Annotated in this window: 89 protein-coding genes, 1 tRNA gene and 1 pseudogene (2 of these 91 cut by a window edge); 63 read left to right on the top strand and 28 right to left on the bottom strand. The window is 35.7% G+C overall.

The genetic code is table 11. From position 1 onward, the window contains the following. From BZG02_RS07750 to BZG02_RS07690, 13 genes are all read left to right on the top strand, one after another. On the top strand, positions 1–103 hold the final stretch of the coding sequence (locus BZG02_RS07750) for a SusC/RagA family TonB-linked outer membrane protein (RefSeq protein WP_101260841.1). The gene continues 2939 nt to the left of window position 1, outside the view; only the last 103 of its 3042 coding nucleotides appear in the window; its start codon lies beyond the left edge, outside the window; its stop codon occupies positions 101–103. Between the two features lie 27 nt (positions 104–130). Next, the gene (locus BZG02_RS07745; RefSeq protein ID WP_101260840.1) at positions 131–1693 is read left to right on the top strand and encodes a RagB/SusD family nutrient uptake outer membrane protein; all 1563 of its coding nucleotides are present in this window, start codon (positions 131–133) and stop codon (positions 1691–1693) included. 78 nt (positions 1694–1771) lie between these two features. After that, positions 1772–3175, top strand: a complete 1404-nt coding sequence (locus BZG02_RS07740; RefSeq protein WP_101260839.1) for a PKD domain-containing protein — start codon at positions 1772–1774, stop codon at positions 3173–3175. A 119-nt stretch (positions 3176–3294) separates the two neighbouring features. Further along, positions 3295–4635 carry a family 16 glycosylhydrolase gene (locus BZG02_RS21010; protein WP_218972184.1) on the top strand — a complete coding sequence of 447 codons (1341 nt, stop codon included), beginning with the start codon at positions 3295–3297 and terminating at the stop codon, positions 4633–4635. A 27-nt stretch (positions 4636–4662) separates the two neighbouring features. Then, positions 4663–5502: a glycoside hydrolase family 16 protein gene (locus tag BZG02_RS07730; RefSeq protein ID WP_101260838.1), complete on the top strand. Its 840-nt coding sequence runs from the start codon at positions 4663–4665 to the stop codon at positions 5500–5502. 141 nt (positions 5503–5643) lie between these two features. Further along, entirely contained in the window at positions 5644–9102 is a 3459-nt protein-coding gene (locus BZG02_RS07725; RefSeq protein ID WP_101260837.1) for a hypothetical protein, read from the top strand. A 188-nt stretch (positions 9103–9290) separates the two neighbouring features. Continuing rightward, positions 9291–10346, top strand: a complete 1056-nt coding sequence (locus tag BZG02_RS07720; protein WP_101260836.1) for a glycosyl hydrolase family 17 protein — start codon at positions 9291–9293, stop codon at positions 10344–10346. A gap of 229 nt (positions 10347–10575) precedes the next feature. Beyond that, positions 10576–12009, top strand: coding sequence for an MFS transporter (locus BZG02_RS07715; protein WP_101260835.1), 1434 nt, complete (start codon positions 10576–10578; stop codon positions 12007–12009). 23 nt (positions 12010–12032) lie between these two features. After that, entirely contained in the window at positions 12033–13517 is a 1485-nt protein-coding gene (locus tag BZG02_RS07710; RefSeq protein WP_101260834.1) for a glycoside hydrolase family 30 protein, read from the top strand. A gap of 127 nt (positions 13518–13644) precedes the next feature. After that, a complete protein-coding gene (locus BZG02_RS07705) occupies positions 13645–14604 on the top strand; it encodes a hypothetical protein (protein WP_218972183.1) in 960 nt (319 codons plus the stop codon). 83 nt (positions 14605–14687) lie between these two features. Continuing rightward, the gene (locus BZG02_RS07700; RefSeq protein WP_101260833.1) at positions 14688–16049 is read left to right on the top strand and encodes an MFS transporter; all 1362 of its coding nucleotides are present in this window, start codon (positions 14688–14690) and stop codon (positions 16047–16049) included. A gap of 447 nt (positions 16050–16496) precedes the next feature. Further along, a complete protein-coding gene (locus BZG02_RS07695) occupies positions 16497–17858 on the top strand; it encodes an AAA family ATPase (RefSeq protein WP_342746952.1) in 1362 nt (453 codons plus the stop codon). Then, complete coding sequence (locus tag BZG02_RS07690) at positions 17851–18492, top strand: RloB family protein (RefSeq protein ID WP_101260832.1); 642 nt, start codon at positions 17851–17853, stop codon at positions 18490–18492. The genes BZG02_RS07695 and BZG02_RS07690 overlap by 8 nt, the downstream gene beginning before the upstream one ends. A gap of 694 nt (positions 18493–19186) precedes the next feature. Here BZG02_RS07690 and BZG02_RS07685 read toward each other — a convergent pair. Beyond that, positions 19187–19260: transfer RNA gene (locus tag BZG02_RS07685), tRNA-Arg, on the bottom strand. 282 nt (positions 19261–19542) lie between these two features. Between BZG02_RS07685 and BZG02_RS07680 the strand changes: the two genes are divergently transcribed. The 4 genes from BZG02_RS07680 to BZG02_RS07665 all read left to right on the top strand — a co-directional run bounded on the left by BZG02_RS07680 (position 19543) and on the right by BZG02_RS07665 (position 23216). Continuing rightward, positions 19543–20421 carry a helix-turn-helix domain-containing protein gene (locus BZG02_RS07680; RefSeq protein WP_101260831.1) on the top strand — a complete coding sequence of 293 codons (879 nt, stop codon included), beginning with the start codon at positions 19543–19545 and terminating at the stop codon, positions 20419–20421. Between the two features lie 110 nt (positions 20422–20531). Further along, positions 20532–21128, top strand: a complete 597-nt coding sequence (locus BZG02_RS07675) for a YceI family protein (RefSeq protein WP_218972182.1) — start codon at positions 20532–20534, stop codon at positions 21126–21128. A 179-nt stretch (positions 21129–21307) separates the two neighbouring features. Beyond that, positions 21308–22492 (top strand): alpha/beta hydrolase-fold protein, encoded by a 1185-nt coding sequence (locus tag BZG02_RS07670; protein ID WP_101260830.1) that lies wholly within the window; start codon positions 21308–21310, stop codon positions 22490–22492. 172 nt (positions 22493–22664) lie between these two features. After that, the gene (locus BZG02_RS07665; RefSeq protein ID WP_101260829.1) at positions 22665–23216 is read left to right on the top strand and encodes a heme NO-binding domain-containing protein; all 552 of its coding nucleotides are present in this window, start codon (positions 22665–22667) and stop codon (positions 23214–23216) included. Here the strand turns inward: BZG02_RS07665 and BZG02_RS07660 are convergent. The 6 genes from BZG02_RS07660 to ligA form a co-directional block, all read right to left on the bottom strand. Next, positions 23208–24629 carry a COG3014 family protein gene (locus tag BZG02_RS07660; protein WP_101260828.1) on the bottom strand — a complete coding sequence of 474 codons (1422 nt, stop codon included), beginning with the start codon at positions 24627–24629 and terminating at the stop codon, positions 23208–23210. The two genes, BZG02_RS07665 and BZG02_RS07660, sit on opposite strands and share 9 nt — an antisense overlap. Before the next feature lie 57 nt (positions 24630–24686). After that, entirely contained in the window at positions 24687–25271 is a 585-nt protein-coding gene (locus BZG02_RS07655; RefSeq protein WP_101260947.1) for a penicillin-binding protein activator LpoB, read from the bottom strand. 86 nt (positions 25272–25357) lie between these two features. Beyond that, a complete protein-coding gene (gene dapA, locus BZG02_RS07650) occupies positions 25358–26242 on the bottom strand; it encodes a 4-hydroxy-tetrahydrodipicolinate synthase (protein ID WP_101260827.1) in 885 nt (294 codons plus the stop codon). Between the two features lie 5 nt (positions 26243–26247). Beyond that, positions 26248–26787, bottom strand: a complete 540-nt coding sequence (locus BZG02_RS07645; protein ID WP_101260826.1) for a DUF6913 domain-containing protein — start codon at positions 26785–26787, stop codon at positions 26248–26250. Between the two features lie 109 nt (positions 26788–26896). Further along, positions 26897–27484 (bottom strand): exonuclease domain-containing protein, encoded by a 588-nt coding sequence (locus tag BZG02_RS07640; protein WP_101260825.1) that lies wholly within the window; start codon positions 27482–27484, stop codon positions 26897–26899. A gap of 113 nt (positions 27485–27597) precedes the next feature. Next, positions 27598–29613: an NAD-dependent DNA ligase LigA gene (gene ligA / locus BZG02_RS07635; RefSeq protein ID WP_101260824.1), complete on the bottom strand. Its 2016-nt coding sequence runs from the start codon at positions 29611–29613 to the stop codon at positions 27598–27600. A 350-nt stretch (positions 29614–29963) separates the two neighbouring features. Here ligA and BZG02_RS07630 point away from each other — a divergent pair, with 350 nt between their 5' ends. The 6 genes from BZG02_RS07630 (at position 29964) to BZG02_RS07605 (ending at position 38235) form a co-directional block, all read left to right on the top strand. Beyond that, the gene (locus tag BZG02_RS07630) at positions 29964–32396 is read left to right on the top strand and encodes a sensor histidine kinase (RefSeq protein WP_101260823.1); all 2433 of its coding nucleotides are present in this window, start codon (positions 29964–29966) and stop codon (positions 32394–32396) included. Positions 32397–32669: 273 nt separating this feature from the next. Continuing rightward, entirely contained in the window at positions 32670–33014 is a 345-nt protein-coding gene (locus tag BZG02_RS07625; protein ID WP_101260822.1) for a LiaF transmembrane domain-containing protein, read from the top strand. A gap of 25 nt (positions 33015–33039) precedes the next feature. Beyond that, positions 33040–33756 (top strand): LiaF transmembrane domain-containing protein, encoded by a 717-nt coding sequence (locus BZG02_RS07620; RefSeq protein ID WP_101260821.1) that lies wholly within the window; start codon positions 33040–33042, stop codon positions 33754–33756. A 5-nt stretch (positions 33757–33761) separates the two neighbouring features. Further along, positions 33762–34811, top strand: a complete 1050-nt coding sequence (locus BZG02_RS07615; protein WP_101260820.1) for a sensor histidine kinase — start codon at positions 33762–33764, stop codon at positions 34809–34811. A gap of 3 nt (positions 34812–34814) precedes the next feature. Beyond that, positions 34815–35567 (top strand): LytR/AlgR family response regulator transcription factor, encoded by a 753-nt coding sequence (locus tag BZG02_RS07610; protein WP_101260819.1) that lies wholly within the window; start codon positions 34815–34817, stop codon positions 35565–35567. Positions 35568–35850: 283 nt separating this feature from the next. Then, complete coding sequence (locus BZG02_RS07605) at positions 35851–38235, top strand: TonB-dependent receptor (RefSeq protein ID WP_101260818.1); 2385 nt, start codon at positions 35851–35853, stop codon at positions 38233–38235. Between the two features lie 121 nt (positions 38236–38356). On the opposite strand, the gene BZG02_RS07600 is transcribed toward BZG02_RS07605, so the two are convergent. Then, the gene (locus BZG02_RS07600) at positions 38357–40936 is read right to left on the bottom strand and encodes a T9SS type A sorting domain-containing protein (RefSeq protein ID WP_101260817.1); all 2580 of its coding nucleotides are present in this window, start codon (positions 40934–40936) and stop codon (positions 38357–38359) included. A gap of 524 nt (positions 40937–41460) precedes the next feature. Between BZG02_RS07600 and BZG02_RS20795 the strand changes: the two genes are divergently transcribed. Continuing rightward, entirely contained in the window at positions 41461–41625 is a 165-nt protein-coding gene (locus tag BZG02_RS20795; RefSeq protein ID WP_180335662.1) for a hypothetical protein, read from the top strand. A gap of 75 nt (positions 41626–41700) precedes the next feature. Here the strand turns inward: BZG02_RS20795 and BZG02_RS07590 are convergent, their stop codons facing one another. The 4 genes from BZG02_RS07590 to BZG02_RS07575 form a co-directional block, all read right to left on the bottom strand. Continuing rightward, complete coding sequence (locus tag BZG02_RS07590; protein ID WP_180335661.1) at positions 41701–42696, bottom strand: succinylglutamate desuccinylase/aspartoacylase family protein; 996 nt, start codon at positions 42694–42696, stop codon at positions 41701–41703. Beyond that, positions 42686–43561, bottom strand: coding sequence for a 30S ribosomal protein S6--L-glutamate ligase (gene rimK, locus BZG02_RS07585; RefSeq protein ID WP_101260816.1), 876 nt, complete (start codon positions 43559–43561; stop codon positions 42686–42688). Before rimK ends, BZG02_RS07590 begins: the two co-directional genes overlap by 11 nt. A 38-nt stretch (positions 43562–43599) precedes the next feature. Further along, positions 43600–44040, bottom strand: a complete 441-nt coding sequence (locus BZG02_RS07580) for an ATP-dependent zinc protease family protein (protein WP_101260815.1) — start codon at positions 44038–44040, stop codon at positions 43600–43602. A gap of 273 nt (positions 44041–44313) precedes the next feature. Beyond that, positions 44314–45150 (bottom strand): mechanosensitive ion channel family protein, encoded by an 837-nt coding sequence (locus tag BZG02_RS07575; protein WP_218972180.1) that lies wholly within the window; start codon positions 45148–45150, stop codon positions 44314–44316. A 398-nt stretch (positions 45151–45548) separates the two neighbouring features. Here BZG02_RS07575 and BZG02_RS07570 point away from each other — a divergent pair, with 398 nt between their 5' ends. The 3 genes from BZG02_RS07570 to BZG02_RS07560 all read left to right on the top strand — a co-directional run bounded on the left by BZG02_RS07570 (position 45549) and on the right by BZG02_RS07560 (position 50969). Then, positions 45549–46913, top strand: a complete 1365-nt coding sequence (locus tag BZG02_RS07570) for an MATE family efflux transporter (RefSeq protein WP_101260814.1) — start codon at positions 45549–45551, stop codon at positions 46911–46913. 150 nt (positions 46914–47063) lie between these two features. After that, entirely contained in the window at positions 47064–49709 is a 2646-nt protein-coding gene (locus BZG02_RS07565) for a T9SS type A sorting domain-containing protein (protein ID WP_101260813.1), read from the top strand. Between the two features lie 132 nt (positions 49710–49841). Continuing rightward, positions 49842–50969, top strand: a complete 1128-nt coding sequence (locus tag BZG02_RS07560; RefSeq protein ID WP_101260812.1) for a lactonase family protein — start codon at positions 49842–49844, stop codon at positions 50967–50969. Between the two features lie 10 nt (positions 50970–50979). Here the strand turns inward: BZG02_RS07560 and BZG02_RS07555 are convergent, their stop codons facing one another. The 4 genes from BZG02_RS07555 to BZG02_RS07540 all read right to left on the bottom strand — a co-directional run bounded on the left by BZG02_RS07555 (position 50980) and on the right by BZG02_RS07540 (position 53722). Next, complete coding sequence (locus tag BZG02_RS07555) at positions 50980–51288, bottom strand: ASCH domain-containing protein (protein ID WP_101260811.1); 309 nt, start codon at positions 51286–51288, stop codon at positions 50980–50982. Between the two features lie 24 nt (positions 51289–51312). Continuing rightward, positions 51313–51744 carry an NUDIX hydrolase gene (locus tag BZG02_RS07550; RefSeq protein ID WP_101260810.1) on the bottom strand — a complete coding sequence of 144 codons (432 nt, stop codon included), beginning with the start codon at positions 51742–51744 and terminating at the stop codon, positions 51313–51315. A gap of 94 nt (positions 51745–51838) precedes the next feature. Next, entirely contained in the window at positions 51839–52264 is a 426-nt protein-coding gene (locus tag BZG02_RS07545) for a VOC family protein (protein WP_101260809.1), read from the bottom strand. A 15-nt stretch (positions 52265–52279) separates the two neighbouring features. Next, a complete protein-coding gene (locus BZG02_RS07540; protein WP_101260808.1) occupies positions 52280–53722 on the bottom strand; it encodes an SDR family oxidoreductase in 1443 nt (480 codons plus the stop codon). A gap of 498 nt (positions 53723–54220) precedes the next feature. Between BZG02_RS07540 and BZG02_RS07535 the strand changes: the two genes are divergently transcribed. The 5 genes from BZG02_RS07535 to BZG02_RS07515 all read left to right on the top strand — a co-directional run bounded on the left by BZG02_RS07535 (position 54221) and on the right by BZG02_RS07515 (position 62111). After that, the gene (locus BZG02_RS07535; RefSeq protein ID WP_101260807.1) at positions 54221–55702 is read left to right on the top strand and encodes a xylulokinase; all 1482 of its coding nucleotides are present in this window, start codon (positions 54221–54223) and stop codon (positions 55700–55702) included. 45 nt (positions 55703–55747) lie between these two features. Beyond that, positions 55748–57073, top strand: a complete 1326-nt coding sequence (xylA, locus tag BZG02_RS07530) for a xylose isomerase (RefSeq protein WP_101260806.1) — start codon at positions 55748–55750, stop codon at positions 57071–57073. Positions 57074–57134: 61 nt separating this feature from the next. Continuing rightward, positions 57135–58742 carry a D-xylose transporter XylE gene (gene xylE / locus BZG02_RS07525; RefSeq protein ID WP_101260805.1) on the top strand — a complete coding sequence of 536 codons (1608 nt, stop codon included), beginning with the start codon at positions 57135–57137 and terminating at the stop codon, positions 58740–58742. A 249-nt stretch (positions 58743–58991) separates the two neighbouring features. Further along, positions 58992–61175 carry a GH92 family glycosyl hydrolase gene (locus tag BZG02_RS07520; RefSeq protein WP_101260804.1) on the top strand — a complete coding sequence of 728 codons (2184 nt, stop codon included), beginning with the start codon at positions 58992–58994 and terminating at the stop codon, positions 61173–61175. 99 nt (positions 61176–61274) lie between these two features. Next, complete coding sequence (locus tag BZG02_RS07515; protein WP_101260803.1) at positions 61275–62111, top strand: endonuclease/exonuclease/phosphatase family protein; 837 nt, start codon at positions 61275–61277, stop codon at positions 62109–62111. A 208-nt stretch (positions 62112–62319) separates the two neighbouring features. On the opposite strand, the gene BZG02_RS07510 is transcribed toward BZG02_RS07515, so the two are convergent. Together BZG02_RS07510 and BZG02_RS07505 are read right to left on the bottom strand one after the other, a co-directional pair. After that, on the bottom strand, positions 62320–63249 hold the full coding sequence (locus BZG02_RS07510; RefSeq protein ID WP_101260802.1) for a mechanosensitive ion channel family protein: 930 nt from the start codon (positions 63247–63249) through the stop codon (positions 62320–62322). Between the two features lie 150 nt (positions 63250–63399). Further along, entirely contained in the window at positions 63400–64254 is an 855-nt protein-coding gene (locus tag BZG02_RS07505) for a mechanosensitive ion channel family protein (RefSeq protein ID WP_101260801.1), read from the bottom strand. Between the two features lie 322 nt (positions 64255–64576). Between BZG02_RS07505 and BZG02_RS07500 the strand changes: the two genes are divergently transcribed. From BZG02_RS07500 to BZG02_RS07490, 3 genes are all read left to right on the top strand, one after another. Next, positions 64577–65359, top strand: a complete 783-nt coding sequence (locus BZG02_RS07500) for a hypothetical protein (protein WP_101260800.1) — start codon at positions 64577–64579, stop codon at positions 65357–65359. 296 nt (positions 65360–65655) lie between these two features. Further along, positions 65656–66495 (top strand): GLPGLI family protein, encoded by an 840-nt coding sequence (locus BZG02_RS07495; protein ID WP_101260799.1) that lies wholly within the window; start codon positions 65656–65658, stop codon positions 66493–66495. A gap of 52 nt (positions 66496–66547) precedes the next feature. Continuing rightward, entirely contained in the window at positions 66548–69238 is a 2691-nt protein-coding gene (locus BZG02_RS07490; protein WP_101260798.1) for a TonB-dependent receptor, read from the top strand. A 62-nt stretch (positions 69239–69300) separates the two neighbouring features. Here the strand turns inward: BZG02_RS07490 and BZG02_RS07485 are convergent, their stop codons facing one another. Together BZG02_RS07485 and BZG02_RS07480 are read right to left on the bottom strand one after the other, a co-directional pair. Then, positions 69301–70611 (bottom strand): MFS transporter, encoded by a 1311-nt coding sequence (locus BZG02_RS07485; RefSeq protein WP_143470432.1) that lies wholly within the window; start codon positions 70609–70611, stop codon positions 69301–69303. 46 nt (positions 70612–70657) lie between these two features. Further along, positions 70658–72625 carry a RecQ family ATP-dependent DNA helicase gene (locus BZG02_RS07480; RefSeq protein WP_218972179.1) on the bottom strand — a complete coding sequence of 656 codons (1968 nt, stop codon included), beginning with the start codon at positions 72623–72625 and terminating at the stop codon, positions 70658–70660. 78 nt (positions 72626–72703) lie between these two features. On the opposite strand from BZG02_RS07480, the gene BZG02_RS07475 reads away from it, so the two are divergent. The 5 genes from BZG02_RS07475 to BZG02_RS07455 all read left to right on the top strand — a co-directional run bounded on the left by BZG02_RS07475 (position 72704) and on the right by BZG02_RS07455 (position 79196). Beyond that, on the top strand, positions 72704–73102 hold the full coding sequence (locus BZG02_RS07475) for a DoxX family protein (protein WP_101260796.1): 399 nt from the start codon (positions 72704–72706) through the stop codon (positions 73100–73102). A 112-nt stretch (positions 73103–73214) separates the two neighbouring features. Further along, on the top strand, positions 73215–73664 hold the full coding sequence (locus BZG02_RS07470; protein ID WP_101260943.1) for a MarR family winged helix-turn-helix transcriptional regulator: 450 nt from the start codon (positions 73215–73217) through the stop codon (positions 73662–73664). A 74-nt stretch (positions 73665–73738) separates the two neighbouring features. Next, a complete protein-coding gene (locus BZG02_RS07465; RefSeq protein WP_101260795.1) occupies positions 73739–75091 on the top strand; it encodes an MATE family efflux transporter in 1353 nt (450 codons plus the stop codon). Between the two features lie 3 nt (positions 75092–75094). Further along, positions 75095–77407, top strand: a complete 2313-nt coding sequence (gshAB, locus tag BZG02_RS07460) for a bifunctional glutamate--cysteine ligase GshA/glutathione synthetase GshB (protein ID WP_101260794.1) — start codon at positions 75095–75097, stop codon at positions 77405–77407. A gap of 184 nt (positions 77408–77591) precedes the next feature. Next, positions 77592–79196, top strand: coding sequence for a fumarate hydratase (locus BZG02_RS07455; protein WP_101260793.1), 1605 nt, complete (start codon positions 77592–77594; stop codon positions 79194–79196). Positions 79197–79243: 47 nt separating this feature from the next. Here BZG02_RS07455 and arfB read toward each other — a convergent pair. Further along, positions 79244–79627, bottom strand: a pseudogene (gene arfB, locus BZG02_RS07450) (alternative ribosome rescue aminoacyl-tRNA hydrolase ArfB); the annotation flags it as partial. A 275-nt stretch (positions 79628–79902) separates the two neighbouring features. Next, positions 79903–81105: a tryptophan synthase subunit beta gene (trpB, locus tag BZG02_RS07445; protein WP_101260791.1), complete on the bottom strand. Its 1203-nt coding sequence runs from the start codon at positions 81103–81105 to the stop codon at positions 79903–79905. Positions 81106–81487: 382 nt separating this feature from the next. On the opposite strand from trpB, the gene BZG02_RS07440 reads away from it, so the two are divergent. The 10 genes from BZG02_RS07440 (at position 81488) to BZG02_RS07395 (ending at position 87162) form a co-directional block, all read left to right on the top strand. Then, entirely contained in the window at positions 81488–82252 is a 765-nt protein-coding gene (locus BZG02_RS07440) for an SDR family NAD(P)-dependent oxidoreductase (protein WP_101260790.1), read from the top strand. A gap of 131 nt (positions 82253–82383) precedes the next feature. Then, complete coding sequence (locus BZG02_RS07435; RefSeq protein ID WP_245868065.1) at positions 82384–82788, top strand: DUF134 domain-containing protein; 405 nt, start codon at positions 82384–82386, stop codon at positions 82786–82788. 4 nt (positions 82789–82792) lie between these two features. Beyond that, positions 82793–83110: a NifB/NifX family molybdenum-iron cluster-binding protein gene (locus BZG02_RS07430; protein WP_101260789.1), complete on the top strand. Its 318-nt coding sequence runs from the start codon at positions 82793–82795 to the stop codon at positions 83108–83110. A gap of 10 nt (positions 83111–83120) precedes the next feature. After that, positions 83121–83306 (top strand): DUF5320 domain-containing protein, encoded by a 186-nt coding sequence (locus BZG02_RS07425; protein WP_101260788.1) that lies wholly within the window; start codon positions 83121–83123, stop codon positions 83304–83306. A gap of 13 nt (positions 83307–83319) precedes the next feature. After that, the gene (locus BZG02_RS07420) at positions 83320–83523 is read left to right on the top strand and encodes a DUF5320 domain-containing protein (RefSeq protein WP_101260787.1); all 204 of its coding nucleotides are present in this window, start codon (positions 83320–83322) and stop codon (positions 83521–83523) included. Positions 83524–83798: 275 nt separating this feature from the next. Further along, positions 83799–84137, top strand: a complete 339-nt coding sequence (locus BZG02_RS07415) for a NifB/NifX family molybdenum-iron cluster-binding protein (protein WP_101260786.1) — start codon at positions 83799–83801, stop codon at positions 84135–84137. Positions 84138–84139: 2 nt separating this feature from the next. Then, a complete protein-coding gene (locus tag BZG02_RS07410) occupies positions 84140–85006 on the top strand; it encodes a damage-control phosphatase ARMT1 family protein (protein WP_101260785.1) in 867 nt (288 codons plus the stop codon). Continuing rightward, positions 84991–85860: a nucleotide-binding protein gene (locus BZG02_RS07405; protein WP_101260784.1), complete on the top strand. Its 870-nt coding sequence runs from the start codon at positions 84991–84993 to the stop codon at positions 85858–85860. The genes BZG02_RS07410 and BZG02_RS07405 overlap by 16 nt, the downstream gene beginning before the upstream one ends. Before the next feature lies 1 nt (position 85861). Beyond that, the gene (locus BZG02_RS07400; RefSeq protein WP_101260941.1) at positions 85862–86749 is read left to right on the top strand and encodes an ATP-binding protein; all 888 of its coding nucleotides are present in this window, start codon (positions 85862–85864) and stop codon (positions 86747–86749) included. Beyond that, positions 86746–87162: an acyl-CoA thioesterase gene (locus BZG02_RS07395; protein ID WP_101260783.1), complete on the top strand. Its 417-nt coding sequence runs from the start codon at positions 86746–86748 to the stop codon at positions 87160–87162. Before BZG02_RS07400 ends, BZG02_RS07395 begins: the two co-directional genes overlap by 4 nt. A 198-nt stretch (positions 87163–87360) precedes the next feature. Here the strand turns inward: BZG02_RS07395 and BZG02_RS07390 are convergent, their stop codons facing one another. Then, positions 87361–88989, bottom strand: coding sequence for a SulP family inorganic anion transporter (locus tag BZG02_RS07390; RefSeq protein ID WP_101260782.1), 1629 nt, complete (start codon positions 88987–88989; stop codon positions 87361–87363). 325 nt (positions 88990–89314) lie between these two features. Between BZG02_RS07390 and BZG02_RS07385 the strand changes: the two genes are divergently transcribed. Continuing rightward, entirely contained in the window at positions 89315–90586 is a 1272-nt protein-coding gene (locus BZG02_RS07385) for a threonine/serine exporter family protein (protein ID WP_180335660.1), read from the top strand. On the opposite strand, the gene BZG02_RS07380 is transcribed toward BZG02_RS07385, so the two are convergent. Further along, positions 90583–90828: a hypothetical protein gene (locus BZG02_RS07380; protein WP_101260780.1), complete on the bottom strand. Its 246-nt coding sequence runs from the start codon at positions 90826–90828 to the stop codon at positions 90583–90585. The two genes, BZG02_RS07385 and BZG02_RS07380, sit on opposite strands and share 4 nt — an antisense overlap. A gap of 177 nt (positions 90829–91005) precedes the next feature. Further along, on the bottom strand, positions 91006–92637 hold the full coding sequence (locus BZG02_RS07375; RefSeq protein ID WP_101260779.1) for a helix-turn-helix transcriptional regulator: 1632 nt from the start codon (positions 92635–92637) through the stop codon (positions 91006–91008). Positions 92638–92841: 204 nt separating this feature from the next. Here BZG02_RS07375 and BZG02_RS07370 point away from each other — a divergent pair, with 204 nt between their 5' ends. From BZG02_RS07370 to BZG02_RS07325, 10 genes are all read left to right on the top strand, one after another. Further along, a complete protein-coding gene (locus BZG02_RS07370; RefSeq protein WP_218972178.1) occupies positions 92842–95367 on the top strand; it encodes a glycoside hydrolase family 2 TIM barrel-domain containing protein in 2526 nt (841 codons plus the stop codon). Between the two features lie 134 nt (positions 95368–95501). Further along, complete coding sequence (locus tag BZG02_RS07365; protein ID WP_101260778.1) at positions 95502–96740, top strand: glycoside hydrolase family 117 protein; 1239 nt, start codon at positions 95502–95504, stop codon at positions 96738–96740. A 268-nt stretch (positions 96741–97008) separates the two neighbouring features. Then, positions 97009–97428: a Fur family transcriptional regulator gene (locus BZG02_RS07360; RefSeq protein ID WP_101260777.1), complete on the top strand. Its 420-nt coding sequence runs from the start codon at positions 97009–97011 to the stop codon at positions 97426–97428. 22 nt (positions 97429–97450) lie between these two features. Beyond that, positions 97451–99658, top strand: a complete 2208-nt coding sequence (gene katG, locus BZG02_RS07355) for a catalase/peroxidase HPI (RefSeq protein ID WP_101260776.1) — start codon at positions 97451–97453, stop codon at positions 99656–99658. Positions 99659–99858: 200 nt separating this feature from the next. Beyond that, positions 99859–101091 carry a cation:proton antiporter gene (locus BZG02_RS07350; RefSeq protein WP_101260775.1) on the top strand — a complete coding sequence of 411 codons (1233 nt, stop codon included), beginning with the start codon at positions 99859–99861 and terminating at the stop codon, positions 101089–101091. Positions 101092–101447: 356 nt separating this feature from the next. Then, on the top strand, positions 101448–102884 hold the full coding sequence (locus BZG02_RS07345) for a sodium:solute symporter family protein (RefSeq protein WP_101260774.1): 1437 nt from the start codon (positions 101448–101450) through the stop codon (positions 102882–102884). Further along, positions 102881–104008 (top strand): amidohydrolase, encoded by a 1128-nt coding sequence (locus BZG02_RS07340; protein WP_101260773.1) that lies wholly within the window; start codon positions 102881–102883, stop codon positions 104006–104008. Before BZG02_RS07345 ends, BZG02_RS07340 begins: the two co-directional genes overlap by 4 nt. Beyond that, the gene (gene alr, locus BZG02_RS07335; RefSeq protein WP_101260772.1) at positions 104008–105165 is read left to right on the top strand and encodes an alanine racemase; all 1158 of its coding nucleotides are present in this window, start codon (positions 104008–104010) and stop codon (positions 105163–105165) included. Before BZG02_RS07340 ends, alr begins: the two co-directional genes overlap by 1 nt. A gap of 163 nt (positions 105166–105328) precedes the next feature. Further along, positions 105329–106312, top strand: coding sequence for a cation diffusion facilitator family transporter (locus BZG02_RS07330; protein ID WP_101260771.1), 984 nt, complete (start codon positions 105329–105331; stop codon positions 106310–106312). Positions 106313–106336: 24 nt separating this feature from the next. Further along, on the top strand, positions 106337–106765 hold the full coding sequence (locus BZG02_RS07325) for a pyrimidine dimer DNA glycosylase/endonuclease V (protein WP_101260770.1): 429 nt from the start codon (positions 106337–106339) through the stop codon (positions 106763–106765). A gap of 98 nt (positions 106766–106863) precedes the next feature. Here BZG02_RS07325 and BZG02_RS07320 read toward each other — a convergent pair whose 3' ends face one another. The 3 genes from BZG02_RS07320 to pepF form a co-directional block, all read right to left on the bottom strand. Further along, positions 106864–109437, bottom strand: a complete 2574-nt coding sequence (locus BZG02_RS07320) for a glycoside hydrolase family 2 TIM barrel-domain containing protein (RefSeq protein WP_101260769.1) — start codon at positions 109435–109437, stop codon at positions 106864–106866. Between the two features lie 276 nt (positions 109438–109713). Beyond that, a complete protein-coding gene (locus BZG02_RS07315; protein ID WP_101260768.1) occupies positions 109714–111084 on the bottom strand; it encodes a cellulase family glycosylhydrolase in 1371 nt (456 codons plus the stop codon). A gap of 496 nt (positions 111085–111580) precedes the next feature. After that, positions 111581–113482, bottom strand: coding sequence for an oligoendopeptidase F (gene pepF / locus BZG02_RS07310; RefSeq protein WP_101260939.1), 1902 nt, complete (start codon positions 113480–113482; stop codon positions 111581–111583). A gap of 557 nt (positions 113483–114039) precedes the next feature. Here pepF and BZG02_RS07305 point away from each other — a divergent pair. Beyond that, the gene (locus BZG02_RS07305; RefSeq protein ID WP_101260767.1) at positions 114040–115011 is read left to right on the top strand and encodes a PAAR domain-containing protein; all 972 of its coding nucleotides are present in this window, start codon (positions 114040–114042) and stop codon (positions 115009–115011) included. Between the two features lie 11 nt (positions 115012–115022). Next, positions 115023–115343, top strand: the start of a protein-coding gene (locus tag BZG02_RS07300; RefSeq protein WP_101260766.1) for a M23 family metallopeptidase. It continues 1890 nt past the right edge of the window; 321 of the gene's 2211 nt are visible here — the first part of the coding sequence; its start codon is at positions 115023–115025; the stop codon falls past the right edge of the window.

The raw sequence follows: 115343 nt of genomic DNA, 5'->3' as shown, positions 1-115343 counted from the left end.
ACCTGAGATTGGAAATTCCGATAATGTATTCTATACAGGTATCGATCAAGGAATTTACCCTCAAGCGCGAGTTTATACTATTGGTGCTAATATTACTTTCTAAGATTTTTTAACAGATAAAACAAAAACAATGAAAAAGATAATTTATATACTTCTTTTTGCTGTTACTTTCATGGGCTGTGACGACTATCTTGAGAAAAGTCCGGTAACAGAGCAAACCGAGGAAAGCTTCTATCGTACCGAAGACGATATGTATAGAGCATTAATCGCGGTTTACGAACCTCTTCAACGAAACTGGGGTTCAACAGTTCAATTAACTTTAGATGTTGTATCCGATGACTCTTATGGTGGAGGAGGTTCAGCAACCGATGGTGTTGATGTAAAAAAAGCAGACCGTGGAACTACAACCGCTTCAGAAGGTATGTGGAGTACTATGTGGGACGATCAATATGCTGGTGTTTACGCAGCGAACGTTTTTTTGGAAAAAGTAGACGATTCTGAAATGACTGAAGAATTAAAAACACAGTTTAAAGGAGAAGCATATTTTTTAAGAGCGTATTACTATTCTAATTTAGTTCGTCTTTTCGAAAATATCCCTTTGATAACAAAAACTTTGACAACATCTGAATATTCACAAGCAGCAGCTCCTGTTGATGAGGTTTATGAGCTGATAGCAAGCGATTTAGAATCTTCAATTAGCTATTTAAAAGATGTTACCTACAGTAACGACGAAAAAGGAAGAATTACCGAATGGGCTCCTAGAGCATTATTAGCCAGAATGTACCTTTTTTACGATGGTGTATATGGAACTAAAAATGCAAGTTCAACCATGCCTGGTGATGTAACTGGTGCTGAGGTTTTAACTTATTTAAATGAGATAATTTCTGATAGTGGTGCCGATCTGTTACCCGATTTCGGAAATCTTTGGGGACATTCAGAATTTACCAATTCGTGGGTAGAAAATTCGATCGAAGGAATTTTTGAAGTTCAATTTTCAAATCAAGGTGAAGGAGAACAATGGTGGAGTGCACCATATGATATCGGGAATAAAATGGTTGTATTCGTTGGTCCTAGAGGAACAACATCAGATTCAGAGTATTATTCATCATGGTGTTTTTCTCCTGCAACGCAGCAACTTTACGATGCTTACGAAGATGGTGATCTCCGACGTGACTTCACTATAATCAATTTGGTAGAAGAATTGGGTGATGGAAATTTTGAAGAGGGAGATCAGTATACTGGTTTCTTAAATAAAAAGTATGCAGGACTAAAAAGTCAAGTGCCAGAAGTCGGGAATCCAAATCTTAATTTTCCTCAAAATTACATTGCAATACGTTATGCAGATGTATTATTGATGGCTGCCGAATTGGAATTTCATATCGGATCAAACGCTATTGCTGCAATACATTACAATAAGGTGAGAGCTCGTGCTTTTGAATCTTATTCTCCAGTAAGTGCAGTTACTTTAGCACAAATTTTTACAGAAAGGAAATTAGAATTTGCTTATGAAGGAATCAGATATTGGGATCTGCTTCGTCAAGGAATGCCAGTTCTTGAAAGTGCTGTTAATGCAACCAATTTGGGTGGTATTTACGATTCTGCTGTGAATTCTGCAGCCAGAGGATTTTGGCCAATTCCTTCTACCGAAATTGCACTATCGAATTATAAATTAGAGCAAAATGATGGTTATTAATAGGTTAGAAATTAAATCACTTCCTGTGATTGATTCATTTCAAGACTTATATGGCAAATATTTAAAATAAAAAAACCTATGAAAAAAATATTCTATTTTATATTGCTTTTAGTGGTGGTAGTATCCTGTTCTCCCGATGAATACAGCACTCCGGATACACTAATGGCAGATCAAATTGATTGGGGATTTACTCCAACCGATGTAACCAATGAGTACACTCTTTACAACAATACTCCAGGCGTAAGTTCAGTTTGGGATTTGGGAAATGGTGTTACACAAAAAGGAAGTTCGGTTACTGCTCAATATACTTTTGCGGGAACTTATACAGTTACATTAACTGTAATTTCTCAAGGAGGTGTTACTGTTGTCGAAGATGAGATTACAACAACTGTTGATAACCCTGCTTTTCTTTCGGGATATCCTTACGATGAATTGATTGGAAGTGGTTCACAAACATGGGCTGTTGATGCTTATTCTAAAGCTCATTTTGGCTTAGGACCAACCATTGCAAATCCTGTTGAATGGTATGGTGCTGCTATAAATGATAAAGCAGAAAGAAATTTGTATGATGACAGATTTACTTTTAGTATTGGAGCATCCGGTTTAACCGTAAATCAAGTGACTAACGGTTTAGTTTATGCCAATGGTTCTTGGGCTTCCGATTTAGGAACTACTGCTGGTAACGAAGAACCTTCAGGTAGTGATTTTATTATGCCTTTTGAGGGTGGTGATTTTGTTTGTACTGTGGCAGGTGAAATGCTTACAGTAACTGGTGGTGGTTTCTTAGGATACTATGCAGGAGCTTCCGAATATCAAATTACAACACTTACCGAGGATTTATTGGAGGTAGTATTTTGGGATTCTAAAGGTAGTTTTTATTGGTTCACAAGATTCAGACCAGTTGATAAGTTAACTCCAGAACCAGCTCCAGTAGTAAAAGAGTTGGAGAGTAATGATATCTCAGATGATTTTGAAGGAAATGGTAATGTGGTTTGGGAAACTAAAGACATTAAAGGTTTTGATATGATTGACAATTTTGCTCCATCAGATGTAAATTCATCAGAGAAAGTGGCGAAATATCAAAAAGGAGATGGTTCTTGGGAAAATATTCTTACCGTATTGGATTATAAGATGGATTTATCGGTTCGAAATACATTCACCATGAAAGTATTTATTCCTTCTTATAACGATTATGATACTCAATGTAATCCTGGAAATGACTGGCTTACTGAATGGAGTCTAATGCCTCAGGTAGATGTAAAACTTCAAAACAGTTCTTTGGAAGGAAATGCTTATACAACTCAAGTAGTTCGAAGTCATACTTTAACGGATGATCAGTTGAATCAATGGATTGAATTGACTTTTGATTATAGCGATGTAACGGATCGTATTGATTTTGACCAGATTGTTATCCAATTGGGAGCAGAAGGTCACTGTAATGCAGGATTATTCTACATCGATAATTTTCAATTACTACCCTAATTAAATTCTGCCGGAGCACTTGGTGTGCTCCGGCAAATTTATCACTTGTTATTTTATTAAAACTAAAAACCGACCCACTTTACTAAGTAAATAGTTGGTTTTTTTGAAATCAAATCCTCATGAAAATATCTCGTTTGCTTACACCTGTTAAATTAGTATTTACGCTACTTATTGTATCTGTATTTTTGTCCTGTAGCAAGAGCGATGATGAGGAATCTTATGCTCCCGATTTTACATTTTCTGAAGATGTGAACGATGCAAATAAAATTGTATTTTCTAATACTAGTACAGGAGCTTATTTATTTATGCAGTGGGATTTTGGAAACGGAGAGTTTTCTGAAAAAGAACGTGCAAATACAAAAGATTACACCGTTTTCTACTCGGAAAAAGGAGACTATCAAGTTCAGTTAACGCTTTGGGGACTTGATAATGAGTTGTCGAATAATAAGGTAATAACAAAAACCGTAAGTATTCAAAACGATGTTTTTGTTGCTGATTTTACCTATTCTATCAATGCATCCAAGCCTAATTTTGTTACGCTAACAAATACTACAACAGGCGATTATGATCGTATTTCATGGGAATATAACGATCAGGAAATTACTGGCGATAATATCGATCAAACGGAAATATATTTACACAAATCAGGCATTTACGATGTAGAGTTACACGTGTATAATGGCGATTTCGAAAAAATTATCACAAAACAGATAAGCATCACTCAAGATGATCCGGATTACTTGAATAATATGACATTGGTGTGGGCGGACGAGTTTGATGGAACATCTGTAGATACAGACAATTGGACATTTGAAACCGGTGCCGGTGGATGGGGCAATAACGAATTACAAAATTACACCAATGGCGATAATGCCACAATTGCAGATGGTAAATTGGTGATTACTGCCAAAAAAGTAAATGATAGTAAAGTAGCAGGGTCTTACACTTCTACACGAATGATTTCTAAAGGGAAACAGTCGTTTACTTACGGACGAATGGAAATACGCGCCAAATTACCTTCTGGAACAGGAATTTGGCCTGCAATATGGATGTTGGGTGAAGATATAAGCTCGGTAGGTTGGCCTGCATGTGGCGAAATAGATATCATGGAATACGTAGGTTATGAACCAGATAAAGTGCATGCAACAGTACACACAACTGCAGGTTCAGGAGCAAACGGCGATGGAAGTAGTAAAACTTTAGAATCAGCCGAAGAAGAATTTCATATCTACGGTCTTTTATGGGACGAGGATGAGTTAAATTTTTATATCGATACACCTGAAAATATAACGCATACTTATGCTCCAGCCACAAAAACGGCGAGCAATTGGCCATTCGATAAAGCTCAGTTCTTCATTTTAAATGTTGCTGTTGGTGGTAATTGGGGAGGTGCTCAGGGAATCGATAATACCATCTTCCCGCAAAGCATGCAAGTGGATTATGTGAGAGTATATCAATAAGTCGAATAATAAAAAATAACAGATATCATGCTTCTAAAAAATACAATTATACTAACAGGAATTTTATTTCTATTAGCTAGCTGTAATTGGAAAAAATCCGATTCTAGTTCGAAAAATGAAATAGTTACTACCGATGATACCTATCAATTGGTGTGGAGCGACGAATTCGACTATACAGGTTTACCCGATTCTACCAAATGGCTTTACGATACAGCTGGTAATGCGGATGGATGGGGAAATAACGAGGCGCAATATTATACGATCGCGAAGAAAGAAAATGCTTGGGTCGAAAATGGAGTTCTTGCAATTCATGCACTAAAAGAACAAGTTGAGGGCAAAGATTATACTTCGGCTCGTTTAAATTCCAAAGAGACTTGGTTGTGCGGAAAAATTGAAGTTAGTGCTAAGTTGCCAAAGGGAAGAGGTACTTGGTCTGCAATATGGATGATGCCAAAAGATTGGACTTTTAAAGATGGAAACTGGCCAGCGATTGGTGAAATTGACATCATGGAGCATGTAGGACATAATTTAGGAACAATTCATGCTTCGGCGCATTCTACCGATTATCAATGGCAAATTGGAACGCAACAAACCAATACAATCAAGATTGCCGATGTAGATGAAAGATTCCATACCTACGCATGGGAATGGACTCCTGAAGTAATGAGAGCTTTTGTTGATGATCAACTTTTTTTCGAATATAAAAATGAAGGTTTAGGAGAGTCAAAATGGCCTTATGTAAAGCCGTTCTATCTAATTCTTAATCTTGCTATTGGCGGTGCGTGGGGAAGTGAAAAGGGAATTGATGAGCAGATGTTTCCACAAACAATGCAAGTAGATTATGTGAGAATTTATCAGAAAAAATAATTTCACCTGTTATTCAAATTAGAGCTTATTCTGGTGAAAGAATAAGTAGCAGAAAGAAATTAAATTCCTTTTAGAATTACAATATAGAGTCATAAGTTTTTACAGAATAAGTAATTGAAGTAGAATCAATTAAGATTAAAAATGAAGAAGAATAACATTTATTTGGGAGACACGAGTTTGAATTACAGCGAGGCTGAAGTGGAGGGAAAATTCGTAGAGCTACACAATGAAAAGTTTTACAAGATCAGCAATTCTGATCAAATGTCAGACTTCTTTATGAGTATAGTTAGTGATTCCGATCACTGGATGTTCATATCGAGCAATGGTTCTTTGTCGGCAGGAAGAAAAGACAGAAATAATGCATTGTTCCCTTATTATACCGTTGATAAAATTCACGATTATATAGATAAAACGGGTAGCAAAACAATTCTACTGGTAGAAAAGGCTGAAAAAGCTTTACTATGGCAACCCTTCTCAAAAGATCAACTACATATTTATAAAATAGAAAGAAATTTATACAAAAGTATTTATGGCAATAAGCTGGTATTCGAAGAGGTAAATTTCGATTTGGGATTGAGTTTTCAATACAGCTGGAGTAACAGTGAAAAATTTGGTTTGGTAAAGAAATCAAGGGTTGCGAATTTAAGCGATAAAACGATCAATTTTGAGATTTTGGATGGAATCGAAAATATTCTTCCTTGTGGTATCGATTACAATTTCCAGAATGAATATAGCAACCTATTAGATGCTTATAAGAAAAGTGAGTTGCTTGCCGAAAGTGGCTTAGGATTGTACCTGCTAAGTTCAATTCCTGTTGACAGAGCAGAGCCAAGTGAATCGTTAAATGCGACTACGGTATGGTCGTATGGATTAGAGGATAAGAAAATACTTTTATCGTGCAGACAATGGGATCGATTTAAAGCTGGTTTTCCGGTGGAGGCAGAATTTGATGTTCGAGCTACAAGGGGAGCATATATTTTAAATGCAGAATTGGAATTGGATGCAAAAGCTTCTCGCGAATGGATTATTGTTGCGGAGGTAAATCAGACTAGCGCCTCAGTTGCCAATTTGAACCATTTTATAAAAACGACGAAAAATATCTTTGAATTAGTAGCAAATGATATTGATTTAGGCACAAAGAATTTAATTCAAATTGTTGCCGATGCCGATGGTTTGCAAATGGGGAATGATGATTTGGCTTATGCTCGTCATTTTGCAAATACCCTTTTTAATGTAATGCGAGGTGGAATTTTTGCGGATAACTATTCGGTAGAGACTACTGATTTTATACTGTTCGTTCAGCAAACCAATAAATTAGTTGCTAAGGAATTGGAAGCCTGGTTGAGTGAATTGCCTGCCACAATTACTTATACCGAATTGAATAAATTGGCCGAAAAAACCGGCAATGTCGATTTAATTCGAATTTCTTACGAATACCTTCCTCTAACATTTAGTCGTCGTCATGGAGATCCTAGTCGACCATGGAATCAATTTTCTATCGAAACAAAAAATGAAGATGGTTCACCAAAATTAAATTATCAGGGAAACTGGCGTGATATTTTCCAAAACTGGGAAGCTTTGGGGCTTTCCTATCCTGAATTTATTGAGGGAATGATTGGTAAATTTTTAAATGCATCCACTGCTGATGGGTACAATCCATACCGAATTACCAGAGAAGGAATTGATTGGGAATGTCCCGATCCGCATGATCCTTGGGCATATATCGGGTATTGGGGAGATCATCAGATTATTTACCTGCAAAAATTTCTGGAATTGTCGAATGAACATCATCCACAAAAGTTGGATGAATTGCTTAGCAAGGAAAACTTTGTGTATGCAAATGTTCCGTATCGAATCAAGTCCTATCAAGATATTGTAAAAAATCCACAGGATACCATCGAGTTTGATTTTGCTTTAAACGATCAAATTAAAGAAATGGTGAAGCAAATTGGTGCAGATGCGCGATTGCTTAAAAACGGGAAAGATGGCTTGTATCAAGTCAACTTAACCGAAAAAATATTGGTAACACTGCTAACAAAGCTTAGTAATTTTATTCCTGAAGCAGGTATTTGGCTAAACACGCAACGTCCGGAATGGAACGATGCAAACAATGCTTTAGTAGGGAATGGTGTGTCGATGGTTACTTTGTGTTACCTGCGACGATTCCTTAAATTTTGGTCTGAAAAGTTTGCTTCGGTTTCGGTTCAGGAGATCAGCATTTCCGAAGAAGTAAAATTATTATTGGAGAATATATACGACTTGTTTAAATACAATTCTTCGCTTTTAGAGAGTGGTTTTACCAATGAAGATCGACGACGTTTTGCCGATATCTTGGGAGAAGCAGGAAGCAAATATAGAAATGGAATCTATAAAAATTCCTTTTCAGGATTAAAAAAGACAGTGAAGGTGAGCGACTTATGTAAGTTCACAGATTTGGCTTTGGTCTATATGGATCAATCGATTAAAGCAAACAAACGCGAAGATGGATTGTATCATGCATACAACCTTATTTCATTTTCCGATAAAAGTATTTCGGTTCGTTATTTATACCAAATGCTCGAAGGACAGGTTGCTGTTTTAAGTTCGGCTTATTTAAATCCTCAGGAAAGTCTGGATATTCTAGATGCTTTAAAAGCAAGTGCATTGTTCCGCGAAGATCAATACAGCTATTTTCTTTATCCAAACAGACAATTACCACTTTTTGCCGAAAAGAATAACATCCCTGGCAAACAGGTAAAAGAGTCCAAATTATTAAGTCAGTTAATTGCCGATCAGAATTCTTCCATTTTGAACGTAGATGATTTAGGAGCTTATCATTTCAATGGCTCTTTTAGAAATGCTGGTATTTTAGAAAGTGCAATCAATAAGTTGAATTCAGACCAGTACGGAGAGCTTGTTGAGAAGGAGAAGGAAAAAGTACTTGGTATTTTCGAAGAGATGTTCGATCATCAGTCATTTACAGGTCGCTCGGGTACTTTCTACGGATTCGAAGGATTAGGAAGCATTTATTGGCACATGGTTTCGAAACTGTTACTAGCTACCCAGGAAAGCTATTTTAATGCGGTAGCAACAGGAGCAGATCCTGTGCTGATAGGTAAAATTAAAGATCATTACTACGAAATAAAAGCTGGTATTGGATTGTATAAATCTCCGAAATTATACGGAGCATTTCCAACCGATGCTTATTCTCACACTCCTTCGCATGCAGGTGCTCAACAGCCAGGCATGACTGGTCAGGTAAAAGAGGATTTTATCTCTCGAATTTTAGAACTAGGAGTCCATGTTAAAAACGGACAAATAGTATTCAGCACAAGCTTGTTTAACGATCAAGAAATGCTGAACCACGAGGAGAAGTTTGTTTACTATGACATTGCTAATGAGAAGAAACAAATTGAAATGCACGCTGGTCAGTTGGGATTTACTTACTGCAAAGTTCCTGTAATTTATACTTCCGCAGAAAAAAGTCAAATAGAAATTACTTTCAAAAATGGCGAAACGAAAGTGATTCCAAATAATACAATTGATAGGGAAACAAGTGCTTCGATTTTTAATCGAAATGGGAAAGTGGAGCGAATCGATTTTTCAATTGAGAGAAAATAATGTTGAATAGAATCTGTACGATCACAGAACAAGATTGTGATGGTACAGATTTCTTTTAAAAGCTAACCTAATAAGCTTAAGGTGAAGTTGGTAAGAAGTGAATATTTACTGTTGATAAAAAGCTAAAAAAAGTTTTGTAGCAATTCGTTGCAAGGGAAAACAAAAGCAATAAACCATAAAACTCAATCATGAAAAATACGCTTTTCTTTATTCTGATATCATTGGCCGTATTGTTGGCTTCGTGTAAGAATCAAAATAAGAAATCTCAAGAAAATACCATTGAGAAAAAAAAGGAACAATTGGAAATTAAGCAAAGCAAAAAAGACTTGTTGAATGGTACTTTAAGAGCTGTTGCTTATTCTGGATTTAGAACCGGACAACATCCCGACAGAGGAAATGGAGCGGTGAATCCTACCGATGCGCAAGTTCTGGAAGATCTTCTAATCATCTCTAAGGATGCTCTTTTTAATCTGATTCGTTTATACGATTCGGGTGAAAATTCGCAAGCCGTACTCCGAATTATCGAAGAAAATAAGCTAAACATTAAAGTAATGCTCGGAGTTTGGCTAAAAGCCGAATTAAGTGCTCACGAAACTTGTGAATGGTTAACAGAACCAATCGCTCAGGATATTTTGGATGCGAACAGAATATTAAATCATCAAGAAATTGAAAAAGGAATTGATTTGGCAAATAAATACTCCGAAATAGTTGTTGCTGTTAATGTTGGCAACGAAGCTTTGGTGGATTGGAACGATCATAAAGTAGATACCGATAGCATTATTGCCTATGTGCAAAAGGTTCAGAAGGGAATTCAACAACCAGTAACCGTTGCCGATAATTACGAATGGTGGGCTTTAAATGGTAAAAAACTAGCCAAAGTTGTCGATTTTGTTTCCATTCATGTTTACCCAATTTGGGAAGGCAAAGATAGCGACGAAGCAATGTCTTACACCATAGAAAATGTGCAGAAAGTTCGAAACGCTTTACCAGATAGTAAGCTTGTTATAACAGAAGCCGGATGGGCAAGTGAAGCTGTAGAATTTGGCGAACGAGCCAGCGAAGAAAAACAAGAAAAATATTACAACGACTTGATGAAATGGTCGGCGGAAATGAACATTACCACTTTCTTTTTCGAAGCTTTTGATGAGGACTGGAAAGGCGAAACTGCAAATCCATTAGGAGCAGAAAAGCACTGGGGAATCTTTACAGTCGATCGCAAACCAAAGCAAGTGATGCAGGAATAATCCATGTAAGCCGAATAAATTAAAACGGAAATTTCACCCCTTCGCCTATCGGCACTTCCCCTGAAAAGGGAAGTATCTAAAGTGTAGATTTCCGATACGTGTAGATGTGTTGCTTTTAATTTCTCCCTTGTTTAGGGGAGATGTCGACAGACAGAGGGGTGCTGAAGCAGGAAATGATTTACATAGATAGTTCAAGGAACACTGAAATAACATCTCAAATCTTTAAAAAATGACACATTATAATACAGCAAAGGAAGATATCGTTCCTTTTGGACAAAAACTCGCATTTGGTTCAGGACATTTAGCAAATCAGTTGTTTCCTGCAGCTTTGGGAGTGTTTATGGTTGTCTTGGTTATGTCTTTGGGAATGGATCCTATTCTTGCCGGATTGTTAGGCGCACTGCCAAGGCTTTTGGATGCTTTAACAGATCCTATCATGGGATTTATTTCAGACAATACGAAATCGAAATGGGGGCGAAGAAAACCGTACATTTTAGTTGGGAGTGTCATTTCAGGACTTGCTTTCATGATTATGTGGCAATTGAATCCTGAAGATTCGGAAATCTATAATTTCATTTATTTTTTAGTGGTATCCATATTTTTTTATATCGGTTACACCATTTTTGCCACACCTTTAATCGGTTTGGGCTACGAAATGACTACTGATTACAATGAACGGACTCGTTTAATGGCTGTTTCTCAGTTTATGGGACAAATCGCTTGGATGATTGCTCCTTGGTTTTGGGTGATTATCTACAATCCAGCAATTTTCGATTCGGCACCCGAAGGAGCAAGAATTCTTTCCATTTGGGTAGGTGCTTTGTGTATGATTTTAGGAATTTTACCAGCTCTTTTCAATCAAGAAATGATTGTTCCCGATCCAGATAAAATGAAAAATTTATCCAGAAAAGAATTGGCTAAAAATACGAAGGAATTCATTAACGGAATTAAATTAACCATTCAAAATAAGCCATTTATGAAGCTTTGCGGATCTACATTCTTCATTTTTAATGGCTTCCAGACAATCGCTCAATTTGCCTTCTTTATTATTGTCTATTACCTTTTTCAGGGCGATAAAGTGGCAGCAGGAGGTTGGCCGGCATGGTTTGGTACTATTAGTGCCATGGCCACCGCTTTTTTGGTAATCCCTATTGTTACCAAGATTTCCGAGAACTTTGGAAAAAAGAATGCTTTTATCATTGCCACCCTTCTTTCGGTAGTAGGATATGCATTAAAATGGTGGGGATTTAATCCCGAATATCCGTGGTTAATGTTCATGCCAATTCCATTTTTGTCTTTTGGAATAGGGGGTTTGTTTACCTTAATGATGTCGATGACTGCCGATGTTTGTGATTTAGATGAACTGAACAACGGAGAACGTAGAGAGGCTACCTTTGGTGCTATTTATTGGTGGATGGTGAAATTGGGAACCGCTATTGCCATGCTAACTAGTGGCGTTGTTTTGCATTACGTTGGCTTCGATGAAAGTGTTGATGTACAAGCCGCAGAAACATTGATAAACCTCCGATTAGCTGATATTTTGATTCCCATCTTCACAGCTTTCCTAGCCATTGTAATTATCTGGAAATATGATATTACGGAACAAAGAGCTCACGAAATTAGAGAGGCTTTAATTGCTAAAAGGGGAAAAGTAAAACATTAAAAATCATTTTTAATCTATATCTGATGAAAGTAAATTATATTATTGGAATTCTTTTAAGTCTTGTTGTGATGGGCTGTAATACAAAGCAAAATAGTTTGCCGGCAGATGTTTATGAAACAGCTGCAAATGGGAATAAACTAAAACACCTAACAGAATTTCCTGTGGCAGAGAATGCTGTTGCTATTCAATTATTACCTGCTGAAAAATATCAAACTATAACCGGATTCGGTGGATCTTTTACCGAAGCATCTGCTTACTTGTTGAATCAATTGAGTCAGAAAAATCGAGAACTGATTTTGGAAGCTTACTTCGGATCTGAAGGAGCGAACTACTCTTTAACTCGCACGCACATGAACTCTAGCGATTTTTCGCTGAGTAACTATTCTTATGCTCCTGTTGCAGGAGACAAAGAGTTGAAGCATTTTTCTATCGACGAAGATCGCGACGATATCATACCCATGATTAAAGAGGCAATGGCTATTTCGGAAGACGGATTTAAGATTCTTTCTTCGCCATGGACTGCTTCTCCTTGGATGAAGGATAACAATAAGTATGTAGGGGGGAAGTTATTGCCTGAATACTATGATACTTGGGCACTGTTTTTCTCCAAATACATTACCGCCTATAAAGAGGAAGGGATCGATATTTGGGGCGTTACTGTTGAAAATGAGCCTTTAGGAAATGGTAACAATTGGGAAAGTATGCATTACACACCCGAAGAAATGGTGGAATTTGTAAGCAAGCATCTGGGACCAAAATTAGAAGCAAACGGACAAGATGTGAAGATTTTAGGATACGACCAAAACCGAGATGAGTTGAACGAATGGGCAGATATCATGTACAAGGATGAGGAATCATCGAAATATTTTGATGGAATGGCGATTCATTGGTATGCAAGTACTTACGATTATATGCCAGAGCCATTGAACTATACGCACGAGAAAGCACCAGAAAAATTGATGATTCAATCGGAGGCATGTGTCGATTCTGAGGTGCCTCATTGGCAAGATGATGCTTGGTATTGGTCAAAAGAAGGAACAGATTGGGGATACGACTGGGCTCCTGAAGAGCAAAAATATTTGCATCCTAAATATGTTCCTGTTTATCGTTATGCCAGAGATATTATTGGTTGCATGAACAATTGGGTTGATGGTTGGATCGATTGGAACATGGTTCTTGATCGCCAAGGTGGACCAAACTGGTTTAAAAATTGGTGTGTTGCTCCCGTAATTGTCGATCCTGAGAAAGATGAGGTTTATTTCACGCCTTTGTACCATACCATGGCGCATTTTAGTAAGTACATTCGTCCGGGAGCAGTTCGCATCGGCTTCGAAATTTCCGATGAAGATCTAATGATGACAGCAGCACAAAATCCGGATGGTTCTATTGCTGTGGTGGTTCTGAATATGAAAGAGGAAGCAAAAAATATGGTGATTTCTTTAGGAGAGCGTTCCGTTAACTTGCAAATTAGTGGGCAAGCCATACAAACAATTATAATTAAACAGTAATTAATAAGGCTAAAAGCATATTGGGGATTTGTTGGTATCACCTGAAATCCCCAAAAAGCTTTTCAGGTGGTAAAAGATAAATATACAAGCTTATCGGTTTTGAATAAGCCATTGTAAATCCATAAGAATGAAAAAAACTACCTTCTTAGTACTCCTATTTTGTACTTTAATAAGTCAGGCTCAGCAGAAAAAAGAAACGAAAATGCAGCACATCCTAAAAAATAAAAATCTGGAAATTTGCATTGATATGCCATTAGCCAATTACCAATTTTCGAGATTCGATTGGACTGGCAAAATTACTGCCGTTACATTTAAAGGCATTCCTGTTTCCACCCACGAAAAAATGGATGGAGATAAAGAAAATATTTATGGCAAGGGTTTTTACAATGAGTTTGGAATCGAAATGCCTATCGGCTTTGATGAGATTAATGAAGGAGAATACTTTTCCAAAATTGGAGTAGGAGCACTACAAAAAGAAGGGGTAAAATATGGTTTTAGCAAAGCTTATGAGATTCAACCAGCCAATTTTAATTTAAGTACAGAAAGCAATAAGCTAATTGTTGAATGCGAATCGCAAATAGTGAATGGCTATGCATATGTATTGCGAAAAGAAATTGAATTGCTCGAAAGTAGTTTTGTAATTCATTATCAATTGAAAAATACCGGTGAAAAAACCATTATAACAAATGAGTACACGCATAATTTCTTAGCCATTAACAAAGAATTAATGGGAGGCGATTACATCTTAAAATTCCCATTCGAGCTTGCACCAAAATTATTCGATGCAATTCTTAATCCGGAAGAAAAAGTGCTTGTAGACGAGAAACAAATCACCTTTAAAGGCACTCCCGAAGAGCAATTCTTTTACGGCAACCTAACCGGAAATAAAAGGATAGAGGCACATTGGGAGTTGATCAATACAAAAAGCAAAATAGGAATCAGCGAAACAGGAAGTTTTCAAACCAACAAAATCAACCTTTGGGGATGGAAACATGTCATAAGTCCCGAATTATTTTTCGATATCAATTTAAAACCCAATGAGGAAATTGAGTGGAGCAGAACATACGATATTTTCGAGATAGATTGATTACTGAACCGAATTCTAAGATTTTAAGCATTTATTTTGCGTCTTAGTGTCTTAGCGTTTATAATTCAAAAGAACTAACAATAATGAACAAAACAGATTCAAAATTATCCTTAAAAGAAAAAGTAGGTTACAGTCTTGGCGATACCGCCTCCCATTTTGTATGGGATATGGTCGGTTTCTGGATTCTTATATTCTATACCGATACCTTCGGAATTTCCGCGGCCGCAGCCGGAACCATCATGCTGATTGCGCGTTTTTGGGACATGATTAGCGATCCTATTATGGGAATTATTGCCGACAGAACCAATACACGCTGGGGAAAATTTCGTCCGTATATATTGTGGATGGCTTTGCCTTATAGCGTGTTGGCAGTGCTTACTTTCACCACTCCAGATCTAGGGCCAACGGGGAAAGTAATTTATGCAGGTGTAACCTATATTCTGTTGATGTCGGTTTTTACGGCCATTAACTTGCCTTATTCGTCATTAGGTGCGGTTATGACTTCCGATTCGTACGAGCGGGCAGGCTTAAATTCCTACCGATTTATTTTTGCATTCATTGGTCAGTTTATTGTTTCGGGAACTGCACTTTCATTGGCGCTCTATTTTGGCGGAGGCGATAATGCCAAAGGCTATCAGTACACATTAATTCTGTTTTCGGTAATCAGTTTCATCTTGTTCATGATCACCTTTAAAACTACGAAAGAAAGAGTTCAACCGCCCAAAGAACAAAAAGAAAATTTAAAAGAAGATTTTAAAAATCTGTTCAAGAACAAACCTTGGCTCATCCTGTTTTTTGTTGGAATCATCTCATTCATCATGTTTGCAATGCAGAATTTGTCCATTGCTTACTATTTTAAATATTATATTGGCAAGGAAGAAAACGTTCAATTGTTTAATGTGATTGGAACCATTGCGCTAATTGTAGCAATTCCTTTCTCTAAACCATTGGCAAAAAAATTCGGCAAACGTAATGTGTTTTTGGCTAGTTCATTACTTTCCGGATTTTTCTTCATTTGTCTGTACCTGCCTGCAGCCAATAACCTAAGCATGATTTATACCTTTAATATTTTGGCTAAAATGGCCTATGCCCCTGCAGTGCCTTTACTATGGACAATGCTTGCCGATACAGCCGATTATTCGGAATGGAAAACAGGAAGAAGATCAACCGGATTGGTTTTTTCAGCGGCCACATTTGCACAAAAAGCAGGTTGGGGAATTGGTGGTGCCTTGGCAGGATGGATGCTTGCCATATTCAATTTCACACCCAATGTAGAACAAACAGAAACTGCCATAACAGGCATTAAACTCATGATTTCCGTAATTCCGGGAATCCTGTACATGTCATGCGCAATTCTCCTGTATTTCTATACCATCGATCACGAAACCTGTGTGGTAATGAAATCCGATTTAGATCAGCGAAGATTGGCTGAAACTACTACTTAAATTGCCTGAGGTTAAAGAAGGTGAAAATATTTGCCTTCATTCATTTGGTTCAACCCACTTCGAAAGGAGTGGGTTTTTTTAATGATCTAAACAGGACAAAAGAAGATTCGCTGAGGTTTGATTTGCAATCCAATTCTGACAACTGTTTTTCTCGTCATTCCCTGACTATAGACAAGTTGTAAATGTCAGGCTATGACTAATTTTATTGTAGCTCCTGTGTATTTGTAATCTGAAAGCTATTAATATTATAAGAGAACGTTTTTTTGAATAATTCTATTTGCATTTGTATTGTAAATATGATAATTCGAAGGAAGTGTTATTTACCTCTATTTCTGCAAGAAAGAGGACAATGTGTTTTTCTGGGATAGTAATATTTCTACAAATAGGACTTCTCTTAAAAAAAAAATATTTGATTGATCTGAAAAATACACAATAGTGTTGTTTTTAATGTTTTTATCCTTTAATTTGCAATTGATTTACAATAATGAAAGTAAAAGTATCATGTTAGTTAATTTTTCAGTGAAAAACTTTCGTTCTATAAAGGACAAAGTAACATTATCATTCGAAGCTGCCAAGTCAGATAATTTGGAGGATTATTATATTATTGAACCTAAGGAAGGTGTTCGTTTATTAAAATTAGGTTTGATTTATGGCGCAAATGCTTCGGGTAAAACGAATGTATTAAAAGCTCTTGATTTTCTCAGAGATTTAATATTGGAACCTGTTGATAAAAAAACAGATACAATTAATGTCAGTCCTTTTTTATTTTCATCAAACACCCCAAACGAAAATACAATATTGAGTATCGAATTTTTTCAAGAAGGAATTAAATATCTATACGATTTAGAAGTAAATAAGAATACTGTTGTTAGTGAAGAGTTGCGATTTTTTAATCCCAATAAGGCATTAGTTTTTAAACGAGTAACTGATATAGAAAAGCAGTTGACAAGGATTACTTTTGGAGGTAAAATAGAGATTAATAAAGCACATAAATTAATTTTAGAAGCAAATACCTTGTGGAACAATACGGTTTTAGGAGGCTTTTTAAAAACTAATATAGAATCAATAGAACTACAGAATGTGATTGATTGGTTTCAAAATAAACTAAAATCAATAGTTCATTCGAAATCGAATTTATTCGACTATGTTTCTAATAAATTAGATTCAAAAGAGATCGATAAGCGAACCATACTTGAAGTATTGAAAAAGGCCGATTTTAATATTTCAGATATTGTAGTTGATGTAAATGAACAAGTAGTAACGTCAGGATTTACAGATCTTATATCAGAACAAATACTAATTTATGAGTCTAAATTAAAGAAGCTAAAATCAGAAAAAAAAATAACAACAAAGGAATTGTTATTTGAACATGTTGTTAATGGTACTGGTAAGTATCATCTTTCATTTGATGATGAATCTGCAGGAACTCAGCGTTATTATGAATTTGGTGGTTTGTTAGATATGTTGATTAATAATGAAATAATATTTCCAATTGATGAATTTGAATCTTCTTTACATCCCGATTTGTTAAAACATTTTCTTTTAAGTTTTTTAGTTAATTCTAAAAAATCGCAATTAATAGCTACAACACATCTTCGTGAATTATTGATGGAAAAAGATATTTTCAGAAATGATGCTATTTGGTTTACCGAAAAGAAAGAGGATGGGAGTACTGATTTATTTTCACTTGATGATTTTGATTCTTCGGTAATTCGTAAAGAGAGCTCGGTGTATAATGCCTACAAAGCTGGTAAATTGGGTGCAACTCCTAATTTAAGTGATTATTATTTAGATCTTGATTATGAATAGAGATAATCGAAAAGGTCAAAGAAAGAGAAGAGGACAGGGGAATAAGACTATTTATGTTCTCGTTGATGGAGAAACTGAAAAGTGGTATCTCGATCAGTTGAAGGATATTGAAAGATTAAAATCTCTAACGATAAAACCTGATTTAAATAAAAAGAAAACAATTTCTCAGCAATTTGAGACGATAAAAGAAGAATCTAAACATTACGATCAATCTATATGGATGGTTGACTTTGATACCATCTTAAAAGAAGAAAGAGAGTTTAAAGGAGGAAGAAAATCTCCTTTGGTTGAGTTCAATGAATGTTATCTAAAATTATCCGAAATTGAAAATGTGGATGTATTAGTAAATGTGCCTTGTTTGGAATATTGGTATTTGCTACATATTAAAAAAATAGGCCGATTTTATAGGACTTATACTGAATTTGAGAGAGAGTTGAATACAATACCAATTTTGAGATACAACAAGAGTAGAAAATATTATATTTCGGGAAGTGGAATATATGCTAGGTTAAAGCCAAATTTGAATGTGGCATATCAAAGAGCAAAAGCTTTAGGGCAATATGCTCCTGAAAATCCTCAACAGGCAAAAGCTGAAATTTATCGTTTGTTTGAAATACTAGAAATAGAATTATAACTAGTAAAGCATACAAAAGACTTAGATCTCACTTCGCTTTTTCCACGTCGAGTATTTCCCACACATACCAAATTTTACACTGCCAAACCTCTCTAAAACCCCATCAAAGCCCAATTCAAAATCCCATCAGAACCATAAAACTTTCCAAGGAAAGGGGAGAAGCTACAAAGCTCAGTAAAATCGTATATGAATGCAATAAAATTTATTTTTCAGCTAAAAACAAAAAAACGCCACTAAATAAATGGTAGCGATTCTCTAGCTTAGAGGGGGCAAGCCCCTTTGCCTAAGTAAGATTTTTTTTGTGAACGCGGAGGGATGATTCCTCGTTCCTCGTCATGAGCCAGGTACGAACCCCCAATTGGGTTCGCCTCCCCGAATGTATTTTCATTTTAGTGCATAAAAAAAACCCACCAATTTCTTGCTGAGTTTTCTGTGAACGCGGAGGGATGATTCCTCGTTCCTCGTCATGAGCCAGGTACGAACCCCCAATTGGGTTCGCCTCCCCGAATGTATTTTCATTTTAGTGCATAAAAAAACGCTCCAATTTCTTGCTGAGTTTTCTGTGAACGCGGAGGGATGATTCCTCGTTCCTCGTCATGAGCCAGGTACGAACCCCCAATTGGGTTCGCCTCCCCGAATGTATTTTCATTTTAGTGCATAAAAAAAACTCACCAATTTCTTGCTGAGTTTTCTGTGAACGCGGAGGGATTCGAACCCCCAACCTCTACGGCCGTAACGTAGTGCACTATCCAGTTATGCTACGCATCCTTTTTTGCTTAATTGCCCTGCAAATATAGGGGTTTTAGACCGACTAGTCCAAATGTTTTATTGCTTTTTTAACGATTAAAATGTTTGTTTTCTCTAAGAACTTTATAGGTAGGATTTTACAAGGAAATATTTTTCTCAATATCCAACTAAAGACACTACTTTAAGTCTAAAAAAGCTTAGGAATACTTAAAGAAAGAGGAATTTTAACAATCGATTAACAAGAAAAAGAGATCATGGTCTGGAATTAATTGCATAAATTTACTAATACACGAAAAAAAGTAAATGAATAAAGAACCTTCAGAATTATTTCAGGAAGTCGAAGAATCCAAAGCACTTTTCCACATTCACAAGCTTCAGAACCTATGCAACGAAGTTAGAAAGCAGAATGGAGCCGATCACATGCATAATTTCTACACCATCACCTGGATAAAAGAAGGGGAAGCAATACATGCCACCAAATATGTCGAATATACCTTACGCGAAAATTCAATTCTGTTTGTACCGCCAGGTTTAATGCATCGGTTCATTAGTAATGCACAATGCACTGGTTACACCATTACATTTAACGAAGCTTTCTTCGCGGTTAAAGAGAGTGGGGAAGTTTCTGTTTCCGATTCTACCTTGTTTAGTAATCCCGATTTTCGATCTATTATTAGTTTGGATGTCAATCAGCAAGTGGTATTTAAAGGAATTGCCGACTTAATGGAAAAAGAATTTGCGAATGAAAATCGCTATCGGCACGAGATATTATTGCAACAATTAAAGTTGTTTTTATTGGAGTCTCGAAGAATATACGAGGAGCAACACGACTTGGATATCAATTTAGACGAAGAGCATCCAGGTTCCGTAATTATTAAGTTTAAACAATTGATTGATAGTAATTATAGAGAACAAAAAAATGTATCTTCCTATGCCGATCTGCTTCACTTACGAGCTACCTGTTTAAATGAGATTACGAAGAAAACAACAGGAATTACAGCAGGCGAATTAATAAGAAATAGAGTGATAAAAGAAGCAAAGAAAATGCTTTATGCATCCGATTTAAATACCAAAGAAATAGCTTACGAATTGGGTTTTCAGGATCCCGCTTACTTTAGTCGCTTCTTTAAAAAATATACATCTCAAACATTAAGCGATTACAGAAGTCGAATTAGAAAATAATCCAACAATAGTGGAAAATTGTCCATTTACTCTAAAAGGTTTATCCTTTACATTTGTATAGTAATTACCATGGTTGTAATGAAAATAGAAAATTAATTAATAGAAAAATTATGAAACGAATAGGTTTATTAATGATAGCAGCATTGGTTGCAAGTGCAGTTTTAACTCCAAGCACTGTTTTTGCAAAAAAAGAAAATTTAAAGCTAAATGCAGCGAAAAGTAACGTGGAATGGCTCGGTAAAAAAGTAACTGGTGAACATTCCGGAACCATAAAAGTAGCTAGTGGAAATTTAACGATTGACAATGGCGAAATTTTAGACGGAAGTTTTGTGGTGGACATGACGAGTATCCTTTGTACTGATCTTAAAGAAGAAAGTAAAGATAAGTTGGAAGGTCATTTAAAATCGGATGATTTTTTTGGCGTTGAGAAGTTTCCTGAATCAAAATTTGTAATTGCACAAGGCACTAAAATGAACGATGGTAATTATAAAGTGAAGGGAAGTGTTACTATTAAAGGCATAACCGAATCGGTAGAATTCACAGTGAATTTACATCAGCACGATGCAAGTACTCATGTTAGCGGAAAAGTGGTTTTGGATAGAACAAAATTTGACGTGCGTTACGGATCGGGTTCTTTCTTCGATAATTTGGGCGACAAAACAATTTACGATGATTTCGAATTAACATTAGATTTGTATTTAGAGTAAATTCACACTTTTTAAAAAGTAAAGCCGGGATATTTTTATTCCGGCTTTCTTTATGCTTAGTTTTGCAGTACAATTAATATGAATAGTAAAGGGCTTGCCTTTGAAATGTGCCTAAATATTTGATCTTAGCTTAAATAATCGTAATTTGTTCCAAGCTTTAAACCTAAACCAATGTTACTATGATGCGAATTTTGTTCTCGGCTCTATTTGCTTTCTTGCTCTGCTCGAATACTTCAGCAGAAGTAAATATTAAAAATCTACGTAGTTCTCGTGTATATTCTTCCGTTTTGAAAGAATATCGTGACCTAAAAGTATTACTTCCTAACGAATATGATAATACCTATTATAAGTATCCAACCATTTATTTATTGGATGCCGAAACGAATTTCGATGTAGGTATCGAGGTACTAAGTTTCTTGATGGACAATCATTTTATTCCTCCACACATTGTGGTTGGAATTCCGAATACCGATCGCTTTCGCGATATGACTCCCGTTGATTCCGTAATGAATAAGAACATCTATAAAACACGGGGAGGAGCCGATAATTTCATTAAAACACTTGAAGAGGATGTATTTCCTTTTTTGACGGAAAATTTTAGAATGAATTCACAGCGTTTGGTGATGGGGCATAGCTACAGCGGACTATTCGTAGTGTATGCATTTTCTATACGACCCGAATTATTTGATAAATATTTAGCATTTAGTCCGGTACTTTGGTGGAATAATAAGGCAATTGTGAGGGATGTAGATTCGTTTTTAAGCAATAATTCATCTATTCGAAAGCAGTTGTTCGTTTCCTTTGCCGAAGAGGCTGCCGAGATGCTAAATTCGTGCAAATCTTTAATTTCTTCTTTGGAAACAAATGCACCATCCGATTTAAAATGGCACTATGCCTGGATGCCCGATGAAAGTCACTACACGCTTTATCGTAAAAGCTTAATGCAAGGTATGGAAACAATCTTTACTGATTATAAATATCCCGATGTACAGCTTTTGGTAGAAAATGGTGTCGAAGCTGCCGAAAATTATCAACGAAAAGTGTTATTGAGCTATGGCAGAAATGAAAAGCTGCCATATTCTTTAATTGAAAGTGTTTGTATTCAATTAAAAGACGAAGAAAAATATAACGAAGCCATGGCTTTTTTGAAATATTCTATTACCAATTATCCCGAACGAGCAGAATCATTTTTTTACGTTGGCGAAATTTACGAAAAAGTGAATCAACCGAAAGAGGCTGTTAAATTCTACGAAATTGCCCATAATAAAGATAAAGGCCGTTGGGATTATGAAAATAAATTTATTGCCATGCAAAAATTACTCATCGAATTAGAAAATAATGCTCAAAATAGTGTCGATTTGTAGGCGTATAACAGGATTAATTTCCCTCTTTTAGTATCTGAAAAATAAACTCTTACATTATTTCCACTCGAACACAATTTCTTTTTTTCTCATTCGTTACTAAATACATTAAATATAGTGTGCTTATTATAAAGTGCGATGTGTATTTCTGTAACTATTTAAAAGCGGAAGAAAAATGAAGGGGATATTTTTTACAGAATTTTTGGAAATGATAGAGAAGGATTATGGCCTTAGTCTGGCCGAAAAAATCATTTCCGATTTAGGTGTTGGTAATAACGGAGTTTACGAAGCTATCGCAGATTATCCTTACAATCAGTTTGTGGAAATGTGTGATTTGTTGAGTTTCGAGTTGCGGATTTCGGTTTCTGATGTGGTCAAGAATTTTGGAGAGTACCTTTTTTCCCGTCTAGTAATTTTGTTTCGACCTAGCTTTGCCGGAAACAGTAATATATTCGATTTTTTGGGAAAGATGGATGAATTTATGCACGGGAAAATTCAAGAAAACTTTATGCAAGTCGATATTCCACACTTTCGGGCAATTAAAATAAACGACTCTACTTTTCAAATGAGCTTCCAAACCGAAAAAATATTAGTCGATTTAGCCATTGGATTATTTATGGGATGTCAGAGGTTTTTTAACGAAGAACTTACATTAAGTACAGAGTGTATTTCAGAAAAAAATAAATTGGTTTGTTTTACACTTTCTAAAAGTGAAGTGTTAGTGTGACTCCATATTGTGAAAAGTAAAATATTTTGTTTTTCCTGCTTCTACATCAATATCAAATTCTTGATCTTTACTTCCTTCGTTCGGAGAATTTACGCTAAGTGTAATACTATGTTTTCCCTCTTTCAATCGAACTCTTGTGTAATGAATGGAGCTTGGTAAGGTTTGCCAATTTCTGGTGTCGGCCTTTTCTGTAACGGCATTAAAAATGCTTACTAGTGCACCTATATTTTGATCCTTACTTCTGGTGTAGCTTTCTATGGCTTGTTTCGTTGCAAGGCGAAGTAATGAGTTAGCCATTTCGCGAACCATGCGGTCTTTAAGCGTTTTAAAGGCTATGGCGTTGATATCTTCTCCTTTATCCAAAGCATAGCTAAGCGAATCATTTACAGTAACCTTCGCATTAGTATAGTAGGGTACTCGCTCTTCATATTTTGGAAAAGCCACGCGCACAAAATCCAAATCACTAAACGAATTTTGAGTTTGTCGGTCCATATTTCCTACAAAAAATGGCAAGGTAATGTTCTCTTCACTATTCGCCATGGTAAGGTAACCATCACGACCAGTTATAGTGCTAAAATTAATACTCCATTCTGCTTTTACCGGACCAAGACCCGATAACCAAATAATAATTACATCCCCCTCGTTCTTGTTTGCCTTTTGATAATCAAAACCAAATTGATTCCGATACAACTCATAATCTTGCATCAAGCCAGTTTCATAGGCAGTTCGAAGCAAATCCTCTTTCAATTGTCGAGGGGCTGGTGTATTAAAGTTTTTCAGGTAATTGTCTTCGTAAATTTTTAGGGCATTTCTATAAGCAATAAAGGCATTATTCGAATCTCCCGATGAGTCGTAAATTAATCCCATTAAAGTGTGAGCGAATGCATCATCGCTATATCTGTTTTGATAATTTTTGGGATACTTGTCGTTCAGAGCGTACAGTTTCTCATTTACTCTTCTGCATTCCACCAAAGCGGCTTCGGTATTTCCCATTTCCAAATAGCTTAACGCTTTGTAGAAATTTAGCATTACATTTTCAAAATCTTCTGGCACATAAGGTTTAGCCATCGGACTGGTAATAAGAGCCAATGCTTCCGAGCCAATACTCTTTCGTTGATCCTCAATATATAGGTCTGCTTCGTTAAAGTAGTCGGTTGCCGCAACATAGTCTTGTTGCATCCACGATAAAGTTCCCTTATTGAGCAAAAACAAGGCTTTATTTTTGTTACGATTGCTCTTTTTATCCTTATCCAATACTTTTTCGGCATTAGCTATATCTCCTTGCAAAAAATAGCTGTTAAAAGCTTCGTTTTGCATGTAATAGGTAGCACAACCAGAAAATAGAAGAAGGAATCCAAATAAAAATACAGGTAGTAATTTTTTGGATATATGTAAGGATAGCTTTTGATTCATCGACAAAGAATAAAGAAATTCAGGAAGCCAATTAGTGGCTTCCTGTTTAGTACTAATTTATTTATTAATGTATTTTTTAATTTTCTTATCGCCCATCCAAACTAGCTCACTAGTTTCAACATTAGTTAATTCAAGGTTTAATTGATAGTAACGAAGATTTTCCTTTTTGTAGCTATCTATAATTGAATTAATATCGCCTTGAAGAATGAAGTCTGCACCTAGTTCTTGTCCCCATTTTTTCAAACTTGCTTTCGATGCAAAATCTTGTTGGTCAGCACGTTCTTGGCGAAGAGCTTCTCTTTTTGCTCCAGCTTGTACTAAACGTACTCTACCATCATTTAAAATGGCTTTTTCGATATCTTTAATGTAAGTATCAGAATCGATGTGCTCTGAACTTTTATTGGTAATTAAACCAACAATAACCACAGGCTTACGATTAAATTCGTCCTCGTAATTCCCAATCCAGTTTTGAGATAATAATTGGTCTATTAATGCCTCCGCGGTAAGTTTTGAATCCGTATCGTTCCATCGGCCACTTAAATCAATCTGCTGATCAGGAGATACTCTGGTTACTTGTCTCGAACAAGAAACACCAGCTAATATAGCTAGCGAGAATACAAATAGGCGAAATGAATATTTCATAATATTTTTCATTTTTTTGTGTAAATAATATTCTAAATTATTAAGTTATTGTATTTAAAAAGCAAACAATTATTATGCCAATACAATTATAAATTGTCCACTATTTCCGATAATTTTTGATGATGTAAATCACTAATAGGGGTGAGTGGCAAACGTAAATGGTTTTCGCATAGGTTTTTCGAATTAAGAATTGCTTTTATTCCGGCAGGATTTCCCTCGGTAAAAATATTCTTAATTACATCGAATAACTTATAATGAATAGCAAGAGCCTCTTCGTTTTTTCCCTCTAAGGCTAATTTAACCATGCTACTCCATTCTTTTGGAAAGGCATTTCCCAACACCGAAATTACACCACATGCTCCCAGGGAAATTAGCGGATAAGTAATGGAATCGTCGCCAGATATCACTAGAAAATCGTTTGGTTTATCTTTAAGAATGCTCATAATCTGCTCCATATTTCCAGAGGCCTCCTTAATACCAATGATATTCTCAATTTTTGAAGCAAGTTTTAAACAGGTTTCGGCATTAATATTAACCCCAGTTCTACCAGGAACATTATATAGAATTACTGGAACAGGACTAACATTTGCTATTGCTTTATAGTGCAGAAATAATCCTTTCTGATTAGGTTTGTTGTAGTAGGGAGCTACAGATAGAATTGCATCAATCTCATCAAATTCCGAAAAATCTTCTATTTGTTGAACAATTGTTTGCGTGCAGTTTCCTCCAAATCCAACCACTAAAGGAACACGTTTTGCGTTCACTTCTATAATGTGATTGATCACTGAAAGTTTTTCATCGTCAGAAAGTGTGGCTACTTCGGCAGTGGTTCCCATCACTACCAAATAATTCACTCCATTTTCAATTTGAAAATCGACAATCTTACTTAGAGCATTATAATCAACACGACCATTTTTTTTAAATGGCGTTACAAGGGCTACTCCTGTTCCTCTAAATTTGTTAATTGTCATGCGTTCTACTTTTTAATTTGTGAAAGGTATTTTAAGCTTTCGCTGATCAGGTTTTCTATCGAACTATTTTTCCCCTGATCAATCATTAAATCCAAATGTTCACAATTATCTACCAACGAACCTACTTTACAAGCAGCAGCAGAAGTTTGAGTAATATATTTTATCGAAACATGTTCCGATTTTGTTAGAACAAAGAGCAAATCGAATTTAGTATTGGTGAACTCGATTAATTCGGGAATAATTGGTTCCCCGCTCCATTTTACATCTTTATTGGTATAGAAAACTATCTTTTGAGCGACACCAAAATCAGGTAGTTCGTCAGCATTAATCCAGCCTACAGCTTGCACCTTATAGCCTTTTTGTGCTAGGTCTTCGCTAAACTTTTTTGCGATAGTATGATTTTTTTCCTGAAGTGTATCGAATAGGATACCAATGCTTTTAGCACTGTCTAAATTATGAAATTCTTTCCGACGCGGATTTTTCTTTTGTTGGCTCTTTATTTTTAATCCGGCAAGCTGATTTTTAATATTCTGAAAAAAACTCATTTTATATGCTATCGTTAAGTTGTGGGCTGGCAATTACGGGTTGATTTGGCAAATATAATTTTAAATCACAAGTTATGAAAAAATTCATTTTGGGATTCATAAATTAAACTTATTTAATCTTTTTTGGAGCTTTGTAACCATTAATATTTAGTTTTCCTGGAGCAATGCGTATTTCTTGAGCTAAATCGGAAATATTTTTGGTATTCATTACTTCACATGCCTTTATAGCTATTTTAGCACAAGCCAAAGTATCCTCTAATGCATCGTGATGTCGAAGAGGAATATCGAAAAGGTGTGCCATGGTATTAAGTTTGTGGTTTGGCATGCTGGGCCAAATATTACGGCTGATTTGTACGGTACACATATAATCAAATTCCGGAAACGGAATGTTATAAGTTTCTAAACAAGCTCGAAGTACCGATACATCAAAGCTGGCATTATGAGCAATCACCATTTCGCCATGCAGGTAATCTTCTACTTCTTCCCAAATGTAATTGAAACTGGGTTGGTTAGCCACATCTTCCTCTGTAATTCCGTGAATACTAACATTCATCGGATGGAAGTACATTTCTGGTGGCGAAATCAACCATTCTTTACTTTCAACAATTACTCCATTTTTAACACGAACCAAACCAAGCGAACAAGCCGAATTGCGTTGTGCGTTTGCCGTTTCAAAATCTATAGCGGTAAAATTCATTTATTTAATGTTTAAAATGGTAAAAGTGTTAAGGTCGAAGAAATAACACTTAAATAGATAGAGCTAAACAGTCTAAAATAATGTATTTGTGATCCTAAAATTCTAATTGTGTGCTAACTGCTAACTCCAATCATTTCCAAAAATTTATCTTCTGTTATTATTTCAATACCCAATTTTTCGACTTTTTCTAATTTGCTGGGACCCACTTTTTCGCCTGCCAAAAGAAAGTTTGTTTTTTTCGATATGGAACCCACATTTTTACCGCCGTGTAGTTCTATCATTTCCTTTAGTTCGTCGCGGGAGTATTTCGAAAAACTTCCAGATATTACAATGGATAATCCTTCCAGTGTAGTGCTGGAATTCTCATTTTCAATAGGTTCCTTCTCTAGCTGTAAGCCAAATTCTTTTAGTTGAGTAATTAAATTCTGATGGTATTCGTTGGAGAAATACTCTACAATACTTTCGGCAATTTTGGTCCCGATTTCGTCTACTAAAATTAATTCTTCTAAAGTAGAAGCTGCTAATTTGTCGATAGAAGGAATTGCTTTGGCCAATTTTTTGGCTACTGTAATCCCAACATATCGAATTCCCAAAGCATATAAAACTCTTTCGTAAGGAACCAGTTTCGAATTTTCAATGCTAGTTAAAATTCTCTCTGCCGATTTATCGCCCATACGTTCTAAAGGAAGCATATCTTCTTTCGTTAGTCGGTATAAATCGGTAATGTTACCTAGTAATTTTTTCTGAAAAAGAAGATCGATTGTTTCTTCGCCCAGCCCATCTAAATCCATTGCTCTGCGGCTGATGAAATGTTCAATTTTCCCTTTTATCTGCGGAGGACATCCCATGTCGTTTGGACAGTAATGATTGGCTTCTCCTTCTTTTCGAACCAAAGGAGTTCCACATTCCGGACATGTGTTGATGTATTGAATTGCTTTTGCTTCCGCGGCTCTTTCCGACAGTTCTACGCCAACAATTTTTGGGATAATTTCGCCGCCTTTTTCTACATAAACTGTATCGTTTTCGTGCAAATCTAAATTTTGAATAATATCTGCATTGTGCAAAGAGGCTCTTTTTACAGTTGTTCCGGCTAACTGTACTGCAGTTAAATTGGCAACAGGGGTAATCGATCCCGTTCTTCCAACCTGATAAGTTACCTTTTCTAATTTAGTAGAAACTCTTTCGGCCTTGTATTTATAGGAGATCGCCCAGCGAGGCGATTTGGCGGTGAAACCAAGTTCTTCCTGCATATCCAACGAATTTACTTTAATAACAATACCATCAATTGGTACTGGCAAACTGTCGCGTTTTTCGTCCCATTCTTTAATAAATGCAATTACTTCGTCAATATTTTTGCAAAGCGCTGTGTTGGCAGGAATTTTAAATCCCCAATCCTTGGCGGCTAATAAATTGCCGAAATGATTTCTGCTTGGAATTTCTTTGCCCAACAAGTAGTAAAGGTAGCAATCGAGCTTTCGTTTGGCTACTATCGATGAGTTTTGCATTTTAAGTGTTCCCGAAGCTGCATTTCGGGGATTTGCAAAAGGAGCTTCTCCAATTTCTTCTCGTTCTTCGTTCAAGCTATTAAAGACTTCAAAAGGCATCAATATTTCGCCTCGTATCTCAAATTCTTCAGGATATGCGTTTCCGCTAAGTTGCAAAGGTACCGATCTTATGGTTTTTACATTGGCCGTAACATCATCTCCTCTAACACCATCTCCACGAGTAACCGCCTGAACTAATTTTCCATTTTTATAGGTTAAGGAAATAGAGGTTCCATCGTATTTCATTTCACAAACGTATTCTACATCGCCATCAATCAGCTTTTTAATTCTGTTCTCGAAATCGCGAATTTCTTCTTCCGAATAGGTGTTGCCCAGCGAAAGCATTGGGTATTTGTGTTCTACCTGATTAAATTCTAAATTAATATCGCTACCTACACGCTGTGTTGGTGAATTGGTATCCGTAAACTCGGGATACTGCTTTTCCAAAGCGATTAACTCATTTAAAAGCATATCAAAGTCGTAATCGCTGATACTTGGTTGTGATAAAACGTAATAATTGTGATTGTATGTATGTAATTGCTCTCGCAATTCTTCAATGCGTATTTTTGCTACTGCCTGATTCATAATCGTAAAGGTCTATCGTTGTTTGAATAGAAAATTTGTGATTGCTCTAATAAGCCTCAAATGGTAAAAATAGTAAAGCTTTCGCGGATTTAGCAAGTCTTGCCCCTTAATTTTTGCAAAGAATAAGCGAAGATTGATCCGTTTTGTTTCCTATGTAATTAGAGGTAATTAATCGTTTAGTTATACGCCTAATTGATTCATTATCTATTTTATAGCATTCCTTATGTGGAATAATTTTAAATTAGGACTTAATTTATGTATATTACTGTTTTAAAATAGGATCGAGTTTCACTTCTATTTTTTAAAAGTGTTTCCGTTTTGATAGTTAATTTGTTGTTTACGAGTGATATATGATACATCCCCAAGAAAAATCCAAGGAAGAATTAGTAAAAGAATTAACGGAATTGCAACAAAAGTATTCTTCTTTGAAGGAATCTGTTAAGGAGAATTTACTTATTCAAAAGCGTACCGAAAAAGCATTACGAAACAGCGAAGAGCGATTTAAATTGGCAATGGAGGCATCGAATGATGGTTTGTACGATTGGAATCTTGAAACTCAAAAAATTTACTATTCGCCAGGTTGGAAAAAAATGCTTGGTTACGAAGAACATGAATTAGTAAATGAAGTAAGTGTTTGGGAAGAATTAACGGACACCGAGGATGTGCGCACAACTTGGGGATTACTGGAAGGTTTAATGACCCGAAAAACGAATCGTTTTGTTTTGGAGTTTAAAATGCGTCATAAACAAGGCCATTGGGTAAATGTTCTTTCGCGGGGCGAGGCGTTTTATAATGATGAAGGCAAAGCAATTCGAATTATAGGTACTCATGTGAATATTACGGAGCGAAAGTTGGCAGAATTAAGTTTGCGCAATGAGAAAGAACAAATAAAAACCATTCTTAATTTGGTGGGCGATCCTATTTTTGTGAAAGACGACAATCATTGTATTGTTCTGGCTAATAGTGCCTTCTATAAAATCTTTAATTTAAAGGAAGAAGAAGTTCTTGGATATACTTTAAGCGAATCGGTTCCAAAAGATGAAAAAGAACATTTTCTTGCAGTTGATCGAAACGTGTTAGATGCTGGCATATCAGATTTGCGGGAAGAAAAAATGACAGTAGGTTCCATTTGTAGGACGATTATTACAAGAAAAACTCGTTTTATTGATACCGCTGGAAATAAATTCTTAGTAGGATCGATTCATGATATAACAGAACAAAAAAACATTTTAAATGCATTGGCCAAGAGTGAACATCGATTAAGTTTAGCTCTAGAAACTGGTTTAATTGGTGCTTGGGATCTTAATTTGCTTGATAAATCCTCGCGCAGAACTTTGATTCATGATCAGATATTCGGATATGAAAGTTTGTTACCTGAATGGACCTACGAAATGTTTTTGCAACATGTTTTCTTGGAGGATAAAGAATATGTTAACGAGGCATTCAAAGGGGCAATAGAATCTACTGAGGATTGGAGTTTCGAATGCCGGATAAATCGTTTTATTGATGGAGAATTGCGTTGGATAAAAGCTACAGGGAGGCATGTTTTAAATTTGGAGGGCGATACGACTTACTTAACAGGGATAGTACAGGATATTACAGATCTGAAGTCGGCGGAATTGGAATTAATAAAAGCGAAAGAAAGAGCGGAAGAAAACGAAGAAAAGTTTAGAGTATATAGTCAGTATTCGCCGGTTGCTATTTATACTACTGATAAAAATGGGAATTGTATTTATGCCAATAATAAATGGCTCGAAATTGCGGGCATGAGACTGCAGGAATGCCTTGGGAATGGGTGGATGAATTCACTTCATCCTGATGATAAGGATAGTGTTTTTGAGAATTGGAATAAATCAGTAAAGTCGCATGGTAGTTGGGCCTACGAATATCGTTTTGTTAGTAAGGAAGGGAAAATTACTCTTGTTGAGGGAAGTGCCAAACCATTATTTAATAAAGAAAATGAACTAATTGGATATTTGGGTTCGAATGTAGATATAACGGATCGAAAAAAGGCCGAATTGCTACTCCTCGAGAAAAATGAAGAATTAATTGTTGCAAAGGAAAAAGCAGAAGAAAGTGACCGTTTGAAATCAGCATTCTTAGCGAATATGAGTCACGAAATACGGACACCTATGAATAGTATTATGGGTTTTTCGGAGCTATTGCGGGAGCCCAATCTAACAGGTGAACAGCAACAAAAGTACGTGCGAATTATCAGCGAAAGCGGGGTGAGAATGCTAAATATTATTGATGATATTGTAGATATATCAAAAATTGAAGCAGGTTTAATGGAGCTTGAAATAGAAAAAATCAATGTAAATGAACAAATTGAATATATTCATTCTCTATTTAACCCAGAAGTAGCAGCAAAAGGAATGCAGTTTGGATTTAAGAAAGCATTGTCCGATAAAGAAGCTGTCATTGAAACCGACCAAGATAAGTTATTTGCGATATTAAGCAATTTGGTTAAAAATTCAATAAAATATTCCGAGAAAGGATCCATTAAACTAGGGTATGAGCTTATTAAAGAAGAAGATGGTGACCTTCTACAATTTTATGTGAAAGATACAGGCATAGGAATTTCAGAAGATAGGCAGGTGGCTATTTTTGAACGCTTTATTCAGGCGGATATTTTGGATAAAATGGCCCGTCAAGGAGCAGGACTCGGATTAGCAATTTCTAAATCGTACGTAGAAATGCTTGGAGGAAAAATTTGGGTGGAGAGTAAGCTTGGAAAAGGTTCGGGGTTTTATTTTTGTTTGCCATATAATATTAGAAGCTAAGGTTCAATCTTTATAAAGCTACGATGATAAAAAATAGTTACTGTATGTTAAGAATTAAAATTCCTAATGTAAGATGAAGGCAAAATGGAGATGATTGTAAACTGAGATTGAAAACTAGAATAGACAAAGACCATTTTAAATAGTGGTCTTTCTTTTTTTTAGCCTTTTACCGATTATTGAGCGCAATTAACCGATTTTGGCAAGTAAAAGCATGTTTGTTGAACTACTTTAGCAGTAGAAACAACGTAAAACTTAATCTTAAACAACAGTATTATGGATAAAAATAAGAAAAATAAAAGTCTATTTGTAGGCCTTTTACTAATAATAGTTGGACTTGTAATTGCTTTAGAGCGATTGAATTATCAATCTAATTTTATTGAAACTTATTTGTACCGATGGGAGTCTTTTTTAATTTTAGTTGGAGTGCTTCAGATTTTAGTTCGCAGAAAAGTTTTTGGAGGTTTAATGGCGGTTGCTGCGGGAGTTTATTTCCTAATGGATGATTTGTATTTTATTCCTGCCAGTTGGGACATATGGTTTTTCCCCATTCTACTTATCTTAGGAGGCATTGCATTTATTTTTGCTCCCGATTCACCATATTGCAGTAAAAATAAATAAATTCATAGCATTAAAATATATTATTATGAAATCAAATCATAAATCAAACACAAATAACCGAGCCATATTCGGAATTTTCTTAATCCTTTTTGGATGTTTACTAGTGCTTAAAAATTTAGATTTTATTCCTTACGAATTGCGCTATGTTATTTTTTCGTGGCCAATGTTGCTGTTTGGATTGGGAGCGCTTTTCTTTTTTGGGAAAGACGATAAAACCACTGGAATTGTGCTAATGGCAGTAGGAGGTGTGTTTTTAATGCCTATGATATTCGATTGGAGCTTTAATTGGCGAGGTTTATTTTGGCCGGTAATGTTAATTGTAATTGGAGTTGTAGTAATTCGAAAACGGAACGAAAGTGGTTTTGATAAGCAACGACCAGTAGAAGGATCAAATTCTGATTATATTGATGAGCTAAATGTATTTGGTGGAGGCGAAAAAGTGATCAATACCAAAAATTTTAGAGGCGGGAAAATTACTTGTGTTTTTGGAGGTACTGAATTAAATTTCACAAATGCTGATCTGGCCGAAGGCACAAATATAATTGATGTATTTACCATGTTTGGTGGCTGTGTTCTTGTGGTTCCATCCGATTGGGAGGTTAAGGTGGAAGTGTCTGCTATTTTGGGTGGTGTTTCCGACAAACGAATACCAACTACGAATTACATTGTAGAACCTAAAAAGGAATTAATTATTAAAGGCGTTGTGGCTTTGGGCGGATGTGAAATTAAATCCTATAAATAATTGTAATGCAACATCCTCTTTTAAAAAATCGTTTTGCCATTCCAATATATTTAGCATCTTGGTTGTTTTTTGCCACGCTGTTATTTGTTATTGGATGGTATTTTGAGGGGAGATTGCCTTACGATGCCTTTTTAAATGCTTTTAGTTTTTCTTTTCCGGTACTGATATTAGGAGCATGTATTTGGTTTGTTGTGATGTTTACCAGTATCGAAAGTCTTGGAGTTTTTGGTTTTCTTTTGCACCATTTAACAGCCGGACTAATTGTAGTTGGAATATGGGTTTCTTCAGCATACCAAATTCGAGTTTCATTGTTTGGTGGTTCCAGCGAAGGATTCGATTACTTAATACCGATACATTGGCAGATTCTGTTAGCTTTTGGAATGTATGATTATATTGTGATTGTGTACTATTTAATAATGTATTATCGTAATTTTCAGGATAAATTGGTGCACGAATCTGAATTAAAAGAGTTGGTGAAGGAAGCAGAACTAACAGCATTAAAATCTCAAATCAATCCACATTTCCTATTTAATAGTTTAAATTCAGTTAGTTCTTTAACTTTATCAAAACCAGAGTTGTCTCGAGAAATGCTGGTAAAATTGTCTACTTACCTGCGCTATTCGCTCGCTCAAGATTTAAAGGAGTTGAATAATTTGAGTAACGAATTAAGTAATATTCGTTTGTACATGGAAATAGAGAAAGTCCGATTTGGCGATCGTCTGCAACTTCATTTCGATCTTTCGAAGTATTGTGAAAACTTAAAAATTCCGAATTTAATTTTACAACCCTTATACGAAAATGCAATTAAATATGGAGTGCACGAAAGTCTCGAACCTGTTTGTGTTCATACTAAATGTAGTTTCGAGAACGATACTTTAAAAATTAGTATCAGTAATAATTTCGATCCGGAAGCTATTCCAACAAGAGGAAATGGAATAGGATTGCATAATATTCAGGAACGCTTAAATTTAATTTACGGTCGTGCCGATTTAATGAGAATTGTTAAAAGAGAGAATCAATTTACTGTTCACCTGGAATTTCCGCAAAGTTTATAAAATATGGAAGCAATTAAAGCAATAATTATTGATGACGAAAGCTTGGCAAGAGATCTGGTTCGAGCGTATTTGGGAGCATATCAAGAAATTAAAATTGTAGGGGAATACTCCGACGGATTTCAAGGCTTAAAAGCAATTAATGACTTGCAACCCGATTTGGTGTTTTTAGATGTTCAGATGCCAAAACTAACAGGTTTTGAGATGTTAGAATTACTTGATAAACCTTGTAATATTGTGTTTACCACTGCCTATAACGAATATGCAATTAAAGCTTTTGAGCACAATGCAATTGATTACTTACTAAAACCATTCTCGAATGAACGCTTTAATGACGCAGTGAGTAAAGTGAAGGATCGAATTTCTAATTCGGTGAAGAGTGAAGATCAAATTGAGAAAATTAAAAGCCATAACGATTCATCAGATGAGTTATTGACTCGGGTGGTTGTAAAATCAAGAAATAAAATTGATGTACTTGCTATTGATAAAATTAAATATTTTGAAGCGCAGGACGATTATGTGATGATTTATACCAATGAAGGCAAATATCTGAAGCAAAAAACGATGAAGTACTTTGAAAAGCATTTAGATTCTAATGAGTTTTGTCGTATTCATCGTACCTATTTGGTGAAGATTGATCAAATAGCCCAGTTGCAACCTTATGAGAAAGATCATTGGATTGTAATTTTAAAATCCGGTGAGAGTTTAAAAGTTAGTCGGAACGGATTTAAGGAATTAAAGCAACAATTGGAAATTTGAATCCTTACAATTTTAGGAGCTACAAAGCATCATCCGTAAAGGGATTGATGCTTTTTTTTTGTTAAATGTGATTTATATTAAATAGCCAGTGCTTTATTTCTGCTTAATGAAATAGGTGTTGATATGTGTATTTTGAACATGAATAGATGTAAACTGATGATAAACTGATCGTTTTTGTTTGCTAACAGCTGATTTTTTTTGCGTTTTTACATTGGTCTATAACATAAATTATATACTTTTGTTGAACCTATCATTAAGTACACTAACTAATCGAATACTACACATGAATTTAAAACGTAATTTCAGAAATGGATTATTACCGGTCTTCCTGTTTTTTTTAATTCCTGGCATGCAATCCTATGCTCAGGATAATCCAAAAACGCTAACCAATTCAAGCTTAAAGGGATTTGTAATAGAAAGTGGAGAGCAAAAGCCGTTGGAATATGCTACTGTTTCTATTTATTCATTACCCGATTCGGTATTGGTAAAAGGAACAATTACCAATAGAAAAGGAGAGTTTGAACTTATTGGATTAATGAGTTCTAGCTATTTTTATAAGTTGGAATATCTGGGCTTTGAAAGCTATAGCAGCGAGCCAGTTCTTTTAAAAGAGAACGAAAATTTATTTTTATCGAATCCACTTATTTTACATGCTAATACACAAAATTTATCGGAAGTGGAGGTGAATGGGAATCGTGATTTTTCTCGAGTTGAATTGGATAAAACGGTTTATAATGTTTCCAAATCGCCAGTTTCGGATGGAGGAACAATAAATGAAGTTTTAGCTACAATTCCTAAATTAAATGTTACTGCTTCTGGTGGAATTGAATTGCGAGGTAGCTCCGATGTAAAAATATTAATTGATGGAAAACTAAGTGGATTGTTAGGAATGAGCCCCGGAGATGTTCTAAGTAATATGCCTGCGGCAGATGTGGATCGAGTAGAAGTAATTACCAGTCCCTCTGCGAAATATGATGCTTCTGGTTCTGCTGGTATTGTGAATATTATTATGAAAAAAGAAAGAGCCAAAGGCTTTAATGGGAATGTTTCCGCTACCATTGGTACTATTAATAAACATTCGGGGCGCACTGCACTAAGTTTTCGGACCGGAAAGCTTAATTTCTCAGGCTCGTACAGCTACCAAAACGATTGGTCTGGAAGAGATTACAGTGTGATGCGATTCACTGAAATTGAAGATAATATCGAAATGTTGAATGTAAATGCGGATATTGATTTTGGGAATAGAAGCCACATTAGTCAAGTAGGAATGGATTATTTGATTAACGAGAAAAATACGTTTAGTCTTTCGCTAACCAATCGTAATGTGAAACAAAATTCGAATGGTGATTATAAATATTCTCGAAATTTAGCAACTAGTAGTGCTTCTCCTAATGAAACCTTACGGGAAAGTGCTGTAGATATCGACTTGGATTCATGGGTTTACAATGCTTCTTTTATTCATATGTTTGCAAAAAAAGGGCAGGAACTATCTATTGATGCTTCCTATACCAATAATGATGCAGAGAATTATGGGAATTATATAGAGTCGGGTTCAATGACCAATGATTTTTACGATTCGGATAGAGAGGAAGCGATTGTTCAATTGGATTACAAGCAACCAATAGGGGAAAGTGCATCTATTGAAACGGGTTATTTATTTCGAACTAATGAGATAAATTACAAGGAGCCAATTGATATTTCCACTGCTTTCAATTATAAAGAAAGTATTCAGGGCTTGTATTTTCTGTTTGGTGGAAAAAATGATCATTTTGGATATCAGTTAGGATTGCGTTCCGAGTATTCCGATATAAATACTAATGAGAACTATAAGGAGGATTATTTAGATTTTTTTCCCAGTATTCATCTTTCTTATCAATTATCGGACAATAAGCAATTACTGCTTACTTATTCAAAAATGATTTATCGCCCTGATTCTAGAATGGTAAATCCATTTCAGAATTTGCAGGATCCAGAAAATCAAAGATTAGGAACGAAAGATTTAGGAGCCTACTATACACATATGCCTGAGTTAACTTTCGTATACAAACGAGATAAGATTACTTATACCACCAATTTATATTATTTGTATAAGGATAATATTATCAATCAGTTTCGATGGGTGAAAGATGATGTCGCAATTGTAACATTCGAGAATTTAGGTAGTAAGCATTATGCAGGTATCGATTTTAATATGGAGACAAAGTTAAATGAGTGGTGGAGTGTAAATTCTTACTTGTCTGGTATTTACCAAAAGTTTACTTCGTCGAGTGAGGTGAGTTTTCCTACAAATGATGATTTTGGTTTTTTTGCAAAATTAACCTCAATCATGCGGATACCTAAATGGTTTACTTTTCAGTCTACTTTTCGTTACGAGACTGAAATGCCAGTTGCTCAAGGAAGTTACGATCCATGCTTTCATGCTGATTTTGCCTTCGGAAAAAGAATCATGAAAGGAAAAGCCAGTTTGTCTTTGTATATTTATGATGTTTTGAACAGTAATAAGTTCAATGTAAATACTTCGGGCGATCGATTTAAACAACGAATGAAATATAAATTTGAAAATAGAGTAGCTAATTTTACTTTTCGTTACTATTTTGGTAAAAAATACAATGTTTTAAAATCAAAAACACATAGCAATGGAGTTCAACACTCCGAGAAAGATATTTAATATTAATTATTAAATAGATATAAATTATACCAATTTAAAAAACCTCGTTCATGAACTGCACCCCAAAAGTTGGACACAACATTTGGGGTGTTTTTTATGGAAAAGAAAAACAAATTTAGTATTAGTTGATTACAATTTTTCTACTAATCAATTTTCCATTTGTTTGAATTTTTAATAGGTAAACTCCTTTGGGATATGATTGAACATCAATAATATATTTTGTCCTACGAATTTGTTTTTTGTAGATGATGGACCCACTTCGGTTGATGATTCTAAGAATTTTTTTGTGTTTACCTGGAAAATTTATAGTTAAAAAATTACTTGTTGGATTTGGATAAATACTGATGTTAGGAGCTTCTACTTCTTCGAAATCCTTAATTGCAGTAGTAGAAGCAACAGCAATGCTTACCTTCGTTTCTATGGAGTGCCCTCTTGCATCAAATGCACGATAGGTGAAAAAATCTTCTCCGCTAAAACCAGTATTCGGAATGTATTTAAAAGAACCATCTTCCTTTAGAAAAACGAATCCATTTTCGGTGAATCCCGATAATTCTGAATAAATTAAACTTCCATCAAAATCGAAATCATTAGCCAGCAAACCGTTTTTGGCTTCAATACTTAGAATTTTGTCCTGATTTATTTCATAGGAATCGACGTATGCTATGGGTACATTGTTGAATTCTGTTAGTCCATCTTTCGTAATATAATAGGACTGTTTTTTCACCTCCACATAATTGCTAGGAGTACCCCAACTCCATAAAAAACGGTTATTTCCTTCCAATAATACATTATTGTGAAGAATAGTAAGAGCAATACCATCCGAAATAGCTTCTTCGGTTTCTTTCGTCGATCTTTCATCATTCATCACTTTTGTATTAGCAGGATCTGTAATTTGTAACAAGGACCAAGGCAAGCGAATGTCTATAGAATCATTGGAAATAACTACGGCATCAAGACTAGATGGAGGCAATTCGGATCGTCTTGTTTTTAAATTACCAATGTATTGTACTTTAAGGGAACTGTTATTGTTTTTCCATCGCACTAAATTCCAAGGAGCACCATCAGTAGGAATGGAATGATATAGTTGTTTATCTTCAGATACTCCGTGCCAGATACCATATAAATCGTATGCTTGCGTTACGAATAGTTTGGCAGAGTCGCTGGTAATCTGTAAAGCAAATTCAGCCCTGTTAGTAATCGTTGTTCCGTTTGGTAAAATAGATTCCCCAAGAGTAGCATCGTAGGTATCAATGGCTACCCAAATGGTATCGATATTGGATAGTTCATTTTGCAACTTTAGGCGAAGCTTGAAATAGTCGAAATTTGCTGCAGACATAACTTTGGTAATGGGCTTATTTTTCCCGAAATTTTCAAGATCAGTGTAATGTGTTTCTGCTTGACGGAAAGCAATTAATCCATAATTTTGTTCTGCTGCGGTTACATTGTGCCATAAAATTCTTGCTTCCGGATTAAAATCAAATGGGTCCGTAATCCAAGTTCGTTTAAACCATTCATCAATCCATGAAAACTCAATTGCTCCAGCACAGTTGGCTTCTTTAATATTATCGAGTAATCTAAGAAAATTTAAACCTTGTTCTACTTCAGAATTACCCCCATGATTCATTCCGCTGGTGGAGCAGTAAGCGGCTCTCCAACTCGATGGAGTACCAATTTCTGCTATAAGTACAGGAAAATTTTGATAATGATTTTTCAAATCTGTAATATATCCTAAATAGCTATTGGATCCCCGAGTGTCAAAATATTGTTGATAAACAGGATCTTCACTAATAAAATTTGGATAGTATGGATAAGCATTATAGCTTAGAAAAAAACCTGCAGGTGCACCAGTTATATTTAAATTGGCAAGATCTATTGAGGACCTATCTTCCGAAGTTGTTTCAGTTGGATGCGTTAAGGGATCTAAAGTAGGCCAGTTGGAAACACTGACGGGACGCTCTGTATTGTAGTTAGTACGTTCGTATAGTACTAAAGATTCTAAATGGGAGCTTACCCACACTTCCGAAGGATTAGCGACGTTTAATTTAAAAATTTGTCCGACGAAAGAAGTTTGATCGGCATGATTTTTATTTGTTTTTTCTACTTCAGCAGGATGTATTTCTCTGGCAATAATATAGGATATAATCCAGGGAGAGATATCTGTAGAGTAGGTGCCATAAGCTTTTCCGAAACGATGTTCAATTCTTTTATTTCCATGAACACAATCAATAACATCCTCTATTTCTTGGGTAAAAACCTCATTTAATTGATGTAAATCGTTGTTGTAGTTTTCAATATTTTCATCGAGCCACACACCGTGCATTACAAACATAGGATTTGCTGGGTTGGTATCGTTAAATTCTTTTAAAGCTTCATAAAAACGAGGATAGTGCAGAGTGTAAAGTCGAATGCAATTAAAACCAACATCTTGCATGTCTGCAATCCAGCGTGAATATTGTTCTTTAGTAGCAGCCAGTTCTCCAGGAAATGTACCAGGAACAGAAACACCTAAATTGATTCCTTTTATAAAAAAAGGCACATAACATTCACCATTCCATACAGTTATATTTTGTTTGTTCACCGAAAAAGGGACCTGCAGTTTATTTGGATCTGAATTTGTCGCAATGGTAGCTAAAGGGGTTAATACTAAATTAACAAGTAGAATACAGATACTTAGATTAACGAACGAGTGAGTTTTTATCATTATGTGTTTTTTCGCAAAAAGTGCCTGAATTTACAAATAAATTAATGATAAGTGTTGCTAGATAGTTGTTTCCATAGAATATAAACACTTTCAATTTCTATCTTGTTATTTAGTTAATTATTATTTAACCCTAATAAGAATAAAATAATTCACTATTGACGTTAATTGCTATCTTTCTTAACCTCCTCTACTAATTTAAGAAAGCACGATTTACTATTGTTAAAATTGGTGTAGTTTTGTTATCCTTTTTTTTGTGCATCAGCTATTTTTTTTAATCGAAAGCAATTTATTGGCGCATCAGAATAAATATTAAATAGATAAAGGTATTAATGATATTTATCCCGAAATGATAAAAAGTTTACCCGAAGTAGAGATGTCTTATGATGGAGTTTGGGCATGGTTAATGCAAGGGGAGAAGTAACAAGTTGTATTCTTTGATTTCAATGGTATTGGCGAAATTCCAAGACATTCGCATGCTGCCCGTTGTGGAATAGTGATTGCAGGGGAAATGGATCTTAATATTGGTGGAGAACGAAAAAAAATATCGAAAAGGGGATTGTTACTATATTCCCGCAGGAGTTTTGTATGCCGCAAAATTTGTTGGTAGAACAATTATTATGGACTATGTTGCTGAAAAAGATTGGTATATCACTAAAAATAAATTTGCTTTTAAATACGAGAAGGAATAATATATTGGATTGGAGGAAATAAAAATCACAGCCAGTTATTGAAAACCAGCTGTGATGAATTATCTTTTTTGTAAGTTACTTTTCTAAATTTGTAGGTGAAGGAAGATTTGTTTTTGTTTTTTCTATTTCGAGACTAATATGAAATAAAGCATCTCCTTTGTGTACAATTGGCGCAGTGTTTACGCAAAAAACGTAACAATCAAACGGAGCAAATACTTTTTTCTCATACCCTCCGTATGGATCGGTTATCTCGCCAAGTATTTGTTTTTTAAGTACCCAACTGCCATTAGTTACCCGCAATTGAAACATGCCCGAATTAGATGCTCTTACCCATTGAGCTTTCGGAATTACAACTGGGTTATTCTTTAGTTCTGGCTCCTCATTTTGCAATCCTAAATATCTCATTACATTTAACGCACCTTCCACACCACAGTTAATCACATCCTTGTCCAAGTCGTTCGATTTTCCACCTTCGAATAGTAAAATTGTTTTCCCCAAATTATGAATGGTGTCACGCACTGATTTGGAGATGTACTCGGAATTCAAAATAAATGGAGCGTTGAAAATTTGTGCAAGCTTCAGGGATTTTTTTTCTTTAATAACACATCTAATTTGGGGGAAATTTGATCGGTCGGCACCACCGGAATGGAAATCGATCACGTAATCAACTTTCGGAGCAATTTCTTTGGTAAACCGATAGGCAAACTGGCTGGCAAGCGATCCATTTAAAAAACCAGGAAACATTCTATTCAAATCTCTTCCGTCGGGAAATTCTCTTCGTAGATTTAAGAATCCAAATACATTAAACACCGGAATACAAATGATCATTCCGGTTTTTGGTTTATTATATTTTTTTCGAATGATATCTCGAACAATAGCAACTCCATTTACTTCATCGCCATGCACGCCACCCATTAAAAGTAGGGTAGGTCCATCTTTTTTAGCTCGTTCTACAATTACAGGTACCTTAATGGTATTTCGGGTATGCAATTTTGCAACTTCCAATTCTAAGAAAGCACGCTCGCCTTTCTTAATTTCTTTTCCCAGAATAGTATACTTATTAGTCAACATTCCTTTCAATAAATCTAATTATTTGTTTTGCGATATCTTTCTTGGTAGCAAGTTCGATTCCTTCTAAACCAGGCGATGAATTTACTTCTAAAACTAAGGGTCCACTTGCAGATTGTAGCATATCTACACCAGCAATACCTAATCCCATTGCTTTGGCTGCTTTAATTGCAGTGTTTTCCTCTTCATCAGTCAATTCAATAATCGATGCAGAACCTCCTCGGTGCAAATTGGATCGAAATTCCCCTTTTAGAGCTTGTCTTTTCATTGCTCCAACTACTCGTCCATCTACTACAAAAGCTCTGATATCGGCACCTTTCGATTCTTCAATAAACTCTTGAGCAATTACACGTGCTTTAAGTCCGTTAAATGCTTCTATTACCGAAGTTGCTGCATTTTGAGTTTCTGCCAATACAACACCTAAACCTTGAGTTCCCTCTAAAAGCTTAAGCACTAAGGGAGTACCGCCAACCGATTGAATTACATGATTAACATCTTTTGTGTAGTTGGTAAATACGGTTCGAGGTAATCCTACTCCTGCACGAGAAAGTACTTGTAGGCTTCTTAATTTATCTCGTGATTTTATCAACGCTTCAGAGCCAACAGCAGTAAATGTTTTCATCATTTCAAATTGACGAACTACTGTCGATCCATAAAAGGTAACCGATGCACCAATTCGCGGAATAATAGCATCAACATTTTCAAGGTATGCACCATTAAAAAATATTTTCGGTCTTTTCTTTTCAATTTCAATAATGCATTTTAAATGATCTACTACATGAACTTCATGTCCTCGTTTTTCTGCTGCTTCAACTAATCTTTTTGTAGAATATAATTTAGGATTTCTTGATAAAATAACAATCTTCATAATTTGTAATTAACATTTATTGGATGGACTATAATTCGTTATTGTTGTTTTTGCTTCAATTTGAAAGAGATATTGCGTTTTGAAGTATCAACAATAAATTTTCCATTTAAAAGTTTTCTTCCGATTAAAATCGGATATTTCATTTCACTACGTTCGCTTAAGGAAAGTTCAATGGGGAACTCCTTATTAAATAATATGATAATAGTTTCAATTACAAAACGGGTTTCTGATTTCCCGAATGAATTTTTAACTCTTTTTCGCTTGAATTTTTTAACGGTAAATTCTTTTTCATTATAATCAGGATGCGAAGGATCTAAAAGTGTGAATTTTAGATGTTTTTCCGTTCCAACCTGCAATTCTTTAATTTGGTGGCAATGAATAGAAGATGTATATGCTCCAGTATCTACTTTTAAATCTATATCCGTTAAATGTAAATCTGGAAAGTCAGCTCGGTCAATTTTCCCAATGATTATTTTCATGTAATTATAATTTCTTTATTTTTATCGAAGGGAAGCACTATAAAATTTCTAAGATAGGAAATTAATTCCAAACGCTTTTTTCCTTTAATTTATCTTTCATATCTCTTTTTCTCCTTTTTTAAATTGGAGTAGAGCAATAGTACCGTAATTTTCCGCAAGGAGAAAAACTAGTTAGCTTGTATTTGTTACTTGAACAATTTGGCACTTTAAACCATCATTTTTTGTAAACCTAAATGGAAGGGAAATAAAGTGATAGGCAAGTTCAAGCTGTACTTACATATTATTTTTCATATGCACATCCAACTGATTAAAAGGAATAGTTATTTTTTTCTCAGCGAATTTTTTATTTATTATCAAACGAATATCGCTTTTTACTTTTCCTATTCTAAAGATGTTTTTACTGAAAAATAGCAATTCAAAATCCAAAGAGGAGGCACCAAAATTCGATAAACGTGCTTCAACCGATTGTCGTTCATCAATATCGGGATGTTCAAATGCACTTTCTTCCATGGTTTTAATCACTAAATCAACATCACTACCATAAGCAACTCCAACATTTATTCTAAATCGAGTTTTTTTAGATTGATGGCTCCAATTTATTACCTTATTGGTTGTTATTAGTGAGTTAGGAATTATAATAGAGATATCGTCGCGGTTCAAACCTTTCGAGGTACGTAATCCAATGCTTTGTATTTTTACAACATCTTCGTCAATCTCCAATACATCATCAATTTTTATCGAACGTTCCGAAAGAAGAATAATTCCAGATATAATGTCATTAAATGTTTGCTGTAATCCCAAACCAACACCAACTAGTAATGCTGCCGAACCAGCAATAAGTACGGTAACTTTTACATTTAAGCTCTCCAAAATTAAACCAATTGCTATTACCCAAATCACGTATTTTATGATTTGAAACAGTGCATAAGTATTGCCAGGATCAATCTTAGTTACATTGTGTTTGCGAAAAAGGGTTTTTCTTATTAAATAAAGACAAAATCTGGTCAACACATAAATAAGAAAGATACTTACCAAGGTAAGGACTCTGATTTTATGGTCGGCAATATTTATGAGTTCGAATTCTAATATTTTAGTAATTGTTTCCAGCATGCTTGATTTTCTTCGTAATTCAGTTTTTGAAAGAGCTTAATTTCGGAAATAAATTTCGCAAAAGAACTATAATTTTCTATATAATCGGCTATTGTTTCATTTTTTATTGAAAAGAATTACTTTTTCGGTTCGCAGGCGTTAAAATGAGGAACTAATAGTAACAATTTTAAAACTCGAAATATTGGTTCATGATTTATCAGAAGAAGTAGTTTAGAGAGGTGCTTATAGAGTGAATTATTTTATTACTTGTGTTGAATTATTTTTTTGTAATTAATGATGGTAGATATTTAGTTCCTCGCTCATGAATAGTTAGCGATTAAAGACTTTTATACTTTTTTAATAAAAGAATTTAGAATGGTGCAGTCATTAATTGATACCTTTGCGCCACAAGAAAATTTATGGATAAGAATAGTAGAAACGTTCAGGAGTTAGAGAGTGCAAGTATCAGAAGCTTGCTTTGGAAGTATTTCTTACCCGCTTTTACCGGTGTAGTTATTAATTCATTGTACAATGTAGTCGATCGAATTTTTATTGGTCAAGGGGTTGGTGCAATTGCATTGTCGGGACTTAGTGCCGTGTTTCCTATCATGCTAATTATGATGGCATTTGGTATGCTTATTGGGATAGGAGCAGGCGTTAGGATTTCAATTAACCTGGGAAAGAAAGATTTAGGTAGGGCCGAATGGGTATTGGGAAATTCATTTGTACTCATGATTATTGTTTCGATAATTATTACGCTAATTGGCTTTTTAATAAAGGATCCTTTATTGCGGATGTTTGGTGTGGCTGATGACACCATGTTTGTTGCCAACGAATATTTAAATATTATTCTCTACGGATCTATTTTTAGTGTTGTAGGTTTTTCTTTAAATAATTTAATTCGTTCCGAAGGAAACGCCAAAATAGCGATGTATTCTATGCTAATAAGTGCAGGAACCAACATCGTTCTCGATCCAATCTTCATTTTTGTTTTGGATATGGGGGTAGCTGGAGCAGCTTATGCAACTATTATATCACAATTTATTTTATGTGTTTGGGTAATCAGACATTTCCGAAGCGAAAAATCGGTAATTAAACTTCGGTCGGTAAATTTTAAATTAAACAAAGAAATTGTTTTTTACATTTTAACGATTGGTTTTGCCCCTTTTTCTATGCAACTGGCAGGAAGTTTTGTTCAAGCATTATTTAATGTTCAATTGGTACAATATAGTAACGATATTGCTATTGCGGCTATGGGAGTAATTAATTCGGTTGCCATGCTGATTGTAATGACGGTTGTAGCCTTAAATATGGCGGCGCAGCCAATATTTGGATTTAATTATGGTGCACAAAACTACGCCAGAGTTAAAGAATGTTTGATTGTATGTTTGAAGGTGGCTACAGGAATCACAATTGTGGGTTTTTTGGGGGTGCAACTGTTTCCCGGACTAATTGTAAAAGCTTTTAATAACTCTAATGCAGAGCTCTTGGAAGTGGGAACCTACGGTTTAAGAATTATATTAATGGCATTACCTGTGGTTGGTTTTCAGGTGATTGTGGGAAATTATTTTCAATCTATCGGAAAGGCAGGAATTTCGGCAATGCTTACATTAATGCGTCAGGTAATTTTGCTAATTCCAATACTTTTTATTCTTCCTACTTTTATGGGTTTGAATGGTGTTTGGCTTGCTAGTCCAATATCTGACGTTGGTTCGGCAATTGTGGCAGGTGCTTTTCTAATAAGAGAATTACGGAAGTTAAATCGGAAAATTGCACTTCAGTAAAAAAAATAATCGCATTAAGTATATTTGCGATAAGTTTATGTTAAGAAATAGAGACTTATTTAATTCTAAATTAGTTGGTAAGGTATATTTTTAGAATTTAATTCCTAGTTTTTTTCGTAATTTGATGCTTGTAATAAATCGTCGAAATCAATGAAAGGCTTTAAACTATTTGTATTAATTCTGTTTTTTATTCAATCCTTTTCTCAGGCATATTCGCAGGTAAATGCGAACCGACCAAGAATAGAGTTGGGGCAGGAGCGTTTCGATTGGTTGAAATCAAACATCTCGGGTGGCGATAGTGGCAGTACTTACATCACATTTATAAACAGTTACAACAATAGTTGGATTACAAATTCCAATCATTATTTAGCAGGTTCTAATTCTGCTCAATGGACCTACGATTGGAACGATGACGATTCCTTTATGCTAGCTAAAATGACTGCATTTTTAGTGCAGTTAGGAACAGATAATTTGGCAAAGGCAAGAAGTGAATTTATTATCGAAAATTACATTAGATATCTCGATGGAATAGATTTTGCTAACTATTCGGGAGACACACAAGAGAATTTGCTTCGTAAAAACTGTGAGTATGGAGCTATTCTTCTCGATTGGACTTATAATGATATTCCTGTATCGCTTCGACAAAGATTAGCGAGTTCTTTTTATCGGGTATTGGAGTATTTTATGAACAATTATGTGCTGACATCCTCTGGGAATAGTTATGTAAGTAGCCACAACATAAATAATTGTATCATGACGATGCGTGCAGCAATTGCACTTTATCAAGCCGATGGACTTTCATCTTCGCAATTGTCTCAAGTTAACTCTTGGTATCAAACCTTGCTTGGGAAGTGGGAAAATGGTATTCTTCCTGCTTTTTCTCACTTTCGTGATGACGATGGCGGTTGGAATTGGGGAGCAGCCTACGGAAAGATAAATTTACCCATTCAGTATCAGTTTTTCGATGATATGAAATTTGGAACCGATCGGGATTATTATAAAAGTCAAGCTTGGATAAAAGAGTCAATCAATCAATATTGGTATTATTTTCGTCCCGATAATCATTGTATTCATTTGGGCGATGCTATTGTGAAATTAGATCAGGCCGATCGCGTAATGTATCGTCATGCGGCAGAGTTTACTGATGCACGCAGTCAATATTTAGTGCAGGTTTACAATCAATCGCAATATTTAAACAACACAATTTTGGTTTTTATTAAGCTACTCTATAAAGATTTTACCGCAGCTTACGTGCCACATCCTCAACCACCGCTTAGTTGGTGGTCCGATAAAGCTGGTTTGTCGGTAAGCCGTACTTCTTGGAACGAAGATGCTAGCATGCTTTGGTTTTACAATGCTCCGGCAAAACGTGCCGATCATGAGCATCGGGATAACAATACCTTTACAATTATAAAGGATCAACCATTGCTTGTGGATGCAGGTTTTTACGATTCTTATGGTACCTCTCATTATAACAATTATTATACACGAACCATAGCACACAATTCTATTTGTGTTTACGATGGAACAGAATCTTATCGGAATTTGGGGAAAAATGTTTCCAACGATGGCGGACAGATTGAGTCCAATCGTTTAGAGAATTTAGAGGATGTTTTCGCGCCTCAGCACCAAAGGGGAAAATGGATTCGTTATGTTTCTGGTAAGGATTATTCCTATCAGGTGGCCGATGCGGCAGCTTCCTATGCAACTAATAAACTGGATCGGTTCGAACGTCGTTTGCTTTTTCACAAACCCGATCGGATTATTGTTCTGGATCATGTTCATTTGCTGAATACAAGTTCGAAAGTGCGAAAAGCCAAATATATCAACCACTTTGTAAACCGGCCGGAAATCAGCGGAAGCGTTACAAGCACACAGGTTGCCAATAATATTATTACCTACAATGGAACCGACTATAAAACCACAAATGGGAGAGGTAGTCTGGCTATTCGAACACTTTTGCCCGAGCAAAGTAAAACTACATTAATTGGAGGTAGTGGTTACGAATATTGGGTAGATGGAACTAACTATCCGCCAGGACGAGGCGTTATTTTGGAAAATGAGCATCCAGGATTTTGGCGCATAGAAGTAGAACCAATTGCAGTAAAGGAAAATACTGTTTTTTTGCATACCATTAAAATTGGCGACAGCAGTAATCCCGCAGGAGCGGGCGGTAAGTTATTTTCGAATGAAGGTACAATTGGTGTCGATTGGGAAGATCACCTATATCTTTTTGATGCGCAGGGAGATACAGCCTCTGTGGCTTATTCTGTCAACGAACTTCCGGGCAATAGAAGCATTACTGTTTTTGCGGTTGATCTAAAAAGCAACAGTTCTTTTGGGGTATTTGTAGACGAGGTTTTGGAGCAAACAGGAGATTCTAATTCAGAGGGAATTTTAGAATTAAAAGTTAATCTCTCAGAGGGAAATCATCGATTAGTAGTAAAGGATAGTCTAGATGAAGATCCCGACCCTGATAATCCCGACCCTGATAATCCCAATCCAGACAATCGAGATCCGGATAATCCAGCCCCGGAAAATCCTGAGGAAGAAAGTTTAGGAGCCGTACAAGTATTTCCAAATCCGAATAATGGGGAGTTTTCAATTCATATAGAGAACGACGAAGTGATTCAGTTTGAGGTAAGTGTTTACGATTCCAATGGTCGAATGCTATCGCAACATCAAGAGTCGGGTAACCGAACCGTTATGGATTTAAGTGGTTTAACTGCAGGCTTCTATTTTTTAGTTATTCGTTATATGGAAAAAACTGTAAAAAAGAAGATAATAATAATGTAGATAATATTATTCTTGTCGCGAATAAGTTTATAACACAGTATGTAAAAGACTACAAAAATACCACTAGCTTTCTTTTCGCCTTCGCAAATTACGATATTTCCTTATCTTTAAACTTCTCAAAAAAAACGAACCATGTTTCAACGAAATATCATTTTATTTGCCTCACTTTTGTTTGTTGCAAGCTGTCAAAACTCAAATTTTAAAACTACCGAGAAGCAAAATGCCTACTCCTTTTATTTGGGAACTTATACCGATGGTGAATCCGAGGGAATTTATAAACTTACCATGGATACTGCCGGACATATAGAAATGCTTGGATTGGCAGCTACTACCAATAATCCTTCTTTTTTGGCGTTTGCCAACCATCAGCAAACGCTTTTGGCCGTTAACGAAATTCGTTTAGATAATGATATGGGAACTGTTGAATCGTATCAAATTAACGATTCATTGAAGTTAATTAGTCGCAAAGCCAGTGGGGGAGCGCATCCCTGTTTTGTTACTGCGAATAATGCTGGTGAAGTGCTTACAGCGAATTATTCAGGAGGTAATATTGGGTATTTGCAGGTAAAGAAAAATGGAGAATTATCTGATTTGTTAGCGGTACAACAACATAAGGGTTCAGGAAGCGTAGTAAATCGTCAAGATCGACCACATGCCCATAGCGTATGGTTTCAGCCGAATTCAAATAATATTATTGCTGTCGATTTGGGAACGAACGAATTGTGGATTTCCAGTATCGATATGGCAAGTAATAAATTTAAACCTGCCCAACAGGCAAAAGTTTCTCTTGCCCATGGAGCCGGACCAAGGCATTTGGCTTTTCATCCGAATGGGAACTTTTTTTATGTGATTAACGAGCTTGACAATACCATAACTACATTTTCAATTTCGAGTAGTAAGGAAATAAAGTTAGTAGCGAATGTCAGCACTTTGCCCGCCAATTTCGAGGGAGTAAGTAATACTGCCGATTTACATATTTCTAATGATGGAAAATTTTTGTATGGTTCGAACCGAGGACATAACAGTATCGTTATTTATGAAGTTCAGAAAGATGGCGCTTTGAAATTAGTTGGGCATCAGCCTACTCGTGGCGATCATCCTCGTAATTTTAGCTTGTCGCCCGACGATAAATTTCTACTGGTTGCAAACAAAAACACCAATAATATTGTATGTTTCGAAAGAAATAGCTCAACAGGTTTACTCACTTTCGTGGATGAAGTAAAAGCATCCAGTCCGGTTTGTATTCTTTTCGAAAAGTAAAATCGCCTTACTATTTTATAGTTTGAAATTCAATCAGCATTAATAAATCAGATTTCTTGAGTTCTGGATAAAAGCCGATCAATACCGTCCAAAGGTCGTTTTTAGACGTAAAACCATCCTTTTGAACTTCCTTTAGGCTCATATCATCAAAACTTTTGTGTTTCACTTTCGTGATATCAATAGAAATTGAACTTTTTTCATTAAAAATAGCTTCGCCATTCCCTAAGCTTGGAATTAATTCATGAACACGAGCGGTTTGGGTTTTATTACCTTTAAGTATTGGAATGTAAAAATCATCGTGAAAATGGATTTGACTCATGCTTTTTTCTTTTGAAATAGAATTTTAAATTGTTTTTAAATAGTTGCAAACTTTCTCAAATACCAAATTTTGAATTTCAGGATAGGTTAGAAATTTAGGCAATCGGTAGAAAAATTTTACTTCCGCAATTTCAGATACAGGTAGTTTTCCCAATTGTGTTATGTCGGCAAAAAAAATCCTGCCATATCTTGTTTCTCCCTTCCAATCGCACGAATAATCATAAAGGGTACGTAAACTAAATTGAGAAGCGCCTGTTTCTTCATACAATTCTCTGCGTGCCGCATTCAGTGCAGTTTCGCCTTTTTCGATATGACCGGCAGGCATTTCCCAGCTTTCTCGTAAGCGATGGCGTACAAATACCCATTTGTCTTGATATTGTGAACAGATAATGGAATATTTTAACTTTTCACCGGGAATAGTGAATGGATCTAAAAAATTAACAATGGCTTGATTCATGATAATTTATAAGATAATAGATTTGTATTGTTTTACTAAAAATGATCAAAAACAAAGAAAGTGATGTTTTTGATCATTCAATACTATTTTTATATTATTCTGAAGTTGATTTTCCCCTGTACATGTCACCAAATGGTCCATCGATAGGTTCCCAGAGTTCTACTTTATTGCCTTCTGGGTCGAGTATCCATCCAAATTTTCCATATTCAAATTCCTGCATTTCACCTACAATTTCAACACCTTCTTCTTTTAGAACCTTCAAGAGTTCTACCAAATTTTCCACTCGATAATTAAACATGAAATCTTTTTTCGAGGGCTCGAAATATTCTGTTTTATCTTCGAAAGGACTCCAAATTGTATAGGCTGTTTCTTCAGGTTTACTTGTTTTCTGCCATTCAAACATGCCACCATATTCATCAGGACACTGTATGCCTAAATGTTTGTTATACCATTCTCTGCTTGCTTTTGGGTCTTTCGATTTAAAGAAGATTCCCCCAATTCCAGTTACTCGTTTCTTCATATTGATCACCTGTTATTATTTTTTATACTTAATAATCCCCTTCGCCATTCCTTTAAAGATAAATATATGGAAGGGATAACTCAAAATCCAATACAATCTTCCCATGATTCCTTTCGGACGAAAGGTGGCTTTTTGTGAAAGGTAGTTTTCACCCTTCTTTTTCACCAATGAAAATTCGAGCCAAGCCTCGCCTGGTAGTAGCATTTCGGCATACAAAAGCAGGCGACCATTTTCTTTGTCGGCAAGTAATACGCGCCAAAAATCGAGCGAATCGCCCATTACTATTTCAGTTGGATGTCTGCGTCCTCTGTTCAAACCTACACCGCCAAAAAGTTTATCTAACAGCCCACGTAAATGCCAAAGCCAATTGCCGTAATACCAACCTCGGTCGCCGCCCAAAGCCCAAATATTCTCAATTATTTGTTCTGGATTATTTGTAAATTTATAGCGCTTATTATCGGTGTAACACCCAAAATCAGGTGGTTCTACATACTTCATTTTTTCGTTGGGAAGAATACCGCTGCTCAAAGCATCTGTCCACGAAGAAATTACCATTTGTTGCTTAATTCTACCTGTTGCCAGTTCAATTGCCTCTTTGTAAGGCATGAGTCTTATGCCTAAGGTAGAAGCAAGATTATTCGGACGACAAATTACTTCAATTTTCATGCTGTCAACTAAATTTAAGGCCAAATTATAGGAGGTAGAAGTGATGAAATACAACCAGTACGACGATAGTCGGGGGGTCATAATAGGAAGTGTGGCAATGATTCTTGGTAGCTTTCTAACTTCGGCATATTGCTGTAGCATTTCTTTATAACTTAACACCTCGGGACCGCCAATGTCAAAAGTTTGATTGTGGCATTCTTGGCGATCGATTACTCCAGTTAAAAAGCTGATAACGTTTCGAATAGCTATGGGCTGACATTTTGTGAGTAACCATTTTGGTGCGACCATAATGGCAAGTTTTTCAACCAAATCTCTAATGATTTCGAAAGATGCACTTCCCGAGCCTACAATAATTCCAGCTCTTAGAATTGTATGATAACTACTGCTTGTTTTTAGAATTTCTTCTACTTGTTTTCTTGAATCTAAATGTTTTGATAAAATTTCAACATTGGAAATTCCGCTCAAATAAATAATTTGTCGATTTTGTGTTTTATCAAGGTATTCTACAAAGTTTCGAGCACATTTTTTTTCCAAATCCTCGAACCCTTTCGTATTATGAAGCATGGAATGAATCAGGTAATAGCTCACATCAATATCAACAGGTAGTACCGATAAAGACGCTAAATTTAGTAAATCGGCTTCGAATACTTCCAAATTTGGGTGGTCAACTTCCTTGGCTTGGAAACGATCTTTATTTCGAACGCAGCAAACAACTCGGTGTCCTTGCTCCAAAAGAATTGGGAGTAATCGTTTACCTATATAACCGTTGGCACCTGTAAGTAGTATTTTCATAGATGTTTATTTGTAGAAAACTAAATTCAAATGGTAAATAGTTGCTCCCATAATTACAACTAGTTCATTCAGATATTTTATTTGTCAATCGAGTTCCTCTTTTAAAAGATAACAAACGACGCTATGGAATTGTTGTTCGTGATTGATTTTTATTTAAAAGGAACGTAAACATTAAGTAAGAGCTTAATTTACTAAATAATAAGTTTAGTTTTTAGTAATTAGTTTTAAAAATACAATGAAGTGGGGGTGAAACGCCAGATTGCTGTGGATAGGAATTTGGATTTTTGAGTTTGGAACCGATAAATATAATTCGCTTTAACAAGGTATAAAGGTTTTTAAACTTACAAATGAATTTATAGTTCTGTTTTATTGTATTGTCAAACAGTTGTTTAGGTAAAAAACGTTTCGCTTTTGTAAAAGAATTTTTTTTTATCGAAAAACATTTCTAAATTTGCCTCAGAACAGAACAGGGCAGAACGGATTAAAAAAGCTTATAAAATGTATTTATTAGGATTAGATATAGGAAGTTCATCGGTTAAAGCATCCCTATTGGATGCCGAGAGTAGTAAGTGTTTAGCTACCGACTTTTTTCCAAAAAAGGAGATGCAAATTACAGCACACCAAATAGGTTGGGCAGAGCAGGATCCGGAAATGTGGTGGGATTATTTAAAGCAAGCCATTAAAAGCGTAATGCAAACTGCGAAGGTGAATAAGGCTATGGTAAAAGCCATTGGTATTTCCTATCAGATGCATGGTTTGGTTTGTGTTGATAAAGATTTGAAGCCAGTTCGTTCTTCCATTATTTGGTGTGATAGCAGAGCCGTTGAAATTGGCGATAAGGCTTTTGCCAGTATTGGAAAAGATAAATGTCTTTCGCATTTACTAAATTCTCCTGGAAACTTCACAGCTAGTAAATTGGCTTGGGTAAAAGAGAATGAACCTGAAACATTTGCGAAAATTCACAAAATAATGTTACCCGGAGATTTTATTGCCATGCAATTAACCGGAGAAATCTGTACTACTGTTTCAGGTTTGTCGGAAGGAATTTTCTGGGATTTCAAAAATAATTCAGTTTCGAAAGATGTACTGGATGCCTACGGTTTATCAGCAGATGTATTGCCGCGAATTGTAGATACTTTCTCAAATCAAGGACAAGTACTTCCCGAAATTGCAAAAGAATTAGGATTTTCGAGTCAAGCAGTAGTTTCATACCGTGCCGGTGATCAGCCAAATAATGCATTGTCTTTAAATGTGTTGAAGCCAGGAGAAGTAGCAACAACTGCGGGAACTTCGGGAGTGGTTTATGGTGTTAGTGATGAAGTGAAATTTGATCCTTACTCAAGAGTAAATTCATTTGCTCATGTAAACCATACCGCAGAAAATAACCGTTTGGGAATTTTGCTTTGCATTAATGGAACCGGAATTATGAATTCATGGTTGAACCATAATGTAGCAAAAGGTTTGTCTTATGCAGAGATGAACGAAAAGGCGATGGAAATTCCTGCTGGATCGGATGGAATTACTATTCTGCCTTTTGGTAATGGAGCAGAACGTGTTTTGAAGAATCGTGAAATTGGAGCTCAAATTTCAAATTTGAACTTGAATCGACATACTGATGCTCATATTTACAGAGCAGCACAAGAAGGAATTGCTTTTTCATTCTTTTATGGAATGGAAATAATGAAAGAAATTGGCGTACAGCCAAATGTAATTCGTGCCGGACATGCAAATATGTTTTTGAGTCCCTTGTTTAGAGAAACTCTAGCGACAGTATCGGGTGCAACTATTGAATTGTACGATACCGATGGTTCGTTGGGAGCAGCAAGAGGAGCAGGATTTGGTGCAGGCATTTATTCTTCATTGGAAGAAGCATTCGCAGGATTGGAGAAAATCAATACAATCAAGCCTGAGGAAAAACTTCGTGAAGAAATGTTGAAGGCATATGATCGCTGGAACAAAGAATTGCATAAGAATTTATAGAAGATAGCTAATAAACAGATTGATAATTTAATAAGAAAGAACATCATGACTATTCTAAAAGGAGACAAAGAGTATTTTCCTGGAATTGGTAAGATTGCTTACGAAGGACCAGAATCAAAAAATCCTATGGCATATAAGTGGTACGATGAGAACCGCGTTGTTGCAGGTAAAACTATGAAAGATCACTTGCGCTTTGCAGTGGCTTACTGGCATACTTTCTGTGGAGACGGTGGAGATCCATTCGGACCAGGAACTCAAAAATTTCCTTGGGGAAATCAAGCTGATGCAATTAGTGCATCTAAATCTAAAATGGATGCAGCTTTCGAATTCATTACAAAATTAGGTGTACCATTCTATTGTTTTCACGATACTGATGTTGTTGGAGATGGTTCTGTTTTCGAGATTGAGAAGAGAATGTCGGTAATGGTTGACTATGCAAAGCAAAAGCAAGCAGAATCAGGAGTTAAATTATTGTGGGGAACAGCGAATGTATTTTCGAATGCTCGTTACATGAATGGTGCTTCTACCAATCCTGATTTTAGTGTTGTTGCTAATGCTGGTACTCAGGTAAAAAATGCATTGGATGCGACTATCGCTTTGGGTGGTACTGGTTATGTTTTTTGGGGTGGTCGTGAAGGTTACATGTCTCTTTTCAATACCGATATGAAACAAGAATTGGATCATATGGCACAATTCTTAACCATGGCTCGTGATTATGGTCGTAAGAATGGTTTCGAAGGAACTTTCTTGATTGAGCCTAAGCCAATGGAACCAATGAAGCATCAGTACGATTTCGATACAGCAACCGTAATGGGTTTCTTAAACAAATATGGTTTGGCTGACGATTTCAAAATGAATATTGAAGTAAACCACGCTACTTTAGCTGGTCACACATTTGAGCACGAATTGCAAACAGCTGTTGACAACAACATGTTGGGAAGTATCGATGCTAACAAAGGTGATTACCAAAATGGATGGGATACTGATGAATTCCCAACAAGCATTTACGAAACTGTTGCAGCCATGTTGCCAATTCTAGAGAATGGTGGATTTACTCATGGGGGTATCAATTTCGATGCGAAAACTCGTCGTAACTCTACTGATTTAGAAGATATTTTTGTATCGCATATTGGTGGAATGGATGTATTTGCACGTGCATTGGTTATTGCTGATAAAATCAGAACAGATTCTCCATACTTGCAAATGAAGAAAGATCGTTACTCTTCTTTCGAATCAGGAAATGGAAAAGCATTTGCTAATGGCGACCTTAGTCTTGAAGATCTTAGAAAGATTGCTCAAGAAGTTGGCGAACCAAAGCAACTAAGTGGAAAACAAGAAATGTTAGAGCAGTTAATTAACTGGTATATTTAAAATAACTATTTTTAAACTCCCGTAAAATAATTTGCGGGAGTTTACTTCTAATTCCAAACCCATGACTCAGACCCAAACTCAGGGGAGTAAATCGTTCATACTAAGCATTACTTTGGTGGCTACACTAGGAGGATTGCTATTTGGTTACGATACTGCCGTAATTAATGGAGCTATTGAAGCTTTAAAAGTATTTTTTGTTACCCCATTACAAACTGATAATGCCCTTGCATTACAAGTTTTAGGAGAATATAAAATTATTATTTCTCTATGTTTTATTGTTGTTTCTTTGTTGGTTTCCAGTTTCATGTTTCGCATGTATGGAAAAACAAAAGGAATGATTTATAGTGCTTTAGTTATAATTATAGGTGCTGTAATTTGGTATACTCAATTTTGGGTATCCGTAAACGAAATTTCTGAAAACACCTTAAACTCGATTAATGGTTTTACCATCTCAAGTGCCATTATTGGTTGTATTATTGGTGGATCAATCGGAGGATACGTTAGTCAGAATATTGGTAGAAAGCGTGGTTTAGTTTTAGCTGCAGTTCTATTTACAATTTCGGCTTTAGGTTCTGCAATGCCCGAAATACTTAATTTTTTCGGCGCAAGTACAATTAGCTCATTTATTTTTTATCGAATTATTGGTGGTATTGGAGTAGGAATAGCATCTATGCTTTCTCCGATGTATATCGCCGAAATTGCACCTGCAAATATTCGCGGTAAATTGGTTTCTGGAAACCAGTTTGCAATCGTTTTTGGAATGTTGATAGTGTATTTTGTTAATTATTTTATTGCCTTAAGTGGTGATGATAATTGGTTGAATGAAATTGGATGGCGATATATGTTTGCATCCGAAATAATACCAGCACTATTCTTTTTAGTGATGTTGTATTTTGTTCCTGAAACACCTCGTTATTTAATCATGAAATCGCGTGAAGAGGAAGCAGAAGGATTGCTGAATAAGATAGTTGGAACTAGCAAAGCTCCACAATTAATGATTGATATTAAGGAGTCATTAAAAGAAAAGAATGCTCCATGGTTAACTTTTGGAGGCTTAATTATATTAATAGGAGTTCTGTTGTCTGTATTCCAGCAATTTGTCGGAATTAATGCGGTATTGTATTATGCATCCGAAATTTTTAGAAACATGGGCAACGATACAGATACTTCTCTTCTTCAAACCATTTTGGTTGGGGCAATAAACCTGATTTTTACCGTGCTTGCGATTTTTACAGTAGACAAATTTGGTCGTAAACCATTGATGATTATTGGTGGTGTAGGTATGGGAGTTTGTATGTTCGCACTAGGTGCTGCATTTTATTTCAATCAGTTAGGTTTGGTTGCTTTATTTGCGATGTTAGGATACGTTGCTTTTTTTGCCATGTCATGGGGACCAGTTACTTGGGTATTGCTTTCGGAAATTTTCCCGAACTCAATTCGTAGCGCCATGTCTTTGGCGGTTGCAGCTCAGTGGATTGCAAATATGATGGTTTCATGGACTTTTCCAATGATGAATGATAATTCGTGGTTAACCGCTCAGTTCAATCATGGTTTTTCGTATTGGATTTATGGATTGATGGGAATTCTGTCGGCAATATTTGTATGGAAAATTGTACCAGAAACCAAAGGAAGAAGCTTGGAAGACATGCAAAAATTATGGAAAAAATAAATAGTTAGTAAAAAGTACATGTTATATCCATTATCGCTAATTAATAGATAAGTTGGTGGGTTTTATTGATTTAAGATAATGGATAATGTAAAGGATCAGCAATGCTGATCCTTTTTTTTGTTCTAGTTTCTTTAAATCATTATTGAATATGCTTCTTTTCCGTATATTTGAACTCATAATCTCCAAAAGCCAAATTTCCATATTGTTTCTGAATTTAAAATTTTTCAGAAATTCAAATTATTAGAGAATATGAGATTATTAGCCATCTGTTGGGCAATGATTTGTCTTTTTGCGTGTAGTGAAAAGAATGTTGAAAGCGATATAAAGCTTACTAATTACGTAAATACTTTTGTAGGAACCGATGGACCAGGGAACACTTATCCGGGGGCAGTTTCTCCCTTTGGAATGGTTCAGTTGAGTCCTGATAACGGTTTGCCCGGATGGGATCGAATAGCAGGCTATTTTTGGCCTGATTCTACCATTGCCGGATTTAGCCACACCCATTTATCGGGAACCGGAGCAGGAGATATGTACGATTTGTTGTTCATGCCAATGAACAGTCGTTTTACCGAAAGTTTAACTCCTGAAGGAGATTATCGTCCGTATTCTAAATTTTCTCACGACCGAGAAGAAGCATCGCCAGGATATTACAAAGTTGATTTGCTAAGTTCTGGTATTGTTGTCGAGTTAACAACGACTAAGCGGGTTGGATTTCACCGATATACTTTTCCTGCCGATGAAAAATCACAGATCATATTGGATTTAGGTTTCAGAATGAATTGGGACAATCCATATGCCACAAAAATTACCATCGAAAATGATTCTACCATTTCTGGATATCGAAAATCCAACGGATGGGCGAGAGATCAGCACGTTTATTTTGTAGCTCAATTCTCTAAAGCTTTTAAAAGTGCCGATTTGTTCGAAGCAGATGCAAAATCGCTAAATAGGGAAGTGAATGGAGTAAAAACTAAGATTGTTGCCAATTTCCCAACTACCGAGAAGGAACAAATATTGGTTAAAGTGGCATTGTCATCGGCTTCGGTTGAAGGTGCAAAGAAAAACCTGCAAGCAGAACTGTCGGCTTGGGATTTCGATGCTACTGTAAGAAATTCCGATCAGGAATGGGAGAAGTTGCTTTCGCAAATTGAAATTACCGGATCGGAAGTTCAAAAAGAAATATTCTATACCAATTTATATCACCTGTATTTGACACCATCCTTACTTTCAGATGTAGATGGAATGCACAAAGGAGCAGATGGAAAATATCACAAAGCCGAAGGATTTGATCGTTACGACACCTTCTCTTTATGGGATACCTATCGAACAGCTCACCCTTTGTACACCATTCTTTGTCCTGATAAAGTAGAAGATTTTATCCAATCATTTTTGGCACATTACGATGAAACAGGCTTATTGCCAGTTTGGTCGCTGGCAGGAAACGAAACCAACATGATGATTGGTTACCATGCCGTACCTGTTATTGTTGATGCTTATTTCAAGGGAATTGAGATGGATGCTGAAAAAGCCTTTACTGCTTGTAAGGAATCAGCAATGGAAAAGGGCAGAGAGATTGATGAGTACATGAAATTGGGTTTCGTTCCTACCGATTCCGAAGGAGAGAACTGGTCGGTATCCAAAACTTTGGAATATGCTTACGATGATTGGTGCATTGCCCAGTTGGCAAAAGCCTTGAACAAGGAAGAAGATTATCAGTACTTTTTAAAACGTGGGGAGAATTGGAAGAATTTATACGATCCAAAATCGACTTTTTTCCGTCCGAAAGATGAGCATGGCAAGTTCATTCCTAATTTTGTTGCGAAAGATTATACCAATTACTATTGCGAAAGTAATGCATGGCAATATTTCTGGTACGTACCACAAGATATTCCTGAGTTTATCGCCACAGTTGGAAAAGAGAAGTTTACAGCTAAGCTGGATTCAATGTTCACCTATTATCCGGCCACGACCGACGACCTGCCTATTTTTAGTACAGGAATGATTGGACAGTATGCACACGGGAACGAACCTAGTCATCATGTAGCTTATTTGTATAATCATATCGGACAAGCGGGAAAAACACAGGAAATGGTTCGCAGAATAATTAGTTCGCAATACACAAACAAACCCGACGGGTACTGTGGAAACGAAGATTGTGGACAGATGTCGGCTTGGTTGGTGATGTCTTCGCTAGGGATTTACCCAACAAATCCGGCCAACGGAATATACGATATAACTTCACCATCTATCGAAAAAGGAGTAATTCATTTGCCAAACGGAAAAACTTTTACCATTTCTACGGAAAATCAGGCAGAGCAGAATCATTACATTCAAGCTGTTTATTTAAATGGGGAAGAATATAAGGAGTTAACAATTACTCATCAGCAGCTTATGCAGGGTGGAGAATTGAAATTTGTTTTAGGAGCTAAGTAATCAATTTGAAGAGATGAAACGAGCCATGAAAAAAAATCTCACACACGAGAATAACTATTTGGCGAGTTCCATGTGACATTTTCAAACAAGTTTAGACACATGAAAAACTATATATATTTATTTTTTGTACTAATGCTATTTGGATGTGCTGAACAAGAACAGTCACAAACATTTATGACTTACAATTTGCGTTACAACAATCCCGGTGATAGTATAAATTGTTGGGAGGCAAGAAAAGCCAATGTGGTAGATCTGATTCAGAAATATAGCCCTGATGTATTTGGTACACAGGAAGGTTTGAACGATCAGATACTTTATTTGGATCGTGCGCTCACAGATTATTCTTACCTTGGTGTTGGACGCGATGATGGCAAACAAAAAGGAGAGTATTGTGCCGTTTTTTATCGGACAGAAAAATACAATTTGATAAAGCATACCACTTTTTGGTTGTCGGAAACTCCTGAAGAAATTTCGAAAGGATGGGATGCAGCTTTAGAACGAATATGTACCTATTTGCTTTTGGAGAATAAGGAAACAAAGCAACGGTTTTATGTGTTCAACACTCATTTCGATCATGTTGGTGAGTTGGCGCGATTAAATAGCTCCAAATTAATCTACGGTAAAATCACTGAACACAATCCAGAAAACTACCCTTGTGTTTTAATGGGCGATTTAAACCTGACTCCCGAAACTTCGGCAATTCAATATTTGAGTGAGGTGTTGGGAGAAACAAAAAGTTTGGCAGGCGAGAATTGTTCAGGCCCTGAGGGAAGCTTTAATGGATTTAAACACAGCGAGCCGGTTACCGATCGTATTGATTATATTTTCATCAGCAAAGGCGATGGGAAAGTAAATCAGTATCGTATTATTGACGATCAGGTAGAGGAGAGGTACCCTTCCGATCATTTGCCTGTAATGGTAGAAGTCGACTTGTAAATTAAAACAAAAAAAATCCTCAGGATATACGATCCTGAGGATTTTTTTTACCCATTTCTCCGAAAGGGGTAGTTTTTATAAGCTATATCTTCGTTAAAAAAGATGCACCCTAACTTGCTTATGTTTTACTTTTTTGCTTCGATACAGCTAAAAATTAATTCATTTCAATGAAAGTCTATTTTGAAATTAAATTGGTATTATAAGTTTATTACGACTTTGATATTTTTGAATCATTCACTTCGAGATGAAGAGGAGCTATTTTATCGCCCCAATAAATAGTTGTGTGTGGAAATGGAATTTCAATATTATGCTTGTCGAAGGCCACTTTTAAGCGCTTGTTGAACTCTCTGGAAATGACCCATTGCATAGATGGTTTTGTTTTTATACGAGCTTTAATAATTAAAGCACTATCGCCAAACTGATCCAGTCCCATAATCTCAATAGGTTCCAATATGCTTTGGGTAAATGTTGCATCTTCCTGCACTTCTTTGCCAATTTGTGCCATAATATCCATAACCTGTTGCACATCTTCTTTATAAGCAACACCAATTTCAAATACTGCAGCCGACCATTCTTTCGTTCTGTTCGAAAGGGTATTAATTTTACCATTCTGAAAAATATGCACAACACCAGAAAAATCGCGCAAGGTGATGGTGCGTAATTCAATTTTCTCGACAAGACCACCAGTTCCATTAATAATGGCAACATCTCCTGTTCTAATTTGATCTTCGAGCAGAATGAAAAACCCAGAGATAACATCTCGAACCAATTCCTGAGCACCAAAACCAACAGCCAATCCAATTATTCCGGCACTAGCTAGGATAGGGGCAATGTTTATCCCGAATTTTTGCAGTAGTATCATAAAATAGATTGAGTAAACCATTATTCTAAATACTCCGGATATGATACCCATTAGAGTCTTTATTCTTTTTTCAGCTTCAAGAGTGTCAATCTTTTCATTTTTTTCGGAATGACTTAGTAAGGTTTTGGTAAGTCCATGTATAAAATACTTTCCAAATTTTAAAGCAATGAATAGAGCAATGGTAATGATTACAATTGCCGTTAAATCTGTTATTATCCATTCTTGAACTTTGATTAGTTGAGTTCTAACCAGTTCTTTATTAAAAAAATTGTTCATGTGAAAATTAATCTGTTTAGTTCTTAGTTTATTTGGCCGATTGGCATTCGTTTAAAGATCCGAATTGTGCTTTAAATTCAGATAAATTAATTTGAGAAAGGCAAAAGTAGTTTCTATTCTATTTTGTTGTAGATCTTATTCGTTTTAAAATCAAATTTTATTTGTTTGTATAATCTGATCATTGTAGTTTTTTATTTCAACAATATCGGCAGGTAAATATATCCCGTTTTTATTTAAATCTTCAACAATTTTAATGAGAATTTGCGACTTAATTTGTAGATGATAAGCTTTTGATTTTGATTTAAAAGTATCTATCCAATATAAAATCCTCATATTTACGGTGCTTGTACCAAGTTCATCTACTACTACCATTGGTTTTTTATCCCCACCTAACACCTCGGGTATTTGGGCTAAATTATTTGTAATAATATCCGAAACTTTTTTAAAATCGGTATTGTAGTCCAAACCAACAATTATTTCATATCGTAAAAAACCATCGATAGTGTAGTTGAATAGTGGGTTTTTAATTATTTGAGAATTCGGAATGTAAACATCTTTTCCATCTAAAGTTTTTAGGATGCTTTCGCGAAGATTTAATTCGCTAACATAACCTACTGTTCCGCTGGTTTCAATTAAATCGCCAACTTTAAAGGGACTTTTAAAAGCCATTAAAATTCCTGATAGAAAGTTTTCCCCAATATCTTTAAATGCAAAACCAATTATAAAGGTGGTGATTCCTGCACCAGCCATTATGTTTTTGGCGATAGCTCCAAGTCCGATAATATGCAGAAATAAAACAAATCCGGTAATAGAAATTACGAATGCAACTACTTTTCCTAAAAATTCGGCGAGTAGGGGATTCTTTGTTTTAGGTTTTACTCGTTTGGTAATTACTTTTTTAATTAACCACGAACTCATTATAAAGAGGAATAAAATAACAATGCCTAAGCCAAATTTAGGAAGTAATACTAATATTTTGTTTGAAATTTCTTGTAATTCAATCATACTATTTTTGTTAAGGGAAGTTGGTTCTGAATAATAACTGAAAATACGCAAAAAAATGAACTTATTGACGATTAGAAAATCAAGCAAGTAGTTTTTCTTAGGGACATTTATTAGTTGGATAGGATAAATCTATTATAGTTATGTTTTATGCCTCTTGCTACTTGAATAAAGAAAGAGGGTAAAGAGTTTTTAAAATCCTAAAAACTAAAATGATAAGCCTGATTGGGCTTCTATATTGGGGTAAATTTGCCAGTGGCATTTCTCTTTTGTGAAAAGGCATAAAAAGCTGTAACTTAAGTATTATTAACTAAAACTGGTTGTTATGAAAAAATTACTGCTATTAGTTGCTATGGTATTGTTTTGCATTACTGGCATAGCGCAACAAGAACGGTTTCTGGTTTTTGAATTCATGAAAGTGAACAGCGATCAGGAAACGAATTATTGGGAAACAGAGACTTTTTGGGAAAAGATACATGCCGAACGCGTTAGAAGTGGAGAAATTAAGGGCTGGGATTTATGGTCGTTAAAACCTGGTGGTGCCGAGCAGGGATATCAGTATTTAACGGTAACTATTTACGATAATCCTGTAAAAGCATTGTCGGATGGAGATGTGTGGAATGCTGCTAAAAAGGCTTATCCAGCCATGACAGAGGAGGAATTAAGGAAAGCCTTAGAGCTTGGAGAAAAATCAAGAGAGCTTAGTAAGAGAATGTTTATGAAAGTGATTGCTGCCACTAAAGATAAATTTGTAATGGAGGTTGGTACAGTAATGAGAATGAATTTTATGGAGGCAATTGAAGGGAAGTTTGATAATTATGAAAAAGCTGAAATGGAATTGTTTCTTCCTATTCACCAAACAAGAGTAGATGCGGGTACCATGAGTCATTGGGCTTTGTCCAGAGTATTGATGCCTTCGGGAAGTAAGGTGCCGACTACCCACATGACCTTCGATATGTTTACAGGATATTTGCATTATTTTGATGCGTATGGTAGAAATGAGGTGTTTAATGTTGATGCGGAAACTCAAAATAAGATTGATGCCGCTATTAAAACAAGAGATTTAAATTGGACTTATCTAGGTACTATGAAGAAAACCGTAAAATAAAATCCACTTCCAAATTATAGTTGATAAGCCTGCATTTTATGTAGGCTTTCTTGTTGTTATGGCTTAAGAGAGTAACTTTTGAATAAGTCCTGTGTTACAATAGGTGTATCAATAAAATATATGTGTAGAACCGGGTGGTATTAAAAATGAAAACACCGAATGAATTTTTTAGTTTTAAATCGGCTACTTAGCTAGTCCATTTTTTTAGCGGAAAGAGCATTTTTTCTTTAGCGAAGATTAAACCATCTCCTTATTCTATAGTCTTAGTAGAACGATTTTACAAAAACTAAAAAGATATGACTAAACTACTGTTTGCAGCTTGTTGCATACTACTTCTAATTTCAAGCTTATCTGCACAGGATTTTCAGGGAAAAGCGATTTACGAGAGTAAAACAACAGTTAAAATGGATTTTGGAGGTAGAAATATCCCTGAAGACAGAAAAAAAGAGATGTTGGAACGAATGAAAAAGGCAGGTGAAAAAACATATGCTCTAAGTTTTAATCAAATCGAATCGATTTATAAAGAAGAAGTGAAGTTGGAGCAATCTACCGGAGGTGCTGGTGGGCGTGGTGGAATGAGGTTTGGAATGATGGGAAGTAGTGGTGAAGATTATTACAAAAATGTGAAGGAAGGCACTTACTCGGTTAAAAATGATCTTTTTGGGAAGATTTTTTTGGTGAAAGATAGCCTGCCAAACTTAGCATGGAAAATGGGAAGCGAAACTAAGAAAATAGGGAATTATACAGCATTTAAGGCAACTGCTATTAGAACTGTAAAACGACCAAACATGTCTGCAATATTTAATCGCGATCAGAATAATACTGAAAAAGAGTTTATTGAAAAAGAAATTGAGATTGTTGCATGGTATTCACCAGATATTCCTGTAAATCAAGGTCCTGCATCGTATTGGGGATTGCCAGGTTTAATTTTAGAGGTGAATGATGATATAACCAGCATATTGTGCTCTCAAATTGTACTGAATCCAACGGAGAGAATCGAAATAAAAGCACCTTCAAAGGGCAAGGAAGTTAGTCAGGCAGAGTACGATCAAATATCGAAAGATAAAATGACAGAAATGCGTGAAAATGGTGGTTTTGGTGGTCGAAGAGGTGGAGGAGGTCACGGTCCTCACTAGAAAAATTGCCTCTCAAAAATTTATTTCTAAACTCAATTAAATGTACGTTCTCATGAAGAAGATTTTTCTTGTATTCTTATTTTTATGCACTTTTATTGCTGGTTTCTCTCAAAAAATAACCTTAAAAGGTTTTGTGAGGGATAGTACGGAATTGGGAGTGGAAATGGCTAATATTATTGCAATTAATAACGAAACTAACCTGTTAGAATCCTATTGCGTAACCAATCATAGTGGACTTTACAAATTGAGTTTATTAACGAATTCAACCTACACGATAAAAGTTAGTTTTATTGGTTTTCAGCCAAAAGAATTTCCATTTACTACCACTACTATTGATGCGGAATGGGATGTGAATTTATCGGAAGAAAACAGTTTGCTTTCCGAAGTTGATGTTACTTACACCATGCCTGTTTCTGTTCGTGGCGATACCATTGTTTACGATACTGATTCGTTTACAACAGGAACCGAAAAGAAATTGAAAGATGTTTTGGTGACTCTTCCAGGTATAGAAATGAATGATGATGGACAAATTGAAGTGGAGGGAAAAAAGGTCCAGAAAGTAATGGTAGAGGGAAAAGATTTTTTCGATGGGGACTCCAAGATTGCCTCGGACAATATTCCCGCCGATGCGATAGATAAAATTGAAGTTCTGAGGAATTTCAATGAGGTTGGACAAATGAAAGGTTTAACTAACGATGACGATAACGTAGCTCTAAATATTCGTTTAAAGTCTGGGAAAAAGAAATTCTGGTTTGGAGAATTAACTGCCGGAGCTGGTCCTGATGAGAAATATTTAGCTCATCCAAAATTATTTTACTATAGTCCGGAATTTAGTTTGAATGTAATAACAGATGCCAACAATATTGGGGAAGTTCCTTTTACCCGAAGAGATTATATGAATTTCACCGGTGGTTTTAAGGGCTTTAATCCCGGAGGTGGAAGTTCTATTGAAGTGGGATCGGATGGTTTGGGTTTATCAACAGCTCAAAACAATAAGGCAAAAGATGTTGATACTAAATTTGGAGCAATCAACTTTTCGTATTCCCCAAATAAGGCCTTAGATTTAAGTGGTTTTGGGATTTATTCCTATACGGGAACCAAAATGGAAACACAAAGCAAAACTACCTATAAATTAGATGGAAATAGTTCCTTGGTAGAGGAGGCCATCAATAAAACTGATCAGACAGTAAATTTAGGACTGCTTAAGTTTAGTTCTGTTTACAAACCTAATTCTAATTTTCAGTTCGATTACGATGTATTAGTAAAAAAGTCGAACGATGAAGAACAAGGAGAAGTAGTTTCAGTGGTGAGTGATGCAACAGATGATATTACTCAGTTTAAGCAACAAAAACCGATTTCTGTAAATCAGAATACAAATATCTATTATACGCTTAATGAGAGGAATATTTTCTCCTTCGAGGCGCAACATCTTTATCAGGACGAAGATCCATTTTATAATGCAGTAAGAGATGAGTTTGCATTTGTGAGTTTGTTTCCTATTGATGAGAGTGTCGACTTTTATAATTTAAATCAACAGAAAAATATTGTAAGTAATAAGATAGATGCAAAATTGGATTACTATTATATTACTGGCGATAAAAGCAATATTGAATTCACCTTGGGAACTACTCAAAGTCATCAGAATTTCGATTCCGAGATTTTTCAGATCTTAGATAATAGTTCAAAATTGGAAATGACAGGAGAGGAATTTACTAATGATGTGAAGTTCAATATCTCCGATTTGTTTTTCGCATTTCATTACAAATTACAAACCGGAATTTTCACTTTTAATCCAGGCTTTAGCTTGCATCAGTACGAAGCAAAAAATACTCAGTTAGGATCAACGGTAAAAGATGAATTAACCTCCTTACTTCCCGAATTTTATGTGAATATGCAACTTAAAAAGTCGGAGAATTTACGTTTCAATTATCAGATTACTCGTTCCTTTACGGATGTTTCAAGTTTTGCAGAATCTTTTGTTTTGAACAATTATAATTCTGTTTATAGTGGAAACAGAAACTTGGAAAGCGCATTAAATCATCGGCTTTCTCTAAATTTCTTTAGTTTCAACATGTTCAATTTTACAAATATGTTTGCCAATTTGACTTATACCAAACGAATTGATGCGTTGAAAAACGATGTGATGCCAATTGGAATTAATCAGGTAAGAACTACTATCAACTCTAATTTTAACGATGAATCGGTAAGTGCGAGTGGCAGGTACCAACGAACATTTAAAAAAGTGAAAGGATCGGTAAAAGCCGATTTTTCATGGGCTAAAACCAATAATTTGGTGAATTCACAACCAAGTGTTTCCGAATCGTTAAATCAAAATTATAGTGGTTCTTTGGCTACGAATTTTAAAAATGCACCAAATTTGGAAGTAGGTTACAATTATTCTATCAGCGAATACGATAGAGGTTCAACTACAACAACTTATTATACCAAACGGCCATTTGCAAAGTTCGACGCGGCATTCTTGAAGAGTTTTATTTTTACTATAGATTACGATTGGTATAGTTATACCGATAAAAATAAAACGATTGAGAATAAGTATAGTTTCTTAGATGCAAATCTTACTTATCAGCAAAAGGACAGCAAGTGGGAGTTCGGAATTAAAGGCAATAATTTATTAAATACCGAGTCGTTGGATCAAAGTAGCGAAACTGATTATTCATTTTCATCTTCAACCTATTTCGTACAACCTCGTTACGTATTATTTACCGTTAAATATGATATTTAGTTAAGTCAATTTTTAATCGAGTTGAAAGGCAGATACAAATTAAATTTTGTGTCTGTTTATTTTTATTGTAATTGTGGATTTTTGGCTTTTACTGAGAAAACAAATAAGAGGATTGCACATGCAATACCAACATATCCCGCTAAGCTATAGCTATTAGTTAACGTATGTATTCTGCTAAAAAAAAGAGGTGCAAAAGCACTTGAAAATACAACTAAGGACATGGATAAACCACTTATGGCTCCCAAATGTTTACGTCCGAAAAAACGAGGCCAGCTAATTGCAACCAAAACTGAATATAGTCCTCCCATAATTCCATTTCCTACAATTAAAATGTAATAACCAATTTCGGATTCTAAAATAGCAATGCCCAAGCTTGCTAAAAAACAGCCTATTAAGTAAACGAATAGTAGTTTTTGAATTCGAATATAATCACTAAAAATATTACCAGTAACAGCCGTAATTATGGAGATAATAGAGACTGGAATAAATACACTCAAAGCTTTTTGTTCAGAAAAGCCACACGATTCGAATATGGAAATAATGTTAAAAGTAAATCCGGTAATAAAAAAAGCATTAAAACATAAAGAAAGAGCAAACACCCAAAAAACCCATGTGCTTCGTGCTTCTTTTAAGGTATATTGTTTTTTTGATTGAAAAGTTGGTAAGCTTTCAACTTTTGTTTCAATCATTTTACCATCAGGAATTAGGCCACATTCTTCTGGATTATCTCGATATAAAAAGTAGGCAAAAATTATAAATAGGACCGTTAGTATTGCCAATGCCTGATAGGCCGTACTCCAATCGAAACGAGTAATAATAAGAGCAATAAATAATGGAGATACAGCAAAACCAAAAGATTGAATTGCACTTGAAAGACTGTTGGCTAAACCTCTTCGTTGGTCGAACCATTTCATTACCATGTTGCGCGATGCTAATGTTAATACTCCTTGCCCGGAAAAACGTAAAAAGAAAAATAGTAAAGAAATAAGAACAAAGGAGGATGTTGAAAATCCGATGTTGATTGATGAAGATATTGATTCGGACAATAAGTGTGAATAAGAGAACAGTATAAGGGTGATTCCTAATCCGAAAGCGGCAATCATGGCAGTAAAACGAGCTCCAAACTTATCGTAAATTTTACCGGCGTGGGTTAAAAATAGTGAACTGGTTACAGTACCAATTAAATAGGCAGAACTTAGGGCATCGCGACTTAATTGTAAAGAATCAATTAGGTAATTGGTGAAAACGGATACGCCCATTGTTTGACCGGGAATACTTGCAATTACACCAATAGTACCCGCAAACATAACAATCCATCCGTAAAAAATTGGTGATTTTGATGGTGCAAACGGGAAATTCGGATTTCTTTTCAAAACTTTTATTGTTTATTATGAAGGTGTAAAAGTAGGTATTATATATTTAAATACTTTCGTTTTTACTTGTTTTAACCCACTCTAAAACATCAGTAAACCGATAGTTTTCCAATACTGAAAAATGTTTTTCCTGCTTCAATTTTAGTCGCGAAAAAATAGGAGTATTAATTCCGCATAAAAATTTTGCCAGAAGTTCGTTAGTGATTTGATCCCCAAATTGGCTTGTGGCATTTTTGCATAATTCCTGATAATTGTATTCATGCAGATTCTTCAACTCTTTGGATTTGGCAATTTTTACCGGACCAGAATTGCAAACAGAGCAATGTCCACATTTTTCCCATTCGGGATATTCTCCAAAATAGTTCGCAAGATTCTTACTAATACAGGTTTCCGATTCAAACAGACTTAGCATTTCGCGAATTCGATTTACTTCAGCTTCTTCTTTTAGTTTAAAACTGTCGTAAAGTTCTTGAGCTACTTCATCAATATCAAAATCTGGATTCGTAACAGCGAAAACATCCACCATTACTTTTGCTTCCAGATTAATTAATCTTTGAGCGTCGAAATATTCAAGGGCTGAAATAATTCGATTTCTGTCTGTCGAATAATTCTGACTGATTGTATCAAAATTTACTGTTGTCCATTTTCTTGCTTTTTCAGAATGATCGAAAATAGCCTGAATAAATTTCTTTCGTTCTCCTTGGAACTTTTCCACGATACTTTTTTCGTCGCTATTTAGGCTAAACCGATAGTCAGCAAAATAGCTGTATTGTGGTTTTATAATTCCTCGTATCTCCATGTAAACCAGTAGGGTTTTAATGGGAAGTATCCGAATATTAGTTGATGCTGGCAGTGTGTTTAGTTTGATTTCCCAGCTTGTTTTAGCCTTTTTTATGCGACTGAGAATTTCTTTTATGCCTGATAGTGCAGGAGTGTCTCCAAATATGAAATTCTCAAGCACATTCACATTGTCATGATTTGCCAAAACAATGCAATCTGATTTTTGTCCATCGCGACCTGCTCGACCAATTTCCTGAGAATAGTTTTCAGTCGATTTTGGAAGGTCGTAATGAATTATATAGCGAATGTTCGATTTGTCGATTCCCATTCCAAAAGCGATGGTTGCAACTACGCAATTAATTTTATTCGCCATAAATTGATTTTGGATTTCCTCTCGGTCTTCACTTTTTAATCCGGCATGATAGGCTTTGGAACCAATTCCCTCCGAAGCTAAAATACTTGCTACAACTTCGGCCGTTTTTTGCTGCGTTACATATACAATTCCACATTCACTTTTTCGGGAAAGAAGTAAGCTAAGTAGTTGTTTATTTTTTTCGGATTGAATGACAGGAATAACATTCAAATGCAAATTAGATCGGTAAAATCCTGTAATAGTAACTTGTTCTTTTGCAATATCGAACTTTTTGCTCATATCTTCAATAACCTTGGGAGTAGCGGTTGCGGTAAGCAAAAGGACTTGTTTTGCTCGAAAAGTAGCTCGATAATCGGGTAATTTTAAATAATCTGGGCGAAAATTGTGTCCCCATTCCGAAATGCAATGGGCTTCATCTACAACCAGTAAAGAAATTGGAATGTCTTTCAGAAATCTGCGAAAGCGTTCATTTTTAAAACGTTCTACCGAGATCATTAAAATTTTGTGTTGCTTGGCGCGGATTCCATTCATAATTTCTTGTTCCTCCTCTTTCGAGAGCGAGGAATCGATACGCACAGCAGATATGTTTTTCGATTGAAGAAAATCAATTTGATCTTTTATTAAGGCCAGCAATGGAGAAACCACTAAGGTAATTTCGGGAAGTTGTAATGCTGGAAGTTGGTAACATAGCGACTTTCCAGAGCCAGTGGGGAAGATTGCTATTGCTGATTTTCCATCCAATATTGTAGAAATAACTTTTTTTTGACCAGTCTTAAAATCAGAAAAACCAAAATTGTTTTGTAATAGTGTGTGTAACATATTCAGTAATTGCGGGTTGAAAAAAAGTACATCAATAGCCATAAATTGTGCATTTATAACTTCTTTAAAGACTCTTAGATTTGTTAGGAAACTCGAAATTAATCAAATAAAAATATATTTATGGAAAATTTAGGAAAACTAATGTTACGAATATCAGTTGGAGGTCTACTTTTGTTACATGGCGTTCAAAAATTTTTGAATGGTATTGGTGGCGTAAAATTTCTGCTGGTTAAAATTGGTGTACCAGAAATGTTGGCTTACGGAGTTTATGTTGGCGAATTACTTGCTCCAATTTTATTATTATTAGGAATATATACAAGACTTTCTGCTTTGATCATTGCACTCACCATGTTGGTATCTATTCCTGCAGCTTATCCCGAAGGTTTTTTTCACTTAAACGAATACGGAGGTTTGGCTATCGAGCTAAATGTCTTGTATTTATTCGGAGCACTGGCAATTATATTCTTAGGCGCGGGAAAATTTCGATTGTTAAATCAAAAAGGATTTTGGAAAGAGTAAACTAAATTATCCCATTATTATAGCCTTGTCTGTCGCGATATACAGGGCTTTATTTTTTGATCTTACCGCACAATTTCGTTAATTTGCATCGCAAGCGATATAAATGAAAATTATGGACAATTTAGCAAGTAAAGAGTTCGAACCTCTTAAATTGGAGAATCAATTATGCTTTACGATTTATGCAGCCTCAAGGCTGATGACAAGACATTATCAGCCTTATCTTGATGAGCTTGGAATTACCTACCCTCAATATTTGGTATTTCTTGTTTTATGGGAGAAAGATGGGGTTGGAGTTAACGAAATTGGTTGTAAATTATATTTAAATACGAACACCTTAACTCCTCTTTTGAAACGAATGGAACAACTCTCTTTTATTAAAAGAATAAAGTGTTGCGAAGACGAAAGAAAGGTTCTTATTTTTCTTACGGATAAAGGAAAAGATCTAAAACTGAAAGCGAAAAATATTCCCGAAGAAATGGCAAAGACCCTTAATTGCAACCTTGGGAAAGCAATGTGTTTAAAAAATGAATTGGATCAACTAATTCATAAAATGCTTAAATAGTGATTATTGTTATAGCTAAGTTTATTTTTATTGCCATTTTATATTCTTTTGCATTCACACATGAAGTTTTATAGATGTTAAAATTCATCACCGGTTTACTTAGAAGAGAACGAAAATATTCTGAAGTTGGAAAAAAGCTACTGAAGTTGGCTTTCCCAATTATTGGTTCGTTTCTATTGCACATGACTTATAATCTTACCGATATGATTTGGGTAGGATATTTGGGAAGTGGAGCCGTGGCGGCAGTTGGTTCGGCAGGTTTCTTTCTACATTTAGGTTGGGCAATGGCTTCGATTGTTACCGTAGGTGCGAATATAAAAGTGGCGCACTCGGTGGGTGCTGAAGATCTGAATGCCGCAGGTAGGTATTCTACTGCTGGATTGTGGGGTATTGGGGGAATTGCTATTTTATTTACTTCAGTATTTTTAGCGATTCCAGAGCAGTTCATCGGTTTTTTTCAGATGAAAGATGTTCAGGTGAATGAAATGGCCGTTTCTTATCTAATAATTAGCTCTTTTGGGATTATTATTAGTTTTGTTAACCTTTTATTCATCAGTATTTTTAACGCTCATGGGAAAACAAAAATATCCTTTAAGGCCAGTGTTATAGGAACCTTAGTAAATATAGTTTTGGATCCTCTGTTGATTTTTACTTTTAAGCTGGGAGTTGAAGGAGCGGCTATTGCTACAATTCTCGGAAGAGCCTGTAGTTTGGGATATTTCTATTTTGTATATCACAAATTTGATGAAATATATTTTAAAGGTTTTTTGCCCTATGTTGCTAAACTAAAAAGTTTATTTGAGGTGGGTATGCCTGCTGCGGTGCAACGAATTTCATTTTCGGTAATTTATATTTTTCTAGCTCGAATTATTGCAGATTGGGGACCTAATGCCATTGCGGTTCAGAAAATTGGTGTTCAAATCGAATCCATTACATTTATGATTGTTGGTGGAATTATGCAAGCTGTAACTATTATGGTAGGGCATAGTTACGGAGCAAAAAATTTAACCGAGGTTCCTGATATTTATAAAGCCGGATTGCGCTTATCTTTGGCAGTAGGATCTGTTACTACTTTAATATTTTTGATTCTTCCCAAAACTTTATTTTCCATATTCGTTCCCGAGGCAGAAAGTATATTAATGGGAAAGGATTATTTAATGATATTGGCAGCTTCTCAATTATTTATGTGTTTGGAAATGATTAGTGCCGGAGTTTTTAACGGACTTGGAAAGACAAAGATATCTGCTACTGTTAGTGTGATATTTACTTCCTTACGTTTGCCAGGAGCTTATTTTCTTGGTTTTTATACTGTTTTAAGTTTAAATGGTGTCTGGTGGAGTATCACCGGAAGTAGCATATTAAAAGGTATAGTTCTTTACTTTTTATTACGAACTTATTTTAAAAATAATACATTTGGTAAATTTTGATATATGGATCATCTTATTAACAATATCAATGAAGCCCTTCGCTTAGAGGGGATTAGGGAGAGTTTAAAAAACGGAAAGTTTGGCATCGAAAAAGAAAATGTGAGGGTAGATTATTCTGGAAATATGGCTACTACGCCTCATCCGGGAATTCTAGGAGATAAATTTCAGAATCCTTTTATTACTACCGATTTTTCGGAGAGTCAGGTAGAGATGATTACTCCTCCTTTGCATAGTATTGCCGAAGTTCATGGTTTTTTAGAAACTTTACAGGATGTCATTTCCGAGAATTTAACGGATGAATTACTTTGGCCACAAAGTTTGCCGCCATTATTGCCTCATGAGGAAGAAATACCAATAGCAAAGTTTGGCGAGAAAGGAATTCTGAAAGAGAAATATAGAGAGGAATTAGCCAATAGGTATGGAAAAGAGAGGCAAATGCTTTCGGGTATCCATTTTAATTTTTCTTTATCGGATCGGTTGGAACGTAAATTGAAAAAAGCGAACCACTGTAACGAAGAATTAGAGCGTTTTCGGGAAACCATATATTTGAAAATGGTGCGGAATTTTATGCGTTACCGTTGGATGTTGATCTGGTTGTTTGGGGAAAGTCCAATTTCCGATCCATCTCTAAAAATGAAATCATTACAAACAGGAAAAAAGAGTTTCATGAGCTGTGGAAATGCTATTTCTATTCGAAATAGTTCCATGGGATATCGAAATATTGAAGAGTTTTATGTCGATTTTAATAGTCTTCAGAGTTTTAATAAGTCAGTGAATAACCTTATAGCGTCCGATAAAATTTTGGCAGGAGAGGAGCTTTATCTTCCAATTCGGTTAAAATTCGACGAAAAAAGCAAGAAAATCTCTCATTTGGAAGTTCGTATTTTGGATTTAGATCCGTTCGAAAAATCAGGTATTTCCAAGAATCGCTTGTATTTTACCCATTTGTTCTTGTTGTATTGTTTGTTTAAAAAGGAAGATAAAATTTATAACGAAATAGAACAGAAAATAGCCGTGGCTAATCAAGATCTGGTAGCCTGCCATGGACTGAATTCTCAATTAATGCTTCAGAGTTTTGATGGAAAAGAAGTCCTAGCTTCCGAAATGTTGAATGACTTACTTGCTGATATTACTGATTTTGCAAGAGAATCGGATTTGAGTAATGATTCCGATTATCAGGGAGCATTGGTGGAGGTTTCTAATTTTGTGGAGCATCCAGACCAACGAACTTCTTATCAAGTAAAACAACATATTATTGAGGAAGGTTTTATCAATTTTCATCTGAATAAAGCAAAACAGTACAAAGAAGAAAGTGAAATGAGAGGTTTTCGTTTTCATGGTTTCGAAGATCTGGAATTGTCTTCCCAATTATTAATGAAAGCAGCTTTACGGAGAGGAGTTGAGTTTTGTATTTTAGATCGCAGTGAAAATTTTATTAGCTTAAGTCAAGGAGATAAAACGGAATATGTAATGCAGGCAACACGAACCTCATTAGATAATTATTCCAGTGTTTTGATGATGGAAAATAAGTTGGTAACGAAAAAAATTCTTGAAAAAGCAGGAATTAGAGTTCCTGCAGGATTAGATTATCAGGATGCCAGACAAGCACGTTCCGATTTTGATCTATTTGAAGGAAAAGGAATTGTAATAAAACCAAAATCGACAAATTATGGATTAGGAATCACAATTTTAAAAGAGAATAAGAACGAGGAGGTCTACAAAAGAGCTGTTGATATAGCTTTTGAGCACGATGGAAGTATTCTAATCGAGGAATTTATTTCAGGAAAAGAATTTCGATTTTTTGTGATTAACGATCAGGTTTGCGGTATTTTACACAGAGTACCCGCTAATGTAAAAGGCGATGGAGAGAAAAGTATTCGGGAATTGGTAGCTATTAAAAATCAGGATCCTTTGCGAGGAAAAGGGTATCGAACACCACTTGAGAAAATTCGTTTGGAAGAAGCGGAAGAGATGTTTCTTAAAGAGCAAGGCTTCGATTTTGAAAGTGTTCTTAAAAAAGATCAAGTAGTATACTTACGCGAGAATTCAAACATAAGTACCGGTGGCGATAGTATCGATTTTACCGATGATATTCATCAGTCATACAAGGATATAGCAATTCAGTCGTCAATCGCTTTAGGAGTTCAGATTACTGGATTAGACATGATGATTGAAGATGTGAACCAGCCGGCAACAAAAGATAATTATGCTATTATTGAGATGAATTTTAATCCAGCAATTCACATTCACTGTTATCCTTACAAAGGAAAAAACAGACAGTTAAATGAGAAAATTCTAGATGCATTAGGATTTTAAATACAGGTGGTAAAATAAGAATTGTTATGCTTATGTTGCAGGACAATGTTATAGAATAGCTAATTTCCAGAGTCTGCATCTGCAATTTATCTTATATTTGTCTGTGACTTTAATTGAAGTGGAAATATCCTTTTTGATTATTGTCAGTGGAATTATAAATACAAAATTTTAAAATTATTATATCATGTCCGATTTTCATTATCAGAAACCATTTCCGATAACAAAAGATACTACCAAGTACCGTTTGCTAACAAAAGATTACGTTTCAACTGTTGAAGTTGATGGAAGAAAAATTTTAAAAGTAGATCCAAAGGGACTTGAGATGCTTTCGAAAGAAGCCTTCTCTGATGTATCTTTTTTCTTACGTCCTGCTCATTTAGAAAAGCTTAAATCCATTCTTCAGGATAGTGAAGCGTCAGATAATGATCGTTTTGTAGCTCATACCATGTTGTTGAATCAAGTGGTTGCTGCCGAAGGTGAATTACCAACTTGTCAGGATACAGGTACTGCAATTGTAGTTGCAAAAAAAGGAGAGGATGTTTATACAGGAGCTAACGATGCAGAGCACCTTTCGAAAGGAGTTTACGATACCTATCAGGAAAGAAATTTGAGGTATTCACAGGTAGTTCCTTTCTCGATGTTCGAAGAAAAAAATACAGGAAATAATCTTCCTGCTCAAATTGATATTTACGCGAACCAAGGAAATGCTTACGAGTTTTTGTTTGTAACCAAAGGTGGTGGATCTGGAAACAAGACTTTCTTGTATCAGGAAACCAAAGCGCTTTTGAATGAAAAGAACTTAACCGCTTTTATTACTAATAAGCTTCGCGATTTAGGTACTTCTGCTTGTCCTCCTTATCATTTAGCTTTGGTTATTGGTGGTACTTCGGCCGAAGCAACTTTAGCTACAGTTAAGAAGGCTTCTGCCGGATATTACGATCATTTACCAACAGAAGGTAACGAAGGTGGTCAGGCATTCCGCGATTTGGAGTGGGAAAAGAAAATTGAAGAGATTTGTCAAAAAAGCGAAATAGGAGCTCAGTTTGGTGGAAAATATTTTGTTCACGATGTAAAAGTAATTCGATTGCCTCGTCATGCAGCTTCTTGTCCGGTAGGTTTAGGAGTAAGTTGTAGTGCCGATCGTAATGTGAAAGCTAAAATTACCGAAGATGGAATCTATTTGGAAGAATTAGAGAAAAATCCATTTCAATATTTGCCAAAAGAAGCTCCACATTTGAAAGATGCTGTTGAAATCAATTTAGATCAGCCAATGGCAGATATTTTGAAAGAATTAACCAAACATCCAGTAAAAACACGATTGAGTTTAACAGGAACCTTGATTGTGGCTCGTGATATGGCTCACGCCCGCATCCAGCAAATGTTGAACGAAGGGCAAGAAATGCCTGAGTATTTCAAAAATCACCCGGTATATTATGCCGGCCCAGCAAAAACGCCTAAAGGAATGCCTTCAGGAAGTTTTGGTCCAACTACAGCCGGTCGTATGGATTCCTATGTAGGTCCATTTCAAAAAGTAGGTGGTTCTATGGTAATGGTAGCCAAAGGGAATCGTTATCAATCAGTTACCGATGCTTGTAAAGAAAATGGCGGATTTTATTTAGGCTCCATTGGTGGTCCTGCAGCTGTATTAGCGAAAAATAGCATTAAATCTATTGAAGTGATTGATTTTCCTGAATTAGGAATGGAAGCAGTTCGTAAGATTCGCGTGGAAAATTTCCCAGCGTTTATTATTGTTGATGATAAAGGAAATGACTTTTTTGCAAATATGTAAATTGAAAATTTCAAATAAAAAAGGGTGATCCATTGGATCACCCTTTTTTATTTCAATAAATCAGGTTTTTTTCTGTTTTCCTTTTTTTGCGACTGCGCTTGTTTCTTTTCCAATCTTTTCTCTTTCGATGCTTTTGTCGGACGAGTCTTTCTTCTTGGTTTTACGGGAGTTAATGCAATTTCAATCCATTGATAGAACTTTTGAATAGCAATTTCTTTATTTTGAAGCTGAGACCGTTCTGTTTGAGCCGTAACCGATAAAATACCTAAGTTATTGATGTGATGGTATAATTTCAGAAAGATAGTTTCCTTCTCTTTTTTAGTTAATAGTTCCGATTCGAAAACCGAAAATCGAAGCTCAACTTTCGAATTTACTTTATTTACATTCTGTCCTCCTGGCCCACTACTTCTCGAAGTAATAAACTCCATTTCCTTGCTTAAATCTTTTGTAAACTGATATTTATCCCCCATAGTAAAGTAAATATAAGTCAAAAATTTAAAAAGCAACAAAGTAAATTGTTAACAATTTATAAAATTATATAGAATGCAGTCGTTCACAATGAAAATACCATTTCGAAAAGTGGTATTCTATTTTTATAATTGTTAACTAAACTAAAAGCTCACTATTATAAGAGTAAGGTTCATGTGAATAGTTAGTTTCTGAATAAAATTTTTCTAAATATTATAATGATAAAAATCTTTAATTCTTATTCTGGCAATCCAAAGGTATCTACAATAAAGTCGATGTCTTTATCACCTCTGCCACTTAAGTTTACTAAAATTGATTTTTGAGGATTTGCTTTTGCAAGTTTTAACGCGTAAGCAACAGCATGAGCACTTTCTAATGCTGGAATAATTCCTTCGGCTCTACTTAGCTCATAAAAAGCATCAATACATTCTTTGTCGGTAATAGAATGGTATTCCGCTTTGTTAAGATCTTTAAGCATCGAATGTTCTGGTCCCACACCTGGATAATCCAATCCGCTAGCAACGGAATATACAGGATCTGGCTCTCCATTTTCGTCCTGCAATAAATAGCATTTAAATCCATGTATTACTCCAGGTTTACCAAAAGTTAAAGAGGCAGCATGATCTCCTTTTTTAAACGATCTACCAGCAGGTTCCACACCATGCAAAGTGCATTCGTCATCTTCTAAAAAGGCCGAAAAAATACCCATTGCATTACTTCCGCCACCAACACAAGCTACTACATTGTCTGGCAGTTCTCCTGTCATTTCTTGAAATTGTTCTCGGGCTTCAATTCCAACAACACGCTGAAAATCGCGAACAATCATTGGGAATGGATGCGGTCCAACAACTGATCCAATGCAATAAATGGTATTTATTGGATCCTGAAGATAGGCTGTAAAAGCGGAATCGACTGCTTCTTTTAATGTTTTTAAGCCATGAGTAACCGGTACAACTGTAGCTCCAAGAATTTTCATTCTCACTACATTCGGGTGTTCTTTGGCAATATCCACTTCGCCCATATGAATTTCACATTCCAAACCAAAATAGGCTGCAGCGGTTGCTAAAGCCACTCCATGTTGACCTGCTCCGGTTTCAGCAATTAGCTTTTTTTTGCCCATATATTTGGCTAAAAGAGCTTCTCCCATGCAGTGGTTTAGTTTGTGCGCTCCAGTATGATTTAAATCCTCACGTTTTAAATAAATACGTCCGCCATATTTATTCGATAAGCGGTTGCAAAAATAAACAGGAGTAGGACGACCTTGGAAATGCTTTCGAATACTTCTTAATTCGGAGATAAATTCATGTGACTTACTGATGGAATAGTAAGCATCATTAATTTTTTTCATCTCTTCTTCCAGAACTTCAGGAATAAAACTTCCTCCATATTCGCCGAAAAATCCCTTTAGGTCGGGATTGGCTTTAAAATAATTTGTTGACATTCTCGTAACTATTTTGGTTAATGATATTTTAAATATTTTGAATTTCCTGTGGTTAGCTGTTCAAAACAAAATAACCGGATCCATAAAGATGTATCTCCAGAGTCCGGTTATTAAAGTTTCGTTTAATTCCTTTTCATCTCCAGCCGGGAATGCTATTGGAAAAGATTATAGATTACTCGCACCCCGATAAGAAATTGCCAAAATCAAACGATAAAAGCAAAGATAGAAAAATTAGTTAAATGGACAGGGGCAGGATCTGTTCAATTTGGTTTCAGATTCTAAATAGAGATATACCGGATAATTACCATTGCTATTGGAACAGGATAGTTGTAAATTGTAAAGAATCAATTCAAATAATTTTAAACCAAAAACGGAGGTTGTGATGAATGAAATTAAAGTTTCCCCTAAAGGTAGGGTAGCTTTTGTGAGTGGAGCAAATAGAGGAATTGGAAGAGCAATTACTATAGAACTGCTTGAGAAGGGGGCTAAAAAAGTATATGCTGGAGTCAGAAATATAAAAGCTATGGATGATCTTAAACCTGAATATGAAGGGCGTTTAGTGCCAGTACTATTAGATTTAAGAAATGATCGATCGATTATTAAAGCTACAAAATTAGCGAAGGATGTCGAAATCTTAATTAACAATGCTGGGGTGTACGAAGCTGGTGGTTTTTGTGCAGATGAAACTTTAGACAGTATGGCTATAAATTTTGAAGTAAATGTTTGGGGTTTGGTAAAGTTAACTGTTTCTTTAATAGATCGTTTAAAACAACGGGAGACTGCGGCAATTGTCAATATTTCTTCTGTATTTGGATTAGCTAGTATGCCTATGGCCGGAGCTTATTCTGCCTCGAAGGCTGCCGTTCATAGTATTACACAAGGTTTACGTGGAGAACTATTCGCAACAAATATTCTTGTAATGGGAGTATATCCAGGACCTGTTGATACTGAAATGACAAAAGATCTGGAAATAGAAAAGGATTCACCAGTAAATGTTGCTAGAGAAATAATTCAAGGCCTTATTGATGGGAAAGAATATGTGTTTCCTGATGTTATGTCGAAACAAGTTGGAGAATTATATTTGTCCGAGCCAATTACAGTGGAAAAGCAATTTGCACATTATGTTTCTCAGGAGGAGGAAGTGTGAGTTTCAGGAAAACAAGAATAATTACAGAGGCTATGGGGGCCTCTTTTTTTGTTCTAAAGCTGTGATAGTAAATAGTGACAATGTTTGTGAAATGAGAATATTCTCATTATCTTTGTATAAAATAATTGCCTATGCCAAGAAAAATAAGATTGCGAAAAGTTGTGGAGCCTCCACGATTTAAAGGGTACAGGCCCTTTGGTGTGAATTCTAAAAGTCGAAAATCTATCGATTTACTTTATGAAGAATATGAAGCATTAAAGTTAGCCGATTACGATTTTTTAAAACACAATGAGGCTGCAGAATTAATGGGCATATCAAGGCCAACATTTGCGAGAATCTACGAAAGTGCCCGAAGAAAAATTGCCGCGGCCTTAGTTGAAGCAAAAGAGATAAAAACAGTTTATGGAAATGCAGTAATGGATAAGGATTGGTATCTGTGTTCGAAGTGTAATGCTAGGTTTAATATTCCAGCAACAATGGAAAAAGAAATTTGTCCTGCTTGTAACTCCAAAAATATCGAATTAATAAATAAATAGGAATATGAAGACAATTATTACATCAACAGGAAACCAATTGAGTTCAATTTTTGATTTACGTTTTGGAAGAGCAAGTTGGTTTTGTTTGTACGATGATCAATCAGGTGAAGTTAGTTTCGTTGAAAATGAAAATATCAATGCACAAAGTGGAGCAGGTACTAAAACTGTTGAAAAGGTAGTTGAACTAGGAGTTCAAAAAGTAATTTCAGGCGATTTTGGCCCTAAAGCAAAAGAATTGCTTGAAAAGTTTAATATTCAAATGGTGTTGTTGCAAAATGATAATAATACAGTGCAACACATTATAAATCAATTGAAATCTTAATGAATTTATTATGGCACACTTAGATGGAAAAGGACCAAGAGGAGAAGGTTCAAAATCGGGAAGAGGATTGGGAAATTGTTCTGAAGTAGACCAAAACACGCTGATGGAGAAGTTAGGAAAAGGTTTGGGCTTAAAACGGAAGAGTGGTTGTGGTAAAGGACAAGGAAAAAGATTAAAAAGTAGTAAATCAATTTAAAAAGGAGGTTGATATGCCAGGGTTAGATCGAAAAGGTCCGGAAGGAAAAGGTTCCAGAACCGGAAGAGGAATGGGCCAATGTAAAGCCAACGAGAAAACGGATAGAGAAAATGAAGCTCAGGAAGAAACCAGAGGAAGAGGTAGAGGACAAGGATTAGGTTTAGGTCGTGGACGAGGCGGAAGAATGGGACTCGGACGAAGGAAAATGAACGACTAGATATTTATTCATAGGCTTCATGAGAATGTATCCTGATTAGTAAGAAGCACAAGAAGTTACTTGTTATCAATTTTATTGTATGGCAACTGGACTTCTTGTGTTGTATTTTCCCTAAATGAATAAGTTGTAAATAAAATAAGGTTCCTTTTTTGTTTAGGGTGAAGTAAACTTTTTGAAACACTAGGAACCGTCCCTGCTAAAATTATTTTGACATAGCGGAGGAGGATATCAGTATGGTAAGTTTCACATATAACTTAAAAACAAATCATTAACATATGAAAAAGAAAATTGCAGTTCCTGTTAAAGATGGAATTTTGGATGGACATTTTGGACATTGCTCTCATTTTGCGCTACTTGATATTGCTGATAACAGTATTGTTGCTGAAGAGCTAGTTGCCGCACCACCACACGAGCCAGGTTTGTTGCCTCCATTTTTAGCCGATTTAGGAGTTACCGACGTTATTGCTGGTGGAATGGGAAATAGAGCCATTCAGATTTTTAATCAGCACAATGTAAATGTATTTGTCGGAGCTCCACAAATAAGTGCTGTTGAGCTGGTAAATGGCTTTTTGAATAAAAGCTTAAGTTTTACTGCTAATTATTGCGATCACTAAATATGGATAGTAGGTGTTTGGCTTGCCATTCTAAAACGGTAGATTTATTAATTAAAAAATTTAAACTTCAGGGGGAAGTTGCAAGTAATTTCTCCTCTGAAGTAGATCATTTATTGACAAATTGTAGTCATCTCTCTAATCCTTATTTGGCATTATTAATTCATCGCTTGGCGAAAAAAAGGATCCAAAGTGATGATCTGTATCGCGAAGAGAAACAATATGCCAATTCAGTTTTGTATTCGCAATATGAAAATTGGAATGCATTTGTAGAAACGCATAAGGAACCTTTTCATATAGCAGCAAAATTAGCAGTTGTTGGAAATATTATTGATTATGGAGCTCATAGTGTTCCCACAGATATTCCAGCTAAAATTCAAGAATTACTTTCCCTTGATTTCATATTAGACGATAGAAACGAGATGTTTGCTGAAATCAAGCAAGCGCAATCTGTCTTGTATTTAGGTGATAATGCGGGCGAAATAGTTTTCGATAAGCTTTTTATTCAGCATTTAAATCATCCTAACTTATGCTATGTAGTTCGGGGAGCACCTATAATTAATGATGTTACCCTTGAGGATGCTAGTCAAGTTGGTATGCAGGATGTTTGCAGGGTGATATCGAATGGACATGATGCACCTTCCACCTTAGTAGACAATTGTTCTGAGGAGTTTCAGGAGCTGTTTAAAAAGGCCGATGTGGTTATTTCTAAAGGACAAGGGAATTTTGAAGGCTTGCTAAATGAAAAAAGAAAATCACTTTATTTTATGCTGATGGCTAAATGCGATATAATAGCTGAATTGTTGGGTGTGAGTAAGGGAGATTTAGTAATTACAAAAAAACAGGAGGGGAGTTTATGGCATTTAAAATAGCCATTGCAAGTGGCAAAGGAGGAACTGGAAAAACAACATTTGCAGTGAATTTGTTTTCTTCGATCAATGAAAATTGGACAAGAAAAGTACAATTGGTCGATTGCGATGTAGAGGAACCAAATGATCTTTTGTTCTTTCGGAACGTTTCGGTTACCAGTGAGAAGGCATCGGTTCAAGTGATTCCTGAAATTGATACTTCGAAGTGTACGTTTTGTAAAAAATGCGAAGAGTATTGTGAATTTAATGCAATTGTAATGATGCCTACTATGCAGTATGCTACTGTGAATAAGGATTTGTGTCATTCTTGTGGAGCTTGTTTTGTGGCTTGTCAGTTTGATGCAATTCATGAAACTACAAATGCTATTGGAACCATTACCGATTACAATATAGGGAATGATAGAAGTTTGATGGAGGGCAATTTGAGAGTTGGTTCTCCCTTACAGACAATGTTAATTAAGGATGTAAAGAGGAATTTAGTTGTTGAAAATGATGTTCTGATTTATGATGCACCTCCAGGTACTAGCTGTCCGGTTGTTGAAACCATCTCGGATGCCGATTTTGTGATTTTGGTTACAGAACCGACTCCATTTGGAGTATATGACTTAAAACTTACCGTTGATTTATTGCGCGAGGTGGATAAACCTTTTGGTGTTTTTGTAAATAAAGCCGGATTAGGAGATTCTGAAGTATATGAATATTTGAAAGCGGAAGGTATCCAATTGTTGGGCGAAATTCCTTTTAGTAAGGAGTATGCAAGTTTGTATGCAAAAGGAAAAATTGTGAGCTGTGTGCCTCTTCAGTTTGCGAAAGAATATCGTAAAGTGGTGGCATATTTGCAAAAATTGAATGAATAATATGAAGGACATAACAATATTAAGTGGAAAAGGCGGTACCGGGAAAACAAGTATAACGGCAGCCTTAGCTTCTGTGATTGAAAATACTGTTTTTGTAGATGCTGATGTTGACGCAGCGGATCTTCACATTATTTTTCAACCAGAAAATAAAGAAACTCATGTGTTTGATGGGGCTTGGGTTGCTTCTATTGATACTGATTTATGTACCAATTGTGGACTTTGCAGAGAGCATTGTAAATTTGATGCTATTAATTTTAAAACGGGTGGTGGATTGGAAATCGATTCGTTTGCTTGCGAAGGCTGTCGTCTTTGCGAACGTGTATGTCCTGTAGGAGCAATTAGTTCGGAGCGAAGTACGAATAATTTTTGGTACGTGTCCGATACGCGTTTTGGACCATTGGTTCATGCTAAAATGGGACCAGGGGAAGAGAATTCGGGTAAATTGGTAACTCAAATCCGAAAAAGCGCAAAAGAAATAGCCAAAGCAAAGAATGCAGACTATATTTTAAACGATGGACCTCCAGGAATTGGTTGTGCAGCAATTGCTTCAATCACTGGAGCCGATGCTGTAATTCTGATTACAGAGCCAAGTAAATCTGGATTTCATGATGTAGTACGTCTGGTTGAATTGGTACAGTCGTTTAAAATTCCAATGTATGCATTAATCAATAAATTTGATATTAATTTGGATATATGCAATCAAATGGAAAGTTTTTTTGCATCACAAGACATTAAGCTAATGGGAAAACTTCCTTTTTCCGAAGATGTAGTTCATTCGATGGTAGCAAAAAAGACAATTTTGGAGTATAATAAAGAATCTGAAATTGGAATTATTCTATCGGAACTTTGGAAGGAAGTTGCCAGTTCGGAACAAAAAATAGAACAATGATTATTGGCGAATGTAAAATAAGGCCTAGATATGATGAGGTAGACCAAATGGGCTATGTATATCATGCCAACTACGTTAATTATTGTCATCTGGCACGAACTGAATTGTTACGGCAATTTGGTATAAATGATAAAGTGTTGGAGGAGAATAATATAATGCTTCCGGTTATCGAAATGAATCTAAAGTATTTGAAACCAACAGGTTATGATGAAGAGTTGACGGTTCGAACTAGAATAAAAGAATTGCCAAAGGCTCGCTTTAAATTTGAATTCGAATTCGAAAATGGGAACTATGAAAAAACCTGCACAGCAACATCTACGCTTGTATTTGTAAATGGTAAAACACGAAAACCACATGTAGTGCCCGATATAATTGTGAATGCGCTTAAAGAAGCATTTGAGTTGGCACAATAAAAAGATTCTTCATGTTCTTATAATTAGGGTTTGCACATGAAAAAAACCGGACTTTAGGATAACTACCTAATAGTCCGGTTTAATTTTTCTCCTTAATTATAGTGGTTTTGGTTGCATCGTGTTTGCTAAAGGAAATTTATACGTCTTATTTTATGCTTATAATAAGACGTATAGTTTTAATTGAACACTTGTAATTGTTTATAAGGATTTTTTAGCAACTTCAAGTGCTTCATCGAAATTGTTGAAGATGAATTCTTCACTTATTAAATTGTGAATCTCACTATTCTGAAGTTCTTTCAATACTTCGGAATTTACTCCGGATAAAATCACTTTTGTTTTTCTAATTTTCAGATCCTTAATTATTTCGATAAAATTTCGAACTCCGGTTGTATCCATAAAAGGAACGTGACGCATTCGAATAATTAGTATCGACGTAGAACTTTTTAGATCGCGAAGGGTTTCCTGATATCTTTTAGCAGCAGCAAAAAAGAACGGACCGCTAATTTCGTAGATCTCTATTTGTTTAGGGATTTGATTGTAATTCTGAATTTCATCCGATTCTGATTCTAGTGGTATTATGCCATTGATTTTTGACATACGATACATGAAAATTAGAGATGATAATACAATTCCCATTTCAATAGCGATGGTTAAATCTACCAGTACGGTTAAAAAGAAGGTAGTAAGCAAAACAATAGTATCGAATCGGGTTCCTTTTAAAATAGATCGAAAGGATCTCCATTCACTCATATTATAGGAAACAACAATTAGAATACCTGCTAAACACGACATTGGAATTAATTTTGCCCATTGTCCAAACACTAACATTATAAGTAGTAGCGTGAATGCATGAATTATACCAGCAACTGGCGTGCGTCCACCATTTTTAACGTTGGTTGCAGTTCTGGCAATTGCCCCCGTAGCAGGAATTCCACCAAAAATAGGAGAGAATATATTTGCAATTCCCTGTGCTATCAATTCTGTGTTGGATCGGTGATTACCACCAATCATACCGTCGGCAACTACTGCGGATAAAAGAGATTCTATAGCTCCTAAAATAGCGATGGTAATGGCTGGTTGAAAATAGTTGGGTAGATTGGTCCAATCCACTGTAGGCATATCAAAGCTAAATGTATTAGGAATGCTTCCATATACCGATTCAATGGTATCAACCTGCAAACCGAAGATTTGTACCAAGGCTGTCATTGCAATAATTGCGATAAAAGAACCAGGTATTTTTGGAATTAATTTGCCAGAGAATAATGTTAATAAGATTGTACCTCCACTAATGATTACGGCAGAAATATTTAAACTTGAAATATTTGCGAAGTAGCAAGCCCATTTAGCGAGAAATTCTGAAGGAACTTCCGCAAGATCTAAACCAAAAGCAGCTTTGATTTGCGTAGAAAAAATGACTAAGGCAATACCCGACGTAAACCCTACAATTAGAGGATGCGGAATAAATTTTAAAACTGCACCCATACGCAATACGCCAAACAGAATAAGGATAACTCCTGCTAAAAAGGTCGAAATCATTAAACCATCAATTCCGTATTGATTAACGATACCGTAAACAATTACGATAAAAGCTCCCGTAGGTCCACCAATTTGAACACGACTACCACCCAAAAGTGATATTAAAAAACCGGCAATAATTGCTGTAATTAAACCTTTTTCTGGTGAAACACCTGAAGCAACCGCAAAAGCAATGGCTAAAGGAAGCGCAACGATACCTACAATAATTCCTGCAAACAAATCCTTTTGAAAGGCTTGAAAATTGTAATCTTTTAGTACAGTGAATAATTTAGGCTTAAAAATAGAGTTCATTTGTTAATAGTTTAAAGGGTAGTAATTCTCCCAATTAAGTTCAGGAGAAAACCGTCATGAATAAGAGTCCCAAAAGGGAGTATCTGTTTTTATGACTAATTTATTTTTTCGTTTTTGGTTATTATGAGATGCAAAAGTAATGCATAAAGCCTCTCGTTATCCTCCAAAAGAGGAATATTTTACTAAAAATAAAATAAAACGACTTGTAATCTTTCTACAACTACTATAAATACAAAGAATACCAAGTTCATGCGATGGCTTAGTGCATAAATAAATTGTATTTTTGTGAAAATTTAAGCTAGTTGAGGGCATTCGTAAATACATCTTGCTTATTAATAATTATTTAGAACAGAAAGATAAAGGCATGCAGGTTCCCGGAAAATACAAATTCATAGTGCAGTTAGGAAAGGCTTTACATACTTATGGAGTGCCTTCCTACAAATCACAGTTATACCTAACCGATATTGCTGAAAAAAAGGGGATTAAGGGAAGTTTTATGGATACTCCTACCTGGATTAACTATGTGTTTTATGAAGAGGAGGAGCAAACATACAACTATGTAGAGTGCGTACCTCCTGGCGAACTGAATTTGGGTGCCTTGTCGCGAATTGTTGAAATCACAAATGATGTGCTTTCTAATAAAATTAGTTTCGAAGAAGCGAAAACAGCTATGGAGCGGTTAAAAACGGCACCTTTTGCTTATGGAAAATTGACTGAGTTAGCTGCTTTTATTCTATCCGCGGGAGCATTTAGTATGATATTGGATACCAGTTGGGCTTCTGCGATTACTGCTTCTGTTATTGGAGCTGTAATTTATGGAATTACCCTTTTAGCACAAAAATCGGGATACATCCGTAGTGCTTTGGAGTCGTTAATTGCCTTTGTGGCAACGATTATAACAGGGATGCTGTCTTTGCGATTTGAACAAATTAATATTTCAATGACTATTTTGGCTGCCATTATTGTTTTTATTCCAGGCTTATCGATCACCACTGCATTAGAGGAGATTACTTCGAGAAGTCTAGTATCTGGCACAGCCAAGCTTTTTGATGCCTTAGTTTCCCTTTTCAAACAATTTTTTGGTGTTGTTTTAGGCTTAGCAATACTTCCTTTGTTTATTGATTTGCAACCTAATAATGTTGTAAACGATGTGCCCGAGTGGCTTGATTATATAGCTATTATTGTTTTGGCACTTAGTTTGGCGGTTGTGTTTAAAGTAAGAACACGTGATGTTTTATATTGTGTGATTGCAGGGTTTATTAGTTTTTACACCACTACACTTTTCGATTTTGCAGGAATTTTAGTCAGTATATTTATAGGAACCATTGTTGCGGTGAGTGTTAGTAAGCTTTTTAGTAAAATTACAAGATCGCCACAGTTGGTATTTTTGGTTCCTGGTATTATTATGCTGGTTCCAGGAAGTAAGGCATTTATTGGTTTAAGCAGTGTTTTTTTAGATGCTGGCGGTGCTCACAGTAATATGGGGTCGCAAGTACTTTACATTTTTATGGGCATTATTGGAGGCTTAATATTCTCGGGTAGTTTTATGGATCGGAACATTAAAAAAGTATCCTCGAAAAGCATGCTGCCTGCTTAATTGTTCACCTGATTTCTCCAGCTAATATCACAGGCCTCATTTAGAATAGTATAAATATCATATTCCGAAAAATTGGTTTGATTGAGTAATTGATCGCGGAAATTATCGGCATACATATTCATATAACTAAAATCGCCACCCGATTTAAGTAGGTTTAGTGCATAAGGCGAAAATACTTTCACAAGCTCTTCCAAAACTTCTTGTCGGTTTAATTGCTTATTTATAGTGCTTAAAATATTCATTATATAGTAATTTTGTTTGGGTAAATAGCAGTGTTCGAATTTAAGGAAATTGAAAGCAAATTACAATGAGAGATTAAAGATATAGCAAAACTACAAGTTGTCAAGACAAGTTCAAATAGGTATTTCTTTATTGTTAACTTGCAGGTAATTAAGGTGATATATATATGGTAAGCTTATTTAACCCAAAAGTTCCAGATGTTTAAATAGATTATCCGAACGATCAAGTCCCATTTTTTTTCGTAGCCGATACCGTAAAGTATGTACACTATCCGTCGAAATTCCAAGAAGCTTTGCGATATCTTTACTAGAGAAATTTAATTTTACTAAGGCGCATAGTTTTCTTTCTCCTGCAGTTATGTTTGGATATTTTGCGTTTAAATTTTTAAAAAAAGATTGATTTACAGCTACAAAACGAGCTTCGAATTGTTTCCAATTCTGCGCATTGCTATTGGAAATAGATTTGAATATTTTTCTAACTTCCACTTCATTTGGAGGAGTAGGGGCATTGGTTAAACTATTTTTTAATTGATTTAATAGTTCATCTTTTTCGATTAATTGCAATGCCGAGATGGCTAATTCCTTATTCTTAAGTTCGAAGAGTTCTTTATTCTTGTTTTTTTCAAGTTCTTGATTGCTTTGGGCTAAATTTCTTTCGGTTTGATGTTTCGTGTTTAAGTGTCGAACATAGAAGCTTACTAATATAGATAGAAATACAATAGCTGCTATAAATAGTATTTTTTCAAGGAACCAAATTTTATCTTCTTGTTCCAGTTGTGCCAGTCGTTGTTGTTGAATTAATTTTTGATGAGCTTCTTTTTCTTTTCTAAATTCGTCGTTAATCTCAAATAATGGTCTGTTTTTTTCACTACGACTATCAAACAATTGCTCATTTAAAAGTTTGGCTTCGCATAATTGATGGTGAGCTTTTTTGAAATCTCCCATATTAAAATAAAGCTCCGATAATTTCTGATGAACTCTTGGAATGTAATTCATATGTCCTTTAGAGCTTTCGCTGATTTTAATAGACAATTTATAGTAATATTCACTTTTTTTATGCGCTTTTAATTTTTGATATGCATCACCTATAAACGAGTAAAGAATCACTAAATAATCGGGTTGATAGGTTTGAAACCAAGCTTCAATAGAATGCATTTTTTGAAGAGCTTGGGTGGTGCGGTTCTGATTTAGCAGATAGTAGCCTTCTTCTGCGAGGAGAAACTCACTTGGCGCTACATTCTCTCCACCCGAATAATGAATCATAAAACAACTATCGAGATATGCTTTTGATAGTGTTGGTTTGTTTCGTTCACGAAATAAGGTAGTTAGGCCATAATAATTGGCACGAAGACTTTGTTTAGAAATTTTAGCCTGTTGCAAAAGTCGCTTTTTTATTTCTAAAGAGGATTGAAAATAACTGATAGCTTCCTCTTCTCTTTCGAAAATAGAATAGAGCCAAGCAATTTGTTCATGTGCTTGAGCAATAGTAACTTCATCTTTAATTTTATCGGCCAAGAGCAACACATTCCAAAATTGCTGATAAGCTTGTGAGTAGGAGGCATGATTGGAATAGATTGTACCCAGTTTTGAAAGGGTTTGAATTGCCATCAAGGTATCACCTTTTTCAATTTGGTTCGAATATCGATTCTGAAGCTTGAAAATCATTCCTTCGGAATATTGTGTGCTAAATCGATTGTTTGAATCGAGATTATAAAAGTTAGAAACGATACTATCGTTTGCCTGAGACGAATTTTGAGAGAAAAGTAATCCCGCACGAAATAAAAACAGTAGAATGAAAAGTCTATATGCCATTGGAAAGCTTTGTAAGGTTGTGTAATTGTTAATTACTTGTTTTGTAGGAGTAAAGGTATTTGCTTTAACTTATTTGTTCAGAATAAAAGTGCTCAAAAAACGGGGGTGTTTAGTTTTTGTTCAGGCAAACTGTACTAAAATATTCATTTTTCGATGCATTTTTGATTGAAAATATAAAAACATCACTAAATGTATTTTACTGGTATGATAAATAAATTAACTATTGGTTTGTTGTTCTTTTTAATGATAGGATGTCAATCCGCTCAGGAGCCACAACGGGAATTAGATTTTAATTTTGGATGGAAATTTTCCTTAGAGTATGCAAACGATGCTTATGCGGTAAATTTAGATGATGCCTCGTGGCGGGAAGTGAATCTTCCGCACGATTGGAGCGTTGAGTTTCCTTTTGACTCTATTAAAGGAGAAGGATGTACTGGATATCTGCCTGGTGGTTTAGGATGGTATCGTAAACATTTCACGGTAAACGTTGCTGCGGATGAGTTAACCTATGTCCTTTTTGATGGAGTATATAATAATTCAGAAGTGTGGTTGAATGGCAAAAGACTTGGTGAGCATCCTTATGGATATTCTCCATTTTATTTCGATCTAACACCTTATTTAAATCCAGCAGGAAAAGATAACGTTTTGGCTGTAAAGGTCGATCATACAAGATATGCCGACAGTAGATGGTATACAGGTTCGGGTATTTATAGAAACGTAAAGTTGATAAGCGTTAATAAATTACACATCCCAATTTGGGGAAGTTTTATTACTACACCTCAGGTTTCTTCTAAAGAGGCAACTGTTTCTGTTGATATTACTGTGGCGAATGATTTTGAAACAAAGAAAATGTTTCACATTATCACCGAATTTTTTGCTCCTAATGGCAGTAAGGTGAAAGAAATAATTTCTGAAACTATGGAGCTAGAACCGGGTGAAAATACAATGAATCAGACTGTAGTTATCGCTAATCCTGACTTGTGGAGTGTTGATACTCCTAATTTATATAAGGCTGTTTCGAAACTTATGATCGAAAAAAATAGTGTTGATGTGTATGAAACTACATTTGGAATTCGTTCTATTCGTTTCGATAAGGAACAGGGATTTTTTCTGAATGATGTAAATATGAAGATCAAAGGCGTTTGCCAACACCACGATGGAGGATTGGTTGGAGCTGCTGTACCAAAAGGAGTGTGGAAACGACGTTTGCAAATATTAAAGGATGGAGGATGTAACGCCTTGCGGATTGCACACAATCCTGCTTCGGAAGAATTGCTTGAATTATGCGATGAAATGGGTTTTTTGGTGCAGGATGAGTTCTTCGATGAATGGGATTATGCAAAAGATAAGCGTTTAAATATGAACGAACGTCATGACGATTATATAACTCGTGGATATGGAGAGCATTTTCAAGAATGGGCCGAATTTGACTTAAAGAATACCATGTTAGCGCATCGAAATCATCCTTCTGTTTTCCAGTGGAGCATTGGAAATGAAATAGAGTGGACTTATCCTCGAAATAAAAAAGCGACAGGTTTCTTTGATAATATGAATTGGCAAGGAGGATATTTTTGGTCACAACCTCCATTTTCTCCAGAAAAAATTCGTTCAGAATACAATAAAATGCCAGCATTGGAGCACACAATTGGCGAAACTGCAAAAAAATTGGCAGGCTGGACCAAAGATTTAGATACTAGTCGTCCGGTGATTGCCAACTGCATTTTACCATCGGCAAGTTTTGAAACTGGTTATACCGATGCATTGGACATTGTTGGGTTTAGCTACCGTCGTGTAATGTATGATTACGCGAAAAAGTATTATCCAAATAAAATTGTAATGGGAACAGAAAATTTGGGGCAATGGCATGAGTGGAAGGCTATTGAGGAGAGGGATTTTGTATCTGGAACATTTCTGTGGACAGGAACAGATTACCTTGGAGAATCTAACGGACATTGGCCAAAGAAAGCGACCTCAAGTGGTTTGGTCGATTTGGCTGCATTTCCAAAACCATCTTACCATATGTATAAAACCTTATGGTCGAATGAACCACATATTTATATTTGCTCAAATTCTATTGAAGATTCACAATATAAAATAGATGCAACAGGAAATATTATCGAGAAAAAACCTGATGCATGGCAAAAAGCCTTGTGGGAATGGTATCCGGTAGTAGAACACTGGAATTACTCGAATGAAGGCGACGTAATTGTTGAGGTAATTTCGAATTGTCCTGAAGTAGAGCTCTTTTTAAATGGAGTATCTTTAGGAATTAAAAGTCTGAAAAATTTCGAAGATCGTATCTATAAATGGGCAGTTCCATTCCAAAAAGGAAAATTGGAAGCAAAAGGGGTGAAAGATGGTAAAGAAATTAATTCTACCATTACAACATCATCGGAACCAGTAAGAATTCAACTAAGTGTTGATAATTCAAGCTTAAATGCCGATGGATACGAGGTTGCACATGTTATTGCTCAGCTTTATGATAAGGATAATAACCCAGTGATTGTAACGGATGCAAACATTAGTTTTGAGTTGGAAGGAGCAATTAAATTATTAGGTGTAGATAATGGATCGGCTGCAAGTACCCAAACCTATCAATCGAATACTGTTCGCACCAATAAGGGGCGTTGCTTATTAATTCTACAATCCACAACAAAAGTTGGAACAGCTAAAATAGTTGCTTTGTCCGATGCCATTAAAAGCAACACTATTCAACTAAGTATTCAATAAGTTCGTAATTCTTAGATAATAAATACTATTGGTGAACAAAGAACCAATTGGTATCAGTTTTAAAATGGAGTGAATTGAGCAACAACCTAATCGTTGTTAGCAAAAACAAATCACATCACAAATATTAATTTGGTATGAGAAACAGTATCCTACTATTATTTATTTTGGTTGTCTGTTGTGTTTTTAATCAGGATGTGAAAGCACAACAGAAAGGATTTCCTTATAAACTACCTGCAGAGAAACCCAAGCGTGAATTAAGTGCAGCTATGGAGCGAAATTACGATGCGTATTTTGCGCCTACTCCTCAGGAGAACGAGTTGTATTCTCAATTTAAATATACAAAGTTAAAAGGCTTTGATTACAATAACGACGATGGTACTATATCTAGAAGAGATCCATCGAAGGTGATTTTTGCTAATGGGAAATATTACGTTTGGTATACGCATAGACAAACACCTACGCCACCTCAGGGAGCGTCGAAATGTAACGATACAATTCCATCGAGCGATTGGGATTTATGCGATATTTGGTATGCTACCAGTACCGACGGATTTACCTGGGAGGAGCAGGGAGTTGCTGTTCCCCGACCACCGAAACCAAATGTTGGATGGCGTTCGGTTGCTACCACAGATATTTTAGAATGGAAAGGGAAATACTATTTGTACTATCAAGGATTTATGGAAGCAAGTGGAAAACGAGGAGATGATTGTCCGGTTGCTGTTTCTTATGCCGATTCGCCCGACGGTCCGTGGACTGCATACAATAAAATTGTAATACCTAACGGTGCCGAAGGGGAGTGGGATCAGTATTCAATTCATGATCCTTACCCGCTGGTGTATAAGGGAAAAATTTATTTATATTATAAATCCGATGCCAACGGACAACCAAATTTAGTGCGTATGCAAGGTTTGGCTGTGGCCGATAATCCTTTAGGTCCATTCGAAAAGCACCCTCTGAATCCAATCATTAATTCAGGACACGAAACAACTCTTTTCCCTTTTAAAGGAGGAATAGCCGCTTTGGTTATTCGGGATGGTAATGAACATTTTACGGTGCAATATGCCGAAGATGGCGTGAATTTTGAAATTGCAGCCATTACCTCATTAATGCCAAGTGCAGGTGGTCCGTATATTCCTGATGCGTTTACAGATACTAAAGATGGACGTGGAATTACATGGGGAATATCTCATTTCACTACGGTTACAACATGGGAAACCAATCACGCAATTTTAACACGTTTTGATTGTGATTTAAGTCAAGATCTCGATGATCCTGATATGAAACGAACAAATACTTACTATAAACCGGAGTTTTATTATACACATGGTTTAAATGGAAAGCAACGTAAACGAATCGAAGAAGCGCAAAAGTGAAGGATTGATTATTAATAGTAAGTGGGATAAAGATTGAAATTGGTTCGTAAACCAGTATCAATCGATGTTAGTTAGGCCATTGCAATATAGTTGCAGTGGCCTATTTTATTTTTACTATAAATTCCACTTACATTATATTTATTTGGTGTTTTTTTAAGAAATCAATAAAGGCAACTATCAGAAAATAAAATTCGTGGAAACGAAAAAAAATTGTAAATTTAATTATTCCTAAAAGAGAATGATTCTCAATTACTGATAAAATGTAAAGATGACAACAGACGATATTAAAAGTAAATTGATAGAAAGAGGCTTGAAAGTTACTCCTCAAAGAATGGCTATTTTGGAAGCGATATATAGTCTAAAAAATCATCCAACAGCTGAAAATATAATCGATTATATCTTAAAAAAACACCCAAATATAGCAACAGGCACTGTATATAAAGTTTTAGGTGTCTTGGTTGAGAATCAATTAATAAAGAAAGTTACAACAGAAAAAGACATCATGCGGTACGATGGAATTATGGAGAGTCATCACCATTTATACTGTATGGAATCGGATGTGATAAAGGACTATGTTGATGTGGAACTGGATGAGTTGCTTCAGAAGTACTTTGAAAAAAAGAATCTTCCTGGTTTTAAAATTGAAGACATAGTACTCCAATTAAAAGGAACATTTGATAATCGTTGAAATTCACTTAAAAAAAAGTATTATGGAACATGATTCAGGCAGTAGTGGCAAATGTCCGGTTACCGGAGCAACAGGGAAACACAGTATTGGTGGTAGCGGTACAAAAAATCGAGATTGGTGGCCAAATCAATTAAAGTTAAACATTCTTCGTCAGCATTCTTCAAAATCGAACCCAATGGGCGAAGGGTTTAATTACGCAAAAGAATTTAAGAGTCTCGATTTAAAGGCAATTAAAAAAGACCTTCATGCGTTGATGACTGATTCTCAGGATTGGTGGCCGGCAGATTTCGGACATTATGGACCTTTTTTTGTACGTATGGCATGGCACAGCGCTGGTACCTACCGCACAGGGGATGGACGAGGTGGTGCTGGAGGAGGACAGCAACGTTTCGCACCGCTAAATAGTTGGCCCGATAATGTAAATCTTGATAAAGCACGCCGTTTATTATGGCCAATCAAACAAAAATATGGCAAAAAAATATCTTGGGCCGACCTAATGATACTTGCTGGAAATGTAGCTTTGGAATCGATGGGTTTTAAGACGTTTGGATTTGCTGGAGGACGAGCAGATGTTTGGGAGCCTGAAGAGGATGTATATTGGGGTTCGGAAACTGAATGGTTGGATAACGATGAGCGTAAATTGGACACAAAAGAAGTGGATAATCCACTTGCGGCCATTCAAATGGGTTTGATCTATGTAAATCCGGAAGGACCTGATGGAAACCCAGATCCGCTTGCTGCAGCAAAAGATATACGCGATACATTTGCTCGTATGGCTATGAATGATGAAGAAACGGTTGCACTTATTGCTGGGGGACATACATTTGGTAAAGCACATGGAGCTGGAGATGCTGCTCATGTGGGAGCTGAACCTGAGGCGGCACCTATAGAAGAGCAGGGTTTGGGTTGGAAAAGTACCTATGGTAAAGGAAATTCGGGAGATACAATTTCTAGTGGTTTGGAAGTTACATGGACTCAAACACCGGTGAAGTGGAGTTACTACTTTTTCGAAAATTTATTTCAATTCGAGTGGGAACTAACTACAAGTCCGGCAGGAGCAAAGCAGTGGGTTGCTAAAAATGCAGGTAATTTAATGCCTGATGCCCATGATGCTTCTAAAAAACATGCGCCAACGATGTTTACAACAGACCTTTCCTTACGTTTCGATCCAGCTTATGAGAAGATTTCAAGGCGTTTCTACGAACATCCTTTAGAGTTTGCTGATGCATTTGCACGGGCATGGTTTAAGCTTACTCATCGGGATATGGGACCACGCTTGCGCTATTTAGGAAACGAAGTTCCAAAAGAGGAAATAATTTGGCAGGATCCAATTCCAACAGTTAATCATCCTTTAATTAGCGAGAAAGATGTTGCCGGATTAAAAGAGAAAGTGTTACAATCAGGACTTTCGGTTTCGCAATTGGTAAGCACGGCTTGGGCTTCGGCTTCTACATTTCGTGGTTCCGATAAGCGTGGAGGTGCTAACGGCGCTCGAATTCGTTTGACTCCTCAAAAAGATTGGAAGGTTAATAATCCGACCCAATTGGCTAAAGTTCTTGGTAAATTAGAAACAATTCAAAAGGAATTTAATAAGGCTCAAACAGGCGATAAAAAAGTTTCTCTTGCCGATTTAATTGTTTTGGCAGGATGTGCTGGTGTTGAGAAAGCGGCAACAAACGCAGGCAGTAAAATAAAAGTTCCGTTTACACCAGGTCGAATGGATGCTTCCATAGAACAAACCGATATAGAATCTTTCAAAGTATTAGAGCCTTTAGCAGATGGTTTCCGTAATTATTTAAAAACAAAATTTAAGGTTTCTACCGAGGAATTGTTAATTGATAAAGCACAGTTATTAAGCTTAACAGCTCCTGAGATGACTGTTCTTCTTGGTGGGATGCGGGTGTTGAACATTAATTTTGATCTTTCAAAACAGGGTGTTTTTACAAAACGGACAGAAGTGCTTACCAATGATTTTTTTGTTAACCTTTTGGATATGAGTACGGCATGGATGCCAGCATCGGAGGATAAAGAAAAATTTGATGGTCGCGACCGAAAAACTGGTAAAGTAAAATGGACTGCAAGTCGCGCAGATCTTGTATTTGGTTCCAATTCAGAACTTAGAGCTCTTGCCGAAGTATATGCTAGTGCTGATGCTCAGGATAAATTTGTTGCTGATTTCGTAGCAACCTGGAACAAAGTAATGAATCTAGATCGTTTCGATTTGGCTTAATATTTTTGTTTCTGTATCAGAAACTAATTCTTGCAAAACCTTCGTCCAAATTGACGGAGGTTTTGTTTTTTGGCGAAAAGGGAAGACGAATTTATTACTTATTAATTTATAGTTTACCAGTATCTGTGTAAACTGAAAACAGTTATATTTAGAAGATAAATTGATTCTCGTCCAACAAAAATTTATACAGCATATAAAATATGAATATAGAACTTCCATTTTTTACAAACATGCTTATTTTGTTGGTAGCCGCCAAGTTCTTTGGAGAAATATTTGAGCGGTTGAAACAACCTGCAATGATTGGTGAAATTATAGCAGGAGTAATTGTTGGACCAAGTTTATTGAATTGTGTTCATCATACCGAGGCTATCAAGGTTATTTCGGAATTAGGTATTTTCCTTTTGGTGATTCTTGCCGGACTGGAAATTAATGTGGAAGACATTCTTAAATCATCAAAAGGAAAGAGTTTGATTATATCTATTCTAGCTTTTTTTGTGCCCTTGTTTAGTGGTTTTTTAGTGGGTTATTTATTTGGCTTAAAAGCTATGACTACCATGTTTGTAGGGCTTTGTATAGCCATTACTGCCTTGCCAGTTAGTATTCGCATATTAATGGATTTAGGGAAGTTAAACTCGGAAGTTGGGCAAAAGATTATTTCGGTGGCTATTTTCGATGATGTGGTGGCCTTGTCGATCTTAGGGGTATTACTAAATTTAGAAAAAACCGATATGTCGATTAAGTCGGTAATGGTAGTGGCGGCCATTTCACTACTGAAACTATTTGTTTTTATTGCAATTTTAGCCTTTAGTTACTATACGATTAAGCGAATTTCCAAAAAAGAGAATTATATTGAGGAAAGGCTGAAAAAAATGCTTTCACTAATAAAAGGAAAAGAATCCCTTTTTGCACTCTTTTTTGTTTTTGTTCTTTTGTTTGCATCGGTAACCGAAGCTTTGGGCTTTCATTTTATTATTGGAGCCTTTTTTGCTTCTATGCTACTTAGTGAATCATTTCTCGGAAAGGAAAATTTACAAACTATTGAGAAGGCTACGGGTAGTTTGGCAATGGGCTTTTTAGCTCCCATATTTTTTGCTAGTATCGGACTGGAATTTACTTTTGCATCCATACATAACATCGGATTATTGATTACGGTGGTTTTGGTTTCCTATTTTTCAAAAATAGTTGGTGGTTATTTAGGAAGTAGAATTGCCGGATTAAATAGTAAAGTAGCGATAGTAATGGGTTTTGGTTTAAATGCCAGAGGAATTATGGAATTAGTGATTGCGAATATAGCTTACAAAGCCGGACTCATCACAAATGAGATATTTTCAATCTTAATTATTATGGGAGTTCTCACTACCATTACTACGCCGCTAATGTTAAAATGGGGTTTTAAAAAAACAGAAAAAAAGGCGTCTCTAACTACGGTTTAAAACCGGCTTGTTTTTGTAATTATTTTACGATTATTTCCCTCATATCCTTAATTACGAAGAGGATATAAATGGAACTGTTTGCCCCATATTATTGGCAAAAAAGCGATTCTCCTTTATCGAAATATTGCATTTCTCCCCAAAAATGTTATAATGGGGGTGTTTCGTATTGGTTAAATAAGAACAGGCTAATTTCTCTAGTAAACGAGAGTGTTTTTTAACGAGAAGGATGTAAATTCTTAATAGTCTTCTGAAAATACGTGCCACAAAGGCTTAAGACAATTATTTTTTTGATTTAATAAATGAAATAACATAGATTCTCGTTTTTGGATCTATGCTATTTTTTTAAACCTATTTGTATGCATATTATCGACATTTTTATTTTTATCATCTATTTCGCACTAATGCTGGGAGTCGGCATTTACTTCTTTAAAAAGAATGAAAATATTGAAGATTACTACATAGGGGGAAGAGCTTTAGGAAGTTGGCATATTGGTTTGTCAGTAGTTGCAACAGATGTAGGAGGAGGTTTTTCTATCGGATTAGGAGGTTTAGGTTTTGCCCTTGGACTTTCTGGATCGTGGATGCTGTTTACTGGTTTAATAGGTGCATGGTTAAGTGCTGTAGTATTAATTCCAATTGTTAGTAAGCTTTCGGTAAAACATCAGTTTTTCACGTTTCCACAGTTGTTCGAACACTTTTACAATGGAAAAGTCGCTTTAATAGCCGGAATAATTTCGGCCATTGGATACATCGGATTTACCAGTTCGCAATTATTAGCAGGAGCGAAATTGGCCTCTGCAACATTTGTTGAAATTGATTTTACTTGGGCGCTCATAATTATGGGCGTTATTGCTGTTGTATATACCGGAATTGGTGGTATGAAAGCGGTTATTTATACCGACACTATTCAATGGATTATTTTGATGTCGGGACTCGTGTTTGTAGGAATTCCAATTTCGTATTATGCCATTGGTGGCATCGAAACAATAAAAGCAACTCTAGGTCCCGAATTTCTTTCTTTAGGGAATATACGCTGGCAGCAAATCGTAAATTGGGGAGTTACTATAATTCCCATTTGGTTTGTAGGAATGACTCTTTACCAACGTATTTATGCATCGAAAAGCGAAAAGCAAGCACGAAAAGCGTGGTTTATTGCAGGTTTGTTCGAATGGCCTTTAATGGCGTTTATGGGAGTTACCCTTGGTATGTTTTCGAGGGTTGCCTTCGAAACGGGAATGTTTAATGAAATTGGTTACAACCTAAGTACAGGAATCGATCCGGAAATGGGATTGCCGGTTTTATTAAATACAGTATTGCCTGTTGGATTAATGGGACTTATGCTTTCTGCATATTTTTCGGCAGTTCTTTCCACTGCCGATTCCTGCTTGATGGCAGCTTCGGGAAATGTACAAACCGATATTTTAAGCAAAATCTTCAAATTTAAACAGGATCGTAAGTCACAACTGCTGGCATCTCAAATTGTTACACTAAGTATTGGGGCTTTGGCTTTATTGCTCGCGTCCTTTATGACGAATGTATTAGAGTTAATGCTCTACTCGTATGCCTTTATGGTTTCTGGTTTATTCATACCTATATTGGTTGCTTTATACGGGAAAAAGCCCAATTCTTTGGCGGCTATTTTATCGATGATTATTGGAGGAACTACCACGGTTGTGTTAATTGTTTTAAAGCTTGATTTACCTTTTGGTCTTGATGCGAATATCTTTGGGATATCTGCTTCGGCATTCGTATATTTTTCGGTAACTTATATGCTTTTTAAAACGAAACCATGATAACAAAAATTATAAAGCTTCGGCACGCGCTTCATCAAAACCCTGAAGTATCTAATAATGAATATAAAACGGCAGAACGGATAGAGAAATTCATGAAACCTTTTTTACCCGATGAAACTATTAATTTGAGTAAAACCGGGAAAGCCTTTGTTTTTAACGGTAAGGAGGCTGGAGAAACGTTGATGTTTAGATCGGAATTGGATGCGTTGCCAATTACCGAAACTTCGAATCTGGAATACGCCTCGGTAAATCGAAATGTAGCACATGCATGCGGACACGATGGACACATGGCTATTTTAGCCAGTTTGGCACAGAAGATTGCTTCGGATCGGCCTCGGAAAGGAAGAGTTGTTTTGCTTTTTCAGCCAGCCGAGGAAGTGGAGCAGGGTGCTGTAGATGTAATGGAATCTCCTCGATTTAAGGAGATTGAACCAGATTACCTATTTGCTCTTCATAATATTCCTGGCAGTAAAGAACACAATGTTCTAGTAAAAAGCGGAAGTTTTTCCGCCGCTTCTAAAGGAATGACCATTCAGCTTTTTGGTAGAACATCTCATGCTGCCGAACCCGAAAATGGTGTTAGTCCGGCAAATGCCATTTCTTTAATTATTCAGGATTTAAATCAACTGGCAAAAAATAAAGCATTCTTTAAGGATTTAAGTTTGCTTACCATTATTCATATTCAATTGGGCGAAATTTCGTTTGGAACATCGCCGGGATATGCAGAAATAAGAGTCACGCTTCGATCTTTCGAAAATGCCGATATGGAAATATTAACCGCCAATGCGGAAAAAATAGTTCGAGAAGTGTCGAAGGCCGAGGGGCTCAGAGCAGAAATTTCCTATTCCGAAGTGTTTCCGGCAAGCGATAATACTAAGCAGTGTGTAAGTTTCGTAGAGCAAGCGGCAAAAGAAAATAAGCTCGAAGTTGAACGCCTTGAAAAACCATTTAAGTGGTCGGAAGATTTTGCATACTTCGCACAGAAATACAATACTTGTTTGTTTGGTTTAGGAGCTGGAGCAACTCATGTTCCCTTGCACAATCCAACATTCAATTTTCCCGATGAAATAATTGAAACAGGCAGTAAGCTGTTTTTTAGTATTTACAAAAAAATTAATTTTTAATGACTGAAGGTTCCGTAATAAGTATTGATGAAAAATCGTTGCAGAAGAATGTAACGTTTTTAAAAAAGAAAATGGGAAAGAATGTATGCATTTCGGCAGTAGTAAAAGCCAATGCCTATGGTCACGGTATCGAACAGATTGTTCCTCTTTTCGAGAAACATGGAATAAATCATTATTCTGTTTTTAGCTACGAGGAAGCAATACGAGTGTATGTTAGTCTTTCTGGAGCAAATACAATTATGATTATGGGTTGGATTGCTGATGAAGATATGCCTGATGTTATTGAAAAAGGAATTGAATTTTTTATTTTTAATATTGAACGTTTACAAGTTGCGATAGCATACGCCAAAGAGCTAAATATTAAGGCAAATATCCATCTCGAAGCCGAAACAGGAATGAATCGTTCGGGATTAAATGCCGAGGAGTTGGCAATTGCTATTTCTATCATTAAAGAGAACGATGCATTTATAAATGTGGTAGGTTTTTGTACCCATCTAGCTGGGGCCGAAAGTATCTCCAATCATCCGAGAATACAAAAGCAATTAAAGAATTATAACAAGATGCTTAGTATTCTGGAAGCAAGTAATATTCATCCCAAATGCAAACATGTTGCAAATTCTGCCGCTTCCTTTATTTATCCGAAAGCAAGAATGGATATGGTAAGAATTGGGATTATGCTTTACGGATTTTGGTCGAGCACCGAGGTATTTATTCAGTATTTTAATAACAAAGCCAATAAGCAGGATCCATTGGAGCGCATTCTTAGCTGGAAAAGTCAAATCATGTCTATTAAAGAGGTGAAGTGTGGCGAATTTGTAAGCTATGGAATCTCGTACCTGGCACAAAGTAATATTAAAACCGCGCTTATTCCTATTGGTTACGCTTCTGGATATAGTCGTTCCTTAAGTAATAAAGGCATTGTGCTTATTCATGGACATCGGTGTGGTGTAATTGGTGTAGTAAATATGAATATGATTATTGCAGATATCTCTAATGTGCCAAGTACTGAAGTTGGCGATGAGGTAGTAATTATTGGGAAACAAGACGATTTAGAAATTAAAGTAAGTGCTTTTAGCGATATCAGTGATCAGTTAAATTACGAAGTGTTGGCTCATTTATCGGAACTAATAGAACGTAAAGTGATTGTAAAAGAATAGTTTGTGCAGACAGTTTTTATAATTTGAAAAGTAGGTTCGTTTGCTTCAAAGTTGTTTTCTAAAAGTGCATTAGATTGTCAAAAGTACCTCCTTAATTCGATCAGTAGCTTAGGCCTTTGGCAAATCATTTAGATTTATTGCGAGATATTCCATAAATTTAGGGATGCACGAAAATGAGAAGAGAATAAAATTAATTGTTCAGCGGAGAATTCTAGTTTTTTCGGTACTTATTTTTGTTGCGAAAATGGGAGCCTATTTCCTAACCAATTCTGTTGGGGTTTTAACCGATGCGTTAGAAAGTACAGTAAATGTAATGACAGGTTTTATAAGTCTTTACAGTATTAGTTTTGCCTTAAAACCTCGCGATGTAGATCATCCTTTTGGACATGGTAAAATTGAATCGATATCGGCTTCGATTGAAGGCATATTAATTGTATTGGCTGGTTTACTTATTATTTTCGAGGCCATAAAGCGTTTGTTTAATCCGAGTGAAATAGAACAATTAGATATTGGAATTCTGATTGTAGCTTTAGCGGGTTTAATAAATTACGTGTTAGGCTACTTTAGTATTAAAACCGGACGAAAACACAAATCGATTGCTCTGATTGCTGGGGGAAAACACTTGCAGTCGGATACCTATTCGACCATAGGATTAGTGCTTGGTTTGCTTTTACTGCTACTTACTAAAAAAGCGTGGCTCGATAGCGCAATTGCAATGCTTTTTGGATCCATCATTATTTACACTGGATATAAGATTTTGAAGGAAACCACATCGAATTTAATGGACGAGGCAGATTTTAAGCTATTAAAAGCTATCAGTAAAATTTTGTGGGAGAATAGGAAACAAAATTGGATTGATGTAAGCAATCTAAAATTACTTAAATACGGAGATCGTTACCATATTGATTGTGATTTAACTTTACCATGGTATTTGAATATTACCGAAGCGCATAAGGAAGGAGATTTTGTAATGCAAAAAATTTCGGAGCAATATCCTTTCGCCATCGATTTTACGATTCATACCGATGCTTGTACCAAAAAGATGTGTAAACATTGTACCATTTCTAATTGTAAGTTTCGTGTCAAGCCTTTTAAAAAGGAAAGGATATGGACCGTAGAAAAGACAATTAAACTAGCAACATCTTAATTTTTATAAACAAAACAACGAACGATGAGAATTTGGTCGATTCATCCAAAATATTTGGATACAAAAGGATTAGTAGCACTTTGGCGCGAAACGCTATTAGCTAAAAATGTATTGGAAGGGAAAACCAAAGGATATAAAAACCATCCACAACTAATTCGTTTTAAAAATTTAGAAGATCCACTTCATGGTATTAATCAATATTTAGAAGCTGTTTACGAAGAAGCTTGTATTCGGGGCTATCATTTTAATAAAGAGAAATTTGTCTTGTATGAGGAGCCGTTAAAAGTAAATGTAACTACTGGACAAATAGAATTTGAAAAGCAACATTTACTTCGAAAATTAGAGCAACGGGATAAGGAAAGGTATTTTAAGATGTTGGAAGAAAAAAATATAGAAACGCATTTGCTTTTTAAAGTGGGTAAAGGCGATATAGAGGAATGGGAAATTGTGTAATCTAATTTCGGTTAGCTTCCTTTTTGGGATTAATTATTACCAATAGAATTGTCTGTTTGACTCTAGATAGATTAGGACTAGTGAAAATTAAGCCTTCGTCAGTCAACAGGAATATTTATTAAATTTGAGCTCACATCTCCATTTATACTGGACGCTTTAATTTTTATTGTATCGGTCTGATTTGTTGCTTGCAGGACCAATAAACAGCGACCAAATTGAGTTGGTACTGTTTTATTTTTAAAACCACTTATTTTGTTTGTATTTCCGCAGTCGGTTCCTAAAAATTTGTGTGCTCCTTCAATTTCGAAAGTAATTTGACTTTCTGTATTTGTAACTGCACGTCCTTTTTTGTCGGTTAATTGAGCAGTAAGGTGTACAACATCAATACCATTAGCTTTTATTTTTTCTCTGTCAGGAACTAATTGTATTTCAATTGCTTTGCCAGTAGTTTCAAGTTTTGCAGTGTTGGTAGTTCCATTACTTTTTTTCCCTTTCGCTATCAGTTTTCCTTCTTTAAAAATTACGGCCCATTTAAAGGCGTAATCTTCTTGATCTTTAAGGTATTTTGTTCCTAATGATTTTCCATTTTGAAATAGCTCTACTTGTTCACAGTTGGAGTAAACTTCTACTATAACTTTTTCATTTGTAGTATAATTCCAATGAGGATTTACATCCTGCCAAACGCGGGGGGCCAATTTCCAATAGTCTTTTTTCTTTTCAATAATTTTACCATCAGGAGCTTGTTTGTATATTGATTTTTTCTCGTTTTGGGTATACATCTTAATAACAGGAATATCCTCTCTCCAAAGTGCCTTATATAGGTAATAGGAAGCGCGCGGGAACCCTGCCAGATCAATTGGAGCCATTGGTAGGGCTTTAAGAGGCCAGTCACTCTCACGGCATTCTCCCATATAATCAACTCCGGTCCATAAAAAAATGCCAGAAATAAAATCTCTTTCTTTGGCCGCTTTCCACTCATACCATCGAACAACATTCTCGGTGCCCATCATAACTTTATTAGGATAAGTGGCTTTAAAATAATCGTATTTATCAGGTTTATAGCTAAAACCGACCACATCTAGCACATCGGTATAACCAGTCTCGAAACTGGAAGTAGGTAAAATGCAGTTAGCGGTTATGGGACGAGTTGTATCCATTTCGCGAGTCCATTTTGCTAGTTTTGCTGCTGTTGCCCCAATGCTAAAATTTTGTTTAGGGAAGTTTTTCCAGTATTCACAAACCTGTTCTGGAGTATGGGGAGGCGTTTCTGTACGCCAAAGAGTCCAGTCCATTTTATCGTCTTTATCGTTTTCATCAAAAATTCCAGTAGCGCCTCTATTGCCCGGATAAGTCCATTCAATTTCGTTTCCAATACTCCATTGAAAAATGCAGGGATGATTACGGCTCGATCGGATTACATTTTTTAGATCCTTTTCTGCCCAAAGCTGAAAATGTTCGGAATTTCCACGAGTAATATAATCTACTTCTTTGTCTTGCATATTAAAACGCTTGTCTTTTGGTAAATCCCATTCATCATAGAATTCATTTTGCACCAAAAAACCGAGTTCATCGCATAAATCGAGAAATTCATCGGAAGCAGGGTTGTGAGCACATCTAATTGCATTGCATCCTCCTTCTTTGAGCAGAAGTAGTCTTCTTTTCCACACATCTTTTGGAACAGCGGCGCCTACAAGGCCGGCATCGTGATGCAAGCACACGCCTTTTATTTTCATATTCTTCTCATTCAGGTAAAATCCTTTGTCTATATCAAAACGAATGCTACGAATTCCAAATCGAGTAATCCTTTCTTCCAATACATTATTTGATAATATAATACGGGTTTTGGCCGAATACAATCGGGGAGAATCTATCCCCCATAAACTAGGTTCGGAAATTACTAGGTTTTGCGTATAGTTAGCTGTATCATTTTCCTTTAAAGAAATAGCCGTAGTTATACTTGTAATCTTTACTTCTTCAGGATCGAATACATCGGTGACCATTGTAGCTTCCTGCTGCTTGTTATATTCATTCTTTACTTTTATCTGAATATTTACTTTGGCTTTGTCTTTACTCACTTCGGGACTTGTTATTGTAATGCCCCAAATTGGAATATGAAGTTTATCTAGAATATATAGTTGAACATTTCGATAGATTCCTGAACCAGTATACCACCGCGAGTCGGCGTATCTGCTTCGGTCAACTCGTACGGATATTCTATTATTTTCGTCATAGGGTTTAAGTATATCCGTAAGGTCATAATAAATTGGCGCATAGCCATAAGGATGATTTCCAATGCGAATTCCGTTACACCAATATTCGGCATTATTATACACTCCATCAAATAGAATGTAGCACTTTTGATTTTCCTTTAACTTATTTGGAAATGTTTTACTGTACCAACCTATGCCACCTGGCATAAAGGCTGTGCATCCTTCTAAGTTTCTCGAGAAATCATGTTCAATACTCCAATCATGTGGCAAAACTATTTTTTGCCAATTTTTGGCTTGGTAGGTTGTTAAGGAATAATCTTTTGAATCGGACTCTGTAAAAAGCCAATCCTGATTAAAGTTAATAGGGTTTTGTACCTGAGCTAAAGCTAAATTACTTTCAGTAAATAGATAGAAAGCAATAGAAATTAGGAAAAGTGATTTTTTAAAGAAGTGATAAAACATACCAATTGTATTTATAAATAATTTGATTAGCCTACTTATTTCAATTTTAGTGAAATGTTATAACACAAAATAAGAACATTGCCGACAATAGTTATGTCTGAGGATTATCTTTTATTGGCAGTATTTTAGCAGATAAATATTTAATTTGAGTAACTGGGAATAAGTATTTTAAAATAAAAAAGGCAGTCCCAATTTGGAACTGCCTTTGTAAATTTATTACCAATTGGATCACTATAATTTTCGTTAAAACCAATGGTTAAGTAAGAATAAATTTTATTATTTATGAGCATTTACCACAGCATTTGCAATTTCAGGAAATTCCCATTCTAAGCTTTGGCGGTTAATAATGCCAAATTCAGTTGTATTTCCATTGTCCCACCAAATTGGGCAAATTCCTCTTTTTAAACAGCCATTAGCATAGTAGGAGGCATGAATAATTCTTGCTTCTGTATTGTTGTGATTTGTGGTACCCCATTCTCCCATAACAACTGGGATTCCTTTTGAAATGAACTTCTGTTGAAGCTTGTCAAATTCTGCATCCAAAGCCTGTTTATCGGCATCGCTTCCCCATTCGGTTTGTCCCGATCCAAGACAAAGTTCGTAAGGGAAGTAACTATGTATTGATACAATTAAATTGGAGGAGGAAGGCAATACAAGACCATCAATAGCAGCTTGAGATGAAGAGGCTGCGTAGCTAGAAATCATAATATATCTATCGGCATTTTCACTGCCAGTTTCTCGAATGGCATTCACACTTGTTTTATGAAACTGGTTGATACAATCGCGCCCTTCTGCACTACCACCATTCCACTCTTCGGCAGAGCCTTTTAAGCGGGTTTCGTTTAGCGTTTCAAAAATTAATTTATTATTGTAATCTTTAAATCGTTCGGCTATTTGAGTCCACACTTTTCCAAGTTGATCTTTAGATTTATCTACAGCAGTATACGTAGGAATTAGCCATTCTTCATCATGATGGATATTTAAAATCACATACATATCTTTGGATAATCCGTAATTTACAACTTCTTCCACTCTATCCAGCCATTCTTTCTCAATTGTATATTCAGGTGCATTGCCAATATGATATTGCCAAGTAGCAGGCACTCTTAAAGTCTTAAATCCTTTGGCGCTGATTGCATTTATTAATTCCTGACTTGCTTTAGGATTTCCCCAAACGGTTTCATCATTTCCTTTCGAATCCAAAGTATTTCCTAAATTCCATCCAACTCCCATATTGGCCACAAAGTCTAAACCAGAAAGATTGGTGCTCGAATTTTTTTCAGTAGCAAAGGAGATTTGGATGCCCTTACTTAAAGGGATATTGTCTGCGTTAAGCACTGCTTCTTTCGGAATGTTCAGTTGGTAAGTTCTATCTTTAGCTAAACTAATTGTGAAAATTAATTTGCTAAGTGAAGCTTCTACACTTACCGCCTCGTCGTTTATGGTAATACCATGTTGCGGTGCAAGCTTTATGTTTCCATTAAAACTAACTTCAAGTATGGTGGTAGATATAGGAACATCAACCGCATTATTCTCAATCGAACTAGATTTGAATTCTAACGTAGTATTTATTGAATCATCATCATCTGAACATGCTGTGCAATAAACAGATAGTATAATTATTAAAATATGAAATATCTTATTCATTTGTTTATTTTTATTGTTTTTTATTCATGATACTTACATTAATTTGTGATTAATCGTTAATTATTTACAAAATTTCCCCAATTTTTTTTGTAATAGATTTACCATGTTTCGATTTTATCAGCACAAACTATTTGCATGTTTGTATTTTGTTTAAATAGACGCTATATCGAAGTATGGTAAAAAATTAAAACGCCTAATCGTATGTATTATTTCATTTCAAATGTTTAATTTTTGTTAAATTAACTATGCCTTTATTTCGATCAGGAATATGGGGATATTAAATTTTGTGGTGTTTTACTTTCTCTTTTTTATACGAAAAATAGGCTTATAAATATTGTTTTTAGTGATTTAAGTAAGAGGGAAGAGGTGCTCCGAAATATCTATATATTATTCGGTTTTTAAAATCAGAAACAGGTTATTTAAAAAGTCTAAATAATTTTAATAAAAAAAAGGCAGTCCCAATGTAGAACTGCCTTTATTATGATATTAATGGGATTTATTTCTTAAGCTTTTCAATTTCGATAGCTAATTCATCAACCAACTTATCCAATTGATTAATTACAGCTAGCATTGCTTCTGGTTTCGATAAATCAACACCAGCTTTTTTCAATTGTTCCATTGGAAAATCATTACCACCCGATTGCAATAGGGTGATGTATCTTTTTAAGGCTTCCTGTTTCTCTGTTTCACTTCCCTCGGTTACATCTTTGTATAGTTTAGCCGATGATGCAAAACAAGTAGCATATTGGTACACATAGTAAGGAGAGTTGTAAAAATGAGGAATTCTTGTCCATGGGTAGTTCGAATATTGTGTTTTTTCCGTTACATCGCCATAATACTGGTTGGCAATTGTTCCCCAAGTATCGGTTAAGATTTCTGCATTAATTGGCATTCCTTTCTCAACCATAGTATGTACTTGATATTCGTAATCGGCAAACATTGTTTGAGCGAAAAAAGTACCAATAATACCTTCTATGGACTGCGTTAATAAAGCAATACGTTCATTAGGGTCTTTGGTGGTATTCATCATATAATCCAACAACAAGCGCTCGTTAAAGGTAGAAGCAACCTCGGCTACGAAAATAGTGTAATTCGAAGTGGTAAATGGCTGTGTTTCGTTAGCTAATGTGGTGTGCATGGTGTGTCCCAACTCATGTGCCAAGGTGAAAACATACTCAAGAGTTTCGTCGTAATTTAATAGCATGTATGGATGAACACCGTAAACTCCTGCCGAAAATGCTCCCGAACGTTTTCCAGGGTTTTCGTAAACATCCAACCAACCACTTGCGGTTGCAGTTTTTAATTTTCCTTGATATTCTTTTCCCAACGGTAGTACCGATTCTGTGACAATTTTCACCGCGTCGTCGTATGGATATTTTTTATCGAAATCTACCAAGCTGATGGATCCATCGAAACCATAATATTTTTCCAGTCCTAAAACTTTTTTACGAAGTTGGTAATATTTCTGTACCGGAGCAGTATTTTCTTTAACCGTTTTAATTAGGTTTACATACACATCTTTTGGAATATTGTTTCCTTCCAAAGAAGCATCTAAACACGATTCGTAATTACGAGCACGAGCATTTGCCCATTCCGATTGAACAATGCCGTTATAAATGGCAGCGTAAGTGTTTTTATTCCTGAAGTACACATCGTAAAGTGCCTCATTAACTTTTTTACGATCCTCTTGAGTTCTTGCATTCGAACTGGTAATTTGAGCGTAAACGCCAGGTGTTACTGTAACTTTAGAGCCATCAGATAGTTCCACTTCCTGAAATTCGATATCGGTAGTCGATAAAGCTTCAAATACCGATCCTGGATTTCCTGAAACCTGAGAGAAATAGGATACCAATTTTCCTAATTCTTCATTCAACACATGCTTTTGTAAGCGATACATATCTAGTAATTCGAACTCATATACTTTTAAGTCCTTGTTGGTCGCAATCCACTCCTTCATGGTAGTTTCAGGAATTGCAATCATTTCCGGAGAAATCCAAGCCGTAACGGGACCAAAACCTGCAAACAAAAGACCAACTTGTTGAAGTTTTGCCTGCAATTCCATATTTCGGGTATCCACCGTACTTTGAAAGGAAACAAATTGATATACCTTATAGGCTTTCTTCATTAAGCTCTCCTGCGTATGCATCAATTTTAAAAGGTTGCTAGCGCTTTTTCCAAGCGTTCCTTTATACGATACAATTTTCTGCATATCGGCTTCAATAGCCTTAAAGTCAGCTTCCCAATCTTCCCAGTTTTCGTAAATGTCCGTAAAATTCCATTTGTATTTTTCTGGAATTTCTTCTCGACTTTTGTAACTCACCTGTGCGCTTACCTGCAAACATAGTGTGGTGGTAAAAGCAGCTACAAGCAATACTTTTCCTACTTGTTTAAAATTCATTTTCATTAAAGTTAGTTGAATAGATATTTTTATTATTTCAATGTAAAACCAAAATAGCTTGGTAGTATGGTTTCAAAGATAAAATTTCAGATACAGATAAGCATAATTTTTTCGATGTATGACGAGAAAATCGGGATGTAAGCATTGGCTGTGGGGAAATATAGATTTTGAGCAAAATCGGGAATGCAATAGTTTTGTATTTTGTTTTTATTGTTTAGATATGTTAAAAGAGTATTTTTTGATATATGTTTAGTTCTATTTTTTCTTGCGTCTTTTTTATTGTCATAGTTGATAACTACTGAAAAACCTGATTTTGACAGTCTGTATTTCTTGTGTGCTAATACGCTGCGATTTTATTTTTTGTAGTGATTACGCTACTTATAAAGGATTTTTTGAGTAAAAAGCCAATTCTTAATACAATTTTAATTTTGTTATGACAGATAGATATCTTACTTTAGATTTTTTGTTATTGATTATTAGATAATCGCCGAGAGAAGATGTTGGAGTTATCAGAATTTATAATCGATCTTGCACCCTAAGTTAAATAGAAAAGTATTATGGCAGGAAAACCAATTGCAACAGTAGGTAGTATGCACGTTTGTCCGATGTGCAGTGGACTTGTGCCCCATGTAGGTGGACCAATAGCAGGTCCCGGAGCACCCAATGTATTAATCAACGGAAAACCTGCCGCTCTAATGGGCGATATGTGTGTTTGTGTTGGCCCACCCGATGTAGTCGCTCAAGGAAATCCATCCGTTTTAATTAATGGCGTACCCGTTGTTTGTCAGGGCGATATGACCGCTCATGGTGGCATCGTAATGTCTGGCGAAGCCAACATTCTCATCAGCACCTCTACCCCCAACCCCCAAGTAACCAGTCCAATTCAGGAAATTCCTTTTCCCGAAATAAGGATTACTGACCGGCTTGGTGCTGCCCTACGAGGTCGATCGGCGGACTTAAGAGAATCGGCAACCAATATGGCTCAGGTAAGAAGTGAGGCAGAGAATGATACTTTATCTTTAACAAACCTTCAATGGAAACATGAAGGAATAGTTATAAATAAGGCTATTGTCGATACGACCATTGAACTTACCGCAGATGTGTCGGGTGCAGAGAATGGAGAAATAGTACGTTTAGCTATTTGTGAGCGTACAAATGAAGATAAAGAAATCAAATCAGTATCGGCAAAAGTTGAAAATCAACAAATAGTTGCATCGTGGAAGGTTGCATATAAATTAAATGAGAGGAATCAAACAAATGAAGACGAGGAAGAATCTTCAGATTACATTGAACCAAAAATTATTTTTAAAGGTTGTACTACCAATACATCAAGTTCGGAAAGCAATGAAATTTCTATATATACATGGTTAAAAACAAGGCTTAAGGTCGAAAGTACAGGTGAGATTCTTTGCAATACAAACTGTGTTCTGCATCATCCTACAGGTATTGAAGAAAATTTAACTTCAGATGACAATGGGTATGTATTGGTTGAAGAACTAAAATTAGGAAAATATAAAATAACCATCTAAAACATCTAAGAATGACACAAATTGCTGTGCAGTTAAATACAGAATCAGAAGTTTTAGTACAAGATGTACAATACGAATTTGTAAGAGTAAAACTATTAGATTGTCGTTCTGGTGAAGCAATTGCCAATAGTCGAGTGAAGCGATTAATTATTAGAAAAGGAGAAGCGGTTATAGATGTTGAATTTGAAAGGGAAGATCAGTACCTTGAAGGAACCAATGGTCTTGTAAATTCCCTAAAAGCACTTAAAAGATTAGGTTTTACGGAAACAGAACTAACATCTTATGATACTACAGCTATTTCTGCATTTAATAGTTATTGGGAGAATAGAGCT

This window comes from Labilibaculum filiforme (genome assembly GCF_002843315.1).
GTDB classification, from domain to species: Bacteria; Bacteroidota; Bacteroidia; order Bacteroidales; family Marinifilaceae; genus Labilibaculum; species Labilibaculum filiforme.
The sequence above is the reverse complement of the archived record's forward strand: the minus strand, read 5'-3'. Positions and strand labels throughout refer to the sequence as shown.

Coding starts and splice junctions, on each gene's coding strand:
- BZG02_RS07745 (WP_101260840.1), top strand. CDS start 131: ATGAAAAAGATAATTTATATACTTCTTTTTGCTGTTACTTTCATGGGC.
- BZG02_RS07740 (WP_101260839.1), top strand. CDS start 1,772: ATGAAAAAAATATTCTATTTTATATTGCTTTTAGTGGTGGTAGTATCC.
- BZG02_RS21010 (WP_218972184.1), top strand. CDS start 3,295: ATGAAAATATCTCGTTTGCTTACACCTGTTAAATTAGTATTTACGCTA.
- BZG02_RS07730 (WP_101260838.1), top strand. CDS start 4,663: ATGCTTCTAAAAAATACAATTATACTAACAGGAATTTTATTTCTATTA.
- BZG02_RS07725 (WP_101260837.1), top strand. CDS start 5,644: ATGAAGAAGAATAACATTTATTTGGGAGACACGAGTTTGAATTACAGC.
- BZG02_RS07720 (WP_101260836.1), top strand. CDS start 9,291: ATGAAAAATACGCTTTTCTTTATTCTGATATCATTGGCCGTATTGTTG.
- BZG02_RS07715 (WP_101260835.1), top strand. CDS start 10,576: ATGACACATTATAATACAGCAAAGGAAGATATCGTTCCTTTTGGACAA.
- BZG02_RS07710 (WP_101260834.1), top strand. CDS start 12,033: ATGAAAGTAAATTATATTATTGGAATTCTTTTAAGTCTTGTTGTGATG.
- BZG02_RS07705 (WP_218972183.1), top strand. CDS start 13,645: ATGAAAAAAACTACCTTCTTAGTACTCCTATTTTGTACTTTAATAAGT.
- BZG02_RS07700 (WP_101260833.1), top strand. CDS start 14,688: ATGAACAAAACAGATTCAAAATTATCCTTAAAAGAAAAAGTAGGTTAC.
- BZG02_RS07695 (WP_342746952.1), top strand. CDS start 16,497: ATGTTTTTATCCTTTAATTTGCAATTGATTTACAATAATGAAAGTAAA.
- BZG02_RS07690 (WP_101260832.1), top strand. CDS start 17,851: ATGAATAGAGATAATCGAAAAGGTCAAAGAAAGAGAAGAGGACAGGGG.
- BZG02_RS07680 (WP_101260831.1), top strand. CDS start 19,543: ATGAATAAAGAACCTTCAGAATTATTTCAGGAAGTCGAAGAATCCAAA.
- BZG02_RS07675 (WP_218972182.1), top strand. CDS start 20,532: ATGAAACGAATAGGTTTATTAATGATAGCAGCATTGGTTGCAAGTGCA.
- BZG02_RS07670 (WP_101260830.1), top strand. CDS start 21,308: ATGATGCGAATTTTGTTCTCGGCTCTATTTGCTTTCTTGCTCTGCTCG.
- BZG02_RS07665 (WP_101260829.1), top strand. CDS start 22,665: ATGAAGGGGATATTTTTTACAGAATTTTTGGAAATGATAGAGAAGGAT.
- BZG02_RS07660 (WP_101260828.1), bottom strand. CDS start 24,629: ATGAATCAAAAGCTATCCTTACATATATCCAAAAAATTACTACCTGTA.
- BZG02_RS07655 (WP_101260947.1), bottom strand. CDS start 25,271: ATGAAATATTCATTTCGCCTATTTGTATTCTCGCTAGCTATATTAGCT.
- dapA (WP_101260827.1), bottom strand. CDS start 26,242: ATGACAATTAACAAATTTAGAGGAACAGGAGTAGCCCTTGTAACGCCA.
- BZG02_RS07645 (WP_101260826.1), bottom strand. CDS start 26,787: ATGAGTTTTTTTCAGAATATTAAAAATCAGCTTGCCGGATTAAAAATA.
- BZG02_RS07640 (WP_101260825.1), bottom strand. CDS start 27,484: ATGAATTTTACCGCTATAGATTTTGAAACGGCAAACGCACAACGCAAT.
- ligA (WP_101260824.1), bottom strand. CDS start 29,613: ATGAATCAGGCAGTAGCAAAAATACGCATTGAAGAATTGCGAGAGCAA.
- BZG02_RS07630 (WP_101260823.1), top strand. CDS start 29,964: ATGATACATCCCCAAGAAAAATCCAAGGAAGAATTAGTAAAAGAATTA.
- BZG02_RS07625 (WP_101260822.1), top strand. CDS start 32,670: ATGGATAAAAATAAGAAAAATAAAAGTCTATTTGTAGGCCTTTTACTA.
- BZG02_RS07620 (WP_101260821.1), top strand. CDS start 33,040: ATGAAATCAAATCATAAATCAAACACAAATAACCGAGCCATATTCGGA.
- BZG02_RS07615 (WP_101260820.1), top strand. CDS start 33,762: ATGCAACATCCTCTTTTAAAAAATCGTTTTGCCATTCCAATATATTTA.
- BZG02_RS07610 (WP_101260819.1), top strand. CDS start 34,815: ATGGAAGCAATTAAAGCAATAATTATTGATGACGAAAGCTTGGCAAGA.
- BZG02_RS07605 (WP_101260818.1), top strand. CDS start 35,851: ATGAATTTAAAACGTAATTTCAGAAATGGATTATTACCGGTCTTCCTG.
- BZG02_RS07600 (WP_101260817.1), bottom strand. CDS start 40,936: ATGATAAAAACTCACTCGTTCGTTAATCTAAGTATCTGTATTCTACTT.
- BZG02_RS07590 (WP_180335661.1), bottom strand. CDS start 42,696: ATGTTGACTAATAAGTATACTATTCTGGGAAAAGAAATTAAGAAAGGC.
- rimK (WP_101260816.1), bottom strand. CDS start 43,561: ATGAAGATTGTTATTTTATCAAGAAATCCTAAATTATATTCTACAAAA.
- BZG02_RS07580 (WP_101260815.1), bottom strand. CDS start 44,040: ATGAAAATAATCATTGGGAAAATTGACCGAGCTGACTTTCCAGATTTA.
- BZG02_RS07575 (WP_218972180.1), bottom strand. CDS start 45,150: ATGCTGGAAACAATTACTAAAATATTAGAATTCGAACTCATAAATATT.
- BZG02_RS07570 (WP_101260814.1), top strand. CDS start 45,549: ATGGATAAGAATAGTAGAAACGTTCAGGAGTTAGAGAGTGCAAGTATC.
- BZG02_RS07565 (WP_101260813.1), top strand. CDS start 47,064: ATGAAAGGCTTTAAACTATTTGTATTAATTCTGTTTTTTATTCAATCC.
- BZG02_RS07560 (WP_101260812.1), top strand. CDS start 49,842: ATGTTTCAACGAAATATCATTTTATTTGCCTCACTTTTGTTTGTTGCA.
- BZG02_RS07555 (WP_101260811.1), bottom strand. CDS start 51,288: ATGAGTCAAATCCATTTTCACGATGATTTTTACATTCCAATACTTAAA.
- BZG02_RS07550 (WP_101260810.1), bottom strand. CDS start 51,744: ATGAATCAAGCCATTGTTAATTTTTTAGATCCATTCACTATTCCCGGT.
- BZG02_RS07545 (WP_101260809.1), bottom strand. CDS start 52,264: ATGAAGAAACGAGTAACTGGAATTGGGGGAATCTTCTTTAAATCGAAA.
- BZG02_RS07540 (WP_101260808.1), bottom strand. CDS start 53,722: ATGAAAATACTACTTACAGGTGCCAACGGTTATATAGGTAAACGATTA.
- BZG02_RS07535 (WP_101260807.1), top strand. CDS start 54,221: ATGTATTTATTAGGATTAGATATAGGAAGTTCATCGGTTAAAGCATCC.
- xylA (WP_101260806.1), top strand. CDS start 55,748: ATGACTATTCTAAAAGGAGACAAAGAGTATTTTCCTGGAATTGGTAAG.
- xylE (WP_101260805.1), top strand. CDS start 57,135: ATGACTCAGACCCAAACTCAGGGGAGTAAATCGTTCATACTAAGCATT.
- BZG02_RS07520 (WP_101260804.1), top strand. CDS start 58,992: ATGAGATTATTAGCCATCTGTTGGGCAATGATTTGTCTTTTTGCGTGT.
- BZG02_RS07515 (WP_101260803.1), top strand. CDS start 61,275: ATGAAAAACTATATATATTTATTTTTTGTACTAATGCTATTTGGATGT.
- BZG02_RS07510 (WP_101260802.1), bottom strand. CDS start 63,249: ATGAACAATTTTTTTAATAAAGAACTGGTTAGAACTCAACTAATCAAA.
- BZG02_RS07505 (WP_101260801.1), bottom strand. CDS start 64,254: ATGATTGAATTACAAGAAATTTCAAACAAAATATTAGTATTACTTCCT.
- BZG02_RS07500 (WP_101260800.1), top strand. CDS start 64,577: ATGAAAAAATTACTGCTATTAGTTGCTATGGTATTGTTTTGCATTACT.
- BZG02_RS07495 (WP_101260799.1), top strand. CDS start 65,656: ATGACTAAACTACTGTTTGCAGCTTGTTGCATACTACTTCTAATTTCA.
- BZG02_RS07490 (WP_101260798.1), top strand. CDS start 66,548: ATGAAGAAGATTTTTCTTGTATTCTTATTTTTATGCACTTTTATTGCT.
- BZG02_RS07480 (WP_218972179.1), bottom strand. CDS start 72,625: ATGGCTATTGATGTACTTTTTTTCAACCCGCAATTACTGAATATGTTA.
- BZG02_RS07475 (WP_101260796.1), top strand. CDS start 72,704: ATGGAAAATTTAGGAAAACTAATGTTACGAATATCAGTTGGAGGTCTA.
- BZG02_RS07470 (WP_101260943.1), top strand. CDS start 73,215: ATGGACAATTTAGCAAGTAAAGAGTTCGAACCTCTTAAATTGGAGAAT.
- BZG02_RS07465 (WP_101260795.1), top strand. CDS start 73,739: ATGTTAAAATTCATCACCGGTTTACTTAGAAGAGAACGAAAATATTCT.
- gshAB (WP_101260794.1), top strand. CDS start 75,095: ATGGATCATCTTATTAACAATATCAATGAAGCCCTTCGCTTAGAGGGG.
- BZG02_RS07455 (WP_101260793.1), top strand. CDS start 77,592: ATGTCCGATTTTCATTATCAGAAACCATTTCCGATAACAAAAGATACT.
- trpB (WP_101260791.1), bottom strand. CDS start 81,105: ATGTCAACAAATTATTTTAAAGCCAATCCCGACCTAAAGGGATTTTTC.
- BZG02_RS07440 (WP_101260790.1), top strand. CDS start 81,488: ATGAATGAAATTAAAGTTTCCCCTAAAGGTAGGGTAGCTTTTGTGAGT.
- BZG02_RS07435 (WP_245868065.1), top strand. CDS start 82,384: ATGCCAAGAAAAATAAGATTGCGAAAAGTTGTGGAGCCTCCACGATTT.
- BZG02_RS07430 (WP_101260789.1), top strand. CDS start 82,793: ATGAAGACAATTATTACATCAACAGGAAACCAATTGAGTTCAATTTTT.
- BZG02_RS07425 (WP_101260788.1), top strand. CDS start 83,121: ATGGCACACTTAGATGGAAAAGGACCAAGAGGAGAAGGTTCAAAATCG.
- BZG02_RS07420 (WP_101260787.1), top strand. CDS start 83,320: ATGCCAGGGTTAGATCGAAAAGGTCCGGAAGGAAAAGGTTCCAGAACC.
- BZG02_RS07415 (WP_101260786.1), top strand. CDS start 83,799: ATGAAAAAGAAAATTGCAGTTCCTGTTAAAGATGGAATTTTGGATGGA.
- BZG02_RS07410 (WP_101260785.1), top strand. CDS start 84,140: ATGGATAGTAGGTGTTTGGCTTGCCATTCTAAAACGGTAGATTTATTA.
- BZG02_RS07405 (WP_101260784.1), top strand. CDS start 84,991: ATGGCATTTAAAATAGCCATTGCAAGTGGCAAAGGAGGAACTGGAAAA.
- BZG02_RS07400 (WP_101260941.1), top strand. CDS start 85,862: ATGAAGGACATAACAATATTAAGTGGAAAAGGCGGTACCGGGAAAACA.
- BZG02_RS07395 (WP_101260783.1), top strand. CDS start 86,746: ATGATTATTGGCGAATGTAAAATAAGGCCTAGATATGATGAGGTAGAC.
- BZG02_RS07390 (WP_101260782.1), bottom strand. CDS start 88,989: ATGAACTCTATTTTTAAGCCTAAATTATTCACTGTACTAAAAGATTAC.
- BZG02_RS07380 (WP_101260780.1), bottom strand. CDS start 90,828: ATGAATATTTTAAGCACTATAAATAAGCAATTAAACCGACAAGAAGTT.
- BZG02_RS07375 (WP_101260779.1), bottom strand. CDS start 92,637: ATGGCATATAGACTTTTCATTCTACTGTTTTTATTTCGTGCGGGATTA.
- BZG02_RS07370 (WP_218972178.1), top strand. CDS start 92,842: ATGATAAATAAATTAACTATTGGTTTGTTGTTCTTTTTAATGATAGGA.
- BZG02_RS07365 (WP_101260778.1), top strand. CDS start 95,502: ATGAGAAACAGTATCCTACTATTATTTATTTTGGTTGTCTGTTGTGTT.
- BZG02_RS07360 (WP_101260777.1), top strand. CDS start 97,009: ATGACAACAGACGATATTAAAAGTAAATTGATAGAAAGAGGCTTGAAA.
- katG (WP_101260776.1), top strand. CDS start 97,451: ATGGAACATGATTCAGGCAGTAGTGGCAAATGTCCGGTTACCGGAGCA.
- BZG02_RS07350 (WP_101260775.1), top strand. CDS start 99,859: ATGAATATAGAACTTCCATTTTTTACAAACATGCTTATTTTGTTGGTA.
- BZG02_RS07345 (WP_101260774.1), top strand. CDS start 101,448: ATGCATATTATCGACATTTTTATTTTTATCATCTATTTCGCACTAATG.
- BZG02_RS07340 (WP_101260773.1), top strand. CDS start 102,881: ATGATAACAAAAATTATAAAGCTTCGGCACGCGCTTCATCAAAACCCT.
- alr (WP_101260772.1), top strand. CDS start 104,008: ATGACTGAAGGTTCCGTAATAAGTATTGATGAAAAATCGTTGCAGAAG.
- BZG02_RS07330 (WP_101260771.1), top strand. CDS start 105,329: ATGCACGAAAATGAGAAGAGAATAAAATTAATTGTTCAGCGGAGAATT.
- BZG02_RS07325 (WP_101260770.1), top strand. CDS start 106,337: ATGAGAATTTGGTCGATTCATCCAAAATATTTGGATACAAAAGGATTA.
- BZG02_RS07320 (WP_101260769.1), bottom strand. CDS start 109,437: ATGTTTTATCACTTCTTTAAAAAATCACTTTTCCTAATTTCTATTGCT.
- BZG02_RS07315 (WP_101260768.1), bottom strand. CDS start 111,084: ATGAATAAGATATTTCATATTTTAATAATTATACTATCTGTTTATTGC.
- pepF (WP_101260939.1), bottom strand. CDS start 113,482: ATGAATTTTAAACAAGTAGGAAAAGTATTGCTTGTAGCTGCTTTTACC.
- BZG02_RS07305 (WP_101260767.1), top strand. CDS start 114,040: ATGGCAGGAAAACCAATTGCAACAGTAGGTAGTATGCACGTTTGTCCG.